The organism is Clostridium sp. D53t1_180928_C8 (assembly GCF_015667795.1).
Classification (GTDB): Bacteria; Bacillota; Clostridia; order Clostridiales; family Clostridiaceae; genus Clostridium.
The window spans coordinates 47,212-162,554 of record NZ_JADPEL010000002.1; the positions used below are offsets into that span (position 1 = coordinate 47,212).

Sequence of the window (115,343 nt, forward strand, 5' to 3'; positions counted from 1 at the left end):
TGTCTAGCTTCATCTTTACACATTTCATGAACTGTGTCATGAATTGCATCTAAGTTTAATTGTTTAGCTAATGTAGCTAAATCTTTCTTACCTTGAGTTGCTCCGTGTTCTGCAGCTACTCTAGCTTCTAAGTTAGCTTTTGTATCAGCAACAACTACTTCTCCTAATAATTCAGCGAATTTAGCAGCGTGTTCTGCTTCTTCGATAGCTATTCTCTTATAAGCTTCAGCAACTTCTGGGAATCCTTCTCTATCTGCTTGTCTTGACATTGCTAGGTACATACCTACTTCTGTACATTCTCCAACAAAGTTAGCTCTTAATCCTTCAATTACTCTTTCATCTACACCTTGAGCAACTCCGATTCTGTGCTCATCAGCAAATACTAATTCTCCTGCTTGTTCTACGAACTTATCAGCTCCAACATGGCATAATGGGCATTCTGCTGGTGCAGCTTCTCCTTCATGAACATATCCACATACTGTACATACAAACTTCTTCATATTCCTATTCCTCCTAAATTTTCATATATTTATTATTTTTTCTATAACATTTTCTATTATATACCACAAAAGTACAAGCTTCTATACTTTTGTGGTATTTTTTTCTTAACTCTTATGCGAAGTATCTGTTTAATAATCCTTCGAAAGCTTTTCCATGTCTAGCTTCATCTTTACACATTTCATGAACTGTGTCATGAATTGCATCTAAGTTTAATTGTTTAGCTAATGTAGCTAAATCTTTCTTACCTTGAGTTGCTCCGTGTTCTGCAGCTACTCTAGCTTCTAAGTTAGCTTTTGTATCAGCAACAACTACTTCTCCTAATAATTCAGCGAATTTAGCAGCGTGTTCTGCTTCTTCGATAGCTATTCTCTTATAAGCTTCAGCAACTTCTGGGAATCCTTCTCTATCTGCTTGTCTTGACATTGCTAGGTACATACCTACTTCTGTACATTCTCCAACAAAGTTAGCTCTTAATCCTTCAATTACTCTTTCATCTACACCTTGAGCAACTCCGATTCTGTGCTCATCAGCAAATACTAATTCTCCTGCTTGTTCTACGAACTTATCAGCTCCAACATGGCATAATGGGCATTCTGCTGGTGCAGCTTCTCCTTCATGAACATATCCACATACTGTACAAACGAATTTTTTCATAATTTTATTCCTCCTAAAATCCTTATATATATATTTAATTTTCTTAACTTCTAATTTATTTGTTCTTTTGTTTTTGTGTTTCTTGCGAATCACCCTACATCTATTATTATATAATAATAATTATTAATTACAAGTCTTTTTTGAAAAAAATTAAAAATTTTTTTCTAATTGATAATACATATCAACTAGCACTATTAGTAGCTTTATCCATTATTCAATAGATACTGATTATCAATTGATATAAACTCTAAATATAAAGAGCTGTATCATTAGATACAACTCTTATACAATATCTTAGTTATTTTAACTTTATTATTGACTTAAATAAATCTCCATCGGCTTCAATTTTAAAGCTACCATTATGAAGTTCTATTATGCTCTTTGCAATAGCAAGACCCAATCCCGATCCATCTGTACTTCTTGATGAATCTCCACGTTTAAATCTATTAGTTATTTCATTGGTATCAAAACTTAATTCATAAGCTGATATATTTTTCATTATTATAGTTACTTCATCATTTTCTTTAAACATATCAATATATACTCTTGTATTGCTTAAAGAATACTTTACTATATTAGAAAGAAGATTCTCAAATACTCTATATAATCTCTTTCCATCAGCATTTATAAATATCTTTTCATCAGGAAGATTTAACTTGATATCTAAATTACTTTCTCTAAATCTTTCATCATTTTCTCCTAATGATTGCTTTAATAATTGTCCAACATCTATTTTCGTAATATTAAGTTCCATTGCACCGCTAGCCGCTTTAGATGCCTCAAATAAATCCTCTATTAAAACCTTAAGTCTCTGAGCTTTTTTATCTAATATATTAATATAATCTCTAGCATTTTCTGGCTCTATTTCTTCTCTCTTTAATAAATCTATATAATTTATAATTGAAGTTAAAGGTGTTTTTAGATCATGAGAAACATTAGTTATAAGCTCTGTTTTCATATTTTCGCTTTTCATCTCATTTTCAACTGACTTCTTTAATCCTTCTTTTATATTATTTATATCATGTGCTAGCTCCTTAAGGTGTCCTCTTCCTTTTTCATCTATCTTATACGTTAGCTTTCCTTCTGCAGCAGCCTTAGCCCCAACCATTATCTTATCTATATAAACTAAGTCTTTAATTAACATTATTAAGTATATAATTGTTAATATAATTCCTGCAATTATTCCTATTGGCCATATATAAAAAATTGCTGATAAGAAAAATAATACTAATCCTATTGATACATATAAAGCTGTCATTATTAAGAAGGTTCTTATTATAGATCCTCTATTCATTACATCACTTAAATAATTCCAAACCTTAATAGTAAGGTTATTTTTAAATAATGTTCCTTCATTATAATTAATAATCAATACTCTTATTAATAAATAGCAAATTATTATTACTACTGTTCCCCAAACTATTGAACTTAAATTTAATCTTCTTATATAGTTATTTGAATTATAATAAATATGAGAACCTGTATTCCAAATTATCCATGCTAGGATTGCTGTTCCTATTTTATATTCGATAGGATAATCTTTAACTTTACTTATTATTTTTTCTGTTTTAACTGCTTCTACTTTATGTTTAGCTAAGTATAATAAGCAAATAATTAATGCAGCTAAAGATACTATTAATGCGATACAGTTTAAATAAAAGCTATTAACATTTTTCTTTACCTTCATAAAACTTTCATAAACCACATCTCCTGATTGAATTTCTTTAGGCATCCATATATATAATGTTACATTATGTTTTTCAGTATTATAATTGTACTCATAATAATCTTCTGTGGTAATTGAAGTTTCATATGAAGTATTGCCAAAATATTTAGAACTATAGGCATGATTATCAATAAACTTATTTAAGAAACTATTGATATCTATTTGTTTACCATTTATATAAATATTCTCTATCACATTACCATTATAATCAATATTTACTTCTTTAAAATATCTACTGTTTTTCTTTGTATATTGAATATCTTGCTTTTCTCCACCAATCCAAATATCATTTAATTTATCATAAGCTGAAAATTTTAAATTAACATATGAGTTTAACTGATTATTTAAATCACTTGCACTATTACTTTTTCTATTTAAAATATATTCACTTAACTCTTCATCAGTTAAAGTGTATTTTTCGTCTATTTTAGCTCTTTCTTCTTGCAATATTTTTTCTTGCTGCTCATAGGTTAAACTATTAAAATTACTATCATTGTATTTAGATGAACTAAACTTTTCAAACTCTGCATTTGCTTTATTATTTAACTCATTTCTGCATATATCAATATCATTTTGAGTAATATTATCTTTATCATTTGTATAGTTAGCTGACTTATAATATAATGAATATCTTTCTACTAAATTTGTATACTCATTGATATTTCCTGCTACTTGAGTTTGTGTATATATTCTATCTGGTACAACATATCCTAAGTTATCCTTAACTTCTAACAAAGATAAAATTGTAGTTGTTAATACTATTGCTGTTATAATATAAATTATACTTCCCTCAAATTTATTACCCTTAAAGATATTCTTTCTTTTTGATTTTTCACTTTTTTTCTCTATAATTTCCTGCTCATTGTTTTCATCCTTAGTATTTTTCGATTTTATATCCAATTCCCCACACCACCTTTAAATATTTAGGATCCTTAGGATTAATTTCAATCTTTTCTCTAATCCTTCTTATATGAACTGCTACAGTATTTTCAGCATTATAACTTGGCTCTTTCCAAACTTTTTCATAAATTTCATCTATAGAAAATACTCTTCCTTGATTTCTAAGTAATAACTCTAATATTCCAAATTCAGTTGCTGTAAGTTTTATTAATTCGCCATCCACTAATACCTCTTTAGCCTCGGGGTTTAAAGATAATCCTCCACTACTTATTATTTCAGTTGTTTCTTCTTTTGTATTAGCATAATTTCCAAAGACAGTATATCTTCTTAATTGTGATTTAACCCTTGCTATAAGTTCTAATGGGTTAAATGGTTTTGTTATATAATCATCAGCCCCCATATTAAGCCCTAATATTTTATCAGTATCTTCTGATTTTGCAGAAATCAAAATAATAGGTATATTTTTTTCTTGTCTAATTTTCATGGTAGTTCTAAGACCATCCATATTAGGCATCATTATATCCATTAAAATAAGCTGTATATCTTTTTCCATTAATGCTTCTAATGCTTCTAATCCATCATAAGCCTTTATAACATTTATTCCTTCGTTTCTTAAATATATCTCAATAGCATCAACTATTTCCTTATCATCATCTACTACCAACACATTACTTTTTATCATTTCTAACAACACTCCCTTCGTATTGTATTATTATACCATGTCACTCATTTTATATTTATATACTAACAATAAAGTCTTAAAAAAAATTTATCATATTTATTAAAAATTTATTAATATCGATAAATTATGAACTTAATCTTAAATACCGTGATACCGAAAATTAATGACTATAAAGCTTAAATTTTCAATTTAAGTCCGAACCTTCTAAAGTTAATGACTTGTCTACAATCTGTAACAAAAATCGTTACCTATACGGTTAGAAGTATTCCATTTTTACTTTTAACTGTAGTTAATATTTTTCAATCATACAAAAAAGCTAGTAATACGTGTTTTGTATTACTAGCTCTAAAAATTACATAGTTAATAAAAATCCTGCTATTGTAGCACTTAAAAGATTAGCAAGAGTTCCTGCTATTATAGCCTTCCATCCTAAACGTGCAATATCACCTTTTCTACTTGGTGCCATACCACCTATACCCCCAATTAAAATTGCTATAGATGAAATATTAGCAAATCCACACAATGCAAAAGTAACTATAGCTATTGTTTTTGATGATAATGTCCCCATTATTTCTGAAAGACTAGTAAAAGCTACAAATTCATTTAATATAACCTTTTGACCTATTAATGAACCAGCTGTTACTGCCTCACTCCATGGTACACCTATAATAGCTGCCACTGGCGAAAATATATAACCTAAAATAGATTGTAAACTTAAATTTCCTAAACCAAACCAGCCACCAATCCAGCCTATAATACCATTAATAAGTGCTATTAAAGCAACAAAGGCAAGTAATATAGCTGCAATATTAAGAACTAACCCTAATCCATCTATTGCTCCCTTAGCTGCTGCATCAACAACATTTGCTGAATCATCCTTAACCATTTCTATTTGATCATTGACATTTGCTTGTTTTATTTCTGGTATTATAATTTTAGACATTATAAGTCCTGCTGGTGCTGACATAAAACTTGCAGATACTAAGTATTCTATTGGTATACCAAGTAATGAGTAACCAACTAAAATTGAACCTGAAACTGATGCAAGTCCTCCAACCATAACTGTAAATAATTCTGATTCAGTAAGTTTTTCAACATATGGCTTAATTAAAAGTGGTGCTTCTGTTTGACCTAAGAATATATTAGCTGATGCTGATATAGTTTCTAACTTTGATGTTCCTAAAAGCCTAGACAAAGCTCCACCTATAATTTTTATAATAAATTGCATAATTCCTAAATAATATAATACTGATACTACTGCTGATATAAATATAATTACTCCTAAAACATTAACAGCAAATATACTTCCATCGTTAGTTAAAGATCCAAATAAAAATTTAATTCCTTCATTTGCATAATTAATTACTGATTGAACTCCTAGTGCTATTTTGCTTAACACATATTTACCTACACTCCATTTTAAAGCCGCAAGTGCAAATGCAAATTGAATTAAAAATCCAATTATTACTGTTCCCCAATTAATCTTTTTCTTATTATTTGAAAGCAAAAATGCTACAAGAAATATAAATGCTATTCCTATAACACAATTTAATATTGCCATAATATCACTCCATCCTTTGTTAAATATTTTTTCTTATTTAGTTTTATCAAAAATATAATATTATATTCCAAATATACAAATATAATCTTAAGCATAACTTACTATTAATAACAACAAATAAGTTCAATTAACTACACTTTAATCTAGTTAATTGAACTTTAAATGTACACTATTACTAAAAGTTATATTATCTAATTTCTTTTCCAAAAGGCATTAATGATAATTTCGCCATTTTTAAAGATTGCATTGCAAATGGTATACCTATAATAGTAATACATAAAAATAAAGCACTAATTAAATTTGCAACGCATAACTCTAATCCTCCAAATATTATCCATAATATATTTAATATTAGACTTCCACTACTATCACTAACTGTAACTACCTCTTTTCCAAAAGGTGTAAATTGTAGTCTTGCCATTTTAAAACATTGTATTCCAACTGGTATTCCTATAATACTGATACACCAAAGCGTTCCTATGAATAACCATCCTAAAGCTCCAAAAAAACCACCAAATATTATCCAAACTATATTTCCTAAACACGACATTTTTATCGCCTCCATCTTAATCTCATTTGTTATTCAAAAACTTTTTCATATCATATTTGAAATAAATTACATTTCTAATAATACTTTTATTTTTTCTAATCTTATAGTATAAAAAATAACCTCATAGATTATATAACGATATCTATATAAATATCAATAATAATCTATGAGGCTTATTTAAAAACTTATCTTTTTTTATTATTTAATAGTATAGCTTGATACTATTTCTCCAAAATATAATGTATGGTAATCTTCTAAGGGATATTTTTCATCATTTATAGTTTTATCTAAATTTTTTTCACTCATGGTTGTTTTATATACTACCTTACATTCAAAATGCATTCCTTCTACTTCTAATACTGGTGTACTAATCTTTTCACTATTTACAGTTGATATATTTAACTCTGCTAATTTATTCATATCTTTTCCACTTTTACTTCCTAAAAAGGCTAATTCCTTATTCATCTTTTCATAAGGTATTGTAACTGTAAATTCTTTTGATTTTTCAAGAATTCCATATGTATATCTTTGAGGTCTTACCATTACCATAAATATAGGCTTTCCCCATATGAAGCCAATGCTCCCCCAGGCTATAGTCATTGAATTAACCTTATTACCAGTCTTAGTCGTCAAAAATGCTCCATTACTTAATATCTCCATATTCCTCTCTAAATTTTCATTATACTCTACACATTTCTTTAGCATAGTATATCCCCCTTTTTTTTTATTAAGACCCTTAATTAATAATTATTATAAAGAACTTTATATTTATAATATTATACCAATTTTTCCCACCAATATCAAAGTATACGCTTTTCTTGACTTATTATAACAATCTACTATATAATTAATTATTATTTAAAATATTATTAATAAATTATTATTGCATTGAAAAGGAGTAGTACTATAAGCTTGTAATCTTTAGAGAGCTGTTGGTTGCTGAAAAACAGTGATACATGTATAGGAACTTGCCTTGGAGCTTACTTGTCAAAAGCAAGTACGGAGTCCCCGTTACGGATTTGAGTGAGAATTTAGTCAGCGTCAAGTGATAGACAGCAAGTTATTATATTTGCTAGCTTTAAACTAAACTGCTAATTCTAATAAGAGTGGTACCGCGAATTTAGCTTTTCGTCTCTTAATTGAGATGAAAGGCTTTTTTTATATATTTTTATAAATTTAGGAAATAATTATAAGTAGTTAGTAGTTTTTAGTTACTAGTTAAGGTTGGAACTCCTATATAAGTTCGTTAACCACTAACTACTAACTCCTAACTTCAACTATACCTAAGGAGGTTTTTAACTATGAGTAACTACGGAACTGCCGTTGATAAAAAATGGCAAAAGAAGTGGGAAGAAACTGAACTTTACAAATTTAATCCAGATGCAGAGGGCGAAAAACTTTATGTTTTAGAAATGTTCTCTTATCCATCAGGAAGCCAATTACATGCTGGTCACTGGTTTAACTATGGACCTGTTGATTCATGGGCAAGATTAAAGAAAATGCAAGGATATAATGTATTCCAACCAATGGGGTTTGATGCTTTTGGATTACCTGCAGAAAACTTCGCAATTAAAACTGGAATTCATCCATGGGATTCTACTGAAAAGAATATTAAAACTATGGAAGAACAATTAAAAGCTATGGGTGCTATGTTTAACTGGGAAAATGAAGTTATAACTTGTACTCCTGAATATTACAAATGGACTCAATGGGTATTCTTACAATTATTAAAAAACAACTTAGCTTACAGAAAGAAAGCTCCTGTAAATTGGTGTCCATCTTGTAACACAGTTTTAGCTAATGAGCAAGTTGTTGATGGTGCTTGTGAAAGATGTTCAACTGAAGTTACTAAAAAAGACTTAACTCAATGGTTCTTCAAAATTACAGAATATGCTGATGAACTATTAGAAAAACTAGATACTTTAGATTGGCCTGAAAAAACAGTTGCTATGCAAAAACACTGGATTGGTAAATCTACTGGTGCTGAAGTTAACTTTAAAGTTAAAGGTTCAGACATTAATTTTGATGTATTCACAACAAGGGTTGATACTTTAAATGGTGTTACTTATGTTGTTTTAGCTCCTGAAAATCCATTAGTAGATGAATTAACTACTGCTGATAATAAGGCTGCTGTAGAAGAATATAAGGAAGCTGCTAAAAAACAATCTGATATAGAAAGACAATCTCTTACAAGAGAAAAAACTGGTGTGTTCACTGGTTCATATGCTATAAACCCTATAAACGGTAAAGAAGTTCCAGTTTGGGTTGGAGACTATGTTCTTGCAACTTATGGTACTGGGGCTGTTATGGCTGTTCCAGCTCATGATGAAAGAGACTTTGCTTTTGCAACTAAATTTAACTTACCAATAGATCAAGTTATAACTAGTAAAAAAGGTGTAGAAGTTGAATTACCATATTGTGAATATGGAGTTTTAATTAATTCTGGAGAATTTAATGGATTAACTACAGAGCAAGCTAAAGAAGCTATTGTTGAAAAACTAGCTAAAGATGGCGTAGGTTCTGCTAAAGTTAATTACAGATTAAGAGACTGGTTAGTTTCAAGACAAAGATATTGGGGTGCTCCAATTCCAATAATATACTGTGAAGATTGTGGCGCTGTTCCAGTTCCTGAAAAAGATCTTCCAGTTGAATTACCATACAATGTTGAATTTGCTCCAGACGGTAAGTCACCACTTGCTAAATGTGAGGAATTCGTTAATACTACTTGTCCTTGTTGCGGAAAACCAGCTAAGAGAGAATGTGATACTTTAGATACATTCGTTTGCTCTTCTTGGTACCAAATGAGATATGTAGATAATAAAAATACTGAAATTGCATTTGATAAGGCAAAGGTAGATAAGATGCTTCCAGTTGACAAATATGTTGGTGGACCAGAGCATGCTTGTATGCATTTATTATATGCAAGATTTATAACTAAAGCTTTAAGAGATATGGGTTATTTAAGCTTTGATGAACCATTCAAGAGCTTAACTCACCAAGGACTTATCCTAGGACCAGATGGATTAAAGATGTCTAAGTCTAAAGGAAATACTATCTCTCCAGATGATTATATCCAAGAATATGGTGCAGACGTATTTAGAATGTACTTAATGTTTGGTTTCGCTTATGTTGAAGGTGGAGCTTGGAGTGATGATGGTATTAAGTCTGTTGCTAGATTCGTAGATAGAATTGAAAGATACTTAACTATCTGTAGAGAAGCTATCGAAGCTGGTGATAACAATAAAGATACTATGGATAAAGCTGAAAAAGAATTAAACTTCTGGTTAAATAACGCTATTAAAGGTGTTACTGAAGATGCAGATAAAATGCAATTTAACACTGCTATAGCTAGAATGATGGAATTCATAAATGCTCTATCTAAATATGTTCAAGAAGAAACTAAAAACTTAGCGTTCTTAAGAACTGTATGTGAAAGCTTTATTAAGATCTTATCTCCATTTGCTCCTCACTTTGCTGAAGAACAATGGTCATTATTAACTGGTAAGTATTCAGTATTTAACGAACCTTGGCCAACATTTGATCCTAAGGCTCTTGTTAAAGATGAAATTGAAATAGCTATCCAAGTTAATGGTAAAATCAAAAATAGAATTAACGTTGCTTCTGACTTAACTGAAGAAGGAATTAAAGCTGCTGCTTTAGCTGATGAAGCAATTGTATCTGCTACAGAAGGAAAAACTATAGTTAAAGTTATTGTTATAAAAGGAAGACTTGTAAATATAGTTGTAAAGTAGTATAAATTAAGTGAGAATACAAATTTCAATTTGACTAGTTGAAGGTACACTTTAGTGTACTCAGCTACTATAAGGATTCAAGTTTCCTTAAATAAAACAGAGACTATATCAAATTAATTTACACACCCAAAAATTTGATATAGTCTCTATTCTTTTATATCTTAATTATAAGAATAATATTAAGACTTAGTTTTTAACTCAAAAATGTACTTATAATTGCAACTCCAATATATAAATAAGGACCATACTTAGCAATTAAGCATTTCTTATTAGTATTTTCAATAATTGTTTGGCTTGAAAGCTTCTTAAATATAATGCTTAATACCTTAAATAAAATAAATCCTAAAATCGTTCCTAAAGTATTCATTATTAAATCGTCAATATCAGTTGCTCTGATAGTAAATAATTGTCCTAATTCGATAATTAACGAAAATAAAAACCCTAAAAATACTGTAGGTAAAAACTTTCTAAAATTTTCCCATAATGTAGGTAATAAGAATCCAAATGGAATAAAAAATAGTATATTAAGTATAGATGAAATATGAATTCCTGTACTAAACGGTATAAGATTCAAAACTGGCTGAAATATAGATCCTCCTGCAATTATTCTTCCTTCTATATCACTTAGTGCTGGAAATCCTACAATATCTTTTAATGAAACTACAAGATAAAACATAAATATGTATCCAAATAAGTAATGCTGCCATTTTATTTTATTTTCACATTTATTCTTTTCACTTAAAAATCTATTTAAAACTGTTAATAAAATCATTGATAATACTATTGCTAATAAATAGCTTTTCATCATATACTTCTGCCTCCTCTGGCCTATTATTTTTCTACTAGCTTTAGTATAAACTTAATTATTTAATTATAGCTTTCATATTTCTTAAAATATTATTAAAACTAATTGAAACGAGTTTTCTCCAATTCAAAATATATATTTCATTGAAAGCTTAAATTAAAATATGCTAATGTAATATTAAATATTTTATAAATTTGAGGTGGAAAAATGAATATAAGAATAGCAAAACCTGAAGATGCAAAAGAACTTCTAAATATCTATAAATACTATGTAAAAAATACAGCAATAACATTTGAATATGATGTACCCTCTATTGAAGAATTTTCAGAAAGAATTAAAAGCATTTTAAAGAAATATCCTTATTTAATAGCTGAAAACGAAGGTGAAATTTATGGATATGCTTATGCAGGTGCATTCAAAAGTAGACGAGCTTATGATTGGGCTGTTGAAACTTCTATATATGTAAAAAATGGCGATTCAAGACATGGAGTTGGTACTTTACTTTATAAAGAATTAGAAAAATATCTTAAGCTTCAAAATATTATTAATGTTAATGCTTGTATTACTTATCCTAATGAAAAAAGTGAAGATTTTCATAAAAAGTTTGGATATAAGACTGTTGCTCACTTTACTAAATGTGGTTATAAGTTTGGACAATGGCATGATATGATTTGGATGGAAAAATTTATTGGTGAACATCCTGATAATCCTAAGAACATAATCCCTTTTTCTAAACTTAATTTATAAATAAACATAAAAATGTTCTATTCTATAATTTTTTAATGTTTACTATAAAATAGAACCTATTAATAAATCAAATAAAACTATCTCACTTATATTGAGATAGTTTCATAAACTAAGTTTTTTAATTATCTATAACATTCTTATATCCAATGTAAGTAGCATAAAAATATCCACCATAAACTACTAAAAATATTAATGCTGTTACTAATGCGGAAAATAAAATATCATAATTCCCAAAAGTTTTTAAATACTGCTCTACTATATTTATTCCTATAATAGAATGTACTATTGCAAGGGATAGTGGCAACATAAAGAAAGTGGTAACCTCAATTAAAATACTCTTATTAATTTGACTTCTCGGTGCTCCAAGTTTCTTTAATGCTTCATACCTTTCTATGGAATCATTACATTGCGATAATTGTTGAAGTGCTAATACCGCTGCACTTGCAAGTAAAAATACTACTCCAATATAAATTGAAATAAAAAGTATTATTGTTGACATACCTGTATTAGCATCATAAGCAATTTCCCTAGTCATACCTGATAATCTAATTTCATCCTGTAAGCCTTTGTTATCTATATTTATATATTTATCTAATAATAAATTTACTTCTTCCTTCATTTTTTCTTTATTTTGACCTATATAATTAATATTTATATATTCACTCACTGGTACTAAGCTATCCAAAAATGAATCTGGCATAATTAAAGAAAATATATTATTACTAGATTCTGATGTTGCTATTGAATCCTCTAAAATATTCTTTTCTTTAATTTTATAAGTTTTATTATCTATAACTATTTCATTATTTTCATTCAAAAATCTATTTATAGTTGGAATAAGATTATCATAATTTGATGATAAATAAATTTCATCATCTTTTAATTCTAAAGTTTTTTCTCCAAGTAATTCTCTATTTTTATTAAAATCTGAAATAGCTATAGCTTGCGTTTTTTCAAATACTGGATTGAAATTTATAAGTTCTGAACCTGTATCAGTATATCTTCCTAATATACTTTTCAAACTAAAATCTATAGAATAAATATCCATTGTTATATATTTAGTATTTTCATTTAAATCAATCCCATAATTAATCAAAGCTTCCTTAATAGGAATATTACTTGCTTCATTATCCTTTCTTAAAGAAAATGATAAATCAAAAGGTGTATACTCTTTTATGCTAGTTTCAAAAGACTTTTTCATACTAAATCCTGTTGTTAATATACCTATAGTTATAAACAGCATTAAACAAATAACTGTCATAGAAAGAAAATTAGTATTAAATTTGCTTGTTATTTGTCTTACTGTAAATGCATTAAGTTTATTAAAATATGCTTTTTCGCCTTTCTTTAATATTGATAATAAAACTGATGAAAGACCAAAGAAAAATCCCGTTGTTCCTATAATCCCCAATAAAATTGATGTTAGAAATCTTGTATCAGTAAAATCTAAATTAGTAACTGTCGCAAAATAATAAGCAACTATTAAATTTACTATAGCTAAAATAAGAATTATCCATGATAATATAGTATTTCTGACTTTAATCTTTTCACTTTTTTTAGATGAATTTATTAAATCTATAAGATTGTATTTTGAAATTACTATTATATTAAATATTACAACCACAATATAAATTAATCCAAAGTAAGTTATTGATTTTAAAATTGCTTCACTTGAAATTACAAATTTATATTTTGATAGTTCAAGTAAAAACATTTTCACTGTTAATAAGGATAATCCCTGTGACAATACTAAACCTAATAATAAACCAACTATAAGTGATATAAATCCAACTATTAATGTCTCTATAAATAATATAAATGATATCTTACCTTTATTCATACCAAGCATCATATATATTCCAAACTCTTTTTTCCTCTTTTTTATTAAGAAGTTAGTAGCATATATAATAAGTCCCGCTAATATAAATGAAACAAATATTGATACTCCACTCATTAAATTTTTCATAACTTCTACATAGCTTGTTTGAACTGTATTCATTCGAGATATTGCCATTTGTGAATCTAATGAATTAAAGCAATAAAATATACAAACTGCAAATGTTAAAGTTAAAAAATAAATTGCATAATCTTTAAAACTCTTTTTAATATTTTGAGTTGCTATTTTAGAATACATCTGAAGTGTCACCTCCAAGCAATGTAACTACTTCAATTATCTTATTAAAAAATTCTTTTCTACTATCATTTCCTCTAACAAGTTCATTAAATATCTTTCCATCCTTTATAAATAGTATCCTATGTGCATAACTAGCTGTAAATGCATCATGCGTAACCATTAAAATAGTTGCCTCTAAATTATTGTTTAATTCTTCTATTGAATTTAATAACATTTTAGATGATTTAGAATCTAATGCTCCAGTTGGTTCATCAGCTAATATTAATGATGGATTAGTTACTATAGCCCTTGCCGCTGCAACTCTTTGCTTTTGTCCTCCTGACATTTCATAAGGATATTTATTTAATACTTCTGTTATCCCTAAGCTTTCTGCTGACTTTTCTATTAATGCTCTTATTTCCTTACCTTTCATTCCACCTATAGTTAATGCAAGTGATATATTTTCATATGCCGTTAAGGTATCTAAAAGATTAAAATCTTGAAAGATAAACCCTAATTTATTCATTCTAAACTTATCTAATTTCTTGCTCTTAAGTCTTGTTATATCTTCTCCATCAATTTCAATACTACCTGTAGTTACTTTGTCTATTGTTGCTATACAATTAAGTAACGTTGTTTTGCCACTTCCTGATGGTCCCATTATTCCAATGAATTCACCCTTTCCTATACTAAAACTTATATTATCTAAAGCTTTTGTTACATTATCTTTATTTCCGTAATATTTTTCTATGTTCTTTATATTTAAAATATCTCTCATAAATTTAAACCTCCAATTTCTCAGTATTACTGCCTTCTTTAATCACAGTATATAATTTAATGAAAGTTCAATCTATCGAAAAGTCTTTCAACTTTCTTTCAATAATGTAAGATTCTCATTACTCCAAATCCCAATATTCCTTTACTCACACAGTTACGTTATATTGGGCTAATGCTTGTAAGGTCACCTAATGGGAATATAATATTAACTTTTGTTCCTATTTTATATTTTGATGTTAATGTAATATTTAGTCCTAGCTTTGTACAAAGCTTTTTACTTAAATACAATCCTATTCCTGTTGACTTTCCAAATACCCTACCATTTTGCCCTGTAAATCCTTTGTCAAAAACTTTGTCTATATCTTTATGGATTATTCCAATGCCATTATCCTCTATGCTTAATATAACCTTATCATCACTTTTCTTAGTATAAGCCTTTATTATAGGACTTTCACCATTTCTAACATCACTATTTTTCTTATACTTAATTGAGTTTACTATAATTTGATTAATAATAAATTCAACCCATTTTTCATCACTTATTACTGAATCACTTATATCTTTTATATCTATTTGAAAGCGCCCATTTATTAAATCATACCTATTATTCCGTATAACTCTTTTTATTGTTTCCTTTATATCAAACTCTTTTATAATATAATCTTTACTTACATCTGTACTTCTTGAATAATATAAAACCTGTTCAACATAACCTTCTATTTTGTTAGTTTCATTTTGTATTATAGTCTTTGCTTTTCCCTCACTATTTTCAGCAACAAGTTTTGTTAATGCAATTGGAGTTTTTATTTCGTGAACCCATGCTTCTATATATTCTCTATATTCACTTTGCATTATTTTATATTCATTTACATGTTCATGCATAGCTCTATTACTTGCTTCTAAAATCTCATATAATATTTGCCCTTCATAGCTTTTAGGCCTTTTTATTATCTCTGGAAGTAAATACTTTTTATCTAGTTTATTGCTTATTTCTATTAATTCATCATAGAACCTCTTCTTCCCAATAAAATCTAAAAGCATATATATTAAAACTGGCATAAACCATATTAAAAATAAAATCATTATAATTTCTATGCTAGTTTCTGCTAATCTCATTATTATTGCACAAAATAAAAACGTAATTATATTTAGTATGAAAAAGGGCAATTTACTTATAATATATTTTACTAAACTCATAGCAAGCTGTACCCTATTCCTCTCTTAGTTTCTATAGCCTCCTTAAATCCTATTGAATCTAATTTTTTCCTTAACCTTGCAATGTTAACAGATAAGGTATTCTCATCTACAAACATATCTGAATTCCATAAATAATCCATTAATTCATCTCTAGCTACTATAACTCCCTTATTTTTAATTAAACAACTAAGTATTTTAATTTCATTTTTAGTTAAATCTACAGTTGAATTATTAAACTCCATTACCCCTGTTGTAACATTAAGCTTAAGACCTTTATGTTCTAATATTTCCTGATACTTTCCACCTGAAGTTCTTCTTAAAAGCGATGCTATTCTAGCTAAAAGAACTTGAGTATTATATGGCTTTGTAACAAAATCATCTGCCCCTAAATTCATGCTCATAATTTCATCCATATCACTATTTCTGCTAGTAACAATTATTATTGGAGTATTTTTAACTTTTCTTATTTCACGACATATATAATATCCATCATAGTAAGGTAAATTTATATCGAGTAAAATTAAATCTGCATTATCTTTTAAAAGTGTTTCCATAATATTATCAAATTTATCTGGGCCATAGGCTTCATATCCATATCTTGAAAGAAAATCTATAAGTTCATTCTTTAAATCTTTATTATCTTCAACAATTATAATTTTTTCCAATTTTATCACCTCATTGCTATTATATTTAACTTTACCTAATAAGTCTAACTTCTATTCACCTTATACCAGAATAATAAAAAGAGGCTAGCTTTTACTAGCCTCAAATCTATTTTAAGTTTATAGTTACCTTTTCACTTTCATCAATAACTAAATCTGTAGTTACCGGAATAGCTATAGTATACTTCTTACTTGGATCAATTTTAGTTAATTTAACAGTTACTATTTTTTCTTCAATATCATTTAAAGTTGTCATAGCTCCTTCAAAAGCGCAAGAATCATTCATATCTTCATCAAATAAAACAATACTAGATAATAATTTATAATTATAGTTGCCATCAATTTTCATAACCACTTCAGTATAATCATTATAAGGTATAATATCTTTAACTATTATCTTATCAATATTATTTACAGCTATCTCTTTACCAATTAAAGAATCTATACTTTCAAATGCATTATCCCTATCAATATCAATATTATAATTTACACTACTTAATGCATGCCCATCACTTAACTCTTCTTTTGTAGGTTTTCTTGATATAATTTCATTACTTCTATTAGCACTACTTTCATCTACTGATGAAGCCTTTAATAAATAGTAACTAAAGCTTTCAATTTCTTTATTTATAGCTTGATTTCCATCTGCTTTAATAATTTCAATATACTCTGTATTACTTAAATCATTTAAAATATTATATGAGTATTCATACTTTCCATCATTGCTAACACTTCCCGATATAAAATCTAATAACAGCATTTTCCCATTGTTATCTCTAACAATAAACTTATTTTCATCTATTCTAAAGTTTTCATAATCGCTAGTTATTCCTGAAAGTATTAATCTATTATTTAATGGTGTAACAACTAATTTTTCAATATTCATTTCTTCATTAATAAGATTTAAACTTTTGTTGACTTCATAAATATTAGATTCACTACCTTTTATAGTTTTAATATTAAAATCCCAATTTCCCTTTGCCAAAGTCTTTCTTCCTCTAGTAAAGTTATTTATATCTAAATCTATATTAACTTCATTTCCTAAATCAATACCTGAAACATTAACTTCTAATATAACCGCTGCTGTACTTTCATTAACAATAGTTACCTTAGGCCCCCAACTACTTGGCATTTCTCCATTAATAAGTACATTTAAATCAATATTTAAAAAATCTTTAGGACTTCTCCATTCATCATATCCAACAAATTTATCTGATTCAACAAGTAGTGATGCAAGTAAAATATTATCATCAACAACAACCTTATTAATGGTAACATTAACACCTTTATCCTCAACTGTTATATTTACATCATTACCTAACTCTTCATATTTATTTGAAGCTTGTTTGTATACTCCATCATTAAAATATTCAAATATATCTCCAACTATAGGAATTGCACTTACTATATTAGGGTTAATAATTCCTGCCATTGTTGTTCCTGCTACTATAACAACGGCTGCTATTGCACTTCTTTTAAATATTAACTTTTGTTTTTCCTTTTTCTTATCTCTTTTTCCCCTTTCAAATCCCTTTAAAACAGCATCATCTAATTCCTTAGGTATTTTTATCATATCTTTAATATTATTATCCATACTAAATTAACTCCTTTTTCATATCATTTCTCAAAATAGAAAGACCTTTATATAAGTTAGTTTTAACAGTATTTTCTGGCATTTCTAGAATCTCTGCTATATCTTTAAAAGTTAAATCCTCAAAATATTTTAATACAATTATTCTTTTATACTTTTCATCAAGCTTATCTAATGATTCCATTAAAAATAACCTTTCATCATTGTCATCATACTTTGCATCTATCTTACTTAGTAATTCTTCCTTCTCCATGCATACTACCTTGCTTTTTTTATTATAAAAATCTGTAGCTACATTAATTGCTATCCTCATTATCCATGTATTAAAAAACTTTGGTTCTCTCAAATCTCCAATTGATTTATATGCCTTACAAACTACTTCTTGTACAATATCTAATGCGGCCTCTTCTTCCTTAACATAAGCAAATGCCGTTCTATAAATCTGCTCTTTACATTGATTCATAAGAATAATAAAGGCTTTGTCATTACCCTTAATGGCTTTCTTTACTATCTTCTCATCAAACATATATGTTTCTCCTTCTACTTTTTAAAATTTAACTACTCATAGGTACCTATATAAATTAGACCTTAACTTTTGAAAAAAAGTTTTAATTATTTTATTATAAATAAACATTATATATAAACTAAACCTCCCTATATATTTTAACTAAAAAAATAGAGTGTTGATCTATTTTACTCAACACTCTATTTGACAGTTACTTTATATATTTTTAATTTTATTTAAAATAAACTCCACTCCAAATGCAATTACAAATTACGTAATTAAAACTACTACAAAATGATAATACAGTCTAAAATTCTCTTATTAATAGCTTACCAGTATTTTATATCTACATTCTGTATACTACTTTTATACATCTCAATGTCTTTTCTATATCCAAAAATCTTACTAACCCTTTATTGTAAAATAAATCATAGTTAAATTCTTTCTTCAATTCCATTGATATTGTTTTTAAATATTTATTAAACTTTTCATCTGTCATTTTATCTATATTTTTATATATTATTTCTATGTTATTATTCAAATTAACTTCCTTCTACTATGTTTTTAGATTTTATAAAAAAAAGACTTTAGCATAAACTAAAGTCTTATAACACTCTAAAATTATCTTCTATTTTGCTCTTTTTTAGCTCTTCTACAAGAAATACATCTTGTTGGTTCATTTGCAAATCCTTTTTCTTTATAGAATTCTTGTTCTCCTACAGAAAATACGAATTCACTTCCACAATCTCTACATACTAATGTTTTATCTTTCATAATAATTCCTCCTGAATTTAAGGTTCTAAACTGATATAATATTTTCTAATTCATGAGAAACTATTTATCTAATTAAAACTTATTTATTAGCAATTATGCTATTCATTTATAATAACACATTTTTAATTTTATTACAAGCATAATCTTTATTATATTTTAAAAATTAACTTCATAGTGGCTATTAATAACTATATTAATATTTATTTAAGTATATTATTAAATTAATTAAATGCATCACATTAATTACAATATACATACCAACTAGTATCTTTCCTGTAAGTATCGATCTTTTCATTTGTGTAATATTAGATTTCTCACTTCTCCAATACCAATAAATCAATACTAATGCCATTAACCCAATCTTAAAAAAATACGGTTCTAAACCATATATCATTATATTAAAAAATATATTTTCTTCACTAAATAAGTTAGGAGCTTTCCATATTAAAAACTTTGTAACTATTAACTCTAAAATATTTAATATATATAAAGCAACCAAAAACTTACCTAATTTTTGTCTACTATTACCTCTTATATCAATTACCTCACATCTCATACACCCTACCCCAAACTACTCTAATAATTTAACTTAATCAAACACTCTATAAATATATTATTTCCAATTTATGTAAATAAGTCAATATTTTTAGTTCGATTTTTTTCTTAAGTATTTTAAACAATAAAAAAAGTGCATTAGGGAGATGCCTGCACTTTTTTATAGATATATATATTTAAATTATTAGGGGATATTAAGAGTATGTCCCCTTTTAGAAATATTAAACATAAAAATAAAAAAACTTATTCAATATCATTTAATACAATTTTAAATTCTTCTAATACTTGAGATACCAACCTTTCATCTAATTTTTCATAATACTCTAAAAGATTAGATTCTTGAATTGCTTCAAAAGCTTTTCTACTTGATTCCATCCAGTTTTCAGGTATATATACCCATACTATTTCTGTATAACTACAGCTTAATAAAAAATGCTCCATTCCAAAAAAGCTATAATCTTCAATGTTATGAATCTCATTAAACTTCTTATAATCCTCTACTATTTGTGAAGTTAATTTATATTCATAAATATCAGCATAAAAGAAGTCAAACTCTTTACTTTCAGCTTCTAAGGCATTGCAGCATACAATCTTTATCTTTGGATTTTCTTTGAAATTGCTATAATATAAATCAATTACATCTTGGCTTATTTCATAAACTACTATTTCTTCTACCTCTGCCTTTTTAGCCATTTCTTCTACTACATATCCAAGTCCTAAACCAACAACACCAACTCGTCCCCTAGCCATCTTTATAGCAAAATAAGAAGATTGTATTTCTAATGGTGTTAGTCTCATCCAAATATGATTAGGTCCATGTAACTCTAATATATTCACCTCATACTCGTCTTCTTTTTGATGCAAATATCCTTGTACAATTCCTTTTAATCCCTCTATAGATTTTATTTCATAGTCACCAATTTTTCTTTTATTTACTTTATTATTATATTCATTTATTTTATCTAAAACATACTTTTTATCAAAAGGCTTCAAAATTAACAATCCTCTCTTTACAACATATTCCTAACTTAAATATTATGTTAACTGACTCTTTTTCATTATACAAACATTATTTTTCAAGCTATCAAAAACTATTATAATCTAGCTCTTAATAGATAGTATCTTCAATACCTTTTTATATTATATTGCCAATTTATTGAAATTTCAATAATAAAGTCGACCTTAGCCGACTTTATTATTACTATATTTTTATTTTTTAGTATATGGTGTACTTAATGAATAAATGTCTTCAAAATTAGAACCTGGTATTTTATATGAACCCTGTCCATTCCAATCATTATAATAATTTTTATGATAATAATTAACAAATTCTAATGAATTATTATCATAAATATTCTTATTGCCATTACTAACAAAATTATTATATCTTACAATATTATAATGACTTCCCTCTATAATATAAAGTCCATAATTTCCATTATTAATTATACTGTTTTCTTTTATTATGACACCGTTAGATTCTCCAACATCTTTTGCTGTTGATAAAAGTAATCCATTAATAAAGTTATTCATTATATTATTTTCTAATATCTCCGTAGAATCATTTTTACTAATTAATATAACTCCATTTCCTTGGCTTCCATTTAAATTATTTCCCTTAACAGTATTACAAATATTATTATAATAGAAATAAATTAATGAAAAACTAGTTTTTATATAATCATTTTTTTCTATATTATTTTCTCTTACAGTAAAGTCATTATCTATAATATTGTTAGTTGAGTTATCACTGTTTAGATATACTCCACAAACTAAATTTAAAGCCTTATTGGACTCTCCTCCAAATGATGCTACATTTTCTTTTAATTCTATTTGATTTTCTCCAATCTCATTATGATTATTATTAGAATCTAATAATAATCCTATAAAGGAAACGTCTTTAATGATATTTTCATTTGAATTTAAGCTATAAGCATTACTGTTTACATAAATATAATTATTCTTTATACTATTTGAATTATTTTCATTTGAACAAAGAATACCATAAAATCCTATTTCACCATCATTACAATTAACTTCAAATTTATTAACATCTATTCCTATATTATTTTCCTCAATATTTACTTCTGTATTATTATAATCTAAACAAATAGAGGATATTTCAACTTGTACTAAATTACACCTTTTAAAATTTAAACTATTATTTTTAATATATAAATTATTGTATTTTATAAGTGTATCATGAGTTGAAAAACTATTTATACAATATGCATTAAGAGAGTATGAATCTAGATCTGATATTTGAATATTACCATTAATAATTTCTACTTCATTATTCATTATATAAATGGTTGTTGAATTTCCAGTAATTATACCAGCATAATCATCCCTCAAAAGTTCATCAATTATTGAACTTATATTAATAGCAATAGTATTATTTTGTATTATTACTTTTCCTGAATCTAATATAAATATTCCTATACTTGAATTTTTTGATGAAAATATCTCATTATTCTTTATTCTAATTTCACTGCTTCTATTTGATACAATAGATTCTTCATTTTCTTTAAAAGACATATACTGAATAGAAATTTCTTGTGAAAATTCTATATATATAGCTATCTTACTATTTTGTATAATAAAATTCTTTAAATTTACAGCATGTTGTCCAATAATACTTATAGCTATGTCATTGTCTCCAATAATTGCTCCGGCTCCATCAATTGTAACATCACTAACTTCTATTAAAAATAATTTTCCCCTCTGATCCTCTTTATTATCCAAAGTTGCAATTCTAGTTTCTTTATTCCAAGTTCCAATGTCTACTTTATTACCATCAGCATTTATCCATCCATTTTCATTATTTAAAAATATTACGTCTTTTATATTTTCTATCATTGAATGAGTAGTATTATAATAATCCCTATGTGGGTATCCACTTAATACATTCTGTTTTAATATATGCTCTTCCATAAGTCTTCTCCCAATTAGTTATATAAAATATACTATTCATAACTTATCCTAATTGCTAGTAACTTTATATAAGACAAGTCATTTTTTTACAATTTACTTATAAAAAACATATTGCTATTTCCGAGTAATATGGTATACTATAAACATAATTTGAATAAATTCAAGAGGTGAATATTATGAATAAATTTTTAGTAAGTGAAGAAGCATATAACGAATTCAAGGCTTTTCTTGTAGAAAACGAAGTAGAAAATTTTAGCATAAGAATTAACTTAGCTGGTTTTGGATGCAGCGGTCCAGCTTTTAACATAACTGTTGATGAGGCAAAAGAAGGAGATGTTACTGAAAAGATTAACGACATAACTTTAATTGCTGAAGAAAAATTAGTTGATGAATTCGGTGGATTCAGATTACTTTCATCTGAAGAAAATGGTGGTAGAGGATTATCTTTAAAACCAGTTATTGAAGTTGAAGGTGGTTGCGGTTCTTGTGGTGGTGGATGTCACCACTAAGATAAAAAAAGCTAAGCAAATTTGCTTAGCTTTTTTATTATTCTATTTAACTGTATTTTCATACGTAAAACTATACTCTATATACTTATTATTAACTTCTTGAATTCCCTGTAAAATATCAACCCAATAATCTTCTTTAATCATCTTCTTTTCTTTTTTACTTTCAGGTACATTACAATTTTCTTCATAGAAGTTGTTAAAATAACTATTTAAGTCTGCTGCCATATCCTTTAATGTTTTAAAATCTTCTGCTGTTTTACCTTTTAATTCTATAACATCAATTTTTTTTGTCATGTCATTTTGAATATATGAATAAATTAATTCTTCTACTTCAAAATATAATTCATTTTTAGTTTTCGTATTTACAACTATATTTTTATTTTTATTTTTAAAATTTCTTAATGTCTTATTATCATCAGCAAGATAATTATTCCAAAGACTTAATTCTGCTTCTGAAATCTTACTATAATTTTTATAAAGCGTTAAAAGATCTACATTATTAACACTTTCTGCATTAACACAACTATCTAATATAGAAAGTATAGCTTCATTTCTAAACCGTATTTCTTCTATTTTACTATAATTTTGTTTTCCCAGTTCATAACGATACTTCTCATTTAAAATAGCCTGATAAATATTAGCTGTAAAGCTTATCATTAATATAACAACAATAATTATAAAGCAATTATCTTTTATATTAGTTTTAATCTTCATTCGCCACCCCCGCTTACCCTTAGTATACCATAATAAGCCCAAAGTGACAAACTAACTAAATTTTTAACTATATTGATAATGAAAAATGGAATATTACTTTTCTGAGAAGCGATGAAATTTCCGCTTTGAATTTATATAATTTATTCAGTAAAATTATTAAATTCTATATCCCAATTTCAATGCTTCCCTTTCTAAATTAATATTTAATTTTTTCTCTTCACTATTTTTCTTAGTTCGCAGTTTAGTCCAACTATTCACTATCTTTATATCTTACAATGTCTTTTTTTATAGCATCTAAAAGACTATTTAGCTCCCAAACCTCGCCTTCATCAACAAGCTTATTTAACATAACCTGATATCTACTTGCTTCAGAAGTTTTTCCTAAAGACATTAAGGTCATTATATTATTCATAATGTTAGTGATTATATCAGACTTAACTTCAAATAATCTTTGTGCATCCTTTATTTCATCTTTTATCTCTAGCATTTGTTCATCTAAATTAAAAGCTGAATCAGCTGCTTCTTTTAACTTATCTTGTATTTGTTTAGGAATATGTTGTTTATACTTGTAATTTAATGAATGCTCTATAGTAGCCCAGAAGTTCATTGCCAAAGTTCTTATCTGAAACTCTGCTAATATATCCTTTGGTCCTTCTGCCATATAAACAGTATACTTAATTATCATATGGTAGCTTCTGTATCCACTTTGCTTAACATTTCTAACATAGTCTTTTTCATAAAGAATTTGCATATCCCTTCTTGCCCTAAGAAGTTCAATAACCGTATCTATATCATCAACAAACTGGCACATTATTCTTATCCCAGCTATATCCTCCATTTCCTGTCCAACTCTATCAAGAGGAATTCCAAACTTATTAGCTTTTTCTAAAAGACTTGAAACCTCTTTAACTCTTCCTGTAACAAACTCAATTGGAGAATATTCATTTCTCTTTCTATACTCTTTTCTTATACTTTTTAATTTAACCTTAAGCTCCTCAACCGCCTGTTCATAAGGCATAAGGAAGCTTTTCCAGTTTTGCATTGCCATAAACATCACCCTTAATTTTACTACAAATAAATTATATCAAAAACAAGCTAAAGTGTAACCAATAATTACTATAACTTCAATTTAAAACAACATTACTTGTATATTTTACCTATAAAAGCTTAACAGGATTAAAATTTATAAAATCACAAGAAGTCATTATATATTCAACACCTTCAATATTTCCTTCTATAGCTTTAATATTAGATGGTCCATGTAAATGCCCATATATAACTTTTTCTACTTGATATTCCTTAAATATTTTCATAAATTCAGTATCTTTACCTTCTTCACCAAATGGAGGATAATGAATCATAACAATGAACTTATTATATCCTGCATTTTTAGCACTATCTAAAGATAATCTTAATCTTATCTGTTCCCTTGAATATATTTTAGAATCTTTTGAATTAAATTTATCACTACTTGGATCAATCCATCCTCTTGTTCCACAAATAGCATAATCATCATATTCATAAAAATTATTTTGAAGGAATTTTGTATTATCATACATTGCGTTTAGCTTTGATATACTACTCCACCAATAATCATGATTTCCCTTGCTTATAATCTTCTTTCCTGGAAGACTATCAATCCAATCTAAATCTTTTTTACTGTCATCATGCTTCATAGACCAAGAAATATCACCTGCAATTAAAACAGTATCATTTTCTGTTATTTTTTCTATCCAATTATTCTTTATCTTTTCATCATGATTAGTCCAATGTGCCCCAAATATATCCATAGGTTTATCTGTACTTAATGCAAGATGCAAATCGGAAATAGCATATAAAGCCATAGTCATCCCCCTTATCTTATGTCTAAATTAATTGATTTATCTATTTATTATAACCACTTAATCTTAAAATAAAAAGTCTCTAAGGTCAATTCAATATTTACAACAACCTGCGGGGTCAATCCAAATATTAGATTGACCCCGCAGGTTGTTGCATAAAATTAAACTTTATCTTGAGTTGGTATAAACAATGGTATAGGAAACCATGAATTTATAACCCTATTAACCTTTTCATCTTCTAATATAAAACTACTAAATGGACTAAAAAGTAATTGCATAGCTTTTAAATGATTTAACTCTATATCACACTTTCCATTAAAAGTATTAACATAAATCCCATCACTATTAATAACTATTTCAACCTTCCCATACTCCTTTATATTAATAGATAGTCTTCCCTCTTGTAATTTACTATAAGAATTTTTAAACCTTAATAATAGCTCTAATGTTTCTTCATAATTAATTATATTAAATTGATAAGAACTATTTATTGTACTACCTTCCGCTATATCAAAAAGCGCTCTTATCTTTTTCCTTTCCCAAAGAGGTAACCCAATATTAACTTCCTCAAGATTATTATAATTAATGTAATTAGCTATAACTGTTAAATATAATTCATACTCATTAACAACTAATTCACTAATATATTTTTTATCAGGAGTAACCACCATATAACCAATAAAATTATCATTATTTTCAATAGAATATATATTAAAACTCCAAGAATTCAATATATCTAAAAACATAGACTTTTCTCTTTTAAACTTATACTGACTATTATTATAAAGATTATACGCTTTATCTAAAAACTCTATATTATTTTCTAATATCTCTTTAAATATAATCTTATCATTAATATAATCCTTTAATTTATGTTTAACATTTTCATTGTTAATAGTAAAATATACTTCTTGTCCACAAGGTGTATATGAAAAATACTCGTATCTTTGTTTCATTCCTCCTAAGCAACTTAAATGAAATCCCTGTTTTTTCATATCTTCCAAAGCTATATTCATTAATTTTTTCATATATCCAGCTCCCCTTGAATATGGGTGAACTGATACAGTTCCAATTCCTCCAACCTTAATCTTTTTATCTAAAACTATAATATCCATTGGAAAAACTCCTACCATAGCTTTTATCTTACCACTCTCTTTTACAATGTAATGATTATTCATAGTATTATGTTCTTTTTTATATAGCTTTGGTAAAAGACTTGGAAAGTCAGTTTTTCCTCCTGAATAACTAAATACATAATTAGCAAAATCAACTATCTCTTCATAGTCTGATTCTGTTCCTTTTAAAAATTCTACCTTCATAAATCCTCCTATAACATATCTAACATATATCCTATTATTAGATTATCATATTTATAAAGCTATTATATCAAGTTAATTTATTCTAATATTAATTAATATTTTACATAAAGAATTAGCCTCAAGGAAAATTCAATATTTTGATTATTTCCTGAGGCTAATATACTTCTTATAAAATTATTTATTTCTTCTTATTTTTTCTTCCTAATAATGTTCCACCTGCAGCTAATATTCCCCCAAATACAACTGCTAAAACCGATGGTGTTCCACCTGTTTTTGGTAAACTTGAATTATTTCCTGGCTTTTGTGGTTTTTCAGATGGCTTGTTACCATTTCCATTGCCACTATTTCCGTTATTTCCGTTGTTTCCGTTGTTTCCGCCATTTCCGCTACCATTATTATCATCAGTAGCATTAGCAAGTAATCCATCAAATGCTGTTCTTAATGCTTTTTCAGCGTTATCAACTTCTTCACTAGTAGCTTCTTCATTATTTAATATATTTTTAGCATTAACTAATTCAGCTTCTAATACAGCCCAAGTTTCACTTGTATATTTACTTGAGTCTAAGCTTTCCATCTTGTTTATTAAGTCATTTAATACATCTTTATTTGGCTTTAATCTTAACTCTAAGAATGATCTAACTAAGTTAGTATAAGTTTCATTAACTTCTGCTTCTAAAGCATTTTCATCTGCAATTACTCCATTAGCAATAGCTAATACTCCTTGTAACTTATCCCAAGTAGATTTTATATAGTTATTTCCATCTAAAGCATCAATTCTTTCTACTAAAGCTATTAAATATTGCTTATCACCTTTTTCGAAAGATAACATTTGCATTGCCTTACTTAATCTAGCAAATGATGCATCTATTTGCTCTTGAGTTGCATTTGAATTTAATAACAGTCCTTGCGCTTCAGCTAATGCAGCTTTAAATTCATTTACTACTGCTGGTACAACATTTGAAAGTTCAGCTTCAGTTACTTTATTAGCTTCTTCAATAGCAATTATTAAATGAGTTTTAAATATACCATTTTCAAGCTCTGCTAACTTTTCATCAGCTTCTGCTATTAAATCTACCAATTTATTAGTAGCTGTATCTACAGATTCCTTAGTAGAATTTGCATCATTTGAAATTGCTTTTGCTTCTAAAACAGCAGCTTCCATCTTTGCTACTAACTTTTCAGTTCCAGAATATTTATTTAGCTTATTAATAGCTTCACCAGCATTTTCAATAAGCTTATTTAAATCTGATTTATCAATAACTAACGCTTCATCAAATTTAGCTTTTGCATTCCTTAACGCTTCAACAGCTTCATCAACTTCTACTTGAGATGCATTTTTATTAGTTAATACTGATTTAGCAGCTTCTACTGCTGTAGTAAATTCTGCAATAGCATTTGGAGTGTTAATTCCTTCTGCATTGCTTAATGCCTCTTCAGCACCAACTATTGCAGCTTCTAATTCAGTAATATTTACTATAATAACACTTGATTTAAATGTTTCTACTTCACTATTTAATTCCTCAACTATAGTTGCAATTTCAGTAATATCACTAACATTAGCAAAATCAGCTTCTGCCTTAGCTATAGCAGCATTCAATGTATCTACAGCTTCTTGAGTATATTGACCATTTCCTGAGCCAACTACAGCATTTCCAGCACTTTCTTTTGCTATGGCTAATACAGCTTCATATTTAGCTTGTTCATCAGCAACTTCTAAATACTTATCAAATGCTACCTTTAACGAATCATAAGCTCCATCAATTTGGCTTTGTCCAACCTTAACAGTTTCATATATAGTTATGGCACTTGCCCTTTGAACTTTTAATTCTTCTATAGCACTTTCAATAACATTTCTTTGCTCTTCTGTTAATTCTACTAATCTTTCAGTATTTAAGCTATTTAATACAGCATCAACCTCATCAATTAATACAGCTAACTTAATTCTATTAATTTTAACAGCTTGCTTTCTGAAGTTTGAAACTGCAGTCTTTAACTCTTGAACTAACTCTTGAACTCTTACTGAATCTGGATCTCTATCTAATTCAGCTTTTGCCTTTTCAATAGCTACTCCTAATGTATCCTTAGCTTCTTGTGGATAATTACCTGCCCTATCTCCAACTACAGCTGAATTGTAAATACCTTGTACAACACTTATATAGTTAACTAATGGTTGAGTTGAATCACCCTTATAAATCTTAACTTCATTTATATTAACATCATTATTTAAGAATGTTAATTTAATATATTTAGCAATTATTCCACCATCAATTTCCTCAACATAGTTGTTATAATCTTTATCATTTTTACTTCTATCAGCAATACTAATCCAAGTTTCACCATCTTTTGAATATTCAACTTTATACTTTAACGCTTCATTTGAACTCTTTAATATTTCAATTGCTGCAATATCCTTAGTTGAACCTAAATCGAATGTTACAACCTTATCTTCAGCTGCACTTGCTTCCCACGCTGTTTCTAAATTATTATCTTTAACATTATTTATAGATTCATTATTTACATTTGCACTTACAGTAGTTGATTCATTAATTGCAATATTATCTGGTATACTATATACATTTAATTCTGCTGCTGTAGCAAATCCACCAACACCTTCTAAAGCAACTAGTCTAACATGAGTAGCTTGTACATTATCAAATTGTACTATTTTTTCATTTGAATTATTATCCCAATTTCCTGAAGCTACAGTCTTAAAACTTTGTCCATCAGTACTTACTTGAATTTCATATTTAGTAATATTACCATTATTGCTTCCGCTTCTAGGTAAATAGCTATACTTATTTATTGTATATTCCTTACCTAAGCTAATTGTAATATCATGTGGTAATTCAGTAAATCCAGAACCATATTTAGTATGCCATATAGTATCCTTATTACCATCAATTGCAAAGCTTGCTAATCCTTCATTTCCTACATTTGGATGTTCTGAACTTGCTTCAATACTCATATTTTGTTGAGGTATTTTTACAGAAGCCGTAACACCTTGATTTGGAGTAGACTTAGAATTAACCTTGATTTCAGCAAGTGCTGACCATGCTCCTTGAGCATCTCCTACTGCAGCTTTTCCGTTAAATGTTACTTTAACATCCTTAACATTATTTTTAACTGGTATAGTATATGATTTTTCTAAAACTTGATTATTATTAGTTTTATCTAATATAACTGTTGAATTTCCATTTGCATCTATAGCTTCTACTTTAAACTTAAATGGTAATCCTGCTTTTTCAAATACAACTTCTACATTTTCAGCAAAGTATTCTTTTCCTAAATCAACATTTGCCCATGCATCTGGTGCACCATTTGCAGCAACCCATAAAGTACTTGTATTTCCATCTACTAAATTAGTTAATGGCTTTCCACCTTCTGAGTTACTACCTGTTACTGATTTTCCTAATGCAACATTAACTAACTCTTCTTGTGATTGTGCTGGTCTTAATGCCTTTATTTCAGCTAAACCTGCCCAAGCTCCTGGCCATTGTCCTTGACCATTTTTACCAGTTATAGTAACTGTTACATCTCTAATTTCTTTGTTTATTGCTATAGTATATGTCTTGTCTACCGGCTTATCATTTCCAGTCATATCTAATACAGTGCTTGTAGTTCCATCTGCATTTTCAACATCTACTTTAAATTGGAATGGTAATCCAGCTTTTTCAAATGATACTTCTAGTTTTTCAACAAATTCAGATCCTAATAAATCAACATTTATATCTGATCCTATTCCTTCACCATTTGATACCCATATAGTTCCTAAGTCACCATCAGTAACATTAGATGCAGGTTTTCCAGCTTGTTGACTTGTTGCTGTAGCTGGCTTTCCTAAAGCAATATTATCATATTCTACCTTTTCACCTTCTTCTTGACCTTGATAAACCATCATTTCTGTCATTTCAGGTACTAAAAGATTATTATCACTATTTATTGTTAATTTTACTTGATCCGCCATTCCCTTATAGTCAATTGAAATAGTTCCTGTTATAGTTCCTTCATCTTGTCTTGCGACTTCTTTCCATTGACCATTTTCTCTAACTTCAACCACATAGTTTATTGGGAATCCACCTGCTGCTTGGTTTGGTGCAAATGCAATTCCATCAACACTATATTCTTTTTCTAAGTCTAAAGTTAATTCTACTGGCCATGTAACTCCATTAGCCATCCAAGCTGTTCCTGTAGTACCATCAGTTAAATTAGTAGTTGGATTTCCTTCCTTACTTTCAACACTACTTGTAACAGTTTTTCCTAATGCTATATTTACTTTTTCAACTGCACTTGAAGATCCCCCTAAGAATTTCTCCATATTAGTAACAGAGAATTCCTCCATAGCTATATTAGCTAACTTAGCTAAATCTTCACCTGAACCTTTTGTAGTATATTGGTTTTCTTCAGTTGTCTTTTCATTTGCCCATTCATATTCAACTCTATACCAATTAATACCTGGCGCTGCTTGTCCAGTTTTTAATTCATTGCTTATACCGTCAACCCACATCTCCCATCTCTTAAGATATAAATCTCCAGTTAATCCAGCCCATTGTCTATTTGAGTAATCTTTTAAACCACCGTTTTTATAATCTCCCCAAGTAGTAATAAGTGCTCTTGCGTTAAATTCAAATAAATCCTTTGTCCAATCATCTGCCCCTTCAAGCATTGTTCTTGATTGCTCTATCCAAGTTCCAACTAAGAACTCTGGGCTTGTTGATAACACTCTTTCTTGTAATCTTATTAAGTCTAAGAAATGTTCTGAAATTTTATCAAACTTTTCTGAATCACCAGCATTATATGCTGCAACCATTTCCTTATGATATTCTTGTGCTGAATTTGCTAATACTTGCTTAGTTACATCTAAGAAGTCATAAACAAATGCATCACTGCCCTTCAACTCATCATAACAGCTAATAAATAATTCCATTGCTTTTTCAAGTTCTTTTTTATTATATGGAATTTTACTATGTCCCCAAGTTGATGCACTATTAATCGACATTGCCGGTCTAGCATTTATAACTGATTCTGCTGCACCTTGATAATAGTAATCACTTTTCTTGTATGCTGTTTCTAAAAGAATTTCCCAAGCCTCAATAGCGTCTTCATTTACAGCACCATATCTTCTTTCAATATAGTTATTAACCCATTCTCTATAATTAATTGGATCTCTTGTCCATACCATATCACCAATCAATTCATAAACTATTGGACTGTTATTTATAGCTTCTGGTGTAATACCAATTCCCTTCATATGCTCTGTATTTGCTAAAGCATCTGGAATCGAAGTTGCTACAGTTTCAACTTGTCCATCTAATCCCATTCTTCCACCAAAGTTATGAAGCATGTTCCAAACCCATGGAATATCTTGATTATCAAATCTCTTATAATCTGGATTTAAATCTGAGTTTAAGTCTAATATTAAAGCTTGTTCTTTATTAGTTAATCCTGATAACTTAGTATTGTCTGGATTACCTTGCCAATGTTGGATAACCCAAATTGCATTATTATCATGTTCAATCATCTTATCTTGGATTGTTCCATATATCTTTGCACTATTCATTCCCCCTGTATTTCCACCTTCATGGAATGGGTCAACTGCATAGTAATCTGTAATATCTCCATAAACCTCTTTTTGTTTTTCATAGAATACGTCTGCAACTTCTTGGAAGTAATCTTTTTCTCCCTCATTTACATAAGTTTTTAACATATTAGGTCTATCAAACCCACACCAATCACCTTGTGGTAATATTTGTGCATCTGGATTCTTACTTTGGAAATCTAGTGGAACCATTCCTGAATACCCTTGTAATACAGGTTTAATTCCTAATGTTTGCATTCTATCATGAAGCTGTCTTCCCAGTTCGGCTCTTTCTTCAAACCAATTATCTGGTAGTGGTCCACCAAAGCTTGTCATGTTTTGCATATAGAACCAAGCAAAATAAGCCGGTCCTGAAATAAATTCTTTTACCTCTTCATCTGAATATCCAAACTCATTTAAAGTTCTTCTTAAGACTTCTTCTTGTCCAATTATATCTAACATTAAGTTAAATCCATTCATAGCTGACCAATCTAAGAAAGCCTCATATTCATTCCAATCCCAGAATGACATTGTATATGAATAAGTACAGAAATTTAATGAATATCTTTCTTCATATGGAGTATCAATGACTATCTTTTCTCCAACTGAAGGCATTGTTTCTGGCATATTTAAATTAGATCCCATTATAGGGTTATACATTACTTTTGCATAATTCTTTAAGTAATAATTAAATCCTGATGCTAATGAAACTCCATTATTACCCCTAATAACTATTTTCCCATCCGCTCCATCTTCAACTTCAAATACATCATTTCCTGTTGAAGTTGCACTTCTCATTTCAAATATGAAATTATCCTTATACTCATCACCAATTACTCTTCCAACCATATTAGTCATTTCATTTACAGTTTTTGAATCCGCATATGATGTATCTGTAGTAAATTTATTATATTCACTTTCCCATTTTGAACCTGCAAAATCAGTAGTTTCTATTGCTGTTTCCTTTGCAACTTCATCAGATACCTTCTTACCATATAATTCAATTTCAGCTATATTTGAATTATCATTATTTGAGGAGAAAGTAACATCTATTCTTATTTTATTAACCTTTACATTTCCTGTATTATGTATATCACCATCTATTGTTGCTAGGTCATCATTTTCTTTCGCTCCAATTTTTATGAAATTTTCACCATCTGATGATGCATATATATTGTAATGATAGTATCCTCCAATTTTGTTAAAAACCTTAATTGAAGATAAATTATATGTGGCACCTAAGTCTATCTCTACCCATCTATAATGATTTGATGACTCCCAATAAGTTTCCTTATCTCCATCCATAGCTAAATTTACACTATGATTATTAGTGTTGCTTTTCGCTGTAATTGTAACACCCTTATTTATCGAATCATTCGTCCCAGCTTTTACTTCTACTGGTATTGATACTGTCAGTCCTGCAACACAAGTTACAGCTAATGCCCTTGCTATGTTTACCTTAATCTTATTTGTCATTTTTAATCCCCCTACCAATATAGATAAGTAAAATCTTTCCATATTGCTCTGTTTTTTTGCATAAAAAAAAGCTGAAAAAGGCATAATAAAACCTCTTTCAGCTAATGCTCATAATACACTTATGATGACACACTCAAATTGTTTAAAATCATTTAATATTTTATATTTATATAATAATTAGTACTTCTTTTTTTGTCAATACTTATTTTAAAACCTTTTCATTACATAAATTAATTTTTCATAGATTTCTATTTTTTAATTATATACTAAAGATATTCTAAATCTTTCAATATGCATTGTAATATATGCAACCTCATTTTCACATACTTCACAATCTAAAGTATCTCCTATTATCTTTGCAACATCCTTAGATATATTGTAAGAAAGCTTGTACTTTTCTTTTATTATATCTTTTAAATCATTTTCTATTTTTTTATTACTCATTACTCTCTCAATAGCAAATCTTATATGAATTAAAAATCTAGTATAATCTAAAGATTGTCTATCAATATAAATTCCTAGCTTGTCCTCTACATATTCAACAATAGTGTTACTTAAATATGCGTATTTTATTGTATTAGCTAATTTACCATTATTTCTAGCTGAATGAATATGAATAGCTATAAACGCAACTTCTCCATCTGGAATTTTTACATCCACTTCTTTCTCAATTTTTCTAGCTAGTTTTGAAGCTAATTCAAATTCCCTAGAATATAGAGTCTCTACTTCATTTAAAAATGGATTAATTATCTCTTGATTATCTCTTAATCTTTTTACAGAAAACGCTAAGTGTTCTATAAGAGCTATATGTATACTTTCATTTAACTCTTCCCCTAATTCATCTTGTATTTCCCCCAATGCTTCCTCGAAAATACCTATTAACTTATTATCTACAGTTGATACTATTTCATTAAAGCTTTTTTGATTCTTATCATCTACAATTTCAAAAACTTTGCTTACATTAGTTCCTGCAGTAATTTTATCCCCAAATTTTTTACCAAAACCTATCCCCTTTTCAAATAATATTTTTTCTGCTCCCTGATCCCTAACTAATAATACGTTATTATTAATAGATCTCGTTACTGTTACAGTTTTAGTTAATTCCATTATTATCACCTGTCCCTTCACGAAAATGTTAACGTTATCAACATGTATAGACCACTTTTTAATAATAAATTAATTTTTCCTATATATCAAGCTATATTTAAATTTTCACCATAAAGTTTTCACTTATTTAACAACTTTTATATAAAAAAAGCTACAGATTTAATTTAAATATTTAACTAAACCTGCAGCCTAATATCTTATTATATATCTATTCTACAACTATTTTATTATAGTTTTTCTTTCCTCTTTTTATTAAAGCTGCTCCATCTTGTATATCTTCTTCAGTGAATAATCTAGCTACTTCAGTAACCTTTTCACCATTAATAGAAAGACCACCTTGTTGGATCAATCTTCTACCTTCAGCTTTTGAAGGAACTATTTTAGTTTCAGCTATAACATCAAGAACAGTCTTTCCAAAGCTTTCAGAAGTAATTGTAACTGTAGGTACATTACTCATATCAACTCCACCAGCAAATAATGCTTCTGCAGCTGATTTAGCTTTGTTTGCTTCCTCTTCACCATGAACTAACTTAGTTATTTCATAAGCAAGAACTGTTTTTGCCTTATTTATTTCAGCGCCTTCTAAAGCACTAAGTCTTCTTACTTCATCCATAGGTAAGAATGTTAATAATGCTAAACATTTTTCAACATCAGCATCATCTACGTTTCTCCAATATTGATAGAAATCAAATGGTGATGTTTTTTCTGGATCTAACCATAATGCTCCACCAACTGTTTTACCCATCTTTTGCCCTTGGCTATTAGTTAATAATGTACAAGTCATTGCCATAGCTTGACCTTGTGCTTTTCTTCTAACTAACTCAACACCAGCAATCATATTTGACCATTGGTCATCTCCACCTAATTCCATTTTACAATTATATTTTTGATTTAATACATAGAAATCGTATCCTTGCATTAACATATAGTTAAATTCTAAGAATGATAATCCCTTTTCTAATCTTTGTTTAAAGCATTCAGCACTTAACATTCTGTTTACTGAGAAGTGAACTCCTACTTCTCTTAAGAAATCAACATAATTTAAGTTTAGTAACCAATCTGCGTTATTTACTAATATAGCCTTATCATCTGAGAAATCTATAAATTTTTCCATTTGCTTCTTTATGCAAGAAACATTATGTTCAATTTGCTCTTTTGTAAGCATAGATCTCATATCAGTCTTTCCTGATGGGTCTCCAACCATTGCAGTTCCGCCACCTAATAAAGCTATTGGTCTATGACCTGCTTTTTGCATATGTGCCATAAACATCATTGCTATAAAGTGACCTACATGTAAGCTATCAGCTGTTGGGTCAAATCCTATATAAAAAGTTATTTTCTCCTTTTCTAGCAATTCTCTTGTTTCTTCTTCATGAGTAAATTGCTTTATGTATCCACGATCTAATAACTCGTCTAAAACGTTAGCCATATCCTTACCTCCTATAAAAATTCATATCTTTAGTATATATTTATTAATCTCTTTTATCAATAACTACTTCTCTTTTTTTCTATTTATGAAATATACTACTATAAATATTAAAATACCTATTGAAGATATTATCGCCCCTATCTTAAAGCCACCTGTAACATATTTCATTTCTATATTATAATTTCCTTTAGCTAACTCTATACCTATAAATGTTTTATCAACTCTTGTATACTCTGTCTCCACTCCATTTACATATAATTTCCATCCATTACTATAAGGAACAGACATAAGTAATGTGCCACTTTCCTTTACATCAATATTCCCTATAACCCTGTTAGATTGTGCTTTTACTTCATTTAATGAATTTGATTTCACTTCTTCTAACTGTTTTGAATATCCATCTAAATCTACATTATATAAATCTAAAGTTCTTATTTCGTATTCTGTATCATTTAATAAATTAATTTTAATTTTTAAAGGCTGATTTTGAACACCTAAATCAAATAATCTATTTTGATCAGTAAATGCTCCTGATTTTATTCTATAAGTATTTTCTGCTGAAGTTATTTCTATAGAATCAATTTTGTTATTTGCTTCATAATGTAAAAACACTTCATTATTAGCATACTTTAAATTATCTAAAGTAAATTCTACATATGGACTTTCAACTCCTGAAGTATTAATATTATTATTTAATACTTGCCCTAAGTTTGATGTAAAATTACTATACTCAACCTTACTATAAGGTATTTCTATCCTATAATTTTCAACTAATTCACTATCTTCTGGCACTATTATATTATTAATTAAACTCAACTCTTTTTCTATAAGACTTAAATTCTTAAAAGTTAATTCGTTAATATAATTTTTACTTACGTATCCCCCATTTAAGTAATTTGTATTTTCATAAAGACTATAGTTATCCATTTTCTTTATTAATTTATATCCATATGGAACTGGCCAATCATTTAATAATATAGAATACTTTACATTTAATATTTCATTAGAAAATAAGTTCCCAGTTAAATTTACCATTCCTATTGAATTATCCTTTAATTTTAACTCCTCTAAGAATTCCATATAATACTTGTTATCTGTAGATGTAAAACTATTTAGTCCGGGATATCCATAAGTTAGAGCTAAATTTCTTAATGGTTCTGATTTTTGCAACGAGAAATTCTCAAAAACTCTTTCTAGCTTATTATCTGATTTTGTATCATTGATTAAACTTTCAAATTCATCATTATAAAACAATTCTTGTGATACTTCATCTGAAAGTGCTATAGGTAAATACTTATTTACTATCATTCCAGTACTTATAAATACTTCAATTGCAATTAATACTAAAAGCCACTTACTCTTTTTATAATTCATAAAAATATAATAAATAATTAGCATAATTATATTAATTATAATTACAAATGGAGCTTGCTTTATCAATACAATTCCACTTACTAAAGAAACAAGTATTAAATACCATAACTTTAATTTTATATTTCCTCTAATTACATTTTCTAATAAATATGCCACCATTAATAGATTAAAAGCAATAAATCCATACATATATCTAAACGGGAAGCAGATTGGTGGTGTAAAGCCATGGAAACCTAAATATACAAACATATTTCCAATGCTTAATAACTCTAAAGCTAAAACTAAAAGTGATAATACTCTAAATTTCACATTTATTTTTTTATTTGGTATTAACAATAAAGGTAACAATAATACGCATATATTTCCTGAATATATCAATGCTTCTGTATTATAACCAACATAAAAGTTATGACTTGTATTAAAAAATGCATTTTTTAAGGATTCAAATACTAATCCAAAACTAAATGTAAATGGATTTGGAAGTCCACTTGAAGCTGCCCTAGAACTTTCTTTTATTGCTACTACAGAAGGTATTAAAACAAAGGCTGCTATTAGCACCCCAATTAAATAATATCCTGTTATCTTAACAAAGTAGAAAAATGCATCTTTAAAGATAAATTTTTCACTTTTAATTATGTATCTAATTATTATATACATATAAGTAAATATAGTTAATGAGAAGAATAAATAATAATTAGTTATAGCTGCTAATGTTATGCATATAACAAATAGAGAGAATTTATTTTTCTCCATTATTCTTTCAATACCGATAAATATTAATGGTAATAAATATAACGCATCTAACCACATTGGATTATCAGCATAATGTATAAAATAAGCATTACATGCCCATAATAGTCCAATTATAATACTATTAATTTTACTCAAATCATATTTTCTTAATAACTTAAACATAAACACAGCTGCAAGCTGCTGCTTTATTATAAATGCTATTACAAACAAATATGGAACTGAATCCGTTGGAAATAAAATTACTAGGATAAGCATTACAGGACTTAATACATAATATGTCATTGTCCCAAAAAAGTTACTTCCTATTCCTTGATTCCAACTCCAAAATAACGATTTAAAATTCTTTAACGATTCAGAAAATCCTGAATAAAAATGAGTATATTGATTTATACCATCAAATATTAACATAAAATTATTTCCTAAAAGATAATCTTTTAATGTAAATACTTGAATCAACGCTAAAATTAATATTAATATATACATATTTTTCTCCTTTTCATATTATTTACACATCTTTATATAGTACCATACTTATATATAAAAAAAAATCATACTCTCCAAATCACTTTTATTTTTACTCTTTCTTAAGATTTAGACCTTAATAAAAAAAAAGCTACCAATAAGGGTAGCTTTTTTTAATTTATTTAAATTTAATTATTTTCAATCCTATGCTACGTATTCTCTAATACATGCTGGTACTTCTTCAGTAGTATCAACATTAACATTAATGTATACATTAATACCAAATCTATCTGTTAATCCAGCTATCTTTCTAAATAATTCTGTTGAGTCTTTCATAGTACACTTAACAATATTTGATAATCCATCAATATAGATATTTTCAATATCATAATTAGATGAAATTATACCGCATAACATGCCATAAAAACTTTGACAATCATCAACCCTATACTCATTAGTATCAACAAATCTAATTCCTCTAGCTAATTGTAACATTGGTCTTGAATCGTCATCAATATAAACAGCATCGCCCTTAGCACTTATTTGTTGGTGGTTGGCTAATTCTATTAACCTTTTTGTTTTTCCAGAGCCTCTTCTTGCACAAAAAACTTGAATCATTGGAACCACTCCTTCTTTTTTAATTATTTTTATAGTTAATCACCTTAATATTTTTATTTAAGGTGTAAGTTAAACCTTTTAATTATAATTAAAAATTCTAGTAACATACTTTTTAGTAACTAAAACTAAACTGTACTCACTTTTCTTTAAAGTTATTATTAGCTATATAAATTTTATTATTCAAGGTTTATTGGTAAAATAACCTTAAAACAATTATCTAGTGTTGAATTTATTAGCCTTACCTTTCTTTTACCTTTGAATGCTTCCTTTATTCTTACTAATCCATTTCCATCATTAATAAATCTCTTTCCTTCATCTAAAGATATTAGCTTATCATAAATCCACATATTTCTCTTATTATAGCCCATATCTCCTAAAATATTGCCTTTAGATACCAGTTGTCCTGGACTTATAATTATTACTGAATTTTTAGTTAATACTATTTCTATTATCTTATCTATAATTGAATATTCCCTATACATTACTGAATTTTTTACTGCTTCCATAATAGCAAAAACCGGATAATCTCTTGGTAATAACGTATACATTTTTTCTTCTGTTTTATCTATCATATCTAATAAAGTTCCATTTATCATAAATGCTCTTGGATAATTATCATTAATCTTATTTATTATTCTTATTGCATTATTTGGAATACATATATTATTACTATCACAAAATACTAATAATCCTCCAAAAGTACATCTAACCTTCCTGCTTCGTTTATCCAAATAAGTTATCCCAGCACTTTCTAATAAAAACTTCTGATTTTCTCTAGTAATAGTTATTCCTTTACTTTTAAAATACTGATCTATTAGATTTCTATTTAAAAATTCAGCACTACTATTTACTATTTGGCAGGTTTCAACTGTTAACAATTGATTTTCTTCAAATGCCGCTACTAGCTCTGATTTTCTCATAGTATCTGTAATAGAACCTCTTCTTATATGAAATGCACCAGTTTCTTTTATTTGATAAGGCTTTTGGCCACCATCAAATATTGTTATTATTCCAATATCAACTCCATCTAAATTTACAATTTCTACTTTTATTGGAATTGGAGGTTCACACCTTGAGCTAACAACTTGTTGGATTTTCTCTTCATCTAAAGCTTTTGCCTTATTAATTCCAACTAGTCTTTTTGTTCTGTCCTCAACACCTATTATTAGATACCCTCTTCCCCCTTTAGAATTAGCTATGGCACATACATCCTTTGCAAGTTCCTTCTTTCCTGATTCAGAGGAAATGTCTATTTTTAGTTTAAAATCTAATTTAGTACCTTCTCTCTGTTGTATTAAAGATAGTAGCTTTTTCTTATTCATAATATTTTACCTTAAACTCTCTCTAAGATATAATATTCAACTTAAACCAAAACTGCTAATTTTAGTATTAATTTTTAACAAAAATTTTATAGTAATATATTATATTTATTATAATAAAAAAAAGAACAAAGAAAATAACTTTATTGTTATCTTTTCCTTTGTTCTTTAACAATGGCTAAGTTTAATTTGTATCCTTAATTTAAGGATACTCCTATATTTAATTTTTATCAATATTTTCCACTAATTTTAATAAATATTTTTCAATATTAAAGACTATCCTTTACAACTCCAGTTCCTTTTATATTTATCTTAGTATTTACCTCTAATTCAGTAACACTTAAAGGATTCTCTATATTCTCATGTGGATAATACATTTCTGCCAATCTTTCAACATCAAAAATATCCAATCCCTCTTCCTTATATTTATTAAATAAGTATCCAACATATCCATTAATATATGCTTCTTCATTAACCTCAATATAATCTAGTGAACTACTATCAACAATTAATTTACCTTGTATTTCACTTACAGATACATCAACATTAACATTCTTTATTAACTTATACTTACCATCTTTAAGCTCTAGCTTATCTTCAACACTACTATCTAATATTTGAAGAGTAACAAAATTTTGCTTATCTTGTGGGTTAGCAACCTCTAATGTACCACTCTTTGCATTGCCCATCATAATATTGTACATTAAACTATTTACTACATCTATTTTTTCCACTAAAATATTATCTTTAAATATAGATGAACCTTGTATTTCTATCTTCTTATCTATAGCATTATCCTTTAATGATATAGATGTTAATAATGCAGTATTACTTCCCATTAAAATATTACTTAAATAATAATTTATATTTGATTTTACAGCTTTAGGATTATATTTCTCTTTACCAACTAAATCATTTAAAAATAATCCTAAATACTCTTCATCAGTAGAAACAGTTTTTAATAACTCATCTACATCCCCATAATATACAAAAGCACTTGGTTTCATTGAAAACTCACTATTATTATTAATCAAATCTAGAAATTTCTTAATACCCTTTCTAGAAGCCTTTTCTGTAAATATATATGCTCTTGTTTGAGTATAATCTAATTTAAAGCTTGATACTCTATTTATATCATTTAATGCCTCTAATGCAGTTTTACCTTGACCCTTATAAATTATTCTTCTTCCTTTATCAGAACTGTCATTTGTGCTTCTATACGGCTTAATACAATCTAAATAAACTATCGCTTCCCCTAAGTCATCTATATCAAAAATAATACTTGTAGGAAATGTAACTTTATTAATATCATGATAATCGAAACATCCTGTTAAAAGTAATGGGATGAATAATAACACTAATAATAGTGAATATCTTCTTTTATTTTTCATCACTCTCCTTACCTCCTGTTCCTATTATCTTTCTAGAAATCCTATCTAATTTACCTCTAAAGAATACATCTTTAAATCTATATTCACTTAAACTACCTAGTGGGAATAAGAAAGGATACCCCACAGATTCTAATTCTGATATTTGAATAACATAAATTAATGAAGCACATAGAAATCCTGGTATCCCAAGTAATGATGATGATAACATTATTACTATTGACCAAAATGAAACAGCACCATATACCTTAGGTATTAGGAAATAACTTAATGTACTTATAGCAACTACTATTATTGTTATTCTTGATGATATTCCTGCTCCAACTGCTGCATCCCCTAAGATAAGAGCTGAAACTATACTCATTGCTCCACCTATTGGATGCGGAAGCCTTAAACCAGCCTCTTTTATAAGTTGAAAAGCTAACATCATAATCAATACTTCTATAACAGTAGGCAAAGGCACTCCAGCTCTAGATACCGCAAGCCTAAAAACAAAAAGACTCGGTATCATAGAAAAATGGTATGTAATAATCGCAACATAAAGTCCTGGTAAAAAAGATGCAATTAAAAATGCAAACCATCGTAATACTCTATTGAAATTTGTATAATGCCTATTTATATAATAATCATCTGGCATTTGAAAATTTTCTAAGAAGAAATATGGCACTGTAACTACAAATGGTGTACCATCTACTAATATACCTATACGTCCTTCAAATATTTTGGCTGCAACTTCATCTGGTTTTTCAGTATATCCTACTGTATCAAAAAATGAATGTTGATGCTTTAAATTTACTTCTATATAATTAGAATCTAAAACAAATCTCAAATCTAAATTTTTAATTGTATCTTTCACCTTACTTACAAGCTCTTCTGGTGCAATTCCCTTTATATATGCAATTGCAACTGCAGTTTGTGACTGTTCCCCAACTATAACTGTTTCAAACTTTAAATCTGGATTCTTAACACGTCTACGGATTAATGCAACATTATCTACTATAAGCTCATTAAATCCTTCTCTAGGACCCTTTAATACTGCTTCTGTTTCTGGAATTCCAATACCTCTTCTTGGGAAATTTTTAACCTCACAAAAGATTATTTCATTAAAATCTTTTAAAATTAAAATTACGTCTCCAGATAAAACATGCATAAGTGCATCATCTAAATCTGTAGCCATTCCTGTTGCACTTATATCAAGCACCTTTTCTAATAAATCATTTGGATTTTTTATACTTGTATTTTTTAATTCTCCAAACCCTCTTAATGGTAATATTAAGTATTCCATCATCCATTGACTATTACATAAATCATCTATGAATACTAAAGTACCATCTCCTATTATTGTCTTAACATCCCTATATTTAACGTCAAAACACCCATCAAATCTTTCTTTTACATAATTTAAATTATCCATTTGCATCACCTAAGCATATTATTCCTCTCACCATGTTTAATATTCATTTTTTTGCGAATAATAAAATAGAATTATCTTATCACATAGCAATAATTAAGTTTATATTTAGAGTTGGAGGAGAAAAAATGAATAAATTATCAGCAAAACACTTTATACTTTTTGTATTTGGTGTTACATATATATCTTTTAAAACCTATCCTTCTTTATTCATTGCAGAAGGGGGAAGAGATACATGGCTATACACATTAATCATATATTTAATTTTCTTTGCATTTGCCATGTATTTAATTTATATTATGGATTCTAGAAAAATTTATAATATAAACGAAGTTTTTACTCAAGGGTTGTCTAAAACTTTAGGAAATGTATTTTTATTTTTATTTGCTTTTGGATTGTTTTTAGCTTCACTTGAATCTGCAGCTGTAGAAACTAACATAGTTAAATCTTGTTTTTTCCTTGGAACTCCTAGTTGGTATATAATTGCATTTTTCCTTTTACCATCAGTATTTCTAATTGGAAAAAGTATACGTTCATTCTTAATTTTTATAATTACTATTATATCTTCATTAGGCGTTAATACTGTTATCTTAGCTATACTTACTGAAAAATATAAAGATATAAAATATATTATGCCTGTTTTTGCAGGAGATATAGGTAGTGAATTTTTATCAACATTCCTATTAGTTTTAGGTTCACTATCTGCTTTTGTTATTTCTTTACCATATCTAAGATATTTAAATAATGGCAAAGATTTAAAAAAACATAACTTTATAGCCTTAAGCATATTAGGCATTGTATGTATTTATGTACTAATTGGAATATTATCAACCTTTGGTCCAATTAGGGCTGCTAATCTCTTTTACCCTGAATTTACTCAAAGTCAAAGAGTTCAACTTGGCAGTTTTATAGAATTTGCTGATTTCTTTTTCTTATATCAAACAGTTATGGGCTTTTTCTTAAAATATATAATTTCAGCTTATGGAGTTTATGTAATATATAAAAAATATATAAAAAACAATAAATATTTTATTACAGTTTATACTCTAGCAATTTTTATATTTGGGACATTTTTATCAGGAAATAATTATATTTTATTTTATATTCTTAAGTACTATCAATATATTAATTTAATATTATTTGTGGCTGTTCCGCTTATTGCATTTACAGCCTTCAGCTTAAGATGTAAGAAAAAATAATTTTATTTTTCTATATTCTTACCAAAGTATGTTTGTTGCATTTTTTCCAAATTATGCTATAATAATAGTGTAATAAAAATCATTAGGAAATTCTATGATAATATCATTAAAGTACCCCTTTTCCTTAGGTGTATAGTTAGTAGTTATCAAGATTCACCCTATGGATTTTAAGGAGGTATATAAAATGGAAGATAAGAAAATTATCTGCAAAGACTGCGGAAAGGAATTCATTTTTACTGTAGGAGAACAAGAATTCTACAAAGAAAAAGGATTTGAAAATGATCCTGTTAGATGCCCAGATTGCAGAAGAGCTAGAAAAGCTCAAAAGATGAATAGAGACAGAAGATAATTAATTGAATTTTTTGGAGTTGCTTAAGCAACTCCTTTTTGTTGCTTAAACTTAATACTTTTCATGCAAATTCCTAAGTTTGGTTGACATAAAATTTTGGTAATTTTATAATATTAACTATATGGTAACGTAATAAATTTATAGTTAGGATATAAACTGACTTCTTAATTCTATCTGAAGCTAAGAAGTCGTTATCTATAAGCTTAGAGTTGTTAATTTCCATCTTAAATCAGATGACTTATTACAACTTATAGCTATCAGATAAACACTTATAGAAAAAAAGAAAAGGGGTGCTATATTTGGAAAACGTAGCAGAAAAGAAAAAAGTTATTTTCAGTGGTATTCAACCATCTGGTAATTTAACTTTAGGAAATTACTTAGGAGCATTAAAAAACTGGGTTAAACTTCAAGATGAATACGATTGTTTCTTCTGTGTTGTTGATTTACACGCTATAACAGTTAAACAAGTTCCTGCTGATTTAAGAAAAAGAACTCTAGAAGTTTTAGCTATTTATATAGCTTGTGGCATTGATCCAGAAAAAAATACATTATTTATTCAATCTCATGTACCAGCTCATGCTGAAGGTGCTTGGCTTTTAACATGTAATACTTATATGGGTGAACTTTCAAGAATGACTCAATTTAAGGATAAATCTCAAAAACATGGTGATTCTATCCCTGTAGGTTTATTTACTTATCCAGTACTTATGGCTGCAGATATTTTATTATATAATACTGACTTAGTTCCTGTTGGAATTGACCAAAAGCAACACTTAGAATTAGCTAGAGATTTAGCTGGTAGATTTAATAATGCTTATAGCCCAACATTTAAGGTTCCAGACCCTTATATTCCACCAGTTGGTGCAAAGGTTATGAGTTTACAAGATCCATCTAAAAAGATGTCAAAATCAGATGATAATCCAAATAGCTACATCTTAATTATGGATACTCCTGATGTTATAAGAAAGAAAATATCTAGAGCTGTTACTGATAGTATAGGCGTTGTAAATTACTGTGATGAACAACCTGGAGTTAAAAACTTACTTGATATTCTTATTTCAATTAAAGGATATTCTAAAGATGAAGTTGTTGACCTTTACAAAGGAAAAGGTTATGCTGACTTAAAGAAAGATGTTGCAGATGCAATAGTTGATGAGTTAGCTCCTATTCAAGAAAGAGTTAACAACCTACTTAAAGATAAAAAATCTTTAGAAGACATATATAAACTAGGTGCTGAAAAAGCTAACTATGCTGCTATAAAAACACTTAGAAAAATGCAAAAGAAAATAGGTCTTATACCAAGATAATAAATAAAAAATAATAGAAACAGCCTCTTGGCTGTTTCTATTATTTTTCCCATGGTTTTGTATTTAAATATTCTATAAAATCTTCTCTAAGTTCTTCTCTTTTTAATGCAAACTCAACTGTCGCTTGTAAGAAACCTAACTTATCTCCAACATCGTATCTTCTTCCTTCAAAATCATATGCATACATAGCCTCATTTCTTATTAATGACTCTAACGCATCTGTTAATTGAATTTCATTTCCCTTACCAGGTTTAGTATTTTCTAATATCTCAAAAATTTGAGGTGTAATTATATATCTTCCTAAAATAGCAACATTACTTGGTGCTTCTTCTATTGATGGTTTTTCTACTAATCTCTTAACTTTATAAACTCTATCTTCAATATGAATTCCATCAACTATACCGTATTTATCAACGTTTTCAGGTGCTACAGTTTGAACTCCTACTATTGTTGTTTTATATTCATTAAAGCAATCTATTAATTGTTTTAAACAAGGAACCTCACTATCAACAACATCATCACCTAGCATTACAGCAAATGGTTCATTACCAACGAAAGATTTTGCACAATGAATAGCATGCCCTAATCCTCTTGGCTCCTTTTGTCTTATATAGTGAATATCAACCATATCAGATATGCCTCTAACTAAATCAAGCATTTCTTGCTTTCCAGCCTTTTCAAGTTCCATTTCCAATTCAACAGATTTATCAAAATGGTCCTCAATTGACTTTTTATTTCTTCCTGTTATTATTAGGATTTCTTCAATTCCAGACGCAACTGCTTCTTCAATAATATATTGAATTGTTGGTTTATCAACTATTGGTAGCATTTCCTTTGGTTGAGCCTTTGTTGCTGGTAAAAATCTTGTTCCAAGACCAGCTGCTGGTATTATAGCCTTTCTTACTTTCATCTTATTACCTCTCTAACTCAGTAAAATTTTAGTATACATAACTGACAATCCCAAATTAATTTGGTAATTGAAAGTTACTCATTCTCAATCAATAGAACGAGTTTCATATTACTATAATAACATAATGTAATTATCAATACTATATTTAGTACCTTAATATTACCATTCGCAAACCCTATTTTTACATGTAATATTTTGTTGAAAAAAAACATATATAATGTTATTATTATATCAAATTTTACAATTTAACAAAAAAAATTAAAAAAATCTTGCCAATTTATTAATTAATTAATAAAAAAATTAAAAAGACAGAAAGAGGTACACATATGAAAAATAAAACAAGAGACTCTATAGTAGTAGGGTTTGCATTATTTTCAATGTTCTTTGGTGCTGGAAATTTAATATTCCCACCATCACTAGGAAATAAATTAGGAGATCAATACTTATTGGGTATTTTAGGATTTATCCTAACAGGAGTAGGTCTACCTTTACTTGCTATATTAGCTTGTTCTAAAGGAAATGGTACATTTGAAAGTATTACAAATAAAATTGGTGCTAAATTTACATTAATTCTTACAACAGTTTTATTCTTTGCTATAGGTCCATTATTAGCAATACCAAGAACTGCTGCAACTACTTTTGAAATATCCATATTGCCATTTTTCCCAACATGGTCACCTATAATAATAATGGCAATTTATTTCTTAATAAATTTATTCTTTGTTCTAAAACGTTCTTCTATTATAGATACAATAGGTAAGTTTTTAACACCTGCATTAATAATTGTATTAACTATAGTAATTGTTAAAGGTATAATAGATCCAATAGGTGAATTAGTTCCTACAGGTGCTACTAATATATTATCAATGTCTTTACTTGAAGGCTATCAAACAATGGACGCATTAGGTGCATTACTATTTGCAGGTGTTATTACTTCTTCAATCGTTGAAAAGGGCTATAAAGATAGAGAAGTAAAATCAGTTTTATTAAAAGCTAGTCTTATTGCTGTTGTTGGTTTAGCATTTGTTTATGGTGGATTAACATTTATAGGTGCGCACACTGTTAACTTGGTTGATTCTGGAATTGGTAATACCGCATTATTAGTATTCATAGCTAATAAAATTCTAGGAACTTTCGGTTTAGTATTAATCGGAACTGCTATTGGTCTTGCTTGTTTAACTACATCAATTGGCTTATTAACTGCTGGTGCTACTTTCTTTGAAAAAGTAAGTAATGGAAAATTATCATATAAATTTAATGCTATAATCATCTCTTTAATGAGTTATATAATAGCTTGTCAAGGTGTTGATAAAATTGTTAAGTTATCAGTTCCAATATTAAATGTTTTATACCCAGTAGCTATTACAATTATTGTTGTTACTTTACTTAATAAATTCTTAACTAATATTATTGCTATTAGATTAGCAGTTTATGTTTCTTTAGCATGTGGATTATTATTCTCATTCTTCGGAGATTCATTAAGCTTTATGCCATTAGCTGGAATTGGATTCGGTTGGGTTATTCCTACTATTATAGCTTTAGTTATTGGATCATTTATAAAACCTAAAAAAACAGTTTAATAAATACATAAAAGGTATGTGATTTTAAATTCACATACCTTTTAGTTTTAGTCTTTAACTATTCTTATTTCTATCCCCTCAAGCCTTAATGACTTTCCTGTAGTTCCTGAAATCTCACCATCTCTTTTCCAATTTTGCCATCCTTCATTTTGCACATGAGTTCTATACTCTACATGGTATCCTGGAGCCCCAATTAATTCTATTTGAATGCCTTCTAACCTCTTAGATTTTCCTTCTGTTCCAGATACTTGGCCATCTGTTTTCCAAGATTGCCATCCTATATCTTGGATATGAGTTCTGTATCTAACATAAGCACCTTCTGGTAAATTTTTAGTATCAATTACTATACCTTCAAGTCTTAAAGCCCTTCCTTCTGTTCCTGACATTTGTCCATTGCTAACGAACTCTTGCCATCCGTCATATTGTACATGACATTTGTAACTTATAGTTGGAGTTTTTTCAGCTATTCTTATTTCAATAGCTTCAAGTCGTAAAGATTTACCTTGTGTTCCCGCAATTTCTCCACTACTTTTCCACTCTTGCCATCCTTCATTTTGTACATGTACTCTATATTGTACTTCTAATCCTTCTGGTAAATTAGTTGCTTCAATCTTTATACCTTCAAGCCTTAGAGATTTACCTTCCGTTCCTGAAACTTCACCATTATACTTCCAATCCTGCCACCCTACATTTTGAATATGAGTACTATATCTAATACTAGCTCCAGGATAATTTTCTAAATTAATTCTTATCCCCTCAAGTCTTAAAGCTTGGCCTTCTGTTCCTGACATTTGTCCATTACTTTTATTTGATTGCCACCCTACATTTTGAATATGAGTAGAATATACTACCGATGGTATACCTATTACATTTGAATTACTTCCATCACTGATTATCTTAACGCCAGAAGTATTCACATATCCTTTGGAGTCCCAATTATAATCTCCATTATAGCTGTTATCACTAACCGGTGTATTTCTTTCTGGATATATTTGATACATAGCTTGTCCATTAACGTAAACTATATCATTATTAGCAAAAGCAAATGTAGCTCCTATCCAACCATGATTATTATCAACTTTATATATTGTTGATCCTGAACTATTTTTAACCTCATTATTTGTTGTATACATACCAATTTTATATCTATTTGTATCTATTAATGAGCTTACTTTATTGCCAGATAAATATAAATCAGCATCAAATGCATACCTTGCTGCTTTTTCTCCCCAGAATGGATCTGATGCATACTTTACATTAGCACCTACACCTTTGTTACCTAATAAACCACCAAAGTGTCTCCAATCTGATGGATTAGTATATCCCTTTGACATATAATTCTTAGCAAACTCTATTACTGAATCTCCTGGAGTAGCAAATACATCTGCTGCACCAGTATTAGAGTCATATGCCTTAATCCCAAAAAGATTATTTTTTTGTTGTGCTATAGCTGATGTTCCCCATCCACTTTCATTAATAGCTACACCTAATATTAATAATGCATTTACTCCATATTTCTCTTCTGCATCCTTCAATGCTTGTCCTATTCCTCTTAACTTAGAGTTATCTTTTGTTTTAGCATTAATATAATTATCTAATTGTGTTGCACTATATATTGTCTTACTTCTTAAAGGTAGATATTGATAATAAAGATAGTATGGATTATTTTTATTAACTGCGTTATTTTTATTTCCAGCCTTTAAATCATTAATTAATGTATTTAATCCACTTTCAATATTACTTCCATCATAGAAATAATTACCATCATAACTAAAATAACGAGTATTTGTAGCTAAATAACTTGGTGCTTTTCCAATAGCAATTTTATATCCATTAGTTCCTATTAAATCCTTTGAAATGTAATGATATAATATTCCACCTTCTGAAATATAATAACTTGGATTTTTTACTTGATTCATAGGAACTATTCTTAAATCGCTTAAAGCCTCATTATTAAGATTACTTTTAACCCACCCAGTATATCCTGAAACTTGAATTTTAGCTGCAGTACTAGTGCTTTCAATAAGAGGTATATCGCTTACATAAGCTTGGTTAACATATGTAAAAGCACTACTTAATGATGATGTTGTATATATATTTACAGTTGCATTTGAAGTATTTAATATATATGCCATAGCATTTGTTGAATATACAACTTGTCCATTTTTATTTATTATAACAGGAATTATACTATCTTCTGAAATTGGAAGTGGTGTATTTTCTAAAATCTGAATAGCATCTTCATAACTATTACTACTTCCTACAAAGTAATAACTTCCATCACCATATGCTAATGCAATTTCATACTCATCATCAGTCTTAGTATCTAAAACTTCATAATTATCTATAATTGCTTTTGGTGATAAAGATTCATTTATCTCTTCTATACTATCATTTGATAATTTATATAGTTCTTGAGACTTAATATTATTTATATAATTTTTATCATATTTACTATTAAGTAAAGCTTCATTTTCACTCATATTATCGGGTTGTACTGATTCATTTGTTTCTTGAACTAAATCCTCACCCTCTTGTATATCATCTAATGTATTTTCCTGCGTTGATTCATCTTTAGTAATATCAGCTTCTTCATTATTATCTATACCCTCTGTCATAATAATAGCTGAATTTTCATCAGTAATTTTTTCTGCATTTACATTGTTTATTGGTGTAATTAAACTAGCAATAAACAATACTAAACTTAAAATTGAAATTTTTCTCTTCAAAGTATCCCCCCTAAATTCAAAATTTTATAAATATCTACAATAATTATATTTTACATAAAAATTTCCTTATAGTAAAACAATTTCTGACTTTTTAATCCTACTTCAAACTTTATTCTATAATAAAGACCATGAATAAATATGTTTTTTTAGAATAATTATATCTACATAAAAAAACTGACTCCTGCTAAATGCAGGAATCAGTTTTTAACTTCTTAAATTTTTTAATGTCTATATAGAATTAATTTTAAGTTTATAAACACTCACGTTTATAAACTTATTGTAAAACATTTCCTATATTCTTTGCTACTATTTCTGCTAACTTTTGTTGATGAGATGTAGCGCTTACTTTAACTGCTTCTGTTGGATTAGTTATAAATCCATTTTCTATTAATATTGAAGGCATTAAAGTATTTTTACAAACATATAAGTTACTATCCTTAGCTCCTCTATTATATAAACCTAAAGTAGATGAACCTTCATTACTAATTGTTGTTGCTAATGCTTTACTTATTTGAGATTTTTCTTCAAGATTTCTAGCTGTATATGATCTTCTTTCTAAAGTTAAATCTCTTCCATCTTGAGTTATTAAACCTCTTGACACCATATTAGTTGAAACCGGAGTTCCTGTACTATAATATACCTCAAATCCATGTGCTGAAGGACTAGTATATGAATTATGGTGTATTGACACAAATAAATCAGCATCCAACTCATTTGCAACCTTTACTCTCTTCTTTAAGCTTTCAGTAGAGTCTTTATCTATTATTAGCCCATCATATCTTGTCATATAAACCTCTATTCCCATAGCCTCTAATTGAGCTTTTAACTTAACAGCAATTTGTAAGTTCAAATTTCCTTCTACATATCTAATTCCATTATGAGTAGCTGATGCACCTGGATCTACTGACTCAATTTCATGCCCTGGATCTACTACTACTAATTTAGATTTTCTATGAGTAAAGTTTCTTTCTATAGTTTTAACAGTTCCATTATTTTCAGTAATCTTTATTACTAATGTCTTATCTCCAGAACCTACCTTTGATATATCAATGATCCCATCAAATCCTGGATTATTTCCACTTGGATATCCTGGGTATACATTATTTACATCTTTTCTTTCAGTTCCGTATTTAACAGTTCCTAAATCTTTTCCATCAATATAAGCTCTTACTTCTCTTACTCCACTTGATGATAAAGCCCATCCTCTTACTTTTAATGTATTTCCAGCAACTATTTCATTTGTAACTGGACTATCTAAACAAGTACGAGTTTCTAATCTTTGTATATTTATTTTTCTTTCAATTTCTTGTATATTACCATTATTTGAAGAAACCTTTATCTTTAAGCTCTTTACTCCACTTCCTATATTTGATAGATCAACATTTCCATCAAATCCTGGGTTATTTCCACTTGGATATCCTGGATATACATTATTTACATCAGCTCTATTTGTTCCATAAGGCACAGTTCCTAGATCTTTTCCATCAACATATACTCTTACTTCTTTTATTCCAGTAGAATTTAATGCCCAACCTCTTATTTTTAAAGTATTTGAACTTATTAATTGATTATTTACAGGCTCATCTAAACATATTATAGATTTTGGTCTTTGTATTTTTATTGTTCTTTCAATTTCTTGTATATTACCATCATTTGAAGAAATCTTTACCTTTAAACTTTTTACTCCATCCTCTACATTTGATAGATCAACATTTCCATCAAACCCTGGATTATTTCCACTTGGATATCCTGGATATACATTATTTACATCAGATCTATTTGTTCCATAAGGTACAGTTCCTAGATCTTTTCCATCAACATATACTCTTACTTCCCTAACTCCGCTTTCATCTAATGCCCATCCTCTTATCTTCAGACTATTTCCTGTCACTGAATAATTGCTAATTGGTTCATCTAAGCATACTCTTGTTTCTGCTCTCTTTATTTTTATTGCTCTTTCAATAGTTTGAGTTTTTCCATCATTTGCAGTTATTCGTACTGTTAATGTCTTATTTCCAGATGATATACTTGATATATTAACTGTTCCATCAAACCCTGGATTATTTCCACTTGGATATCCTGGATACACATTATTTACATCAGATCTGTTTGTTCCATAAGGCACAGTTCCTAAATCTTTTCCGTCAACGTATACTCTTACTTCTTTTATTCCAACTGATGATAATGCCCATCCTCTTATTTTTAGACTATTTCCTGTTAGTGTATAACCGCTGCTAGGCTCATCTAAACATATCCTTGTTTCTAACCTAACTACTTTTATTGTTCTTTCTATAGTCTTTTCTGTTCCATCATTAGAAGTTATCTTTACTGCTAATTTCTTGTCTCCAGCCGATATATTTGATATATCTACTGTCCCATCAAAACCTGAGTTATTTCCACTTGGATACCCTGGATATACATTGTTTACATCAGGTCTATTTGTTCCATAAGGTACAGTTCCTAGATCCTTTCCATCAACGTATACTCTTACTTCCTTAACTCCATACTCATCTAATGCCCAACCTCTAATCTTGATCTTTTCATTAGAAATAACTGTATTATCACTTGGAGTATCTAAAGTGTTTATCTTTGGTAGATTATTAACTTTTCCTATAGTGATATTTCTCTTATGACTTTGAGTCTCTCCATTTCTAGAAACTATTATTACCTCAACAGTCTTATTTCCGGTTCCTAATTGACTAATATCAATAGTCTCTTCAAATCCCGAAAGTTCTCCATTAAAATATCCTGGATAGGCAGAGTTAATATCAGCTCTAGAAATTCCTGTATTTAGAGTTGCAACTTGAGCATTATCAACTAAGACCTTAACTTCCTTAATTCCAAATGCATGTAAGGCCCATCCCTTAATTCTTAATTTACCATTAACAATAATCTCAGAATTAGAAGGTGATTCTAAATTACTTTTTGCTGGTAAATATTCAGAATTACTTGCTTCACAATACAATCTAAATAAGTCTATTCCATAGTTTGGATCTGAAGCCCAACTGCCAGTTAATCCTATAACATCTTTTGCCTTACCCAAAATTCCACTAGCGGTTCCAAACCATCCTATATGTCTTGGGTCATAAGTTTCATCTACTGCTAACGGCTCATTTTTCCACTTATCTACATATTTTGTTTTGGGAAATCCATCTGCTGATGCATATAGTGCTAAATGATCTAAATGAGCTAATACACCTTGTTCCCAAGTATCGAATCTTTTATGTGCATTAGGGTCATAATCACCACCACCACTGGGGTTCTTTAATCCACATGGATTATGATATGATTCATCTAGAACTCCACCAAACCTTCCATAACCAGTTTCTTTAGCAGCTTGTACATAAGCTACTACCCAGTTTATGCCTCCTCTTGATTCAGCATATTGTTTATATAACTTTGCTAAACCAACAAAGGTTTCAGTAGCGTTCTTACTTCTTGCCCAAGCCTCCACCGACTCTAAAGAAGTGTCCACAGTTGAAACAATCTTAACATTTCCGATTGCTCTACTGTTTGTCCCATTATTTAGTGCATAAACATTAAATGTAAATGAATTAAGCATAAATATTAGGCAGACTAATAATAAAAATGATTTATTTTTTTTCATTTCTTTCCCCCATTTTTATTTATAATATACAAATGTAATAGTAACACATTATAAATATATTTGTAAACACATGTCACATTTATTATTAAATGGATATTTAAAGTTATATTATGGATAAAAACCTCATTATTTCTTATTAAATATCTCTTACTTTAAATAGCTTGTACATTATTGTTATATCTTGTTTAATCATATATACTAATATAAGGAAAGAAAATATATCAAAGGAGATTATCATGAGTATCTTTACACCTTTAATAATTATTTTAATGTTATTATTAAACTATTATTTATATAAAAGAAATTCATATTCAAAAAGTTTCTTTTTACTCTCTAGTAGTTTTTTAGTAATTTACGCTCTATTTTCTATAATTATTTATTATAATAATTTATCCCATGGATTTGAACATGGAGTATTATTTGGAAACGTGGCTAATAATCACTTCTGTGATGAATATAAATATTACATAGATTCTGATATCTTATTAAATCATTTAAAAAACGGAGATATTAGTGCATGGTTACATAAAGAATTACCTATATATGAATTTGTTGATCCAGAAGGGCATGCTAGTTATGGAAACTATAATATATTCGTAATATTCCTGACATTCCTTAAAGGTATAGGTATTAAGTCTACTTTAGACTTAATATTAATAAAATTATTTGTATACATACCAACATCAATATTTTTATATAAGACATCTAGATTATATTTAAATGAAAAGCTTTCTTTAATAAGCGTAGGAATTTTCAGTATATTACCAGGATACATATTATGTAATTCTTTACTTATGAGAGATAATATAATAATTGGAATAACCATAATATTAATTTATTATATACTTTCTCAAAAAGTAAATTATAAATCAATTATTTTAATTTTACTTTTAGCTGTACTCTTATTAGAGTTCAGATCGTATTCATTATTAGTATTTATTGCATGTATTATTTTTACTTTCAAAAATAATAAACGTATTTTTAGCTTTAAAGACATAATTTACTTCATTGCAATAATTGCTACCATTTACTTTTTTGTAAACTTTAATTTTCAATTACAACATTCAAATACATTCTTCTCCTTCTTCCAAATTACGCACTTACAAGATATCTTTACTGCTCAATTTGGAAATGGACCTAAGATGATAATTAACTTATTTGTTCAATTAGTTATGCATGTTATATACGATCCACCACTATTTAATTTCTTAACAACAGGATTAGTATATTTAATTGTATACTCTTTAGGTAATATTTTAGGAGTAATTTTAAGTGTTGTTTCTTGTTTAGCATTTATATACTTTATAATAAAAGTTAAAGATAAAAAAGCAATATTATTATTTAAATTTACAGCTTATTATACAATACTAACTGGTTTAGTCGTGTTAGCTAAAGACTTATTCATTATTAATAGAATAGCTCTTATGTGGTTGCCTTTATTTATAATAATACTACTTTATAGTATAAATTCTTTTATAAATAAAACATCAAAACATTAAATAAAAAAATAAGCCTATATTGAAGACTTAATAAACTTCAATATAGACTTTTATTTAAATATATTTTAAATAAAAATAAAAGCTGGCATAAAGCCAGCTTTCTTAAAGCAATCAGAAATTACTTATACATTTCATTGTAGTAGTTCATGTATTCACCTGAAGTAACGTTTTTCATCCATTCTTGGTTATCTAAATACCATTGAATAGTCTTCTTGATTCCAACTTCAAATGTAGTTTCAGGATACCATCCTAATTCTTCTTTAATCTTAGTTGGATCAATTCCGTATCTTCTATCATGACCTTTTCTATCTTCAACATATTTAATTAAGTTTTCAGTAACTTCTTTATCTACATTTTCATTTAAGTAAGCAATTACTGTCTTAACTATTGTTATGTTAGTTCTTTCATTATGTCCACCAACGTTGTAAACTTCACCATTTCTACCATTGTTTATAACCATATCGATAGCTTTAGCGTGATCTTCAACAAATAACCAGTCTCTTATATTCATTCCATCACCGTAAACTGGTAAATCTTTATGATCTAAGCAGTTGTTGATTAGTAATGGTATTAACTTTTCTGGGAATTGGAATGGTCCATAGTTATTTGAACATCTTGTTATATTCATTGGCATTTTGTATGTATCATGGTATGCCTTAACCATTAAATCTGATCCAGCTTTACTTGAAGAGTATGGGCTGTGAGGATCTAATGGAGTAGTTTCCATGAAGTATCCTGTTTCTCCTAATGAACCGTAAACTTCATCTGTTGAAACGTGTAAGAATTTAACTCCTTCTTTCCATGTCCCATCTTCATTTTCCCATGCAGCTTTTGCACAGTTTAATAGATTTACTGTTCCCATAACATTTGTCTTAGCAAATACTTCTGGCTCTCTTATACTTCTATCAACATGAGATTCTGCTGCAAAGTGAGCAACATAGTCTATTTCATATTTTTCGAATAAAGAATTAACTAATTCATTATCACAGATATCCCCGTGTACAAATATATGTCTTGGATCATCTTGAATTGATTTTAAGTTTTCTAAGTTTCCTGCGTAAGTTAACTTATCTAAGTTTATTATTCTTATATCCTCATATTTATTTAACATGTATAATACAAAGTTTGAGCCTATAAATCCAGCTCCACCAGTTACTAAATAAGTTTTCATAATTAAATTCTCCTTATATCTCCAAATTTTAAGTTTATCGATAATTACTAATTATTTTTCAACATTATCCATGAAAGTCTTTAAAGCATCTTTCCAATCTCTCATTTCATCACCAACAGTACATCTAAGCATCATATTATCAAGTGATGAATATGCTGGTCTATCAGCTGAATTAGGATACATTGCTTTATATTCTGCTGAAGTACATGGATTTACCTTACAATCTCTTCCTGAAAGCTTCATTATTTCTGATGCAAAGTCATACCAGCTGCATTCACCTTTTCCAGTACAGTGGTATACCCCATATTCTTCTGTTTCAATAAGTTTTAATATGTGATATGCTAAATCATTAGCATGTGTAGGATTTCCAAGTTGATCATTTACAACACTTAAAGTATCTCTATCTTTACCTAACTTCATCATTGTATAAACAAAGTTGTGTCCTACATATCCATAAAGCCATGCTGTTCTAACTATATAATACTTTGATGAAAATTCTCTTACAAATTCTTCACCTAAAAGCTTAGTTTTTCCGTAAGAACTTACTGGCGCAACTATATCTGCTTCATTTAATGGTGTATCACCAACACCTCTAAATACATAGTCAGTTGAAACTTGAACTATTTTAGCTCCTATTTCTTCACAAACCATAGCTAAGTTTCTAGCACCTAAAGCATTAATTTTAAATGCTAAATCCTTATTTGCTTCACAACCATCAACATTTGTTGCTGCTGCACAGTTTATAACTACATCTGGATTTACTTCTTTTAAAACAGTTTTAACTTGTTCTAAGTTAGTTATATCTAATTTATCTACATCTACAGCAAAAACTTCAGCAGTTTTAATTGTATTTGAAACTGCTCCAATTTCAGCTGTTCCTGTAGATATTATTTTTTGAAGTTCATTTCCTAGTTGCCCATTTGAACCAGTTATTAAAATTTTCATTTAATTACCTCCTAGCCTTCGTACACAAAAGGTAAATCTAATTCTTTAAATTTCTTTTGCTTCTTATCTTTGTCAGATAATAAAACCTCTTCAATTCCATCTAATGGCCATTCTACAGCAACGTCTTCATCATTCCATAAAAGTCCGCCATCATGTTCTGGTGAATAGAAATCTGTACATTTATAGTTAAATGTTGCAGTTTCAGATAAAACTACAAATCCATGTGCAAAACCTTCTGGTACATAGAATTGTCTCTTATTTTCTGAACTTAAGTATACACCTTCCCATTGTCCATATGTAGGTGAACCCTTTCTTAAATCAACAGCAACATCCCACACTTCTCCTTCTGTACATCTTACAAGTTTACCTTGTGTATGTTGAGTTTGGAAGTGTAATCCTCTTAAAACACCCTTTTTAGATCTTGATTCATTATCTTGTACAAAAGTCATAGTTAATCCAGCTTTATCAAAATGCTCTTTATTATAACTTTCCATAAAATATCCTCTAGCATCTCCAAATACCTTTGGCTCAACTATGTATAAGTCAGGTATTTTAGTTTCTATAAATTTAAAATTTCCTACTTCAACCATCTCTCTACTCCTCAATTATATCTATTAAATATTTTCCATACTCTGTTTTCATTAAAGGTCCAGCTAATTCTCTAACTTGCTCCTTTGAAATCCAGCCTTGTCTATAAGCAATTTCTTCTAAACAAGCAATAAATGTTCCTTGAGTAGTTTGTACTGCTTCAACAAAGTTAGATGCCTTTAACATTGATACATGAGTTCCTGTATCAAGCCAAGCCATACCTCTACCTAATAAATTAACCTTTAAAGTTCCTTCTTCCATGTAAACTTTATTTAAATCAGTTATTTCTAGCTCACCTCTTGGTGACGGTTTTAAAGCCTTTGCTTTTTCAACTACTGAATTATCATAGAAATAAAGTCCTGGTACAGCATACTTTGATTTTGGTTTTTCTGGTTTTTCTTCTAAAGAAGTTACTTTACCATTTTCATCAAATCCAACTACTCCAAAAGCTCTTGGATCTTGAACATAATATCCAAATACCATTGCACCTTCTTTTAATTCTGCTGCTTCTTTTAAGTGAGCAGTAAAGCTTTGACCATAGAATATATTATCTCCTAATATCATAGCTACATTGTCATCACCAATGAACTCTTCACCAATTATAAATGCTTCTGCTAATCCATTTGGTTGTTCTTGAATTGCATATTCAATGTTTAAACCATATTCAGAACCATCCTTAAATAACTCCTTGAAGTTAACTATATCTCTTGGTGTTGAGATTATAAGAATATCTCTTATACCTGCTAACATTAATACTGACATTGGATAATAAATCATTGGTTTATCGTATATTGGAACCATTTGTTTTGACATTGCCTTTGTTACTGGATATAGTCTAGTTCCTGATCCACCTGCTAAAATAATACCTTTCATAACAAAATACCTCACTTTTTATTTTTTATAAAATTTCATCCCTATAAAACGTGCACCAAAATTAATTATTGCATCTGCAATAATTAATGGCTTTTTATCTTCTATACTTCTTTTTGCTATATATTTAAGAACAGTGAACCCACGTTCTCCTGCACTATACTCTTTTAAATATGAATTTTCTTCAAAGAATTTTCCTATGTCACCATATCTTTTTAATGTTTCTTTAAATGATAAATCATGAGAATGAATTATCTTAGAGTCTGCTGCATATTCAATTCTATATCCATTCATAATAAGTTTGTATGCAAAATACATATCTTCATTTGTAGGTAAATTTTTATTGTCATATCCATTTAACTCTACAAATATCTTCTTAGAAATGGCACTTGATGCATCTGAAAAGAAGAATGTCATAAGTCCCAACTTATCAATATCATCCTTACTTACTATTCTAGTTTCACTCGGATAATTTATTTCTCTTGTATATCTTTCAACCTTATGATTCTCATAACCTATTTGTCTACTAAAGGCAGCTTCACACTTACCATCAATTATATCTTTAGTTAAATAATATAACCAATATTCATCTGCTATTTTTATATCTTGAGTTATAAATACTAGTATATCACCTTCAGCCTCAAATGCCGCTTTTTCTCTAACTAAACTATGTGAAAATTCTTTTTTTGAAATCTTTTTGTAATTACATTTTAATTTTTTTAATTTCTCTTCTGTATTATCACTTGATTCAGTTAAAATAAACTTTATCTCAGCAATGCAAACATCCTTTTGCTTTTGTATATTCAAATATAAATCTTCTATATAACCTTCAGCATTATAAAGAGGACATATTATGGATATTTTCATTTACTCTTCCTCCAATTTCCCTATCTTAAATTGCACCTTCACCCTTAATTACAGAACCAAATGTTTTAAAAATTATTTTCACATCTAACCATAAGCTTCTGTTATCTATATAATACATATCCATCTTAATTCTTTCCTCATATGTAGTATCACTTCTTCCATGAGCTTGCCAATACCCTGTAAGTCCAGGAACAACTGAAAATAACTTTGGTGCATATTCGGCATAAAGTGCAACTTCCTTTTCAACGATTGGTCGAGGACCTACTATGCTCATTGTACCATTTAATATATTTATTAATTGTGGCAATTCATCTAAACTAGTTCTTCTTAAAAAATCTCCAACCTTAGTAACTCTAGGATCATTTTCTAATTTAAAGTTCTTATAAAATTCCTCTTTTTGTTCCTTGGTAAAGTTATCAAATATCTCCTGCGAGTTTTGATACATAGTTCTAAATTTATAAACTTTTATATCTTTGCCACCAATACCTTTTCTAGTATGGCCAAATATTATTGGACCTTTTGAGTCTAACTTTACAGCTATTGCAACAATAAGAAAAATCGGACTCAATAATATTAATCCCATTAAAGAACCAACTATATCCATTGCTCTTTTGAAAAATAAATAGAATCTCAATCCTTTTTTCTCATCCCCTATATCATTAACTCTAAAATCAGTCATATTATCACACTCCATATGAATCTCCGTTAATACTCCCTTATATTTATTATTATCAAAATCGATTATAATTACTATAATTTAAATTAATCTTTAAATTTAATATGGGTATATTTTATCTAATCCCCCTTAAGATATATTTAGTTTTTCCGAATTCTTATTTATATTATTCCATACGTCTACATTTTTTTCTACAATTTTCAAGTTTTCCGATTTTATTATACCTTAAATTTAGATTAATTTCTAATTATAGTCATACATAAAGTAAATCTTACTATTTAATAATATTAATGTCAATATAAAAGGTGCACTATAACGTGCACCTTAAGTAAATCTTAATAATTTATATATTAAAATTTAATTCTTTTCATCATACAACTGTATTAAATAAACTTCCATAACTAGTACAAAAAACACTGATAAACCGGCAATATAAGGATTAGTAATTGACGATGCTAAAATAGACATAGTTCCTACTGTCCATCCAACTAATATCTGCTCATCTCTTTCCTTTATCCCTTTTTTAAATAAAATCAACATTAGCTTAATAAAGTTATAAATTAAATATCCAAAGAAAATTAATACTCCAACTATACCTGTTTTAAACATTAATTCAATATAATATAGCTCAAAGCTACTACTACTAACCATTTGAAGACCATTCTCTTCCATATATTGAGGATATTCATAAATATGACCTCCAAATCCCCAACCTAAAACTGGCTTCTCTTTTATCTTATCAACTAAAAACCTAAGTTGAATCGCTCTTACCTTATTAGATTCATCATTTTCGAAATCTCCAATAGATTCTATTCTATCTTTTATACTTCCTGCTGAATCTGGTAAGTTTTGCTCTGGTGATACAGCAACAATGGTTTTAGGAATTATTACAGCAACTAAAATCAATGGAATAATAGCAATTAACACATTCTTTATAGTTAATCTATACTTTCTAACTCTCCATAAATAATATGCAAATGATAATACTACAACTCCTGCAGTTCCAAGCCAGAATCCTCTTGTGTTTGAAACATATATTCCAATTAAAAGTATTGATAATTTAACTATTCCAAATATATTTCTTTCTTTATTAAATAATTTAATAAACATAATGGCTACTGCAAGTTGCATAAAAATCCCATTATATAAATATACTCTAGCATAGTTATTAGATAAAACTAATCCACTTATTAATCCATACTGTAATTTACTATTTAAATTATTATAAGCAACTATTATTTCTAGATTATTTGGTAAATAAATTCTACTTACAAAAAATAATACTATAGTCATAATCGAAACTATAACTGCACAGTCTACAAATATATTTAGTATCTTATTAACATTTCCACTTCTACCTTTAACATAAGCAACTAAAAGTAATATATATAATATACCTAAAAATGAATTTACATCTGAGAAAATATCTCCAAGACTATTTCCATTAATTAAACCTACTACACTACCATATGCTATATAAATACATACAACAATCATAGGAATTAAGAATTTCTTTTCAATTCTTATTTTTTCTCTAAAAATCATATATATAGAAAAAACTATTCCTATAGCAAATAATCCTTTTCTAATCGGCAAGCCAAATATATGTCCAAGTCCCCCTAATATGAATTCAATAAAAATTAAAGCTGTAACTATATTAAATATATTTCTTATGGTGTCCTTTTTATCTTCCATCTTCTTTTCTCCCACTCTACTAATTATTAATTATTATTAAATTTACCAAAAATATTATTTCTATAATCCTTTATACCTTTTTTAATATATTTAAATTTTTCTATTTTATTTTCTTCAAATAAAACAATCTTCAAGCTTTCAGTAATAAACCTTCTTTTATCAGTTAATATCCACGCTGGAAAATCCTCTTTATATTTATCCCAAATATAATGTCTATTTCTACTCATGTAATATCTTCTTACAGGGCTATGATTAGTAGGAATCATTTTTAACCCTAAAACACTTTTTTTAACGCTTTCTCCTAGATTATGTATTAATATTGCATCATTAACCTGAATTATTTTAAATCCTTTCTTATTCAAAGATAAACAATAATCATGGTCTACTAAATCAATAAATAATTTTTCATCATACATTCCAACATTTTTATATATTTCAGCTTTTGTTAATGCTCCTGAAGTAATTTCTGTTAATACTTCTATATAAGAATTTGAGACTTTTTCTTCATTAATATTAGACCCATTTTGATACTCTTTTTCCTCAACATGAACTGGCACAAGCATTGCTACTTTTTCTTTTAATTCATTATTAAATCCTTCATAGCACGCTAACATATTTTTAATCATATTATCTGTTATTATGCTATCATGATCTAAAGTTAATATCCAATTATAGCCTTTCTCAATTGAATATTTTATTCCTCTATTTAAAGCAAATGCAATTCCCTTATTATCTTCTAAGTATATAACAGTTACTTCATTTTCTAAATTTTTTAACATATTAATTGTTTCAGCTTTAGATCCGTTATCAACGACTATAATTTCATCAACTTTTCCCTTAAGCTTATTAATACGTTCCTTAAAATCATTTTCTACATTATATGTTATAATGATTGCTGCAACACTATTCAATGTTATCCCTCCATGTTACAAATCAAATAATTCATATATCTCTTCATTTGATATATTTATATTCTTTAATATTTGTTTTCTCTTTGTTTCCATTAGAGCTTTTTTACTCTTTACTTCTTTAACATATTTTAAGCATTTCCAATCAAATATCATAAAGAATACAAGGTACTTCATTGCACCTATGTATATTTTCCCTTTGTCCTTTTCAAATGCATAACTTGTTTCATTTTTCATAATCATTAAATAGTGATTTCTAAAGGAAATTCCCTTTAGGAACTCTGATTGACTTCTTCTATTCTTTATTGTATTTATTACACCTTTACTGCTATTCATACCTCTCCCATGATATGCAATAGCATCATGAACATAATAACATTTAAACCCATAAAGATTTAATCTCCAACAAATATCTATATCTTCCTTATAGGCAAAAAAATCATTATCAAAGTATTCTTCATTAACTTTTACTTTTTCTAATGCTTCTCTTTTAAATACTGCCGCAGCACCACAAACACCAAATACTCGTTTATCTTCTTCGTATTTTCCTTCATCTGGCTCATTTTGTCCTATGTCTATTCCTTGTCTGTAATGATTAAAAGCTATTCCTACTGAGTCTATTACATTTAACTTTTCATCTGTATCAAAGTCATACTTAAGTAATTTTCCTGTTACTGCGCCTATTGTATCATCTTCTGAAAATTTATTAATACAGTTTTTTATATAATTATCTCCAAATACTATATCAGGATTTGCAATAATTATATAATCACCTTTTGCTAATTCTATTCCTTTATTAGCACCACCAGCATATCCTGTATTTTTATTTTTAAATAATATTACCTCATCCTTAAAGTTTTCTTCGATAATATTAATTGAATTATCAGTTGAATCATTATCTATAATTATGATTTCTATATTTTTATAATTTTGCTCTAATAATGATTTTATACATTTATATAAGTACTTTTCACCATTCCAATTAACTATTGCTACAGAAACTAATTTATTCATATATAAACTTCTCTCTTTCTCTAACTAAATAGCCTTATTTAATTTTATTAACTATTTATCAAAATTTTCATTACCGCTATATTCATCAACAAAATATAGTGGTCTATTTTTAACTTCTATGAATATTCTTCCTAAATATTCACCTATTATCCCTAGGCAAACTAACTGAATTCCACCTAATAATAGTATTATACATACTAGGCTTGCATATCCAGGAACATCTACACCTCTAATAATAGTCTTAAAGAATATAAATATCATATATCCAATAGATCCTATTGCACTTACCATTCCCATTATAGTTGCAATTCTTAAAGGGGCTACAGTAAATGAAGTAATTCCTTCAATAGCTAGGTCAAATAATTTGAAATAATTCCACTTTGTAGTACCTGCTACTCTAGGATCTCTATCAAATTCAATTGCTTTTTTCTTAAACCCAATTAAGCTAAACATTCCCTTAGTATACCTTTGCTTTTCTGGAAATGCCTTTAACGCTTCAACAGCTCTTCTACTTAATAATCTAAAATCACCTGTATCCTCTTGAATAGGTACTGATGATACACTTCTTAATACTCTATAAAAAGCATGAGATGTAAATTTCTTTAATGCAGTTTCACCTTTTCTACTTCTACGTTTTGCATATACATCATCATAGCCTTCCTCATAATATTTAAGCATATCTATTATTAATTCAGGTGGATCTTGTAAGTCTGCATCTATTATAGCAACCACATCACCCTTTACATAATCAAGAGCTGCAGCCATAGCTATTTCTTTTCCAAAATTTCTAGATAAGTTTACATAGCATACTCTTGAATCATTCTCCCTATATTGCTTTACAATTTCCAATGAATTATCTTTGCTTCCATCGTTAACAAATAAAAATTCCATATTATAATTAGAAATATTTTCTGCAAGCTTTACTAGTCTATCATATAAATAAGGTAAAGATTCCTCTTCATTATACATTGGTATTATTATGGATATTAATTCCTTCATAACTTTCTATTCTCCTTCAAATTTAGTCTAAAATCTTACGTAAATATAATCTAAAACTATTTGCAGATAAAATTATAAATACTAATATAAGATAAATATTAACACGCCATTTTCTCAGAAACTCATTTAGTATTAATGTATTTATTACAATTATTAATATGTCTGTAACAAAAAACACTCTTGCTCCAGATGCATATATAGTTGGTGATATACTAATTGATAATGCTGAACAAATTGCTGCTAAATATAATATTACTGATAAATACTTCATTTCAATTCTATCAAATATAAGTAAAAACATCACAGGAATTATTAGTAATGTACATAATAAAATAGAAGTTGGTAAAAATAATTTAATATTATCAAAGTTTAATATATTTAAATTTTGAACAGTAAATAATTTAAATATAAATGAATCAGTACTAATATTAAGAGCTCCAAATACTCTTTCTACTATCTTTATAATAACAACTATCATAGGTATTGTTGCTAACGCTCTAATTAATATATCTTTATACTTCTTCCAAATTAATATATTTATTAAACCAACTAATACAGCCATTAATATAATTTCATTTCTAAACATATGCTCTAAAAACAAATTAGTTCCCATCATTACTTTAGTTGGTAAAGAAATCATATTCCATTGTCCAAACCATGTTATTGTTTCATTCGCAGATCTTGCATAATTTCCTGGTGCAAAAAATAATATTGCGGTATTAACTGCTATAAATAAATTAAAAATAATTAAGTCTACTCTTACTTTTTTATCCCTAATAAACAAATAAATATTAGTAAGAAGTGCAAAACAAAGTATTACTAAAGATGCCTGTTCCATGTTCGCACCTAAAATTGCTGCAAATGCTAATACAATATAATACTTTTTATTGAACTTTTCTTTAAATAAAGCATTTTTAAATGGTAGCATAACTAAAAGTGGACATGCTACTGGCCATAAATAATTAAATGATCCGGTTATCCATGATATTGCAGTTAAAAATACATCCTTATGTATGGTAAATATAAAAATACAAATTATACTTTTAATTAATAATCTCTTATTCTTTGAAATTTTATCTACATATTTGTATGGAATTAATTTATATATTCCAAAGGCTAAAACAACAGTCATTATTGTATTTAAAATTCTCCATATCCAAAGGTTGTATCCAAACATAGGTACCATAATAGATTCTATTACTACTCTTCCAGTCCAACTTGTATATCTATGATGTAAATAATCTATTAAATTTCCATTAAAAGCATCATTTAAAATTGCTGAGAACCATTCATCATCTCCTGGCGTTACTGTTCTTTTAGCAAAAACTAATAACATTAATAATGCTAGTATGAAATATGGAACATTTTCCAAACTAAATATTTTATTAAATATTTTTTTCATTATTCACCATCCTAACTTATCTCAATAACTTTATCTGTGAAAATAATTATTTCTTTTTCATCCTGATTAGTTATCACAAATCCAATATTATATTTTTCACCTTTAACAAGTTTATTGTTATTAACTCTTGCTATAAGTCCACATTTATTATACTTAGTTTCAGCAGTATTTTTTATCTCTAAATCTTCACGTTCTTCAGCTTCAGTTTTTATAGAAATAATATTTTCTTTTTCATCTTTTAATACAATATTTCTATTTATGTATTGATTACTACTATTAGTTTCTGCAAGCCATCCTGTTATTACAACATCCTTATCAGAATAAGCAATATCTTCAACTTCATATTCAAAATCTTTTTCATCCCCATAAACACTTTCTATACTTTTCACTTCTTTTACTTTTTCAAAATCATGTTTAATAAGAAAATAACTTCCGAAGCTAACAACTACAACTGCTAAAAATAGCACAATTACTATTCCTTTTTTCATTAATTGCATTCTCCTTATTCTTACATTTTGTATTATTTTTCCTTAAATACCCATATTTTATTTACTATATAATTAATAACCATAACAATTACTGTAGTAATAACTAATCCTATCAATTTATTAAATAATAATATATCAACTAAGAAATATAATATAGCTGTATTTAATGCTAATCCTATTAAATTCAAAATTACAAACTTAATTGTTGTTTCTTTTTTATCTTTACCATTATATTTAAATACCCATTTAGAATTCCAAATATAACTATTTGCAGTTGCAATTGCATAAGCAATAATATTTGCAACAATATAATATACTCCTACAAAATTCAATACTGCAAATATTATCCAATTAATTAAAGTATTTAAGACTCCTACAAGTCCAAACTTTATAAATTTATTTATTCCATTTTCCAACGTATCCATTTTTTACTCCTTTTATGACTTAATTAGATTATTTAATACATCAATTCACTATTATACACTTATAACATAGCCTTTATCAATTTCCAATTAACTATAAATCAACTTTTTAAGTAATTCTTAACAATTAAGTATTAATCTAATTTAAAATTTACTTTTGTGAAGTTATATAAAAGTGCTAAATTTTCTTACTTAAAAACTAAAAAGTGGCTAAAGCCACTTTTTAAAATTCAAAATTCAATTTATAATTTTATGATCTTTACTTTTTCTTAATCATAGTCATAATTCTGCTTATCATTTCCTTTTGAACTTCATCCTTAATTATAAACATTATGACTATATAAATTACAACCCCAGATATACCTTGGACTATATTTGCAAGCATTCCATTACTTATACTATTTCCAATAAATACAACAAATACCCCCATTATTAAGGAAACTATAACATACTTAACTACTCCAAGTAACATCCTTTTAATAGGTAACTGTTTTCTTACTAATATTAGTTGAATTACTATTCCTATATACTCAGCAACAATTAATGATATTATTGCTCCAGCAGCTCCATGGCTTGGAATAAGGCATAAATTCATAATTAAATTAACTATAGCTGCAATTATTATTGATAAAGTATATTTATTTTCTTGTTTCGTTGCAATTAAATATTGTACTCCTATAATATTTGCCCAACTTACAGCAATTATAATAAGCGAAGTCCAAGCTGTTAGTTGTCCTACAGATAAATACTTAGGAGATAAGAACCAAGAAACTAATATTTTAGATACACACATAAGTCCTATAGACATTGGTATTGCCAAATAAGAAACTATTTTAAATGTTTTTTCTATAATTCTAGGAACTTCTTCACGTTTTCCATTTCCTATTATATTCGATACTCTAGGTAATAATACTACCCCTATAGATGTTATCATTGCTAAGACCATGTTTACTATTCTTTGAGAATAATCATAGAAAATAACTTGATCTTTAGTAGATAAAAATCCTACTAAAGTTCTCGCTAATAACGTATAAACTTGTGTTGCTATTTGAGGTAAGAATAACTTTAATAAAGGTTTTATAGTTCTTCTTACAATTTTCTTATCAATAACTATACTACCAACATATCTAGGTACATATAACCACATTAATAATATACTAACTATATTAACTAATACTGTTAATAATGCATAAAGCAATAAATCATCTGGACTCTTAATAAAAATAAATATACATGCAAGTCCAACTAATCTTGCAAATGTATTTCTAATTACTACTTTTTTAAAATCTTCAAGCCCCATAAATAGCCATGATATATCTATCATAACTGAAATTATATTTAAACCTTGTATTAAATAAATGGTTGTGTTTACAGTAGTAAAACAGCTTATAAAAACATAATAAGCTATTAAAGAGACAGTACTTGTTGCTAATTGCACTGTATATAAACTCCAAAAAGTTTTAGCTAATTTTTCTTTATTATCTCTTACATAAGCTATTTGTCTATTACCATACATTTGCATTCCAAGTACACCAAATAACATGAAGTAATTTGCAATAGATAAACTTAAAGAATTTAATCCTAATTGTTCTGGATCAAATACTCTTGTTAGATATGGCATTGTAATAAGTGGGATTAACATACTCATTATCTGATAAACAGTATTATACAAATAATTTTTTATTATACTCATCTTTTCTTCTCCTATAAAAACAAATTAATTAAATTCTTTATACTCTATATTTTTAGCCTCTTTATTACCATCCTTAATTCCCTTAAAGACAGATTTTAAAACTTCTATATTGAAATTCCTTAAAAGATTTATAACTAATATTATGTAATATGTTTTTTTAGCTTTCTTATATTTATCTAAAGATTGATTTCTCTTTGTATACATAAATAAATTTCTTGCTAAATAGTACTCTTTAAACCCACTTGTCTTATTTCCAGTAGCAGAGTGCATGTGGTAAACAATACTTTTCTTTAATACAGTAGCCTTAAAACCAGCTCTTTTTAATCTTAATGACAAATCTACATCTTCATAATATGCAAAGAATTTACTGTCAAAATAATCCCCGTTATCAAGCTTTACTTTTTCTAAGGCCTTTGAAGAATAAATCGCAGCGCCTGCACAAGCACCCTCAATACTTATTTCTCTATTTAGTACTTCACTCACTTCTTCTCGGTATCCAATTTGACTTGGAATCAACTTTTCATTAAACACTAATCCAGCTGCATCACATTTATTTCTTTCAAAATAATTAATCATAAATAATTGAAATATATCAAATTCCTTATGCTTTTCAATAAATTCCATAGCTTTAGCTAAAGAATCACTAGGAACTTCAACATCATTATTTAATGTTAAGACATAATTACAGCCCTCATTTATAGCTTTTTTAATTCCTATATTATTTGCAGGAGCAAAACCACTATTATGATCCATTTCCACCAAATCTATATTTAGCCTTTCTTTATAGCCATTAATTATATTAATTGAATTATCCTTAGAATCATTATCAATAATATATACCTTAAACTCCTTAAACGATTGATTTTCTAAGCTTAAAAGACACTTATCAATTAGCTTTTCACCATTCCAATTAGCAATTACTATACCAATCATATATTTTCTCCTTGCTTATTATTCTATTTTAGTTTTCCTCGAATACCTTTTTTATAGTCTTTATATCCTCTAAAAATCATTTTTATTTTATTAACTTTATCCTTTTCTCCAAGTATAACTTTAACAAATTCCTTTTTAAACAACATTTTATCTCTATTTAATGTAAAGCTATTTAAATCCTTGTACTTTTCCCAAGTATAAAATCTATTTCTAGTCATATAATATCTTCTAATAGCTGAATGATTAGATGTATTAAACTTTAAGAAACCACTTTTTACAGCCTGACTTTCTCCTAAGTTATGATAAAGTATTGCATCTCTAACCTTTATCATTTTTATATTTTTCTCGTTTAATCTCATACAAAAATCCGTATCAACTAAGTCTATAAAAAGACTATCATCAAAGAATCCTACCTTATCAAAAACTTCAGTTTTTAATAAATTCCCTGATGTTATTTCCGCATCAACATATTCATAAGTTTTTATTTCTGAATTTTCCTCTATAGATTGTACTCTTTCATCTACAAAGTTTGGGAATATGCTTAATATATCCTTTCTTTCATCTAAATTTATACCTTCATATACTTCAAACATTTTCTCAATCATATTATCATTTGCTTTACTATCCTGATCCATAGTAATAACCCAGTCATAACCTTCATTCAATGCTTTTTTTATCCCAACATTTAATGCTGTAGCTATTCCTAAATTTTCATTATTTAAAATTAAATCTACTTTATTAGCATTGGAATTTTTTAATTCTTTTAAAATCTTTATTCTGTCTCCATTAGAGCCATTGTCAACAATAAACATTTTATCTACTTGATTTATTAAAGAATTAAAACATTTTTCTATTCCTCTATCAGGATTATAACTAACTATAATACAAGCTACCTTATTCATATTTACTCCTTAATTAATAAATTTAGCAATATTTATCACTTTACATAACAATACTTTAGATTATAACATATATTTTTTTTAACTTACTATATATTTTGTAGTAATGTTCTTAATTTGTACATAATTATTTAACAATTCTTATGCATTATTTAACATTGTCTAATAATTTTTTAACATTTATAATATAATTATTAAATAAATAATTCATTATAAGGGGGAAAAATGATTAAAAAATTATTTGATAAAAAAATCTTATTAAATATATTAATGTTTATAATTTATTCTTTACTTTTAGTATTTTTAATAGAATGGATATCTAGAGGAAGTTATTCTGATGCATACGAATTCTTTCGTCATCACTTTAACAAATTTACTTATAACACATTAATAGTTGCTTTAACATTAAGTCCTTGCTTCCTATTTAGAAGAAGACTTTTTGCTTTTAGTGCAGGCTCTATTGTTTGGATAGTTTTAAGTATAGCTAATAATTTACTAATTAAATTTAGAGAAACACCTTTAACTTATGCAGATTTAGGAATGATTAATAATGCTTTAGAGTTAAGTAATCAGTATTTAACTAAAAATTCATTGATTTTAATAGTTATTGCATTTGTATTTATATTATTAGGATTAACAGTTTTATTTTTTAAATGTAAAAAAACAAAAGTTAATTACTTAAGAAATATAGTTTGCTTATTGGTATTTTTGTTAACGTTTTCCTTTTCAATTGATTATGGATTGAAAAATGGTATAATTACAACAAACTTTTGGGATGTAACATGGGGATATGGTGCTTATGGTTTTTCTTACTCTTTTTATAATAGTTTTGTAAATACCGGAATAAATAAACCTACTGGTTATTCAAAAAATACAATTTCTGATATAAAAGATAATTTAGATACATTAGCATTAGAAAATTCTGATACATTAAGTACCTTAGCTACTTCTGTAAATGAATCTAGTGATTTATTAGATATTAATTTTATTTCAGAAGACTCTGATACTCTTATTAAACCTAATATTATAATGATTCAACTTGAATCATTTATAAACCCAAATTGGTTAACTAATGTAACATTTAACGAAAACCCTGTAAGTAATTTAGAATACTACTCTGAAAATTTTTCTTCAGGTTTTGTTACTGTACCTTCAATGGGAGGGGGAACTGCTAACACAGAATTCGAAGTTATTACAGGTATGTCAACTGAGTTCTTTGGTGTTGGAGAGTTTCCATATAATACAATTTGCTCAAAATCTCCAGTACCTTCACTTGCATATACTTTAAGAGATTTAGGTTATACATCTAACTCACTTCATAATCATGATGGAAAATTCTATTCAAGATTTAAGGTTTATGAAAACTTAGGATTTGATGCTTTTACACCAATTGAATCAATGTCAGTTCCTGAAAAAACACCATTTGGATGGGCAAAAGATAATGTATTAATTGATGAAATATACAATACATTATCCACTACAGATTCACCAGATCTTATATTTGGAATATCTGTTCAAGGACATGGAACTTACCCTAATACTCCTTTAGAAAATAAAGTAATTTCTATTACAGGTGGTTATGAAAAGGACAATAAAAACAGCTTAGAATACTATGTTAACCAAATATATGAAATGGATCTTTTCATAGGTGATTTAATTGAAGCAGTAAATAGCTTAAATGAGCCTTCTGTAATATTATTTTATGGTGATCATTTCCCTGCTTTAGGATTTTCATCTGATGAAATAGCTGAAGCTACCCTTAAAGAAACACCTTATTTAATATGGGATAATATGAATTTAGATATAACTCATAAAAATCTAAGAGCTTATGAATTAACATCATTAATTATGGATAAAATTTCTTTCCCAAGTACAGCTTTATCAGCACTTCATAATAGTGATGTTGATTATGAACTAAAGAAAGAATATCTTAATCAGCTACAATATGACATGATATATGGAAAAAACTATACTGCTGAATTTTCAAAATTAATTCCATCTGAAGATTATAAAATTGGATTTAAAGATATTATTATTAGTGGTATAGAATTTATAGATGATTGCATAAATATTATAGGAGAGAACTTTAATAATTTTAGTAGAGTCTTTGTAGACAATAAAGAAGTTACGACTAACTTTATAGATGAAAATACTTTAAATTGCCCTAATAATTCTGTAATTAATGTATCTCAGTTAGCATCTGGATCTTCAACGGTATTCTCTTCTTCAAATAAAATTACTGTAAATTATTAAACGACTAATTTAAATAAATAATAAGCTAATAAAAAAAAAGATGGTTTTTGTATTTATAAATACAAGAAACATCTTTTTTATTTAAATATTTTAGTTGTTTTTAATAATCTACTTTGTTAAACTTTCACATTCATAGTTATTTTATTAATTATATCCTTTAGGATTATTGCTTTGCCATCTCCAAGAGTCTTCACACATTTCTTTGATTCCTCTTTCAGCTTTCCAACCTAACTCTTCATTAGCTTTCTTAGGATCTGCATAACAAGTAGCAATATCTCCAGCTCTTCTATCAACTATTTCATAAGGAATTTCTCTTCCTGATGCTTCACTAAATGCCTTAACAACATCTAATACTGAATATCCATTACCTGTCCCTAAATTATAAGTAACTAGACCTGGATTAGTATCTAATTTTTCTAATGCTTTAACATGACCAGCTGCTAAGTCTACAACATGGATATAATCTCTTACCCCTGTTCCATCATGAGTTGGATAGTCATTACCAAATACTCTTAGTTGCTTTAATTCACCGATAGCCACCTTAGTAATGTATGGCATTAAATTATTTGGAATTCCATTTGGATCTTCCCCTATTGTTCCACTCTTATGTGCTCCTACTGGATTAAAATATCTAAGTATTGCTATATTAAATTGTGGTTCTGCCTTAGCAATATCTCTTAACATATCTTCAATCATAAGCTTAGTACTTCCATATGGATTAGTAGTTGATAATGGAGAATCTTCTGTTATTGGAACAACCTTTGCATCTCCATAAACTGTTGCAGATGAACTAAATACAAAGTTTCTGCATCCATATTTCTTCATTGCCTTTAATACTACTAATGCACTTGTTAAGTTATTATAGTAATATTCTAATGGCTTTTCTACAGATTCACCAACTGCTTTAAAAGCTGCAAAGTGAATAACTGAATCTATTTTATTATCTCTAAATATTTCTTCTGTCTTTTCTACATCTGTTAAATCAACATTATAAAACTTAACTTCTTTGCCTGTTATTTCTCTAACTCTGTCTCTAACAAGCTCCTTACTATTACTTAAATCATCAGCGATTACAACATCATACCCCGCATTTAAAAGCTCTACTGTTGTATGGCTTCCGATATATCCCATTCCACCTGATACTAAAACTGCCATATACAATTTCCTCCCAACTAAAGTTTTATTTTCCTCATTAATATTATATAACAATTGAAAACAATTTAAAACAACTTTTTTAAATTAATTAATAAAGTTTTTCTATGGTTATCATAATCAATTTACTTCAAATATTTAAATCTTTTAATTCCTTTATAGTAATTTTTATTTTTATTTAAAATCCAATGTCATTTTATGTATAATATATTATTTTCTGTATTAATATATATTTTTATAGTATAATTACTCTGTAAATGACAACTATTATGTTTAACACAATTAGGGGGAATACTATGACGAAAAAATTATCTAGAACAAAAAAAGTTGTAATCAGCATTTTTTTAGTATTTTTACTATTGGTCGCTTCACTAGCTTTCGCAATTAATCATTTTAGTTCCAAAATTGAAAGAGTAGAAATAGATAGAAGTGTGGTTACTGCAACCGGTAAAGAACCATCAAAAGAAGATGAAGATGTTATTTCTATTGCATTATTCGGTACTGATTTTACCGAAAATGAACAATATGGAAATATATATGGTGCAGCTGATGCTACTATGATATTAGGAATTGACACTAAAAATAATAAACTTAAGTTATTCTCATTTATGAGAGACCTTTACTTAGATTTACCTGATGGAAGTGGTGATAAGCAAAACCTTAATTATACTATGGCATATGGCGGACCTGAACTTATATTAAAAACTATTAATTATAACTTTAATTTAACAGTTGATAAATTTATTCATGTAAGCTTACATACTCTACCAACTATAATAGATAAACTTGGTGGTGTTCAGTTAGATATAACAAATGATGAACTAAATTTTATTAATAGTTATATAAATAATATTGATAAAGAAAATGGTACAAGCACTGAAAAACTAAGTGGTTCTGGTGTTCAAATCCTAAATGGTACTCAAGCCGCTGCTTATTGCAGAATAAGATATACAGAAGGTAGAGACTTTAAAAGAACTGAAAGACAAAGAGAAGTTTTAGCTGCATTATTTGAAAAATTTAAAACAGCTTCAATTGCTGATTTAGCAGTAATGATGAATGATATTCTACCTTTAGTTTCAACTAATCTTACTAATACAGAAATAATGTCAATAGCAAGTACAGTTTTAAGTATGGGTGTTCCATCAATTGAACAATCTAGATTCCCACTTGACGGCAAATCTGAAATGATTGCAACTGATATGCTTCATTTAACAACTGATATAGATGAAACTACTAAAGATATTCATAAATTCTTATATTCTTTAGACTAATTTTATATATAAAACACCTATAAATATTACTTAAAGTACTATTTATAGGTATTTTTATGTTTCATTAATAATTTTTATTACTTTGTAAAAAGTAATTTATATAATTAACACTTATTTATATCGAAATAAATATTGCTCCAATCATTATACATATAATCCCATATATTTTTACCTTTGTAATCTTTTCTTTTAAAAAGCAATAGGCAATTACTAAAGACCATATATATGTTATCGCTGTTAATGGAAGTACCACGGAATAAGGTAAATATTTTAAAACTATTATATTTAATACAGCAGAAATTAAGTATGAAAATCCTCCAAGATATAAAAATGGAGACATTATAATCCCAATTATTCCTTCCTTAGCTGTAGATTTCTTTAAATAAAATCCTCCAAACGCTCCTAATAAAGTTCCAATTAAAAGCATTAAATATATAATAATATTACTCATCTCCTACCCCCATTAGTATTACACCTATTAAAATAAATGCTATAGCTATAACCTTAAATATAGTAATACTTTCTCCTAATAAAAAATAGCCAATAAATAATGCTACTACATATCCTATACTCATCATAGGATGCAATACTGATAAACTACCAAATTTAAATGCTATTATCATTAAAATAGCCCCAATTCCATATAAAGAAAAACCAATTGCTAATTCTATGATTTTGCTTCCTTCTGATATTTTCCAAAAATATTGCCCAAATGCAGTTATAACAGCGGAAGCTATAATAATTATTATTCCTATTTTGTTTTTTCTTAAAGACTCTAACAACTTTTCCATAATCCTATTCCCTTTACATTTCTTTATAACTATTTAAGTACAATTCATAATTTCTTTTGCTACTTGCAGAAATTGTATCTAAAATTAATCCACATGCTAATGATACTACTGATACTAATATAAATCCTACTGCTAATATTGCTGAAGGAACTTTATTAATAAAGTTAGTTAAAATAAATTCTACAATTACCGGTACTCCAACTAATAATCCTAAAATTAATGAAACAAGACTTATCAATCCAAAGAAAAGTAAAGGCTTGTAGTCTTTAAATAGTCCTAATAACGTCTTTATTACTCTATATCCATCTCTAAAAGTATTTAATTTTGATTCACTTCCATCTGGTCTATCTCTATATTCTATTGGAATTTCTTTCAATCTAAACTTTTTATCTAATGCATGAATGCTCATTTCAGTTTCTATTTGAAATCCTTCACTCATAACAGGCATTGTTTTCACAAAAAATCTATTAAAAACTCTATATCCTGTCATTATATCCCGTATTTCATTTTTAAATAATAATCCAATAAGACCTTGAACTAATTTATTTCCTAAATTATGAAATGCCCTCTTATTTTCCTTTTCATATGTTCCATTAGATAATCTATCTCCAATTACCATATCTGCTTCATTATTAAGAATAGGTTGCATAAGCTCTCTCACTGCTTCTGCTGGATAAGTATCATCTCCATCTACCATAATATAAATATCAGCCTCTATATCTCTGAACATTGACCTTACTACATTACCCTTTCCCTGTCTACTTTCTTTAATAACGATTGCTCCATTAGCTTTTGCTATTTCTCCAGTTTTATCCTTAGAGTTATTATCATAAACATAAATATCTGACTCTGGTAACTCTCTTTTGAAATCATTTATAACTTTACCAATTGTTAATTCCTCATTATAGCAAGGTATTAGTACCGCCATCTTCATAATTATTCCTCCACAACTCAATTTATCCCCTAATATATCACCTTATAAATTCTATTACCATCAACTTCACTATGATATATTTCTTCAAATTTTATATTATCTTCATTTAAAATATTACTTAAATCATTTTTAGTAACGATATACTTAATATTTAGGGTTTTTAATTCTTCAATATTTAAATCTATTTCAAATGCATCTGCATTTCCTAAAATAAACTTAGTCTCATCTGTTGTTAAACTAATCTTAACATGAGCATATCTATTATAAATTATTTCATCATCATAATCTTCACTAATTTTTTTCCATGTTGATAATGCTGGATAAAAATGAGTTCCATTTATTGCTTTAGCACCATTTGCATATATAAATTCTCCTTTAGTCTCATTACCCTCTGCAAGCCAAACTGAATCAGGATCATTTTCTTCTATTTCAATAATAGCCTTCGACAATGTTTTATTATATATTCCTCCAACCCCTTTTACAACAGGATTAACAGTCATTCCTGACATAAATATAAGTATTGACATTGCTACAAAGAATACCCTTTTCCATCTTACGAAAATAGAAACATTAATTATTAAATAAATAGCAAATAATATAATTAAATAACTTAAGTTCGTATAGTCTCTATATGGAGATTTTAATATTAATAATGCATATACAGAGAAATTAACTACTGCTATTATACCTCCAACTAACGGTGATATTATTTTTTCTCTAAATATAACTCCTATAGCCCATATCGATAATAACATTGCAGTAAAATTAAACATTAACATCATTCTATCTGTTGGAACATAGCTTAAGAATGTTATCTTTGCTATAGTTTCATTAAAAGGTACTACAGTCCAAATAAATTGTAATAATGCTACTATAAATAATGCAATACCAATTCCTATATTTTTAACTTTTTTACTTATAGCAATAAGTAATACTATTACTGAACCTATAAAGAAATTAATAAATGAACTTACTTCACAATTATTTAAGTAATTTATGTCTCTAAATGGTGTATATGTATTAATCATAAATTCTGAATATCTAAATAACTCTACTCCACCACCAGTAGATACTCTTTTACCTGGATATACTGTTTCTAATGTAGCTTTTATAGCATCTATAGATGTTAATAAGAATTGCCCCAATACTACTCCAATTATTAAAATTATCATTGAAACAAAAATGTAGTCATCCTTTTTCAATTTAGGCGTTTTAAACACTCCAAAGTATATTACGCCCATAAACACCAAAGTTAAATATGCTAAAGGCACCTGAAATGCTGGATAAATTACTAATGCAAATCCAATAGCACTAAATGCAAACATAAGTGAAAAGGATAACTTCTTCCATTTATTATCTTTAATATTTTCCACGTACTTATAAAATGCAACTATCATTGCTAATGTAAAGAATATTGTATCTCCAACATGCTGCATAAACCACCATTGTATAGCTGGTGAAAATGTTATCCAGAAAGAAGCAAGTATCGATATTCCTTTCATCTTTTTTGTTAGCATCATAGATAACTCAAAAGCTAATAACCATAATGCTATTGTCTTAAAAGCCCAATACCATGATAAACCGTATTCTTTACCTAATAATAAGAATCCCCAGTTAAAAGGTTTTCCTATAATTGATAAGTTAGCTACTGGTGAATTATATGCTAAAATCATATTCAATCCATCATCCATTATATTAGTATTATATAGTGGATAAAAATCATCCGACATAGCCTGAGCCATATAATATGTTGTTTGAACCATCCATTCATCACTTCTAATTGTCCTATTCTCACCTATTATAAGACTATTTTCTGTTTGATCTATTAGTTCTGATGCATACATATCCCAAGCCCCAATAGAACTTCCATTTATTTTAAATGATACTAACAGTATAAATATGCTAATTGCTATTAAAAACCTAAATTTTATTATGTTATCTACTATATTTATTCTATGTTTTTTTTCCCACAAATCTAACATTTTAATATATACTTTCCCTTCATTAATTTTTTATTTAAACAATTTTTCCATAGTTAATTATACACTACTTTTATTTTCACTTAAATACATTATTTACATTAATATCAATATACAGCTATATATGTAAAGATAAATATAGATTAATATATTTTTAATAATAATCTATATTTACCATTTTATCTTATTTGATTTTTATTTCTATTGCTTCTACTCTTTTAGCTTGTCCTTTTACACCACACCAGTTTCCACTGTCAACCCATGATGTCCATCCTATATCTTGTTGATGCACTCTATACTGTAAAGCTATTGGCGAATCTATTTTTATACTTTCTATTCTTAATTCTTCTCCAACAGTCCCTATTACATGGCCTCCTGAAACTATTATATCATCACCAATATTTTGAATGTGAGCTTGTATCTTCATTTTACTATTTGATTCTTTATCACTTAGCCTTATTGTTAATGCTTCAAGCCTTTTTGATTGACCTACTGTACCTGCTGTTTCCCCATTCTTTCGTTCTGATTGCCAACCTATATCTTCAATATGAGCTTGATAAATAATACTAATTTTAGGTTCAACTTCATTAACTATTTTTTTATTTAGAATAGCTTCTGCAATAGTTTTTCCTATTTTATCAAAACCAAGATTCCTATATAATCCAACATCTTCTGTAGCTTCAACAAAGCAAGTTTCAACTATCATAGACTTCATATTAGTATGCTTTAACTCATATAAACCTGTTCTTATTTTTTGTCCTCTATTTTTAAATCCCAATTCAGCCATAGCATTACCTACTCTCTGAGCTATTTCAAATTGAGAATAAACACATACTTCACTTCCTAATGATCCGTTATAAGCATCATAGGCCTTGTTAAAATGAATAGATACGAATAATTCAGCTCCCCAATTATTTGCTTTATTAACCCCATAAGCTAAATCTTCACTTGCACTTGAAGTATAATTCACAGGAGGAGTACAATCTAATACTTCTGCTCCTAATTGTCTAAGATATTTAATTACTGAATCCTTAACTTTTCTATCTTCAGTCAATTCGTCTATTATAGCACTTGCTCCTGGACATAACTCTGTATGCCCTCCTCTAACTGCTATTTTACTCATAATTAACATCTCCTTCATTATATATTATGAAAAGTCCAATTTTTTGCTAACAAAAAAAATATTACTAAATAAAATTTTTAGTAATATTTAAAAATTATTTTAATCTGTAATAAATATATAAATTTTAAAACGTTTATAAAGTATATATTTCCTAGTTATCTTTATTAAAAAATAATGAATCTATTAAAAGTGATACTATTACACATGCAAATAAAATTAAAAATACTATACTCATTACCCTATTTGCATTTTTACTTTTTATTGCACTAGCACTATTAAAATTTTCACTGCTACTCTCTTTATTATTATAGCTACTATCAGCTAATTCATCATTTTTATCTAAACTTTCAATTTCTTGATTTTTAGTACTGTCATTATACTCATCAATTTCATATAATTTAGTAGAATTATTACCATTATCACTATCGGTAATAGTATTTTCAGTTATATAATTTTTCAACTCATCATAATCCTTAGATGTAAGTGGTGATTCCTTATAGTTTTCATAATACTTTTTAACATCACTTATATCACATTTAATTAATGTTTCTTTACTGTCTTTATCCTTTAATACAACTTCCTTATTTGATAAATCTAGATCAATATTAATATTTAACTCTTTTGCTAAGTTTAAAGCTTCTCCATAAATATTAAGTAATTCAGAAAATGAAAGTTCACTATAATTTCCCTTTTCCTTAACACTTGAAATAATAGAATTTGCTTCACTTACTATATCCTTAGCCTCTTTATCACTAAGTTTTAAATTATCTATATAATTTATGATATTATCCTTATACTCCTCTGGAACCCCTACATCTTGTAATTTCTCTTCTATTAAACTTAAAGTCTCGCAATTAGTATATATAACTGACATATTTAAAATCGAAAAAGTAAGTATAAATATTTTAAAAAACTTCTTCATATTTGTTTATCTCCTTTGTAGATAAATTAATTTATTTTAATTATTGCCACTCATTGATTAATTATTACATTTATAAAAAATTTTAATATCATACTTCAAATTTGCTTATTTTTCTTTATCTTTTCATAAATTTATCTATTTTTATAGATTATTTATTTATCAGTTAAATTATCATCATTTCACATTAAATTAACTATTATTCCTTAATTTGTTAATACTTTTTGTACATGCTATAATATCTTCATCATATCTTTAGGGGGGATTTTTTTAATGGATGATAGCTCGGGGAGTATAAACATTATTTCCAAAATTACAAAACCTTTCGTATGGTTTCTCTCTATTTCAACTAATTCTATTTTAAACTTGTTTGGAATAAAGAAAGAATTAACTGAAGAAAAACTATCAAGAGAAGAAATCAAAAGTCTAGTTGAACTTGGAGAAGAACAAGGTGCTATAAATGAAACTGAAAAAACTATGATTGATGGCATAATTAAGTTTGATAATATTTTAGCTCGTGAAATAATGACTCCAAGAACAGAAACTTTTTGTATAGAAGCTAACTCAAATATTAAAGAAAATATAAATCTAATATTAGAAGAGAACTATTCACGAATTCCTGTTTACGAAAATGAAATTGATAATATTGTTGGTGTAATTTATATGAAAGACATATTTGCAGAAATAATTAAACTAGGAATTGAGAATATATCTATTAAAGACATTATGAGAACACCTTATACTGTTCCTGAAACAAAATCTATAGATATACTTCTTAAAGAATTGCAAAGTTCTAAGAATCATATAGCAATATTGTTAGATGAGTATGGTGGTTTTTCTGGAATAGTTACATTAGAAGATTTGCTAGAAGAAGTAGTTGGTGATATTCAAGATGAATATGATGAAAATATTGATTGTATTGAAAAAGTTGATGCTAATACTTATATAGCTACTGGATTAGTTAGTATATTAAATTTAAATAAGCATTTAAATTTAAATTTTCAATCAGACTCTATAGATACTATAGGGGGTTTAATAATTGAAAATATAAATACTATTCCTAATAAATATATTAATAAAGAAATTACTATTGATTCAGTAAAATTTAAAATTTTATCTGTAGTAGGTAAACGAATAAATAAAGTACAAATATCAATATTATAATATTAAGTAAATTATAATACCGCATATCTATAAATTAGACATGCGGTATTTTTTAGCACTTTTTTATTTATTAAAATATTCTACAATATGATTTGTTATTCTAGCACAAGCCTTTCCATCCCCATATGGATTTACTGAATGTGCCATTTTATTATAGGCTTCCTTATCATTTACAAGTTCATTTGCTATATTAAAAATATCTTCCTTTTTTATACCTGCTAATTTAACTGTACCAGCTTCAACAGCTTCTGGTCTTTCAGTTTCTGTTCTTAAAACTATAACAGGCTTACCAAGTGCAGGTGCTTCCTCTTGTATTCCACCTGAATCTGTCATTATAAGATAACATTTAGCCATAAGGTTTGCAAAATCAACATATTCTAATGGTTCAATTAAATGTATTTTATCTTCTATGTCTTTAAAGCTTTCATTTGCCAGTTCTCTTATTAAAGGATTCTTATGCATTGGGAATATTACATTTACATCTTCATTTTCTGTAACAAGCTTTCTAACCGCTGCAAATATGTCCTTCATAGGTTCACCCCAATTTTCTCTTCTATGAGCAGTTAATAAAACTATCTTTTTATTTTCAAAGTCTATATTATTTAAATTTTTATCATCAAATTTATGCTTTTTATCTACAACACTAAGTAAAGCATCAATTACAGTATTACCTGTTATGTATATATTTTTATGTATATTTTCTCTTTCTAAGTTAGCCTTATTGCTTTCTGTAGCTGAGAAATGTAAAGTCGCAATTGCTCCTGTTAATTTTCTATTAGCCTCTTCGGGGAATGGTGAATAAATATCTCCAGTTCTAAGCCCTGCTTCAACATGACCTATAGGCTTTTGATTATAGAATGCTGCTAATGCTCCATTTAATGTTGTTGAAGTATCTCCATGTACTAAGACTATATCAGGATTACAATCCTTAATTACTTCATCAACGCCCTTTAAAACCTTATTAGCTACATCAACTATCGTTTGCCCATGAGACATTACATTTAAGTCATATTGTGGTTTAACATCAAAAATTTCAAGAACCGTATCAAGCATTTCCCTATGTTGAGCTGTGGCGCATACAATTGACTCTATTCTCTCATCCTTTTCTAGCATTTTAACTAAAGGACACATCTTTATTGCTTCGGGTCTTGTTCCAAATACACTTAAAACCTTTATTTTGCTCAATATCCTTACCTCCTAATAACCTTACTTTATTATTCATTTGTAAGTAACTAAACTGCTAAGCAGTTTAGTCACAATCTTTATCTAAGTAATTTCCTACAACTATTAATATGACAGGAATAAAATAAGAGAACATATTCCATATAATATGGAAACTAAAATAACTAAATGCTATATTAGCACTAACAAATCTAATTAATGTAAATGCAGCAACAATAATTATTGGAGCTATTATTCTAATATTTCTTTTTAATTTCATGAAATTATTAAATAATAATACTGCTAACGCTATAATTACTAATGGTTCAATTACTCCTGCAATAATATTTATTAAATAGAAGATTCCTCTAAATACTCCATAATATCTAAATGAGAATATAAGCTCATCAATGAAATATGGCATACTATTAAAACTCTCAACAACTTTAGGTGCTAATAATACTATAGCAATTATTCCAAGAACATAATTAATTATTTTTTTGTTTTCTTTTGCCTTATTTATAGTATCCTTAAACTCTTCAGATTCTGAAAAATCTTTTACTAAATTTAATGCATCATTTGTAGCTTCAACTGTGGCATTTACAGCTTTATCAGCGTATTCTTTTACTTTTTCTGTATTTATATTGCTTTTATTATCAGAATTATCAGTACTATTATCCGAATACATTTCTGATACACAGTCTTTGCAATAATACTTATTATTTATTTTTACTTTACATTCTTGACATATAAGATGATGACATCTTACACACATTCCAATGGCTTCTCTATCATTATGCTTAGAACAATTCATATTTACTTCAACTCCTATCTAATTTATATATATTTCATATCTTATATAATTTATACAACATTACTCTAAAAATAACTTAAATTATATAAAACTATTTCTATAACTTTATAAGATTTTAATTATAATGTTACATATTAATCTATAATTAGATCTCCATTTGAATCTGTAAACTTTTTACAAGCAATTAATATAAAATCTACTAAAGTCCATATTCCAAATCCACCAAAAGTTATTAACTGTAAAATTCCAGTTCCTATTTTACCAACATAAAATCTATGAACTCCTATAGTTCCAACAAAAAGACATAATAATAATGTTACTAACCAGCTTTTTTGTGTTGATTTATTTATATCATAATTATTATAACATTGTTGCCCTTCTGTATTATATTGATACCCTTTATTAGCATCAAATACTCCATTTTCTATGCAAGTTTTACATACAGCTTTACCATTTATATTTACCTTACACTCTTCACAAATAAATCTTCCACACTCTGTGCAAGCAGCTACTACTTCTTTATCTGAATGATAACTACACTTCATAATTATTTCATCCTTTCATAAATATTTTATATTTAATTCTATATAATTTTACCATATATTGAAATATAATAATAGCTTCATGATTAAAAGGAAATTGTAAACTTAATTCCTTATAATTTTACAATAAAAAACGTCTAATAGAATTTACTCCTATTAGACGTTTTATCTAAACCTCATAAGAATTTTTAAACATAATTTTTCTAAAATCCTTAAAGTCCTTCATTTTTTTCCTTTATTGATTTATTTCCTTCTACTATTTCCTTATATCTATTTTCATAATAATCATAATCTTCATCTAATCCATCATCATCATAAAAATCGTTATATAACTCTTCAGCCTCATCATCAAAATCACTTGCTACCTTTAATAATGCAAAAATAACTACGCATACAATGAATACAAATATACCAATTAAAATATACTTAATCAAATAACCACCTCTCATAATAAACAAATTTATTATAAGTCTGTCCACTCTATTTGAATATATTCACTAAACAATATAAGAATTTATATTCTAGTTATAATAAAAACTTGGATTACCTTTAATGTAAATATAAAGTAAAAAAGCTATACCTTTGTATAGCTTTTTTACACAACTTAAAACTATTCTTATTTTATAATAGTTTTTAAATATTCAATAAACCCATCTCTTAACTCTTCTTTTCTAAGAGCATATTCAACTGTAGCTTCAAGGAATCCAAGTTTATCACCAACATCATATCTTCTTCCTTCAAAGTCATATGCATACATAGCCTCTTCTTCGATAAGCTTAAGTAAAGCATCTGTAAGTTGAATTTCATTTCCTTTACCTGGTGCAGTCTTTTCTAATATTTCAAATATTTTTGGTGTTATTATATATCTACCTAATATCGCAACATTAGATGGTGCTTCCTCTATTGAAGGTTTTTCAACTAAGTTTTTAACCTTATAAACTTTATCTTCAATATGAATTCCACCAACTATTCCGTACTTATTAACATCTTGTTCTGCTACTGTTTGAACTCCTAAAACTGAAGTTCTATATTCACCATAACAATCTATAAGTTGCTTTAAGCATGGTTTTCTATCATTATAAACAACATCATCTCCAAGAAGTACTGCAAAAGGCTCATTTCCAACGAAAGTCTTTGCACAAAGTATAGCATGACCTAATCCTCTTGGCTCCTTTTGTCTTATAAAATGAATGTTAACCATATCAGATATTTCTCTAACCATCTCAAGCATTTCTTGTTTTCCTGCTTTTTCAAGTTCCATTTCAAGTTCAACACTTCTATCAAAGTGATCTTCTATACTCTTTTTATTTCTTCCTGTTATTATAAGAATTTCTTCTATTCCAGACGCAACACATTCTTCTATTATATACTGTAATGTCGGCTTATCAACTATCGGAAGCATTTCCTTTGGCTGTGCCTTTGTTGCTGGTAAAAATCTAGTCCCAAGTCCTGCTGCTGGAATTATTGCTTTTCTTATTTTCTTTTCCATGTTTCCTACTTTCCCCTTAATCTTTAAAAGTTTATATCCTATTATTTCTCAAAATAATATAGTAATTATATCATTATATTTACTATTTTAAATACCTATATGTGCGATATATTTCAACATACAACATTTTTTTTGGTTATTTTTTGAATTATTTTATTTAAAACTATAATTAAATAAAATAAAGCCACTCCTGAGTCAAGGAGAATAGTTCCTTGACTCAGAAGTAGCATATAATATCTTATCTATTTTCTTTTCTTTAAAGTATAGATTCCACCAGCAATTATAACAACCCCTGAAACTACTATTGGTAAAACAGCTCTTCCACCTGTAGAAGGTAACTTCCCATTATCTTTATCAGGTTTTACATTTACTCCTGGTTTATTATTAGAAGATTGTCCTCCATTATTTGAACCATTTCCATTGCCAGAATCATTATTATCATTACCTGGTTTATTATCGGAATCATCGTCTCCGTCATCAGAACCATTATCATCCTTAGACTTAACAGTAATTTCCCAAGTAACAAAAGCCTCACCTTCATTTATACTAACAGTAACTATAGCTTTACCTTCACTCTTAGCAACAGCTTTTCCATCAACTATAGATACAATACTATCTGCTGAAGAAATATATCTAACTGATTTTACTGCTACATCTTCTGGATTTAAAGTAAACTCAAGATCAAACTCATCTCCAACAACTACTTCTAAATTAGAATTCTTAGCAATAGCACTTTCAATATACGGTACCTCACCATCCCTAGTTACATTAACATAACAATATAACCTTACAGAACCATCAGTAGCTGCAACTTCAACTACAGTTCTTCCTGGATTTACAGCTGTGACTAAGCCATTTTGATCTACTGTAGCTATTTCTTCATTCTTAACCTTCCATTGAAGTCCTATATTAGGAACATTCTCTGGATTCATTGTTGCTACAAGTTGTTTAGTGTTATTTTCTGGATCATTTAACTCTAATGTAATATCAGTTTCACTTATAGTTAATTCTTCTAATCTGATTTCATCATAATATCCAACTTCATTTAAAATATCTTCAAGAGTTTTTCCTTCATAATATTGTTCACCTTCTGGAGCAGATAAATTTTGCTCATTAGCTACTAAATAATTATATATAACAAAGTCCATATCATCAGCATTAACTATTCCATCAAAGTTAAAATCTACAGAAACTTCATTATAATCAACTTTTTGTCCATAGTACTTAGCAACTTCTACCGCATCATGAATATCTATAACATCATCACCATTAGCATCACCAGCAAATGCATACATATAGAATTCAGACCCTAATAAATAATAAACCTTTCCTAAGACTTCTCCATTTAATACTCTAGATGGAACAAATCTTGCTTCCTTTCTAAAGTGACCTGGATAATTTGAAACAACCTTATATTCTTCAGTTGAAACAGGTAAATTAAATGCAACATACTCATCATTATTAGCATAATATTCTAATTCATACTTATTACCTTTATTATCTTCAACCCACGTATACTTATTTAAATCTGAAGTATACTTACCTCTTTCAGTAGCTAAAATAGCTCCTTGTGCCGCTTGAATTGTTCTAACTGTAGATGAATTTTGTTTAATATTTACACCTTCATATGTTGATGTATATGACATTTCTGCATAATTATCATCTTTATCTAAAATTTCAACACTAGAACATTGAATATACTCTTTATAGAATTCACATTCTGAATCATCAACTAATTTAAGTTCTACATCTAATAAACTAATATCATTACTTAAATTAACCTTCTTTCCATCTTTATCAGTTACAGATAAATTTAATTGTAAAATTCTATTAACTTCACCATCAATACTCTTTTCTAAAGTAACCTTATAATTATTTTCATCAACTATTTTTTGAAGCTCATCATTAATTCTTACATCCATAAGCTCAAAGCTTCTCATATATTGTAATCCAAAGTTAAATGTACTTCCTGCACCTAAATTATTAACACCAATAGTTGAAACAATATTTTCACCTTCTAACATGCTACCCTTATCTAAAGTAACACTTGTATATGGTGTTCCTTCCTTAACAAAGAAATATCTTGGAGGTAAGAATATATTTTGTGAAGTTGCCATATCAGTAGCCATTGGAGAGAACTCCATTACATTACCTCTTATATCACCTTCTTCAAAACCAATCATGAAGTCACCATTTTCATCAACATTTAAACTGAAATTAGGCATTCCATTAAGGAATCCACTAACTAATATATCTTGCTTATTAGCTTCATAGCCCATTTCTTGTAATTCAGAAATACTATTATCATCAACATTACCATGTATCCAGAATGCAGTGTACTCTTGACCCATATATTCTTCTGTAGTCATCATATCTTCAGTAATTTCATATACACCTGGCTCTTTATCTACAGTCATAGTTACATCTTCATTATCAACTAATACGCCATAACTATATTCAAAAACTTCTTCTGTTTCATCAGAATGAGCAATAAACTCTAAATTATACTTTCCATCAGTTAAAGATCTCTTAATATAAGTTACGTCACCATTTTCATCCATTGGGAAGTATGATGCTCTTGAATCTAAAGCATAGAAAGCATTTGAAAATCCTGCTGGAATAGAAGATAAATCAGCAAGCCCTACTAATCCTATTCTTTCATTAGTTTCATAATCCTTAACATAAACCTCCATATATCTTAATGGAGATGCAACACTTACATATGCAACAATTCCAGAAAGCTTAGCAAAGTGCATCATTTCTAAATCATTACTTACTGCATATCTTGATAAAGTTATATCATTTAATCCTGGTTTCATATAAGTAGCTGAGAATGGTACTTTATATACTTCACTACTATCATCAGAATTAGTTAAAGTAATATAACCTTCATATCTTCCTAAATCAGAACCAGCTGGAATCTTTATATTTGCATCAAAATCAACAGCTTTTCCACTTCCTACTGATAAGTTTTGAGCCACCTCTAATTTAACTCCATTTGCTTCTGCATTTTGAGCTAAAGCTTCTTCACCTAAATACCTAACTGAAACATTAAAGTTTTTATCAGTATCACTATCATTTTTAAGCTGTAATCCTATTGTTCTTTCACTAGCTTCTTCATCAATATACATTCTGTCAAAAGATAAAGAACCAGTAATATACTCTAATTCAATTAATTCATTATTTTCATCATATGAATTACATTTATCAATAACACTTATACTAACATCATTATGAACAGCCTTATAAGCATCAACTCTACCTGCTCCAACTGCATTTATTGGATAGTCACCCTTTAAATCAACACAACTATTCATTAAAGCAACCTTAACTTCTTCAGGAGTTAAACTTTTATCATTTTGTAACATTAAAGCAGCAATACCAGCAACATGTGGACTTGCCATTGAAGTTCCTGAAATTCTTGAATAAGCATAAGAATAATCTATTCCCTCTTCTGGACTATTAACATATTCAGGATATGTTGAGAATATTCCATCACCAGGAGCTACAACATCTGGCTTAATAGTTTCATCAGATGATGGACCTCTTGAACTAAAGCTTGCTAAAATGTCAGGTTCTGTTTTTGCTTTACCTGTAACATTAAAAGTAACCTTTAAAGGTTCTCCACTATCAGTTGTTTCTTCTAATAAAGCTTTTATTTGATCTCCTTCTTCCTTTGTTATAGCAATAGATGGAGTTCTATCACTAGCTTCACCAAGGTAAAGGTTGATTTCTTCATTTTCAACATTATTAGCAAATAATACACCAGCAGCACCAGCTTTAAATGCATTAGTGTGCTTATCTATTAATGTAATTTCTCCTCTATCTATAAGAACGACTTTTCCTTCAACATTAGCTTCTTCAAGCTCATAGTCGTTTCCTAATCCACCATATACAACTTCATACTCCCCAGCTACAAAACCATCTAATGATTCAAAGCTTCTTCCAAACAATCTACCATTTACTACATCCCCATTTGATAAATTTACATCAAATGTATCAACTGATATATCAGTACTACTTGCACCAACGGAAATTGATAAAGGTGATGTTCCTGGAGATCCTAATGTTGATAATTCTGGACCTGCATTACCATTTGCAACTACTGTAACCACTCCTGCTAAAGTAGCATTATTACAAGCAACAGAAGTAGGATATAATGCATCAGTTGTAGTTATTCCTAATGATAAATTAATAACATCCATTTCATCTTTAATAGATTGTTCAATAGCTGCTAATATTCCAGCTGTTGCACCACTTCCATATGGTCCTAAAACTCTATAAGCATATAAATCTACATCTGGTGCTAATCCAGTAACAGCAAACTCACTTTCTGTATTCGCACCAGTAGCTCCAATTGTTCCTGCTACGTGAGTACCATGATAAGTATAATAAGAGCTAGTATAAATATATTCTTCTTCGCCACTAGCTAGCCATTCTTCATAGGTAGTTTCCATTGGATCATTATCATTATCTATAAAGTCATATCCACCCTTATAGTTATCTTTTAAATCTGGATGATTATAGTCAATACCAGTATCAAGAACACCAACCTTAATTCCTGATCCAGTAATTCCTTCATCTCTAAGCTTGTCTACTCCTACTAACGGCGTACTAGTTATCATACGAGATTCTAAATCATTTTCATTAACTGAATAAGTTACAACTTCAGTTGAAACTGGATTTGCCTTAACTTCTTCATCCTTCCAAATAGCTTTAACAACACCACTCTCTAATAAAGATTCAATATCTGTTCCTTTTACGCTCATAGAAACACCATTATAAGTATTGTAATAAGAGTAATTAATAGTGTAAGTTTCACTTTTCTCTTTTGATTTTGAAGCTAAGAATTTTTCAAATGTTTTATGTTCACTTTCAATTTCTTCACTTGCTTTCTTACTCTTTGCCCCACTATTTAATGCTTCTTGCATTATAAGTGGAAGTGAGTTAAATTCAACTATTATAGATTGATACTCTTCTGTAGTTGTATCTACTCCTTCTCTTATAGGATTTGTCTTTAATTCTAATACTGAATTTTCAATATCTGACTTATATTTTTCAGCCAGCTCCTTTACTGAACTTACTCTATCATTATTAGAATAAGCATTAACAGTTTGTGGTGTTAAGAATGACATAAATAATGTCATTGCAAGAATACCACTTGCTATTTTCCCCCTAAATTTTCGTCTTAGCATATTTATCCCCCTATTTTTTATTTTATTGTTGTATGCCTATCACCTTTTGATAAATTGATTTATTTTACACCCCCAAAATTATCTCTTTATCAATATTTCATTTTAAATCTTGATAATTTAAAATCACAATCTTTTTAATTATATTTATTATTTACATTTATGTCAATATTTTACTTATAGTTTATTAATTTTTTATTATCTTTGTATTAATTTACAAACAAATATTAAAACTTGTTTTTCATTATTGTACAAATATTAATATTCTTATATCTGTCCATATATATTTTTTATGAATTAATATCTAAACTTTATTTTAATAAAAAAACAAAGCTAAACTTTACATATTTACATAAAGTTTAGCTTTAAAAATTTAATATTTTATATTAATTCTTTTTAATTACCATGTAATTTTATCTTCAAAAATATAATTATGTAACTGCTCAATAGTTACTTCCTTATCAAATGTTAAATAATATATTCCATCAATCATTTCACCTTCACAGTAATCATCTAACGGAAATCTTTCTAATTCCATATTTGAATCACCTAACTTTAACACTTCAGTTCCTAAGTTTAGTATTTCAGAGTAATCTAAACTTGTATTAACCATAGGTAAAATTTTAGATAATAGTGAAGGATACGATGCTACTGATACATTCTCTATCTTTTTAAGTATTTCTGTTAATACTTCTCTATGTCTTTCTGTTCTTTTATAATCTCCACCTGAAGTATATCTTATTCTGCAATAAGCTAAAGCTTGTGTACCACTTACATGCTGAAGTCCTGTTTTTTCTATCGCTGGCTCACTAGTTCCATTAATACTATTAATATGAGCTATATACCCATTTACATACTCTAATTCTTCAGAATCTATATCTAATTCTATTCCTCCAATTTCATCTATTATTTTAGGTAATGTTTCAAAATTAACTGAAGCAAAATCCTCTATATTTAAATCAAAGTTTTCATTTATTGTTTTTATTGCTAATTGTGGACCTCCAAATGCATATGCATGATTAAGCTTATCATTTCCATGTCCTTCAATAGCAACATAAGAATCTCTCATTATTGATGTTAGCTTTAACTTTTTGTGAACTGTATCTATTGTAGCTATCATTATAGAGTCTGATCTACCAACACCACCATCTACTGCATCAACACCAAATAATGCAATATTAATTATGCTATTATCATATTGTGAAAGCTTTTCTTCTACTTCTTCCGTAATTCCTACATCCTCTTTATCTATTTCTACCTTTTCAACCTTATTAAATAAGTGATTACCATAAATATAGGCTCCGCCTACAGCTCCTAAAGTAATTAATAAAATTATACTTAAAATCCAAATAGTTATCTTATTTCTTTTAGTCATTATTACACCTCATCAATGTCATTTTATCCAAACTAACAATTTTATAGTAATAATATCATATTTTAACTTGTTTTTCACTTTAATATTATATTTTTATAATTAATATAATTTTTAATAACTTACTGAACTTATTATTTTTCCCATGTATCATCCTAAAGGCACCCCATGAACATACATACATCACCCTTTTGGTAATATTATTATAAAAGTACTTCCAACTCCAACTTTACTTTCCACTAATAACTTACCATGATGTAACTCTATTAATTGTTTAGTCAAAGTTAATCCAATACCACTTCCACCAAACTCTTCACTTTTCTTATTATAAGCCTGTCCAAATCTATTGAAAATTCCCTCTAAATCCTGTTCAGCTATTCCAATTCCAGTATCTTTTATTCTTATTTCAACATTATCATCAACTTCATCAATTAGAACTTCAATTTTTCCACCTTCATCAGTAAACTTAACTGCATTTCCTATAATATTAATTATACATTTTTCAATATCGTTAATATCACATTTAACAATCAATTCCTCTACTTTAGGATCAACAATAAATTCTATACCCTTACTTTCTATAAAATCCTTCATATCAAAAACAGTAGATTCAATATGATAAACTATATCATGCTCCTCTATATTCATTTTATAATGACCAGATTCAATTTTAGATGTATCAATAATATTATTAATAAGATTTAATAGTCTTTTAGAATTATTCTTTAATACTTCCATATAATAATTTATCTTTTCCTTAGGTATATTGTCTTCACCCTTATTTAAATTACTTATCAGCTGCTGAGTTGATAAAATTAAATTCAAAGGGGTTCTTAATTCATGAGATAAATTAACAAAATAATTATTTTTATTAATTTCATTTTCAAGAGTTTTTCTATAAAGAATATCATTTTCTTCCATTTGCTTATTTAATTCTATAGTCCTTATTTTAACCATCTTATCTAATAGCTTAACTCTATTCCATATTAGATAAATAATAATAATAATACTTGTAACATAGATAAAATAAGCATAAGGAGTCTTCCATGGTGGTAAATCCTTGTGAATATTTATTTCCTTTATATCAGAAGTTACTCCAAAAGAATTTTTAGCCTTTATTAATAATTTATAACTCCCAGCTTCAAGATTATTATAAGTTATAACTCTTGAGTTTTTAGCTAAGATCCAATCTTTATCAACACCTTCTAGTTTATATGAGTACATCACCTTCTTTGAGTTACTATAATCAGGAAGAAAATACTCTATTCTTAAATGGTTATCATTGTACTTCAAGTTAACATTTTCATATTCATTAATATAATTACCGTTTATAGAAATCTTATCAATTACTATTTCTGCTGGAGTTTTACTTTCTTTAAACTTATCTGGGAAAAAACTATTTAGTCCACTAATTCCCCCAAAAAACATTTCACCACTTTTACTTTTAAATCCTGCATTTTTATTAAATTCATTACCCTGCAACCCATTAGTAATACCCAAATTCACAAACTTATCTTTTTCTATATCATACCTTGATATACCATGATTTGTACTTAACCATAGATTATCATCATCATCTATCAATATTTTATAAACAAAGTTATTTGATAATCCATCACTCTCTGTATACCTAGTAAAATTATCTTCATCCTCATTATATTTATTTAATCCATAATTAGTAGCAATCCATATATTCCCCTTTGAATCTTCATTTATATCCTTAACAGAATTGTAACTTAAACTATTTTTATCATCTTCAATATTTTTATATTGCTTTATTATTCCAGTTTCTCTATTATACTTAAGTAATCCACCATTTACGCCTAAGCCGATCCACATAATGCCTTTACTATCTTGAAATACTGTAGAAACATATTTATCTTTTATATTATTTTTAAAGAACTCTTCATCATAACTTTTTATATTAAATTCACTATCTATAGAATATAATCCACTACTCTCTGCAATCCAGACTAATCCATCTTTATCTATATATATGTTTAACAGTTCCTTACCTTCATTTTCAAAAAACTTTTTTATCTCTTTTGTACTTAAATTAATATAAATAAGCTCCTCCAATGTAGCTATCCATATTACTTCTCCTATTCCATTTATATCTGAAATTCTATTACTACTAAATATCTTTTTAGCTTCTTCTATTTCATCTAATCTATAAACCTTATTATTTTCTCTATCAATAACATTTACTCCATTATCAGTTGTTCCAACCCATAAAAAACCATTGTCATCTTCATAAATTCCAAATATCATATCCCCACTTATTGTATTTCTATCAAAGGGATCATTTTTATAAAGATTAAATATTCCATCAGGATTAAAATAACTTACACCCTTACTAGTACCTATCCATATAATATTACCTCTATCTTGATATAAACTAATTACATCATTATCAATAAGACTTATAGAATCATACATTTTATTTTTATATGTTTTAAAAGTATCAGTTACATCATCAAATAAAGATAATCCACCTTTAGTTCCTACCCATATCCTCCCACTATTATCTTTCATTACACAATTTACATAATTACTAGGAATACTATTGTTATTGTTTTCATCATTTTTAAAAACATCTATTTTTCCTGTTTTTATATTAAGTTTATTTAATCCGCCATATCTAGTAGATATCCATAAAACATCTTCATCGTCTAAAAATATACTATTTATACTATTATCCGAAATACTATTATAACTTCCATCAGCTAAATATTTATCAACTTTTCCTGTAACCGTATTATAACTATTTAATCCTTTATCTGTAGCAATCCAATATACCCCATTAGAATCTTCTTGTATGCCTACTATATTTTGACTAGTAAGTATCTTACTATCTTTATCATAAAGTATTCTTTCAAATTTATTTTCTTTTTTATTATAAAGATTTATTCCATCTTCCGTACAAATTATCACTCTATTTTTTGAATCAATAAAAATCTGTGTAATACTATTATCTGATAAGCCTTCTTTTTCTGTATACGTGTTAATAACACCTGTTGACGTTTCTATAGTATTTACTCCATTTGTTGTTGAAACCCATATATACCCTGAATTATCTTCAGTTATATCCATTATCCAGTTTGATGCCAAACCTTTGCTAGATTCTTCACTATACCTATAAAATTCAAAATCAATTCCATCATATTTATTTAGACCATCTTCTGTAGCAAACCAAATATACCCATCTGAATCCTGCATTATATCCTGTATTGTCCCCTGTGATAAACCATCTGATATTTCTATTCTTTTGAAGTTAACGCTAGACGTTTTATCTTGATATGCATAGACATTATCTCCAAAAGCAATCATCATAATAAATATCGTAGCTAATATTATCTTTTTCACTATAATTCCTCCTAAATATCCCAAAACATATTATAGCAAAATTTTGCATTTTTTGATATTTATATTAAATTTTTTAACAAAAAATATAAATTTATAATTTATAAATCACTATTAATAAATTAAAAAAGAGCCAAACTCTATACTTACGTATAAAGCTTGACTCACAAAACTTTAGGCCTCTGAGTACTTTGAAAGTGAAAAATCATATTCATGTAATAGTTTCTCTACAGTCATTTCATATATAGAGCATAAGTCTAGATTAGGTTGTATAGTTATAAGCCTTATTTTATCGCATTCTATTCTAGATAGATATTTATCTAAGACTCCTACTCCTAAAAGCTTAATTTCTTCATTATCATATAACCTTATAGCATTGCTTTCTGATGGTATTATTGTAATTACTTCTATAATATCTTTTCCTAATAACACTACATCACAATATTTTGATATAAAATCTTCTTCATAAGGAATCTCTACAATTTCATTAAATAATATTTTTGCTTTATCATCAGATTGAATTTCTTCTATTCTTCCTACTATTACGTTAAAAGTTATAAATGTTAACATTTCTGCATAATCTGAAATGCCATGATTTATACCTAAATTAATTAATTCATTTCTAAATTCTTTTCTTTCAATAAACCCATAATTTCTTTTTAATTTAAGTATAGTTAAGTCCTTAATATACTTTTCATTTAATTCTATTGATATGTTCTTATTATTCATAAATACCTCCATTACCTTTTAAGCTGTTACTCTCATTTATACCATGGTAATATTTTACACTATAAATTTTACGAAACTCTTAATATATATTTTTAATTCTTAAGATTACTTTACAATTTTATACTTTTGTAAGTTTATACAAAATTAAAGAGAGTACTAAGATTTATTTTTACACTTCTTATTACTCTCCTTTCTCATAAACCTAAGATATTATATATTAAATTTAGTAACTTCTCTTTGTGTTACTTGAGCTGAATATTTAGAAGCTAATGCTCCCTTTTTATTTTCAAAAATGTTATTTGCAATTAAACTATCCATTAAAGCTTGCACCTCATCATTTGTTATACCTGCCTTAACATCAGAAATTGAGATATTAGATTTCTCCCCTGTTTCAGTTAAAAAAGTCATTGTTAATGTATATTCCATATTCATTTCCCCCTTAAATAAAATTTAAATTTGATCCATCTAATTTACTGCTTCCTCTTAAAAAAAGGATTTTTCTTGTTACTCTTGGATTTGAGATAATTCAGTTACATAGAATGATCTAGTATTTGATTCAAGTAAATTTGCTACTAATTCAGATACTGCTTGAACTTTTACAAGATCTGCATTTGGTACTAAATTACCTATCTTCTTTTTTGTAAAGGTTGGATTCCCATCCTTGTCAATTGCTGATTGCACCTCAATTGATAATACTGTACTTTCAAGAGCTTTATTTGCCATAATAAATTCCTCCATTTCATTTATTTTTTATTTTTTGTCTTACAATTAGTACATATACGAAATGAAATAGTTTTTACAAAATTTATTTAAATTTTTATAATTATTTTTTGCATAAAAAAAATAGTGACAAACTTATGATTTAACATAAGCCTGCCACTCCAATTTACTATTTGTTCAATTTCTTATATAAGAGTAAATAAAAATCTTTTTACATTAAAACTTCATATATATCTGAAAGCTCTAACTTAACTTTATAAGAATCTAAATAATGCTTAACTTCATCATTACTATCACTCTTTTCCACCGTATTAGGTAAAAATACTTTAAAGGTTGTACCCTTATTTAGTTCACTTTCAATCTCAATTTTTCCTTTATGAAGCTCTACTATATATTGCACAATACTTAATCCTATTCCACTTCCCTCATTTTTTCTAGTGAATGACTTGTCTACTTGAACAAACTTTTCAAAAATAGCCTTTTGATTTTCCTTTGATATACCAATTCCCTGATCCTTAACAATTATTTCAGTTACCTCATCATTAATAACTAAATCTACATATATATGAGAGCCTTTACCTGAAAACTTAATAGCATTAGATAATAAATTAAGCATTAACCTTTCAATCATATTAGCATCACATTTTATAATCCATTCTTCTACATTTGTATCAAACTGTAGCTCTATATCTTTTAATTTTGCATACTCTACTACTGATAGAACAACTTCTTCAACAACATTTACTATATCATAATTATTGAAGGTTAAATTTATCATTCCTAAATCAAATTTAGATAAATCCATAATATTGTCTATTAATCTTGTCATTCTTGCACAACTTAAATGTAATGTTTTATTATACTTTTCATATACTTTTCTAAAATCAGTATCTTCATTTTTAATAAGTGTATCCATTAACTGGACTGAAGAAGAAAATAAATTCAACGGTGTTTTTAATTCATGAGAAATATTTGCCATAAACTCACTTTTTTCTTTATCGTATTCTTTAAGCTTTTTAACTTCTGACTCTTTATCTAATATCTGAGTTATTTCCATATAATTAATTGCTAAATATTTTTTATTATTGTTACATGTAATTTTTTGAATATTACAATCAAATGTCTTTTGACTCTTTTGATTTCTTAATAATCCTCTCCATGAATCGTTTTCCTCAATTTCCTTTTTGATCTCTTCTATATTAATAACATTAAGCTTATTATCATTTAAAATTGAGTTGAGCTTATCAATAGAATCTTCACAACAATAATACTCCCTTGTTTTTTCATTTGCATATATAAGATTTCCATTTTCCTCTAAAATATTTATAAAATTATTATTATTTTTTTCTGCTAACGTATAAAACATCTGTAATTTTTCATTTAACCTATTAGCCACAGATACACTTATAAAACTTTCAATCAATGTACCTATTATAATTATGAAAAAGCATATATAGGTTAATGATACTGAAACTAAATTTGTATAAAAGCTTAATTTATTAGCCATATATATTGTATAAACTGCTTTTAATGCAAGAATTAATATACTAGCACTAAAAACATAAAATATATATTTTTTTTCTTTAAATGCTCTAATAAGTAAAAGAATTGAAGATGTTGAGTAAACTAATATTAAAAAAACGTTATATGCTATTAATCTAGTATAATTAACTTTATAATTATTAATATAACTATTTATAGTAAATGACTTTTCAATAACGCCAAAAATTATAGTAAAAGCTATTACTATAAAAATAAAAGCAACTTTATTTTTAAGTATTATATTTCTAAATTTATTTTCTTTTGTTAATGAAATAATTAAAAATGATATTCTAAGTAATGATGCAGATACAATTATATATATAGAAATATCTAATTCATTATAATAAAAGGGAAGATAATCTATATGACTAAATAATATACCAACTGATAAACCAATATACATTAATGAAATAATAAAAATATTATCATCTTTTGTTCTTTGGTATGATATTAAACAACTAAATACACCTAACATGGAGATTATTATATTAAATGATTTTATAAATCCCAATGTTGAATTTAAATATTCCATTTTATATATATTTTTTAAAATTACATTCATAATAATTATTACTGATAATATAATCAAACATAAAATAATAGATATTACTAATTTTTTATCTTTTAAGGAACACTTACCTCTAACAATATTCATACAACACCCCCATTTCTTTATGTAGATAAATTTTATCATATAAAAATATGTTTTTTTGTAATATTTTGTAGAACATTATTAAATTTTATATTTAAACTTTTCTTTAATAAAAAAAACAGTGATAAGCTTACATTTTAAAGAAGCTTATCACTGATAATTTTATTAATAATTCAAGACTTTATCTAACATAATTAAAGTCGCATTTTTATCTGATGTTATATTAATTAATTTTCGCATCTTTTAAAAACTTTTCAATTCCAGCATCAGTTAACGGATGTAAACACATTTGTTTTAATACATTAAATGGAATTGTTGCAATATCGGCTTGGGCAGCTGCACACTTAGATGCATGTATTGGATTTCTAACACTTGCAGAAATAATTTCAGTTTTAATACCTTGAACCTTAAAAATATTAGCAATTTCAGTTATTAATTCAGTTCCGTCAATTCCGATATCATCTAATCTTCCAACAAAAGGACTAACATAAGTAGCTCCAGCCTTTGCTGCCATTAAAGCCTGTTGAGATGAGAATATTAAAGTAACGTTAGTTTTAATTCCCTTTGAACTTAAAATGCTAACAGCCTTTAATCCTTCAATACACATAGGTATCTTAATAACAATATTCTCATGAATTTTTACTAATTCTAAAGCCTCTTCAACCATCTTTTCATGTTCTAAACTAATAACCTCAGCACTAATAGGACCATTAACAATTGAGCATATTTCATTAATTACCTCTGTTAAATCTCTTCCTTCCTTTGCAATTAATGATGGATTTGTTGTAACTCCATCTAAAACTCCCCATGTTGCAGCTTCTCTAATTTCATCTACATTTGCTGTATCAATAAATATTTTCATAATATCTCCTCCATTAATCTTATTTTAATTATTAGTTTTACTACATATTAAAAATTAATTAAATAATTTTCTATTTTTTATCTAATATCCCTTTTACTGTATTTTTAATATTTTTCACACTTAAACCATGCTTTTCTAATAGTAAATCTGGATTACCAGATTCACCAAATACATCATTAACCCCAATTTTTTTAACTAATACAGGGTAATTACTACAAACTACAGATGAAACTCTATCTCCAAGCCCTCCAATAATAGAGTGTTCTTCTACAGTTACTATTCCCTTAGTTTCTTTTGCAGCCTTAATTATAATTTCTTCATCTATAGGCTTAATTGTAGATATATTAATAACTCTAACATCAATACCTTCAGATTTTAATTCTTCCGCTGCCTTTATAGCTTTATGAACCATAATCCCTGTTGATATAATAGTTATATCATCACCTGAAACTAATTCACTACCTTTTCCTATTTTAAAATCATAATTATTATCATATATATCATCTAACGGTATTCTTCCTAATCTTATATAAACAGGAGAATTAATAGCTGCTGCTGCTCTAATACATTTACATGCTTCAATATCATCAGCTGGTGATAATACTATCATATTAGGAAGTGAACACATTAAAGCAATATCTTCTATAGCCTGATGAGAACCTCCATCTGGACCTACTGTTATTCCAGCATGAGTAGCTGCTATTTTTACATTAGCTTTTGGATAACAAACAGAATTTCTTATTATTTCAAATGCTCTACCAGCAGCAAAAACTGCAAATGTTGAAGCAAATGGTATCTTTCCTGTAGTTGATAGACCTGCTGCCATTCCAATCATATTTTGTTCTGCAATTCCTATATTAAAGAACCTATCTGGAAATTCCTTTGAAAAAACTTCTGACTTAGTAGCCTTTGATAAGTCTGCCTCTAAAGCTACTATATTTTTATTTTCCTTTCCTAACTCCAATAGAGTATGTCCATAAGAATCTCTTGTTGCTCTCTTCATTACTATTTCCTCCTATCCTATTATTTCTGCTACCGCCATCTCAGTTTGTTCCTTGTTTGGTGCAACACCATGCCAAGCAACATTATCTTCCATAAATGAAACACCTTTTCCCTTAACTGTATTTGCAATTATGCATTTAGGCTTACCTTTCACTTTTTCTATTTCATTAAAAGCTCTATTTATATCATCAAAATCATGACCATCACACTTAACTACATGCCAACCAAAATCAGTAACTCTACTCTCTAAATTATCTAAAGGCATTATCTCTGAAACTCTTCCATCTAACTGAATATTATTTTTATCAATTATAGCAACTAAATTATCAAGCTTATACTTTGCCGCTGCCATCATAGTCTCCCAAACTATTCCTTCTTGAATTTCTCCATCACCCAGTACAACATAAGTCATAGAATTATAATTATTAAGTTTATTTCCTAAAGCAATACCACATCCATTTGAAAAGCCTTGCCCTAAAGACCCTGTACAAATATCTACACCTGGACACTTCTTTGCATCAGGATGTCCCTGAAGAATAGATCCAATTTCCCTTAAATGATTTAATTCTTCTTTATCAAAAAAACCTTTTTCAGCAAGAGTAACATATAAAGCTGGTGCTGCATGCCCTTTACTTAATATAAATCTATCTCTCTCTTCATCCTTTGGATTTGATACATCTACATTCATTTTTTCAAAATATAAATATGAAATTATATCTATAATAGAAAGAGAACCACCTGGATGTCCTGAACCAGCTTTATTTATTGTTTCTATTATATCTTTTCTTAATTTCTTTGATATTTCCATCAATTTTTCTTTATTCATTAATGCATTTCCCCTTTTCTATTTATATTTTTGTATAAAAATTGAGGAATTAATAAATTCCTCAACTTTTAATTTTCATAATATTTAAACTGTCTCTGTATTTTTAACTACAACTTCTTTATTCTTACTTACTAAACTAATTGCTATTAGCACAGCTACTATAGCAACTAATGTTATAGTTAGACCTGTACCACCAATATATTCTTGAACTTTTCCTAAGAATATTCCTGACACAGCGAAATCTGCATCTGAAAATGTTGAATTTGCAATACCTAAATTACCAAGTACAGGTAATAAAGCTACTGGTAGGAATGATATTAATATTCCATTTACAAAAGATCCTAATATAGCACCTCTTCTACCACCTGTAGAATTTCCAAATACCGCTGATGTAGCTCCACAGAAGAAGTGTGGCACAACCCCTGCTATTATTACAACTAATCCTAATGCACCTAAAGCTACCATAGAAATTATTCCGCCTAAGAATGAGAATATAAATCCAATTAATACTGCATTTTGAGCATATGGGAATACTATTGGGCAATCTAATGCTGGCTTTGAGTTTGGAACTAATTTATTTGAAATACCTTTAAATGCTGGAACTATTTCATTAAGTACTAATCTAACTCCATTTTGGATTAATATAAACCCTGCAGAGAATGTTAATGCTTGAATTAAAGAATATACTAGATAATTATCTCCACCTGATAATTCAGTTTCAACAAATGTTGGCCCTGCTACAATTGCAACTACTAAGTATAAAACAACCATAGTAAGTGAAATAGATACAACTGAATCTCTTAAAAAGCTTAATGATTTTGGCACCTTCATCTCTTCAGTTGATTTTGAGTTTTTACCTACTAACTTTCCAATTAATGCTGATAAAGCATATCCTACGCCTGAAAAATGCCCTAATGCAACAGAATCATTTTTTGTTATCTTCTTCATGAAAGGTTGTAATATTGCTGGTGATAATACCATTACTAACCCTAAAGCAATTGATCCTGTAAATATTAATTGTACACCTGTCATTCCTGATGATGCTAGAATAACTGCTATCATACAAGCTATATATAATGTATGATGCCCTGTTAAGAAAATATACTTAAACTTTGTAAATCTAGCAATTATAATATTTGCTATCATTCCAAATGCCATAATTAGGGCTGTTGCTGTTCCAAATTCATCAATTGCTAAAGCAACAACTGCTTCATTATTTGGAATAACCCCTGATATATTGAATGCATGTGAAAACATAGTTCCAAATGGTGTTAATGAACTTGTTATAACATTTGCCGCTGCACTAATAACTAAAAAACCAACCATTGCCTTTAATGTAGATTTAATAATTACATCCAAATCTTTTTTCTGAAGTAATAATCCAACTAAAACTATTATTCCAACTAAAATTGATGGTTGTGATACAAGATCAACCAATACTTTTAAAAATCCTGTCATTACCAATTCCTCCTATACTTTTAATTACTCTTACTAATATTAATGTATTTTTATAATCCTAACTTTTGTTTTATCTTACTCTTTAACTCATCTCTATCTAATAATGAATCTAAAACTATAAGTTCTGGTAAATGACTTGCACTATCTGCTAAATCTGCCCCAGTAACAAAAATATCTGCATCTGATGCTGTTACATCTGCTAAAGAAGTATGACTTGCCTCATATTCTCCTGATACACCTAATTCATTTAACACATCTGTTATATTCATTTCCACCATAAAGCTTGAACCTAATCCTGAACCACATACTGCCATTATCTTTTTCATTTTAAAATACCTCCATTAATTCCTTTTCATCATTTATTTTAATTATTTTATTAAATTTATTTTTATCCATACAAACCTCTGCAATTTTTCTTAACATTCCTAAGTGTGAATCACTATCTCTTGCAGAAAGTGTAAAAAACACATTTATTTCTTTTCCCAAAAAATCTACTGGTTTATTTAGTTTTACTATACATAATCCTTCTTTTATAGCACCATCTTCTGGTCTAGCATGAGGCATGCAAACACCATCAGCTATACAAAAATAAGGACCAAATTCATCTATTTTTTTTATTATCGAGTCATAATATCTTTTTTCTATAACTCCTTCACTTTCTAAAATATCACAAGATATCCTTATGGCTTCAGTATAATCCTTAACCTCATCTATTATTTTTACAAACATTTTCCTCTCCCTACTTCTTATACTATTTTTTTTATTTCTTCATATTCTGTTGCAAATTTAAACTTATCTATGTTATCATTCTTCATTAATATATTCACTAATGAAACTAAACTTTTACTTTCCTCTTTATTAGCTAAAACTACTATAGCCTTTATAAATACCTTATTTTTAACACCAAACTCTAATGGCTCTTTTAATGTTAATAAACTAACTCCATTATCTACAACATTTTCTGGTGGAGCATGTACAAATGCAATTTCCGGGATAAAAACCATGTAATTTCCTAATGTTTCAACAACTCTTATCATATCTGAAATATAAGCTTGTTTTATTTTTTTAGAATCTAATAAAGGTTGTGATGCTACTTTTATGGCTTCTCTCCAATCTTCTATAGCTAAATTAAATTGAGCATACTTTTCTGGTATTATTCCTGCTATATCAGTTATATTTTCACTTTTAACTTTTTTAACTAAATACTTACAGTTCTTTTCATACCACTTATTATAAATTTCAGCTTTAATTCTTTCTAAATCTTCAATTTCTAATAATGGATTTACCTTTATAACTTTATATTCATTTAGCTGTAAGGGCACTGTCGTTACTATAAAATCAATATTACTATTGACTAAATAATCATTAACATCTTTCAATCTACATATACCTTCAATTGCTATTTCTGGTATCATTAAATTTATTCTAGACTTTAATAAGCTTGAGGTTGCTAATCCACCATTACATACAATTAAAACTTTAGAATTTAGATTGCCTTTAACATACTTCTCAAACAAGGTTTCAAAATACATTGCCATATATGCTATCTCTGCTTCCGGAAACTCTATTCCAACAACATCCTTTTTATTGTTTAAAACCTGTTCAGTTACATCATATATGAATGACATTTTATACTTGATTTCTTCTAACATAGGATTGTTTATTATCAAGTTATTTTTTAACCTATATATTGCTACATTTAAATGCATTGCCATTTGCATTAAAAATTCATTATCATCCTCAACCTTAATATTAAGTATTTCACAAAGTTCATCTACTATTTCTTTAACAACACTATCTACTTCTTCTTGATTTTCAATTATATATTTAGCTCTTTTAGATCCCCTAAATAACTTTATTAAATATAGTATTTTTTCATCAGAAACTCTTACTAATGAAAACTTTTCTATAGATTCTTTTAAGAAAATACTTTCTTCAGTTAATAAATCATCTTTAGAATCATTAATCTCATTACTAGAATTTATACTTTTACATATAGTCAATAATAAAATTCTTTCTAATTCTTCATAAGCTTCTTCTGTATATTGGATACCCTTGTTTTCTTCAATAGCTTCTATAATATTACGTATAATATTTTTATTTAAGTTGCTATTTTCATATAAAATTTTGTATATTTCATATCCATATCTATCTTCAAGCTTATTAAATAATATTGAGAAAGCATTTGCTAGCTTTTCATAGTTATTTTCCTTTATAGTAATTCCATAATAAGCTTTCTTACTAACTTCAATATTTAATTTATTTAATATTTCTTCTGATACTTTCAAATCATTTACTAATGTGTTTTTGCTTACTTGAATATACTCTGATAGTTTTTCAATAGTTGTGCTATTTCTTACTAATAGTATTATTGCTATCATAATAACCCTATCATCAGCTGTATATAACTTATTAGTGCAACCTTTTAGTATATGATTAATACTTTGATTTCTTTTTAAATTAATCTTTACTCCTAGCCTAGGTTTTCTTTCTAATTCAATATTATTTTCTTGTAAAAATGCTCCTATAGAATCTAAATCATTTCGTATTGTTCTTTCGCTTACATCAAATGTTTTAGCTATATTTTCTATAGTTATCCATTCTAACTTATTTTCTAGAAAATTAGTTATTTCTATTTGTCTCTTATTAAGAATTATCAATTCTTTACCTCCTCAGCTACCTTACAATATTAATTGTATTCGTTTTCTTAGTGTTAAACTATACCAATTTTCTTCATTAATTGTGGCAATTTTTATTTACCTTTAACAAAACTATTAAAACTGTTCTAGGTAGAGTTAATAAAAAATCAGTGATAACTTTATAATCTTACACAAAGTTATCACTGAAAAATTCAACCCTATTTCTAATTTTAAATAAATAATATCCTAAGCATCCACCAACAGTATTACATATTAAATCATTTATCTCAAAAAATCTATATACATTTGGTAAAATTAAAGATAATACTACTTGAGTACTTTCAATAAATAAAGAAACTAAAAATATTGCTATTAATATTCTCTTCATATTATTGAATATATTCCTAAAATAATAACCTATAAAAAATCCCATTGGCATAAGTAAAAGTAAGTTCCCACCTAAATTATAGATAACACTTTTCATTCCACCATCATTATAAATTATTAAAATGCTACTAATAGGATTAAGTCTTATTACTGGATTTTTAAAATTAATATACTCTCCCCATGCAACTGTCAAAGGAAAATAGACTTTAGATATAACTCCAACAATATACATAAAAAAAATCAACTTTATAAATTCATTTCTTACCTTAGATTTATTAAGTAATTTCTCACCTGAAGCAACATATATTAATAAATCTAATTTCCAATACAAACAAAGCACTATACCAACAGCCAGAAACTCTTTTTGAGTTATAATAAACATCAATTAACCTCCAATAAAATATATCTTTTAAATTTATAACCATATATCATATTATTAAACACTCTATATAGTTAACCCTTAAAAGCTACCTATTAATTGAAGTAATAAAAGCATGTACTATTAATGCAGTAATAATAGTTATAGATACACCTAAAAATACCACTTTTAATTTAAATTTTCTATTATTAAACTTCTCCATATTAAGCCCCCATAAATTTACTCATAACAGGGAAAGAAATTAAAAATTCCTTCCCTACTTTATTACCATATATCTTATCCTCTTCTTTCAACCCATCCTGAAATATTTCTTTGCTTCGCTCTAGCTACTGCAAGTTCCCCACTTTTCACATCATTAGTAATAGTAGAACCAGCAGCAATATAAGTATTGTCTTCTACAGTTACTGGAGATATTAAGTTTGTATTACATCCAATAAAACTGTTGTTTCCTATAATAGTCTTATTCTTGTTCTTACCATCATAATTTACAGTAACAGTTCCACATCCAAAATTACAACTTTCTCCCACTTCAGCGTCTCCTATATATGTTAAATGAGAAACCTTAGTATTATCACCAATAGTTGATTTCTTAATTTCAACGAAATCCCCAACTCTTACGTGATTCCCTATAATTGATTGTGGGCGTATATATGCAAAAGGACCAACTGTAGTATCACTACCAATAACACTATCTAAAATAACAGAACTTTGAATTTCAACATTTTCTGCAATAGAAGAATTGCTTATTCTTGAATTAGGATATAATAAACATCCTGATCCAATTACAGTATTACCTTCAATAACGTTACCAGGATATATTATTGTATCTTTTCCAATAATAACCTCAGCTCCAATGTAAGTATTTGATGGATCTATTAATGTAACTCCATTTTCTAAGTGAATTGAATTAATTCTTTTTCTTAATTCATGTTCAACTTGTGCAAGTTGCCCTCTTGAGTTAACACCAATAGTTTCTTCAAAGTTAGTTACAACAGCACCAACCTTTTCATCTTGCTCTTTTAATATTCCAATAACATCAGTTAAATAATATTCACCTTGTGAATTATTGTTTGATAACTTTTCTAATGCTTCTAATAAAGAAACTATATCAAAACAATAAACTCCAGCATTCATCTCTCTAACTTTTAATTCCTCTTCATTACAATCCTTATGTTCAACTATTTTTAATACTTCATCACCATTTCTAATGATTCTTCCATATCCACTAGCATCATCTAATATTGAACTTAAAAGAGTTGCCTTATTGCTACTTAAAGAATGTACCTCAAATAATCTTTTAATAGTTTCTTCAGTTATTAATGGTGCATCACCACATAATACTGCTACAGTTCCTTCTTTATCCTTTAAGAAATCTATAGCACATTTTACTGCATGTCCTGTTCCTAACTGTTCTTCTTGTAATGAATATGATACTTCTCTATCTTCAGTTTTAGCCTTAACTAACTCTGAACCCTTCCCTATAATTAGGTTAATATCATTAATTTCTGCTTTTCTTAATGTATCTATAACATGGTTCACCATTTCCTTACCACAAACCTTATGTAATACCTTTGGTAAATCTGATTTAATTCTTGTTCCTTGTCCTGCTGCTAATATTAGTGCACAATTATACATACTTTATCTTATTCCCCCTATTTCAGTACCAGGGAAAAGTGAAGTTTTCTCTTTTCCCCATATAATATATATTAATTAAATTTTGCTTAATATTAAGTTAACTAAACTATTTGCCATTTCATTTATTTCATCTTGATTTTCACCTTCAAGCATAACTCTTACTAAAGGCTCTGTTCCTGATGGTCTTATAAGAACTCTACCAATACCATTTAATTTAGCTTCAACATTATTAATAGCTTCAATTATTTCTGTATCTTCTAAATAAATATTCTTCTTTTCATTAGGAACCTTAGCATTAACTAATACTTGTGGTAACTCCTTCATCACTCCAGCTAATTCACTAAAAGTCTTTCCACTTTCTTTTAATATAGCTGCTACTTGAAGTGCACTAACTAAGCCATCTCCAGTAGTATTGTGATTAAGGAATATTATGTGACCTGATTGTTCTCCACCTAATATATAATTGTTCTTAAGCATTTCTTCAAGTACATATCTATCTCCAACCTTAGTCTTAACTAAGTTAATACCTTCTCTTTTAGCAGCAATGTCTAATCCTAAATTACTCATTACTGTAACAACTAAAGTATCATCCTTTAATTGCCCAGCTTCCTTTAAAGCCTTTGCGCATATTGTTAATAGGAAATCACCATTTATCATGTTTCCTTTTTCATCAACAGCTAAACATCTATCTGCATCACCATCAAAAGCAAATCCAATATCACATTTTTTTCTTACTACGTAATCCATTAATTCTTCCATATGAGTTGAACCACAATTTTCATTTATGTTGTTTCCATCTGGATTATCATTAATTACGTAAACTCTTGCACCTAAAGCTCTAAATGCCTTAACTGCAGCCTTATATGCAGCACCATTTGCACAATCTAAAGCAACCTTTAATCCCTTTAAATCTGTTTTTATTGTACTTTTTGCATATTCTATATATTCATATAAAGCTGATTCTTCCTTATATACTCTACCAACACCTTCTCCAACTGGACTTGGTACTCCTTCAAAGCCATTTTCAATTGTTCTTTGAATTTCATCTTCTAATTCATCTGATAACTTGTACCCTTTTCCATCAAAAAACTTAATACCATTATATTCAACTGGATTATGAGATGCTGAAATCATAACTCCTGCATCTGCATTATATTCTCTTGTTAAATGAGCCACTGCTGGTGTTGGTACTACTCCTAAAATTATAGCTTCTGCACCAACTGAAAGTATCCCTGCAACTAAAGCTGACTCTAACATATCTCCTGATATTCTAGTATCTTTAGCAACTAATATCTTTGGCTTATGTGTTCCTTCTGTTAATACATAAGCTCCTGCTCTACCTAATTTATAAGCTAATTCTGCACTTAATTCTGTATTAGCAATACCTCTAACTCCATCAGTTCCAAACATTCTTGCCATATTTCTTATCACTCCTATTATCTTAATTATTTACTACCATTTTTTTATATCTTCAAATATATAATCGTGTAATTGCTGTACTGTATTTTCCTTATCAAAAGTTAAATAATAAATTTTATCTATCATTTTCCCTTCACAATATTCATCTCTAGGAAATCTTTCTTGTTCTAAGCTTGTTATACCCATCTTTAATACTTCGTTTCCAAAGTTTAATATTTGAGAATAATCTAAGTTTGTTTGTACCATAGGTAAAATCTCACTTAATAAACTTGGATATTGTGTAACATTTATAGATAATATTTTTTCAAAAACTTTACTTAAAACAGTTCTTTGTCTATCTGTTCTTACATAGTCTCCCCCAGTAGCATATCTTATTCTTGAATATGCAAGCGCTTGCTCACCAGTTAAAGTATATGTACCTGCAACATCAATTCCTGGAATATGACTTACTTCCTCGCTAGTTATATCAATAGTCACTCCACCTAACATGTCAATTATTTTTGGTAATGTTGTAAAGTTAACTGCCACAAAATTATCTATATTTAAGTCAAAATTTTTGTTTAAGGTTTTTATCGCTAACTGTGGTCCCCCAAATGCATATGCATGATTAATCTTATCAGTTCCATGCCCTTCAATTTCAACATAAGAATCTCTCATAATTGATGTTAGCTTTAACTTTTTATGAGTTTCATCAATTGTTGCAATTATTATAGAATCTGATCTACCTGCCTTTCCATCTTCAGCATCTATACCAAATAAAGCAATATTGGTAATACTATCATTGTACTCTGATAATTTTTCTTCTACCTTATCACTTATTCCAACATCTGACTTATCTATTTCAATCTTTTCTACTTTATTAAATAGATGATTTCCATAGGCATATATTCCCCCGATGGTTACTAAAATAATACTAAAAATAATCCCTAAAACCAATAAGACAATTTTACTTCTTTTTTTCATGTTACTTTCCTCCACAACTTTATTTATAATTTATATTTTAATCTAATTGTTGGCAAAGTTACTATATAATTACTTACTAGCATTTATAAAAATAGCCTCTATAATTTATACAGAGGCTTATTTTTTATCATTTAAATTATTCAACTGTAACTGACTTAGCTAAGTTTCTTGGCTTATCTACGTCACATCCCTTTTGTTTTGCAACATAGTAAGATATTAATTGAAGTGGTACAACACTTATCATTGGAGTTAATAAATCAATAGTCTTTGGAATATAAACTAATGAATCAACAACTTCCTTTGATGTTTCATCCCCTTCATTAACAACTGCAAATATATTTCCACCTCTTGTAGAAACTTCTCTTACGTTAGATATCATCTTATCCTTTAAAGCCTCTTGAGTCAATAGTGTAATAACTGCAGTTCCTTTATCTATTAAAGCAATTGGTCCATGCTTTAATTCTCCACCAGCATAAGCATCACAATGGATATAAGATATTTCTTTAAGCTTTAAAGAACCTTCCATAGCTACAGCATAGTCTAATCCTCTTCCTAAGAAATAGATATCCCTATGATTGTAGTGTTTATCAGCATATCTTTGAAGCTCTTCCTGCATTTCTAAGGATCTTTCAATCTTTTCTGGAATTGTTAGCATTTCAGCTTTAACTTCTTCTGCATATTCTTCAGTTATAGTTTCTTTTAATCTACCAAAGTATAATCCTAAAATATAGAATGCTGCTAACTGAGTTACATAAGCCTTAGTTGATGCAACTGCAATTTCTGGTCCTGCTAATGTGTAAATTACATCATCAGCTTCTCTTGATACTGAAGACCCTACAACGTTAGTTATAGCTAAAACCCTAGCTCCTTGTCTTTGTCCATCTCTAAGAACTGCTAAAGTATCAGCAGTTTCCCCTGATTGAGATACTACTATTATTAAAGTTCTATCTGTTATTAATGGTTCTCTATATCTGAATTCAGATGCAACATCTATTTCTACTGGTATTTTAGCTAACTTTTCAATAACAGTTTTACCTACAACACCTGCATGATAAGCTGTTCCACAAGCTACTATATAAACTTTATCAAAGTTTTCTAATTCTTCTTTAGTAAACTTAACATTATCTAAAGTTATTTCTTTTCCTAAAGCAATCTTTCCTGCTAAAGTATCTCTTACTGCCTTTGGTTGTTCATGAATTTCTTTAAGCATAAAGTCTTCATATCCACCTTTTTCAGCAGCATCAACATTCCAAGTTACATGGTAAACTTCCTTTTCAATCTTTTCACCATCTTCAGTTATAAGCTCAACTCCATCTTTAGTTAAGATAACAAATTCCTTATCTTCTAATAAATAAATATCTCTAGTATGATTTAAAACTGCTGGAATATCTGAAGCTATAAAGCTTTCATTTTCTCCTAATCCAACTATAAGAGGACTATCTTTTCTTACTGCGATTATTCTGTCTGGCTCATTGTTTGCAATAACTCCAATGGCAAAGCTTCCTTCTAATTTAGCTGTAGCTTTAACTACTGCATCAAAAAGATTTCTTCCATCTCTATAATAGTAATCAACTAAGTTT

Annotated in this window: 92 protein-coding genes, 1 pseudogene and 1 other annotated feature (1 of these 94 running past the window's edge); of the genes and pseudogenes, 11 read left to right on the forward strand and 82 right to left on the reverse strand. The window is 27.7% G+C overall.

What is annotated here, in order from left to right:
- The 7 genes from I4V51_RS01705 to I4V51_RS01735 all read right to left on the reverse strand — a co-directional run.
- Positions 1–500: NADH peroxidase (locus tag I4V51_RS01705; protein WP_195986608.1), on the reverse strand; the 500-nt coding region annotated here is incomplete at its 3' end.
- A 112-nt stretch (positions 501–612) separates the two neighbouring features.
- Positions 613–1,155, reverse strand: a complete 543-nt coding sequence (locus tag I4V51_RS01710; RefSeq protein WP_195986609.1) for an NADH peroxidase — start codon at positions 1,153–1,155, stop codon at positions 613–615.
- Positions 1,156–1,453: 298 nt separating this feature from the next.
- A complete protein-coding gene (locus I4V51_RS01715) occupies positions 1,454–3,781 on the reverse strand; it encodes a HAMP domain-containing sensor histidine kinase (protein WP_195986610.1) in 2,328 nt (775 codons plus the stop codon).
- Positions 3,756–4,463 (reverse strand): response regulator transcription factor, encoded by a 708-nt coding sequence (locus I4V51_RS01720; RefSeq protein ID WP_195986611.1) that lies wholly within the window; start codon positions 4,461–4,463, stop codon positions 3,756–3,758. The genes I4V51_RS01715 and I4V51_RS01720 overlap by 26 nt, the downstream gene beginning before the upstream one ends.
- A gap of 352 nt (positions 4,464–4,815) precedes the next feature.
- Positions 4,816–6,024: a NupC/NupG family nucleoside CNT transporter gene (locus I4V51_RS01725; RefSeq protein WP_195986612.1), complete on the reverse strand. Its 1,209-nt coding sequence runs from the start codon at positions 6,022–6,024 to the stop codon at positions 4,816–4,818.
- A 187-nt stretch (positions 6,025–6,211) separates the two neighbouring features.
- Positions 6,212–6,574 carry a YccF domain-containing protein gene (locus tag I4V51_RS01730; RefSeq protein WP_195986613.1) on the reverse strand — a complete coding sequence of 121 codons (363 nt, stop codon included), beginning with the start codon at positions 6,572–6,574 and terminating at the stop codon, positions 6,212–6,214.
- A gap of 198 nt (positions 6,575–6,772) precedes the next feature.
- Complete coding sequence (locus tag I4V51_RS01735; protein WP_195986614.1) at positions 6,773–7,279, reverse strand: flavin reductase family protein; 507 nt, start codon at positions 7,277–7,279, stop codon at positions 6,773–6,775.
- A 174-nt stretch (positions 7,280–7,453) separates the two neighbouring features.
- Positions 7,454–7,713: a binding site (T-box leader), on the forward strand.
- Between the two features lie 162 nt (positions 7,714–7,875).
- On the opposite strand from I4V51_RS01735, the gene leuS reads away from it, so the two are divergent.
- On the forward strand, positions 7,876–10,326 hold the full coding sequence (gene leuS, locus I4V51_RS01740; protein ID WP_195986615.1) for a leucine--tRNA ligase: 2,451 nt from the start codon (positions 7,876–7,878) through the stop codon (positions 10,324–10,326).
- 193 nt (positions 10,327–10,519) lie between these two features.
- Here leuS and I4V51_RS01745 read toward each other — a convergent pair whose 3' ends face one another.
- Entirely contained in the window at positions 10,520–11,134 is a 615-nt protein-coding gene (locus I4V51_RS01745; RefSeq protein WP_243281357.1) for a VanZ family protein, read from the reverse strand.
- 204 nt (positions 11,135–11,338) lie between these two features.
- Here I4V51_RS01745 and I4V51_RS01750 point away from each other — a divergent pair, with 204 nt between their 5' ends.
- Positions 11,339–11,878, forward strand: coding sequence for a GNAT family N-acetyltransferase (locus tag I4V51_RS01750; RefSeq protein WP_195986616.1), 540 nt, complete (start codon positions 11,339–11,341; stop codon positions 11,876–11,878).
- A gap of 118 nt (positions 11,879–11,996) precedes the next feature.
- On the opposite strand, the gene I4V51_RS01755 is transcribed toward I4V51_RS01750, so the two are convergent.
- From I4V51_RS01755 to I4V51_RS01805, 11 genes are all read right to left on the reverse strand, one after another.
- Positions 11,997–14,012 carry an FtsX-like permease family protein gene (locus I4V51_RS01755; RefSeq protein ID WP_195986617.1) on the reverse strand — a complete coding sequence of 672 codons (2,016 nt, stop codon included), beginning with the start codon at positions 14,010–14,012 and terminating at the stop codon, positions 11,997–11,999.
- The gene (locus I4V51_RS01760; protein ID WP_195986618.1) at positions 14,002–14,769 is read right to left on the reverse strand and encodes an ABC transporter ATP-binding protein; all 768 of its coding nucleotides are present in this window, start codon (positions 14,767–14,769) and stop codon (positions 14,002–14,004) included. The genes I4V51_RS01755 and I4V51_RS01760 overlap by 11 nt, the downstream gene beginning before the upstream one ends.
- Positions 14,770–14,927: 158 nt before the next feature.
- The gene (locus tag I4V51_RS01765; RefSeq protein ID WP_195986619.1) at positions 14,928–15,965 is read right to left on the reverse strand and encodes a sensor histidine kinase; all 1,038 of its coding nucleotides are present in this window, start codon (positions 15,963–15,965) and stop codon (positions 14,928–14,930) included.
- Positions 15,962–16,630 carry a response regulator transcription factor gene (locus I4V51_RS01770; RefSeq protein WP_195986620.1) on the reverse strand — a complete coding sequence of 223 codons (669 nt, stop codon included), beginning with the start codon at positions 16,628–16,630 and terminating at the stop codon, positions 15,962–15,964. The genes I4V51_RS01765 and I4V51_RS01770 overlap by 4 nt, the downstream gene beginning before the upstream one ends.
- A gap of 106 nt (positions 16,631–16,736) precedes the next feature.
- Entirely contained in the window at positions 16,737–18,221 is a 1,485-nt protein-coding gene (locus tag I4V51_RS01775) for a DUF4179 domain-containing protein (protein ID WP_195986621.1), read from the reverse strand.
- A gap of 1 nt (position 18,222) precedes the next feature.
- Entirely contained in the window at positions 18,223–18,744 is a 522-nt protein-coding gene (locus I4V51_RS01780; RefSeq protein WP_195986622.1) for a sigma-70 family RNA polymerase sigma factor, read from the reverse strand.
- 325 nt (positions 18,745–19,069) lie between these two features.
- Positions 19,070–19,264 (reverse strand): hypothetical protein, encoded by a 195-nt coding sequence (locus I4V51_RS01785; RefSeq protein WP_195986623.1) that lies wholly within the window; start codon positions 19,262–19,264, stop codon positions 19,070–19,072.
- An 80-nt stretch (positions 19,265–19,344) separates the two neighbouring features.
- Positions 19,345–19,497 (reverse strand): zinc-ribbon domain-containing protein, encoded by a 153-nt coding sequence (locus I4V51_RS01790; RefSeq protein WP_195986624.1) that lies wholly within the window; start codon positions 19,495–19,497, stop codon positions 19,345–19,347.
- Positions 19,498–19,690: 193 nt separating this feature from the next.
- Positions 19,691–20,053, reverse strand: a complete 363-nt coding sequence (locus I4V51_RS01795) for a DUF5658 family protein (RefSeq protein WP_195986625.1) — start codon at positions 20,051–20,053, stop codon at positions 19,691–19,693.
- A 242-nt stretch (positions 20,054–20,295) separates the two neighbouring features.
- Positions 20,296–21,045 carry a hypothetical protein gene (locus tag I4V51_RS01800; RefSeq protein ID WP_195986626.1) on the reverse strand — a complete coding sequence of 250 codons (750 nt, stop codon included), beginning with the start codon at positions 21,043–21,045 and terminating at the stop codon, positions 20,296–20,298.
- Positions 21,046–21,261: 216 nt separating this feature from the next.
- Positions 21,262–22,986 (reverse strand): NosD domain-containing protein, encoded by a 1,725-nt coding sequence (locus tag I4V51_RS01805; protein WP_195986627.1) that lies wholly within the window; start codon positions 22,984–22,986, stop codon positions 21,262–21,264.
- Between the two features lie 176 nt (positions 22,987–23,162).
- Here I4V51_RS01805 and I4V51_RS01810 point away from each other — a divergent pair, with 176 nt between their 5' ends.
- On the forward strand, positions 23,163–23,495 hold the full coding sequence (locus I4V51_RS01810; protein ID WP_195986628.1) for a HesB-like protein: 333 nt from the start codon (positions 23,163–23,165) through the stop codon (positions 23,493–23,495).
- Positions 23,496–23,537: 42 nt separating this feature from the next.
- On the opposite strand, the gene I4V51_RS01815 is transcribed toward I4V51_RS01810, so the two are convergent.
- The 12 genes from I4V51_RS01815 to I4V51_RS01870 all read right to left on the reverse strand — a co-directional run bounded on the left by I4V51_RS01815 (position 23,538) and on the right by I4V51_RS01870 (position 44,284).
- A complete protein-coding gene (locus tag I4V51_RS01815; protein WP_195986629.1) occupies positions 23,538–24,209 on the reverse strand; it encodes a hypothetical protein in 672 nt (223 codons plus the stop codon).
- Positions 24,210–24,459: 250 nt separating this feature from the next.
- Positions 24,460–25,257, reverse strand: coding sequence for a GTP pyrophosphokinase family protein (locus I4V51_RS01820; protein ID WP_195986630.1), 798 nt, complete (start codon positions 25,255–25,257; stop codon positions 24,460–24,462).
- Between the two features lie 109 nt (positions 25,258–25,366).
- Entirely contained in the window at positions 25,367–26,053 is a 687-nt protein-coding gene (locus tag I4V51_RS01825; RefSeq protein WP_195986631.1) for a metallophosphoesterase, read from the reverse strand.
- Between the two features lie 158 nt (positions 26,054–26,211).
- The gene (locus I4V51_RS01830) at positions 26,212–27,369 is read right to left on the reverse strand and encodes a GNAT family N-acetyltransferase (RefSeq protein WP_195986632.1); all 1,158 of its coding nucleotides are present in this window, start codon (positions 27,367–27,369) and stop codon (positions 26,212–26,214) included.
- Positions 27,370–27,547: 178 nt separating this feature from the next.
- On the reverse strand, positions 27,548–34,420 hold the full coding sequence (locus I4V51_RS01835) for an alpha-N-acetylglucosaminidase TIM-barrel domain-containing protein (protein ID WP_195986633.1): 6,873 nt from the start codon (positions 34,418–34,420) through the stop codon (positions 27,548–27,550).
- A gap of 255 nt (positions 34,421–34,675) precedes the next feature.
- Entirely contained in the window at positions 34,676–35,527 is an 852-nt protein-coding gene (locus I4V51_RS01840) for a PRD domain-containing protein (protein ID WP_195986634.1), read from the reverse strand.
- 208 nt (positions 35,528–35,735) lie between these two features.
- Positions 35,736–36,956, reverse strand: a complete 1,221-nt coding sequence (tyrS, locus tag I4V51_RS01845) for a tyrosine--tRNA ligase (RefSeq protein WP_195986635.1) — start codon at positions 36,954–36,956, stop codon at positions 35,736–35,738.
- Positions 36,957–37,019: 63 nt separating this feature from the next.
- The gene (locus I4V51_RS01850; protein WP_195986636.1) at positions 37,020–39,566 is read right to left on the reverse strand and encodes a YfhO family protein; all 2,547 of its coding nucleotides are present in this window, start codon (positions 39,564–39,566) and stop codon (positions 37,020–37,022) included.
- A gap of 183 nt (positions 39,567–39,749) precedes the next feature.
- The gene (locus I4V51_RS01855; RefSeq protein WP_195986637.1) at positions 39,750–40,163 is read right to left on the reverse strand and encodes a hypothetical protein; all 414 of its coding nucleotides are present in this window, start codon (positions 40,161–40,163) and stop codon (positions 39,750–39,752) included.
- A 176-nt stretch (positions 40,164–40,339) separates the two neighbouring features.
- Positions 40,340–41,485 carry an ATP-binding protein gene (locus I4V51_RS01860; protein ID WP_195986638.1) on the reverse strand — a complete coding sequence of 382 codons (1,146 nt, stop codon included), beginning with the start codon at positions 41,483–41,485 and terminating at the stop codon, positions 40,340–40,342.
- Between the two features lie 266 nt (positions 41,486–41,751).
- The gene (locus tag I4V51_RS01865) at positions 41,752–42,873 is read right to left on the reverse strand and encodes a Ger(x)C family spore germination protein (RefSeq protein WP_195986804.1); all 1,122 of its coding nucleotides are present in this window, start codon (positions 42,871–42,873) and stop codon (positions 41,752–41,754) included.
- Positions 42,863–44,284: a spore germination protein gene (locus I4V51_RS01870; protein ID WP_195986639.1), complete on the reverse strand. Its 1,422-nt coding sequence runs from the start codon at positions 44,282–44,284 to the stop codon at positions 42,863–42,865. The genes I4V51_RS01865 and I4V51_RS01870 overlap by 11 nt, the downstream gene beginning before the upstream one ends.
- A gap of 125 nt (positions 44,285–44,409) precedes the next feature.
- On the opposite strand from I4V51_RS01870, the gene I4V51_RS01875 reads away from it, so the two are divergent.
- The 3 genes from I4V51_RS01875 to trpS all read left to right on the forward strand — a co-directional run bounded on the left by I4V51_RS01875 (position 44,410) and on the right by trpS (position 47,136).
- Positions 44,410–45,480, forward strand: coding sequence for an endospore germination permease (locus I4V51_RS01875; protein WP_195986640.1), 1,071 nt, complete (start codon positions 44,410–44,412; stop codon positions 45,478–45,480).
- 184 nt (positions 45,481–45,664) lie between these two features.
- On the forward strand, positions 45,665–45,829 hold the full coding sequence (locus I4V51_RS01880) for a zinc-ribbon domain-containing protein (RefSeq protein WP_148321349.1): 165 nt from the start codon (positions 45,665–45,667) through the stop codon (positions 45,827–45,829).
- 299 nt (positions 45,830–46,128) lie between these two features.
- Positions 46,129–47,136: a tryptophan--tRNA ligase gene (gene trpS, locus I4V51_RS01885; RefSeq protein ID WP_195986641.1), complete on the forward strand. Its 1,008-nt coding sequence runs from the start codon at positions 46,129–46,131 to the stop codon at positions 47,134–47,136.
- Between the two features lie 40 nt (positions 47,137–47,176).
- On the opposite strand, the gene galU (I4V51_RS01890) is transcribed toward trpS, so the two are convergent.
- Positions 47,177–48,046: a UTP--glucose-1-phosphate uridylyltransferase GalU gene (gene galU, locus I4V51_RS01890; RefSeq protein ID WP_195986642.1), complete on the reverse strand. Its 870-nt coding sequence runs from the start codon at positions 48,044–48,046 to the stop codon at positions 47,177–47,179.
- Between the two features lie 326 nt (positions 48,047–48,372).
- On the opposite strand from galU (I4V51_RS01890), the gene brnQ reads away from it, so the two are divergent.
- Positions 48,373–49,626 (forward strand): branched-chain amino acid transport system II carrier protein, encoded by a 1,254-nt coding sequence (brnQ, locus tag I4V51_RS01895; RefSeq protein WP_195986643.1) that lies wholly within the window; start codon positions 48,373–48,375, stop codon positions 49,624–49,626.
- 47 nt (positions 49,627–49,673) lie between these two features.
- On the opposite strand, the gene I4V51_RS01900 is transcribed toward brnQ, so the two are convergent.
- From I4V51_RS01900 to I4V51_RS21010, 3 genes and pseudogenes are all read right to left on the reverse strand, one after another.
- Positions 49,674–52,355, reverse strand: a complete 2,682-nt coding sequence (locus I4V51_RS01900) for a glucosaminidase domain-containing protein (RefSeq protein ID WP_195986644.1) — start codon at positions 52,353–52,355, stop codon at positions 49,674–49,676.
- A 274-nt stretch (positions 52,356–52,629) separates the two neighbouring features.
- Positions 52,630–55,320, reverse strand: coding sequence for an N-acetylmuramoyl-L-alanine amidase (locus I4V51_RS01905; RefSeq protein ID WP_243281364.1), 2,691 nt, complete (start codon positions 55,318–55,320; stop codon positions 52,630–52,632).
- Positions 55,315–55,917: pseudogene (locus I4V51_RS21010) on the reverse strand (glucosaminidase domain-containing protein); the annotation flags it as partial. The pseudogene I4V51_RS21010 and the gene I4V51_RS01905, both read right to left, overlap by 6 nt.
- A 281-nt stretch (positions 55,918–56,198) precedes the next feature.
- On the opposite strand from I4V51_RS21010, the gene I4V51_RS01910 reads away from it, so the two are divergent.
- A complete protein-coding gene (locus I4V51_RS01910; protein WP_195986646.1) occupies positions 56,199–57,461 on the forward strand; it encodes a hypothetical protein in 1,263 nt (420 codons plus the stop codon).
- 118 nt (positions 57,462–57,579) lie between these two features.
- On the opposite strand, the gene rfbB is transcribed toward I4V51_RS01910, so the two are convergent.
- The 16 genes from rfbB to I4V51_RS01990 all read right to left on the reverse strand — a co-directional run bounded on the left by rfbB (position 57,580) and on the right by I4V51_RS01990 (position 73,034).
- Positions 57,580–58,632 carry a dTDP-glucose 4,6-dehydratase gene (gene rfbB / locus I4V51_RS01915; protein WP_195986647.1) on the reverse strand — a complete coding sequence of 351 codons (1,053 nt, stop codon included), beginning with the start codon at positions 58,630–58,632 and terminating at the stop codon, positions 57,580–57,582.
- A gap of 51 nt (positions 58,633–58,683) precedes the next feature.
- Positions 58,684–59,577 (reverse strand): dTDP-4-dehydrorhamnose reductase, encoded by an 894-nt coding sequence (gene rfbD, locus I4V51_RS01920; RefSeq protein ID WP_195986648.1) that lies wholly within the window; start codon positions 59,575–59,577, stop codon positions 58,684–58,686.
- A gap of 11 nt (positions 59,578–59,588) precedes the next feature.
- On the reverse strand, positions 59,589–60,167 hold the full coding sequence (gene rfbC, locus I4V51_RS01925; protein ID WP_195986649.1) for a dTDP-4-dehydrorhamnose 3,5-epimerase: 579 nt from the start codon (positions 60,165–60,167) through the stop codon (positions 59,589–59,591).
- A 4-nt stretch (positions 60,168–60,171) separates the two neighbouring features.
- On the reverse strand, positions 60,172–61,038 hold the full coding sequence (gene rfbA, locus I4V51_RS01930; protein ID WP_195986650.1) for a glucose-1-phosphate thymidylyltransferase RfbA: 867 nt from the start codon (positions 61,036–61,038) through the stop codon (positions 60,172–60,174).
- Between the two features lie 18 nt (positions 61,039–61,056).
- Positions 61,057–61,902, reverse strand: coding sequence for a glycosyltransferase family 2 protein (locus tag I4V51_RS01935; protein WP_195986651.1), 846 nt, complete (start codon positions 61,900–61,902; stop codon positions 61,057–61,059).
- A gap of 25 nt (positions 61,903–61,927) precedes the next feature.
- Positions 61,928–62,596, reverse strand: coding sequence for a sugar transferase (locus tag I4V51_RS01940; RefSeq protein ID WP_243281358.1), 669 nt, complete (start codon positions 62,594–62,596; stop codon positions 61,928–61,930).
- Between the two features lie 339 nt (positions 62,597–62,935).
- Entirely contained in the window at positions 62,936–64,273 is a 1,338-nt protein-coding gene (locus I4V51_RS01945) for an O-antigen ligase family protein (RefSeq protein ID WP_195986652.1), read from the reverse strand.
- A 26-nt stretch (positions 64,274–64,299) separates the two neighbouring features.
- Entirely contained in the window at positions 64,300–65,184 is an 885-nt protein-coding gene (locus I4V51_RS01950; RefSeq protein ID WP_195986653.1) for a glycosyltransferase family 2 protein, read from the reverse strand.
- A 15-nt stretch (positions 65,185–65,199) separates the two neighbouring features.
- A complete protein-coding gene (locus I4V51_RS01955) occupies positions 65,200–66,195 on the reverse strand; it encodes a glycosyltransferase family 2 protein (RefSeq protein WP_195986654.1) in 996 nt (331 codons plus the stop codon).
- Positions 66,196–66,246: 51 nt separating this feature from the next.
- Positions 66,247–67,194 (reverse strand): glycosyltransferase family 2 protein, encoded by a 948-nt coding sequence (locus I4V51_RS01960; RefSeq protein ID WP_195986655.1) that lies wholly within the window; start codon positions 67,192–67,194, stop codon positions 66,247–66,249.
- A gap of 22 nt (positions 67,195–67,216) precedes the next feature.
- A complete protein-coding gene (locus I4V51_RS01965) occupies positions 67,217–68,596 on the reverse strand; it encodes a DUF6056 family protein (RefSeq protein WP_195986656.1) in 1,380 nt (459 codons plus the stop codon).
- An 11-nt stretch (positions 68,597–68,607) separates the two neighbouring features.
- Positions 68,608–69,084, reverse strand: coding sequence for a hypothetical protein (locus I4V51_RS01970; RefSeq protein WP_195986657.1), 477 nt, complete (start codon positions 69,082–69,084; stop codon positions 68,608–68,610).
- A 32-nt stretch (positions 69,085–69,116) separates the two neighbouring features.
- A complete protein-coding gene (locus tag I4V51_RS01975; RefSeq protein ID WP_207745889.1) occupies positions 69,117–69,509 on the reverse strand; it encodes a GtrA family protein in 393 nt (130 codons plus the stop codon).
- Between the two features lie 256 nt (positions 69,510–69,765).
- Entirely contained in the window at positions 69,766–71,199 is a 1,434-nt protein-coding gene (locus tag I4V51_RS01980) for an oligosaccharide flippase family protein (protein WP_195986658.1), read from the reverse strand.
- Positions 71,200–71,223: 24 nt separating this feature from the next.
- On the reverse strand, positions 71,224–72,132 hold the full coding sequence (locus I4V51_RS01985; protein WP_195986659.1) for a glycosyltransferase family 2 protein: 909 nt from the start codon (positions 72,130–72,132) through the stop codon (positions 71,224–71,226).
- Positions 72,133–72,155: 23 nt separating this feature from the next.
- On the reverse strand, positions 72,156–73,034 hold the full coding sequence (locus I4V51_RS01990; protein ID WP_195986660.1) for a glycosyltransferase family 2 protein: 879 nt from the start codon (positions 73,032–73,034) through the stop codon (positions 72,156–72,158).
- A gap of 222 nt (positions 73,035–73,256) precedes the next feature.
- Here I4V51_RS01990 and I4V51_RS01995 point away from each other — a divergent pair, with 222 nt between their 5' ends.
- Positions 73,257–75,284, forward strand: a complete 2,028-nt coding sequence (locus I4V51_RS01995) for an alkaline phosphatase family protein (RefSeq protein ID WP_195986661.1) — start codon at positions 73,257–73,259, stop codon at positions 75,282–75,284.
- A gap of 144 nt (positions 75,285–75,428) precedes the next feature.
- On the opposite strand, the gene galE is transcribed toward I4V51_RS01995, so the two are convergent.
- Positions 75,429–76,439, reverse strand: coding sequence for a UDP-glucose 4-epimerase GalE (galE, locus tag I4V51_RS02000; protein ID WP_195986662.1), 1,011 nt, complete (start codon positions 76,437–76,439; stop codon positions 75,429–75,431).
- A 293-nt stretch (positions 76,440–76,732) separates the two neighbouring features.
- Here galE and I4V51_RS02005 point away from each other — a divergent pair, with 293 nt between their 5' ends.
- Positions 76,733–77,707 (forward strand): LCP family protein, encoded by a 975-nt coding sequence (locus I4V51_RS02005; RefSeq protein WP_195986663.1) that lies wholly within the window; start codon positions 76,733–76,735, stop codon positions 77,705–77,707.
- Positions 77,708–77,822: 115 nt separating this feature from the next.
- Here I4V51_RS02005 and I4V51_RS02010 read toward each other — a convergent pair whose 3' ends face one another.
- The 6 genes from I4V51_RS02010 to I4V51_RS02035 form a co-directional block, all read right to left on the reverse strand.
- Complete coding sequence (locus tag I4V51_RS02010) at positions 77,823–78,158, reverse strand: EamA family transporter (RefSeq protein ID WP_195986664.1); 336 nt, start codon at positions 78,156–78,158, stop codon at positions 77,823–77,825.
- Positions 78,151–78,498: an EamA family transporter gene (locus I4V51_RS02015; protein WP_195986665.1), complete on the reverse strand. Its 348-nt coding sequence runs from the start codon at positions 78,496–78,498 to the stop codon at positions 78,151–78,153. The genes I4V51_RS02010 and I4V51_RS02015 overlap by 8 nt, the downstream gene beginning before the upstream one ends.
- Before the next feature lie 13 nt (positions 78,499–78,511).
- A complete protein-coding gene (locus tag I4V51_RS02020; RefSeq protein ID WP_195986666.1) occupies positions 78,512–79,432 on the reverse strand; it encodes a glycosyltransferase family 2 protein in 921 nt (306 codons plus the stop codon).
- Between the two features lie 29 nt (positions 79,433–79,461).
- The gene (locus I4V51_RS02025; protein ID WP_195986667.1) at positions 79,462–81,414 is read right to left on the reverse strand and encodes a hypothetical protein; all 1,953 of its coding nucleotides are present in this window, start codon (positions 81,412–81,414) and stop codon (positions 79,462–79,464) included.
- 181 nt (positions 81,415–81,595) lie between these two features.
- The gene (locus tag I4V51_RS02030) at positions 81,596–82,534 is read right to left on the reverse strand and encodes an N-acetylmuramoyl-L-alanine amidase (RefSeq protein WP_195986668.1); all 939 of its coding nucleotides are present in this window, start codon (positions 82,532–82,534) and stop codon (positions 81,596–81,598) included.
- Between the two features lie 151 nt (positions 82,535–82,685).
- Entirely contained in the window at positions 82,686–83,456 is a 771-nt protein-coding gene (locus I4V51_RS02035) for a hypothetical protein (RefSeq protein WP_195986669.1), read from the reverse strand.
- A 270-nt stretch (positions 83,457–83,726) separates the two neighbouring features.
- Here I4V51_RS02035 and I4V51_RS02040 point away from each other — a divergent pair, with 270 nt between their 5' ends.
- A complete protein-coding gene (locus I4V51_RS02040) occupies positions 83,727–84,617 on the forward strand; it encodes a hemolysin family protein (RefSeq protein WP_195986670.1) in 891 nt (296 codons plus the stop codon).
- Positions 84,618–84,680: 63 nt separating this feature from the next.
- Here I4V51_RS02040 and wecB read toward each other — a convergent pair whose 3' ends face one another.
- The 24 genes from wecB to glmS all read right to left on the reverse strand — a co-directional run.
- Positions 84,681–85,802, reverse strand: a complete 1,122-nt coding sequence (wecB, locus tag I4V51_RS02045; protein ID WP_195986671.1) for a UDP-N-acetylglucosamine 2-epimerase (non-hydrolyzing) — start codon at positions 85,800–85,802, stop codon at positions 84,681–84,683.
- Between the two features lie 64 nt (positions 85,803–85,866).
- Positions 85,867–86,592 carry a B-box zinc finger protein gene (locus I4V51_RS02050; protein WP_195986672.1) on the reverse strand — a complete coding sequence of 242 codons (726 nt, stop codon included), beginning with the start codon at positions 86,590–86,592 and terminating at the stop codon, positions 85,867–85,869.
- 134 nt (positions 86,593–86,726) lie between these two features.
- A complete protein-coding gene (locus tag I4V51_RS02055) occupies positions 86,727–87,137 on the reverse strand; it encodes a TM2 domain-containing protein (protein ID WP_195986673.1) in 411 nt (136 codons plus the stop codon).
- A 209-nt stretch (positions 87,138–87,346) separates the two neighbouring features.
- Positions 87,347–87,568 (reverse strand): hypothetical protein, encoded by a 222-nt coding sequence (locus I4V51_RS02060; protein WP_195986674.1) that lies wholly within the window; start codon positions 87,566–87,568, stop codon positions 87,347–87,349.
- 182 nt (positions 87,569–87,750) lie between these two features.
- Positions 87,751–88,623, reverse strand: coding sequence for a UTP--glucose-1-phosphate uridylyltransferase GalU (gene galU, locus I4V51_RS02065; protein ID WP_195986675.1), 873 nt, complete (start codon positions 88,621–88,623; stop codon positions 87,751–87,753).
- A 242-nt stretch (positions 88,624–88,865) separates the two neighbouring features.
- On the reverse strand, positions 88,866–93,818 hold the full coding sequence (locus I4V51_RS21320; RefSeq protein ID WP_195986676.1) for a S8 family serine peptidase: 4,953 nt from the start codon (positions 93,816–93,818) through the stop codon (positions 88,866–88,868).
- Positions 93,819–94,215: 397 nt separating this feature from the next.
- The gene (locus I4V51_RS02075; RefSeq protein ID WP_195986677.1) at positions 94,216–95,190 is read right to left on the reverse strand and encodes an LCP family protein; all 975 of its coding nucleotides are present in this window, start codon (positions 95,188–95,190) and stop codon (positions 94,216–94,218) included.
- A 180-nt stretch (positions 95,191–95,370) separates the two neighbouring features.
- Positions 95,371–98,553, reverse strand: a complete 3,183-nt coding sequence (locus I4V51_RS02080) for a sensor histidine kinase (RefSeq protein WP_195986678.1) — start codon at positions 98,551–98,553, stop codon at positions 95,371–95,373.
- 171 nt (positions 98,554–98,724) lie between these two features.
- The gene (locus tag I4V51_RS02085) at positions 98,725–99,279 is read right to left on the reverse strand and encodes a DUF2800 domain-containing protein (RefSeq protein WP_195986679.1); all 555 of its coding nucleotides are present in this window, start codon (positions 99,277–99,279) and stop codon (positions 98,725–98,727) included.
- Positions 99,280–99,489: 210 nt separating this feature from the next.
- Positions 99,490–99,705 (reverse strand): DUF2922 domain-containing protein, encoded by a 216-nt coding sequence (locus tag I4V51_RS02090; RefSeq protein WP_195986680.1) that lies wholly within the window; start codon positions 99,703–99,705, stop codon positions 99,490–99,492.
- Positions 99,706–99,783: 78 nt separating this feature from the next.
- Complete coding sequence (locus tag I4V51_RS02095; protein ID WP_195986681.1) at positions 99,784–100,002, reverse strand: DUF1659 domain-containing protein; 219 nt, start codon at positions 100,000–100,002, stop codon at positions 99,784–99,786.
- Between the two features lie 208 nt (positions 100,003–100,210).
- Entirely contained in the window at positions 100,211–102,196 is a 1,986-nt protein-coding gene (locus tag I4V51_RS02100) for an ATP-binding protein (protein ID WP_195986682.1), read from the reverse strand.
- 220 nt (positions 102,197–102,416) lie between these two features.
- Positions 102,417–103,055 carry a fructose-6-phosphate aldolase gene (gene fsa, locus I4V51_RS02105; RefSeq protein WP_195986683.1) on the reverse strand — a complete coding sequence of 213 codons (639 nt, stop codon included), beginning with the start codon at positions 103,053–103,055 and terminating at the stop codon, positions 102,417–102,419.
- Positions 103,056–103,125: 70 nt separating this feature from the next.
- Complete coding sequence (locus I4V51_RS02110) at positions 103,126–104,058, reverse strand: transketolase family protein (RefSeq protein WP_195986684.1); 933 nt, start codon at positions 104,056–104,058, stop codon at positions 103,126–103,128.
- Between the two features lie 12 nt (positions 104,059–104,070).
- Entirely contained in the window at positions 104,071–104,883 is an 813-nt protein-coding gene (locus tag I4V51_RS02115) for a transketolase (protein ID WP_195986685.1), read from the reverse strand.
- An 84-nt stretch (positions 104,884–104,967) separates the two neighbouring features.
- A complete protein-coding gene (locus tag I4V51_RS02120; RefSeq protein WP_195986686.1) occupies positions 104,968–106,341 on the reverse strand; it encodes a PTS ascorbate transporter subunit IIC in 1,374 nt (457 codons plus the stop codon).
- Between the two features lie 50 nt (positions 106,342–106,391).
- Positions 106,392–106,667 carry a PTS sugar transporter subunit IIB gene (locus I4V51_RS02125; protein WP_195986687.1) on the reverse strand — a complete coding sequence of 92 codons (276 nt, stop codon included), beginning with the start codon at positions 106,665–106,667 and terminating at the stop codon, positions 106,392–106,394.
- A 1-nt stretch (position 106,668) separates the two neighbouring features.
- On the reverse strand, positions 106,669–107,070 hold the full coding sequence (locus I4V51_RS02130) for a PTS sugar transporter subunit IIA (protein ID WP_195986688.1): 402 nt from the start codon (positions 107,068–107,070) through the stop codon (positions 106,669–106,671).
- A gap of 17 nt (positions 107,071–107,087) precedes the next feature.
- Positions 107,088–109,001, reverse strand: coding sequence for a BglG family transcription antiterminator (locus I4V51_RS02135; RefSeq protein ID WP_195986689.1), 1,914 nt, complete (start codon positions 108,999–109,001; stop codon positions 107,088–107,090).
- 166 nt (positions 109,002–109,167) lie between these two features.
- Complete coding sequence (locus I4V51_RS02140) at positions 109,168–109,749, reverse strand: VanZ family protein (protein WP_195986690.1); 582 nt, start codon at positions 109,747–109,749, stop codon at positions 109,168–109,170.
- Positions 109,750–110,022: 273 nt separating this feature from the next.
- The gene (glmU, locus tag I4V51_RS02145; RefSeq protein WP_195986691.1) at positions 110,023–111,381 is read right to left on the reverse strand and encodes a bifunctional UDP-N-acetylglucosamine diphosphorylase/glucosamine-1-phosphate N-acetyltransferase GlmU; all 1,359 of its coding nucleotides are present in this window, start codon (positions 111,379–111,381) and stop codon (positions 110,023–110,025) included.
- 75 nt (positions 111,382–111,456) lie between these two features.
- Positions 111,457–112,800 (reverse strand): phosphoglucosamine mutase, encoded by a 1,344-nt coding sequence (glmM, locus tag I4V51_RS02150; protein WP_195986692.1) that lies wholly within the window; start codon positions 112,798–112,800, stop codon positions 111,457–111,459.
- Positions 112,801–112,833: 33 nt separating this feature from the next.
- Positions 112,834–113,763: an LCP family protein gene (locus tag I4V51_RS02155; protein WP_195986693.1), complete on the reverse strand. Its 930-nt coding sequence runs from the start codon at positions 113,761–113,763 to the stop codon at positions 112,834–112,836.
- Positions 113,764–113,899: 136 nt separating this feature from the next.
- Positions 113,900–115,343: the 3' portion of a glutamine--fructose-6-phosphate transaminase (isomerizing) gene (gene glmS, locus I4V51_RS02160; RefSeq protein ID WP_195986694.1), read on the reverse strand. 389 nt of this gene lie beyond the right edge of the window; 1,444 of the gene's 1,833 nt are visible here — the last part of the coding sequence; its start codon lies beyond the right edge, outside the window — the gene reads right to left on this strand; its stop codon occupies positions 113,900–113,902.

What these genes read in the sequence shown, in the direction of transcription:
- I4V51_RS01710 (WP_195986609.1), bottom strand. Translation starts at nt 1,155, where the DNA reads ATGAAAAAATTCGTTTGTACAGTATGTGGATATGTTCATGAAGGAGAA.
- I4V51_RS01720 (WP_195986611.1), bottom strand. Translation starts at nt 4,463, where the DNA reads ATGATAAAAAGTAATGTGTTGGTAGTAGATGATGATAAGGAAATAGTT.
- I4V51_RS01725 (WP_195986612.1), bottom strand. Translation starts at nt 6,024, where the DNA reads ATGGCAATATTAAATTGTGTTATAGGAATAGCATTTATATTTCTTGTA.
- I4V51_RS01730 (WP_195986613.1), bottom strand. Translation starts at nt 6,574, where the DNA reads ATGTCGTGTTTAGGAAATATAGTTTGGATAATATTTGGTGGTTTTTTT.
- I4V51_RS01735 (WP_195986614.1), bottom strand. Translation starts at nt 7,279, where the DNA reads ATGCTAAAGAAATGTGTAGAGTATAATGAAAATTTAGAGAGGAATATG.
- leuS (WP_195986615.1), top strand. Translation starts at nt 7,876, where the DNA reads ATGAGTAACTACGGAACTGCCGTTGATAAAAAATGGCAAAAGAAGTGG.
- I4V51_RS01745 (WP_243281357.1), bottom strand. Translation starts at nt 11,134, where the DNA reads ATGATGAAAAGCTATTTATTAGCAATAGTATTATCAATGATTTTATTA.
- I4V51_RS01750 (WP_195986616.1), top strand. Translation starts at nt 11,339, where the DNA reads ATGAATATAAGAATAGCAAAACCTGAAGATGCAAAAGAACTTCTAAAT.
- I4V51_RS01755 (WP_195986617.1), bottom strand. Translation starts at nt 14,012, where the DNA reads ATGTATTCTAAAATAGCAACTCAAAATATTAAAAAGAGTTTTAAAGAT.
- I4V51_RS01760 (WP_195986618.1), bottom strand. Translation starts at nt 14,769, where the DNA reads ATGAGAGATATTTTAAATATAAAGAACATAGAAAAATATTACGGAAAT.
- I4V51_RS01765 (WP_195986619.1), bottom strand. Translation starts at nt 15,965, where the DNA reads ATGAGTTTAGTAAAATATATTATAAGTAAATTGCCCTTTTTCATACTA.
- I4V51_RS01775 (WP_195986621.1), bottom strand. Translation starts at nt 18,221, where the DNA reads ATGGATAATAATATTAAAGATATGATAAAAATACCTAAGGAATTAGAT.
- I4V51_RS01780 (WP_195986622.1), bottom strand. Translation starts at nt 18,744, where the DNA reads ATGTTTGATGAGAAGATAGTAAAGAAAGCCATTAAGGGTAATGACAAA.
- I4V51_RS01790 (WP_195986624.1), bottom strand. Translation starts at nt 19,497, where the DNA reads ATGAAAGATAAAACATTAGTATGTAGAGATTGTGGAAGTGAATTCGTA.
- I4V51_RS01795 (WP_195986625.1), bottom strand. Translation starts at nt 20,053, where the DNA reads ATGAGATGTGAGGTAATTGATATAAGAGGTAATAGTAGACAAAAATTA.
- I4V51_RS01805 (WP_195986627.1), bottom strand. Translation starts at nt 22,986, where the DNA reads ATGGAAGAGCATATATTAAAACAGAATGTATTAAGTGGATACCCACAT.
- I4V51_RS01810 (WP_195986628.1), top strand. Translation starts at nt 23,163, where the DNA reads ATGAATAAATTTTTAGTAAGTGAAGAAGCATATAACGAATTCAAGGCT.
- I4V51_RS01815 (WP_195986629.1), bottom strand. Translation starts at nt 24,209, where the DNA reads ATGAAGATTAAAACTAATATAAAAGATAATTGCTTTATAATTATTGTT.
- I4V51_RS01820 (WP_195986630.1), bottom strand. Translation starts at nt 25,257, where the DNA reads ATGGCAATGCAAAACTGGAAAAGCTTCCTTATGCCTTATGAACAGGCG.
- I4V51_RS01825 (WP_195986631.1), bottom strand. Translation starts at nt 26,053, where the DNA reads ATGGCTTTATATGCTATTTCCGATTTGCATCTTGCATTAAGTACAGAT.
- I4V51_RS01830 (WP_195986632.1), bottom strand. Translation starts at nt 27,369, where the DNA reads ATGAAGGTAGAATTTTTAAAAGGAACAGAATCAGACTATGAAGAGATA.
- I4V51_RS01835 (WP_195986633.1), bottom strand. Translation starts at nt 34,420, where the DNA reads ATGACAAATAAGATTAAGGTAAACATAGCAAGGGCATTAGCTGTAACT.
- I4V51_RS01840 (WP_195986634.1), bottom strand. Translation starts at nt 35,527, where the DNA reads ATGGAATTAACTAAAACTGTAACAGTAACGAGATCTATTAATAATAAC.
- tyrS (WP_195986635.1), bottom strand. Translation starts at nt 36,956, where the DNA reads ATGGCTAACGTTTTAGACGAGTTATTAGATCGTGGATACATAAAGCAA.
- I4V51_RS01850 (WP_195986636.1), bottom strand. Translation starts at nt 39,566, where the DNA reads ATGTATATATTAATATTAATTTTAGCGTTGATTCAAGTATTTACATTA.
- I4V51_RS01855 (WP_195986637.1), bottom strand. Translation starts at nt 40,163, where the DNA reads ATGATTCAAGTTTTTTGTGCAAGAAGAGGCTCTGGAAAAACAAAAAGG.
- I4V51_RS01860 (WP_195986638.1), bottom strand. Translation starts at nt 41,485, where the DNA reads ATGAATAAGAAAAAGCTACTATCTTTAATACAACAGAGAGAAGGTACT.
- I4V51_RS01865 (WP_195986804.1), bottom strand. Translation starts at nt 42,873, where the DNA reads ATGAAAAATAAAAGAAGATATTCACTATTATTAGTGTTATTATTCATC.
- I4V51_RS01870 (WP_195986639.1), bottom strand. Translation starts at nt 44,284, where the DNA reads ATGGATAATTTAAATTATGTAAAAGAAAGATTTGATGGGTGTTTTGAC.
- I4V51_RS01875 (WP_195986640.1), top strand. Translation starts at nt 44,410, where the DNA reads ATGAATAAATTATCAGCAAAACACTTTATACTTTTTGTATTTGGTGTT.
- I4V51_RS01880 (WP_148321349.1), top strand. Translation starts at nt 45,665, where the DNA reads ATGGAAGATAAGAAAATTATCTGCAAAGACTGCGGAAAGGAATTCATT.
- galU (WP_195986642.1), bottom strand. Translation starts at nt 48,046, where the DNA reads ATGAAAGTAAGAAAGGCTATAATACCAGCAGCTGGTCTTGGAACAAGA.
- brnQ (WP_195986643.1), top strand. Translation starts at nt 48,373, where the DNA reads ATGAAAAATAAAACAAGAGACTCTATAGTAGTAGGGTTTGCATTATTT.
- I4V51_RS01910 (WP_195986646.1), top strand. Translation starts at nt 56,199, where the DNA reads ATGAGTATCTTTACACCTTTAATAATTATTTTAATGTTATTATTAAAC.
- rfbB (WP_195986647.1), bottom strand. Translation starts at nt 58,632, where the DNA reads ATGAAAACTTATTTAGTAACTGGTGGAGCTGGATTTATAGGCTCAAAC.
- rfbD (WP_195986648.1), bottom strand. Translation starts at nt 59,577, where the DNA reads ATGAAAATTTTAATAACTGGTTCAAATGGGCAACTAGGAAATGAACTT.
- rfbC (WP_195986649.1), bottom strand. Translation starts at nt 60,167, where the DNA reads ATGGTTGAAGTAGGAAATTTTAAATTTATAGAAACTAAAATACCTGAC.
- rfbA (WP_195986650.1), bottom strand. Translation starts at nt 61,038, where the DNA reads ATGAAAGGTATTATTTTAGCAGGTGGATCAGGAACTAGACTATATCCA.
- I4V51_RS01935 (WP_195986651.1), bottom strand. Translation starts at nt 61,902, where the DNA reads ATGAAAATATCCATAATATGTCCTCTTTATAATGCTGAAGGTTATATA.
- I4V51_RS01940 (WP_243281358.1), bottom strand. Translation starts at nt 62,596, where the DNA reads ATGGAGTGTGATAATATGACTGATTTTAGAGTTAATGATATAGGGGAT.
- I4V51_RS01945 (WP_195986652.1), bottom strand. Translation starts at nt 64,273, where the DNA reads ATGGAAGATAAAAAGGACACCATAAGAAATATATTTAATATAGTTACA.
- I4V51_RS01955 (WP_195986654.1), bottom strand. Translation starts at nt 66,195, where the DNA reads ATGAATAAATTAGTTTCTGTAGCAATAGTTAATTGGAATGGTGAAAAG.
- I4V51_RS01960 (WP_195986655.1), bottom strand. Translation starts at nt 67,194, where the DNA reads ATGAAGGAATTAATATCCATAATAATACCAATGTATAATGAAGAGGAA.
- I4V51_RS01965 (WP_195986656.1), bottom strand. Translation starts at nt 68,596, where the DNA reads ATGAAAAAAATATTTAATAAAATATTTAGTTTGGAAAATGTTCCATAT.
- I4V51_RS01970 (WP_195986657.1), bottom strand. Translation starts at nt 69,084, where the DNA reads ATGAAAAAAGGAATAGTAATTGTGCTATTTTTAGCAGTTGTAGTTGTT.
- I4V51_RS01975 (WP_207745889.1), bottom strand. Translation starts at nt 69,509, where the DNA reads ATGGATACGTTGGAAAATGGAATAAATAAATTTATAAAGTTTGGACTT.
- I4V51_RS01980 (WP_195986658.1), bottom strand. Translation starts at nt 71,199, where the DNA reads ATGAGTATAATAAAAAATTATTTGTATAATACTGTTTATCAGATAATG.
- I4V51_RS01985 (WP_195986659.1), bottom strand. Translation starts at nt 72,132, where the DNA reads ATGATTGGTATAGTAATTGCTAATTGGAATGGTGAAAAGCTAATTGAT.
- I4V51_RS01990 (WP_195986660.1), bottom strand. Translation starts at nt 73,034, where the DNA reads ATGAATAAGGTAGCTTGTATTATAGTTAGTTATAATCCTGATAGAGGA.
- I4V51_RS01995 (WP_195986661.1), top strand. Translation starts at nt 73,257, where the DNA reads ATGATTAAAAAATTATTTGATAAAAAAATCTTATTAAATATATTAATG.
- galE (WP_195986662.1), bottom strand. Translation starts at nt 76,439, where the DNA reads ATGGCAGTTTTAGTATCAGGTGGAATGGGATATATCGGAAGCCATACA.
- I4V51_RS02005 (WP_195986663.1), top strand. Translation starts at nt 76,733, where the DNA reads ATGACGAAAAAATTATCTAGAACAAAAAAAGTTGTAATCAGCATTTTT.
- I4V51_RS02010 (WP_195986664.1), bottom strand. Translation starts at nt 78,158, where the DNA reads ATGAGTAATATTATTATATATTTAATGCTTTTAATTGGAACTTTATTA.
- I4V51_RS02015 (WP_195986665.1), bottom strand. Translation starts at nt 78,498, where the DNA reads ATGGAAAAGTTGTTAGAGTCTTTAAGAAAAAACAAAATAGGAATAATA.
- I4V51_RS02020 (WP_195986666.1), bottom strand. Translation starts at nt 79,432, where the DNA reads ATGAAGATGGCGGTACTAATACCTTGCTATAATGAGGAATTAACAATT.
- I4V51_RS02025 (WP_195986667.1), bottom strand. Translation starts at nt 81,414, where the DNA reads ATGTTAGATTTGTGGGAAAAAAAACATAGAATAAATATAGTAGATAAC.
- I4V51_RS02030 (WP_195986668.1), bottom strand. Translation starts at nt 82,534, where the DNA reads ATGAGTAAAATAGCAGTTAGAGGAGGGCATACAGAGTTATGTCCAGGA.
- I4V51_RS02035 (WP_195986669.1), bottom strand. Translation starts at nt 83,456, where the DNA reads ATGAAGAAGTTTTTTAAAATATTTATACTTACTTTTTCGATTTTAAAT.
- I4V51_RS02040 (WP_195986670.1), top strand. Translation starts at nt 83,727, where the DNA reads ATGGATGATAGCTCGGGGAGTATAAACATTATTTCCAAAATTACAAAA.
- I4V51_RS02050 (WP_195986672.1), bottom strand. Translation starts at nt 86,592, where the DNA reads ATGAATTGTTCTAAGCATAATGATAGAGAAGCCATTGGAATGTGTGTA.
- I4V51_RS02055 (WP_195986673.1), bottom strand. Translation starts at nt 87,137, where the DNA reads ATGAAGTGTAGTTATCATTCAGATAAAGAAGTAGTAGCTGCTTGCACA.
- galU (WP_195986675.1), bottom strand. Translation starts at nt 88,623, where the DNA reads ATGGAAAAGAAAATAAGAAAAGCAATAATTCCAGCAGCAGGACTTGGG.
- I4V51_RS21320 (WP_195986676.1), bottom strand. Translation starts at nt 93,818, where the DNA reads ATGCTAAGACGAAAATTTAGGGGGAAAATAGCAAGTGGTATTCTTGCA.
- I4V51_RS02075 (WP_195986677.1), bottom strand. Translation starts at nt 95,190, where the DNA reads ATGACTAAAAGAAATAAGATAACTATTTGGATTTTAAGTATAATTTTA.
- I4V51_RS02085 (WP_195986679.1), bottom strand. Translation starts at nt 99,279, where the DNA reads ATGAATAATAAGAACATATCAATAGAATTAAATGAAAAGTATATTAAG.
- I4V51_RS02090 (WP_195986680.1), bottom strand. Translation starts at nt 99,705, where the DNA reads ATGGAATATACATTAACAATGACTTTTTTAACTGAAACAGGGGAGAAA.
- I4V51_RS02095 (WP_195986681.1), bottom strand. Translation starts at nt 100,002, where the DNA reads ATGGCAAATAAAGCTCTTGAAAGTACAGTATTATCAATTGAGGTGCAA.
- I4V51_RS02100 (WP_195986682.1), bottom strand. Translation starts at nt 102,196, where the DNA reads ATGAATATTGTTAGAGGTAAGTGTTCCTTAAAAGATAAAAAATTAGTA.
- fsa (WP_195986683.1), bottom strand. Translation starts at nt 103,055, where the DNA reads ATGAAAATATTTATTGATACAGCAAATGTAGATGAAATTAGAGAAGCT.
- I4V51_RS02110 (WP_195986684.1), bottom strand. Translation starts at nt 104,058, where the DNA reads ATGAAGAGAGCAACAAGAGATTCTTATGGACATACTCTATTGGAGTTA.
- I4V51_RS02115 (WP_195986685.1), bottom strand. Translation starts at nt 104,883, where the DNA reads ATGAATAAAGAAAAATTGATGGAAATATCAAAGAAATTAAGAAAAGAT.
- I4V51_RS02120 (WP_195986686.1), bottom strand. Translation starts at nt 106,341, where the DNA reads ATGACAGGATTTTTAAAAGTATTGGTTGATCTTGTATCACAACCATCA.
- I4V51_RS02125 (WP_195986687.1), bottom strand. Translation starts at nt 106,667, where the DNA reads ATGAAAAAGATAATGGCAGTATGTGGTTCAGGATTAGGTTCAAGCTTT.
- I4V51_RS02130 (WP_195986688.1), bottom strand. Translation starts at nt 107,070, where the DNA reads ATGTTTGTAAAAATAATAGATGAGGTTAAGGATTATACTGAAGCCATA.
- I4V51_RS02140 (WP_195986690.1), bottom strand. Translation starts at nt 109,749, where the DNA reads ATGTTTATTATAACTCAAAAAGAGTTTCTGGCTGTTGGTATAGTGCTT.
- glmU (WP_195986691.1), bottom strand. Translation starts at nt 111,381, where the DNA reads ATGTATAATTGTGCACTAATATTAGCAGCAGGACAAGGAACAAGAATT.
- glmM (WP_195986692.1), bottom strand. Translation starts at nt 112,800, where the DNA reads ATGGCAAGAATGTTTGGAACTGATGGAGTTAGAGGTATTGCTAATACA.
- I4V51_RS02155 (WP_195986693.1), bottom strand. Translation starts at nt 113,763, where the DNA reads ATGAAAAAAAGAAGTAAAATTGTCTTATTGGTTTTAGGGATTATTTTT.